The organism is Sphingomonas sp. Leaf9 (assembly GCF_001421355.1).
Lineage (GTDB): Bacteria > Pseudomonadota > Alphaproteobacteria > Sphingomonadales > Sphingomonadaceae > Sphingomonas.
Genome location: NZ_LMKC01000003.1, coordinates 57,462 through 168,825, shown reverse-complemented (window position 1 = coordinate 168,825; position 111,364 = coordinate 57,462). Strand labels below are relative to the sequence as shown.

Here is a 111,364-nt window from a genome sequence, read left to right as displayed (position 1 = left end):
GCCAGGTCGACATCGGCGGTGTCGCCCATCGCAATGGCGCCGATCGCGCTTTCGCTGGCCGGGTTGACCACGGCGCAGCGCGGGGCGGTGCTGCGGTCGACCCAGCGGCCGTCGATGTGAAAGCTGGTGGCGTGGGCGCTGCCCGGAACGTCGGTGACCATGGCCGACAGCTTAGCGCCGCAGGACAAGGGGATCGTGCCAAAAACGCAGCCATCGGGGTATCTTTATGCCGCACGGCAGATGCTGCCGCATGCGACATGCCACGGATTACAGATCGAGCGTCAGATCGGTGCCGCCCGCGCGCGATACGCAGGCGGTCATCCAGCGGCCCGAGCGGCGATCGGCGGGGGACAGGATCGCGTCGCGATGCTCGATCGCGCCGTCGACCACCCCGACCAGACAGGCACCGCACACCCCCATGCCGCACGACCGGTCGATCCGCACCCCCGCATCGGCCAGCGCGTCGAGCAGCGACCGGTCGGCGGGAACCGGCACCCGCCGGCCCGAGTGCGCCAGCTTCGCGACAAAGGCGCGCGGCGGCGCGGCATCCTGTGCCGACACGCCAAAGGCTTCGCGGTGCAGCGCCCCATCGCGCCAGCCGGCGGCGCGGGCAGCATCGAACAATGCGTCCATGAACGCGACCTGACCGCAGCTGTAGAGATGGCGTCCGCGTGCCGGGGCGGCAACGATCGCGGCCATGCGTGCGGCCTGTTCGGTGCGGGACAGCGCGATGTGGAGCGTGGCGGCATCGCCCAGTTCGGCGGCGATGACGCTGCGAAACGGCATCGATTCGCGCGTGCGGCCGAAATAGTGCAGCTCGAACGCGATCCCCTTCGCCCGAAAATGGCGGGCCATGGCGAGGATCGGGGTGATGCCGATCCCGGCGGCGACCAGCACCGCGTGGCGGGTGCCGCGGACGACCGGAAAGTGGTTGGCGGGCGGTGCGACCAGCAACTCGGCCCCGGCGACCAGCCCGTGCATCGCCAGCGACCCGCCGCGCCCCGACGGATCGGCGCGCACGGCGATCCGGTAATCGTCGCGCTCGCCCGGCGCATTGGTCAGCGAATAGTGCCGCAGCAGCGTGTCCGACAGTCGCACCGCGACATGCGCGCCGGGCGTGGCGGCGGCGATCGGGCCGGGGTCGACCGGCACCAGCCGGAACGCCTTTACCCCGTCGCATTCGTCGACGACCTCCACGATCCGCATCCGGACGAAGCGGGGCGACGGCACCGGATGGCGTGCCAGCCAGCTGCGCAGCCCGCTGATCGCCAGATAGACGATGCCCGCCATCGTCAGCAGCGTCGCGACCAGCCCGGCGATCCCGCCGACCTTCCCCTGATGCACCGCATAGCCCCAGTAATAGAGGCGCGCGCCGGCGGGGGTGTCGGCATAGCGGCGATGGAGCAGGATGCGGCCGTCGCCGGGATCGGCAAAGAAATATTGCCGCCCCTCCGGATTGCGCGCGTCGGGATCGTGCAGGTTGATCTCGATCGCTGCCGTCGGTGCCTTGGGCGCGCGGATCATCGCCTGCGCAGGCACATCGCCCAGCCGCGACAGGACGCCGCGCCATGCTTCGGCATAAGCGACCGGACCCGATCGCGCGGGCACGACGGGCCTGGTCGCCGCCACGCTGCCGGTCGCGCGGTAGAGCAGGTCGGCGACGGCGGGGAAGGCGAGCGTCATCCCCGCCAGCGCGATCGGCAGCGCCAGCGGCAGGACCGCCGTCCCGACCAGCCCGTGGCGCGCGCGCCGCCGGGTCCGCCCCTTCGGCAGACGCGCTGGCCGCAGCGCCGATCCCCATGCCCCCCGCCGACGCGGCCACCAGAGCCATAGACCGGTCACCGCCAGCAGCGACAGCGCGGTCGCGACGCTGCCGGCCACGGCCTTGCCCGGCTCGATCCCCAGAAAGATCAGGCGGTGGAGATATTCGGCGATCCCGTCCCATCCGGCATAGCGCGAGCGAACGTCCCGCAGCCGACCCGAACAGGGATCGACATCGACCTGCACCGCATCGACGAAGCGGATCGACAGCGGCTCGACCGGATCGGCGCGCAGCCACAGCGTATCGAACGCCACGCCGGGGTGCCGCGCCGATGCCACGGCCACGGCGTGCGCCAGCGCATCGGGCGTGGCGCAGTGCCGCGTTGGAGCACGGCCACCGGCGAGCGCGGGATCGTGGCGCAGCGCCATCATCGCGCCGGTGGCGGCCATATAGGCGGCGAGCAGCCCGACGATCAGGCCGACCCAGCGGTGACCGCCCCGCATGCTGCGCCGAACGATCATGCCCGGCGCCGCGTGGTCATTCGGCGATCGATGCGGTCAGCCGCAGCCCGAGCACCACCGCATTGCCGACCGTGGGATCGAGCCCCGGCGAGACCACATACTGGACGTGCGGCTGCACCCCCAGCCAGTCGGTCAGCGCCAGCCGGTGGTTGAGCTCGATCACCGCCTCGCCGCGCGGGGCGGTGCCATAGTCGGCGCGGACCAGCGCGCGCATCGCGCTGCTGCCGCCGGCATAGGCGATGGCGATGCCGGTATCGTCGTCCGGCCGACCGGGCACCCAGCCATGCCCCACCACGCCGAGCGACGAGAACCCGCCGAACATGTTCACCCGGTCGTCGGCTGTGCCGATCCGGAAGAAGCCGCGTATTCCCCGCGTGCGGTCGCCGCTCAACTGCGCTTCGCCGCGCAGATACGCTCCCTGATTATGCGCGCGGCGCACGACCGCCGCCGCGCTGCCCGCGTCGAACCGGTCGTCGCTGCGCGCGGAATAATGCCATCCGCCCGCCAGCAGGCGGACGACCCCCAGCTCGACATCGGCCTCCCCGATCAGCAGCGCACCGTCGCGCCCGGCCAGTCCGACCCACATCCGGCGCGGGCGAGCGGGATCATTGGGTACGCCATCGGCGGCGGCGGCGCGCACGGTCACCCGGTCGCCGATCTTCACCTGCCCGCGTATCGCCATCCCGGTACTGGGAAAGGTCGAGGGGCCGCCGGCACCCGACGCGCCCAGTTCGGTGCCCATGCCGAACGCGCTGTTGACGAACAGCAGCGACGTCTGCAGCGCGTCGAATTCGCTGTTCACGTCGTACAGCCCGGCCTTCACCGACCAGCGATCGTCGGGCCCACGATGTTCGGCCCACGCCTCCAGCACGCGGAACAGCGGCACGCCCGCCTCGATGCTCGACACGATCTGTCCGTCGCCGACCAGATCACCGCTGAAGCTGGCGCCGTTGTTGTAGAACCCGTGGACCAGGACGGTGGTGCGCGGTGCCACGCCCAGCGCGTCGAGGTCGGCCGTCGCGATCGCGCTGACATTATTGATCCAGCGCGTGCCGCGCCGCTTGCCCCCCGCCACCGACGACAGGATATCGCCGGTATAGGCGAGTTGCAGGACCAGCGGGTCACGCGCCTCCACCTCCGGCAGTTCGACATTGCCCGGCGCGCGTTCGACGCTGGGTGCCGCGACCTGCGCGCTGGCGGACGCGATACCGCCCGCCGACAGCGCCAGCGCCGCCCAGACCGCCCTGCCCCATGACACCCGCATATTCCTGTCCAACCCGCCTGCGCGATGCCGCCGGAATGCGGCCATCGATCCTGTTGCGATGCCATATTGCGCGATGCGCGCAGCGATTTTCGCCGTAGGTGGCGGGCTTTCGCACGCTTCCTGCCGTTCGCCGCGCCATGCCCGCGGCACAAGATGCCGTCCAGCGCGCGGATCGACCGCCGACCTGTTGCCGGGCATCCCGCCAGCGGGGTTGACCACGCCTTTGCCGCGGGGACATGCTGCGCCCCTCGCCGTGGGGATTGCCATGTATCACCGTTTTGCCGACATCATCGACGCCGTGACCGCGATCCGGCACGACATCCACGCCCATCCCGAACTGGCCTTTGCCGAACACCGCACCGCCGCGCTGGTCACCGAACAGCTGGCCGCCGCCGGGCTCAGGGTGACGACGGGGATCGGCGGGACCGGGGTCGTCGGCACGCTGACCCATGGTCGGCCCGGCGCGACGCTGGGCCTGCGCGCCGACATGGACGCGCTGCCGTTTCAGGAACAGGGCGCGCCCGACTATGCCAGCACGAAGCCCGGCGTATTCCATGGGTGCGGCCATGACGGGCATACCGCGATCCTGATCGGTGCCGCGCGGCATCTGGCGTCGCTGCCGCCGTTCGACGGCACGATCCACTTCATCTTCCAGCCGGCCGAAGAGGGACAGGCCGGCGCGCGAGAGATGATCCGCGACGGGCTGTTCGAACGCTTCCCCTGCGATTACGTCTTTGCCCTCCACAACTGGCCCGACCTGCCGGCGGGCGAATTGCAGACCCGGCCCGGCCCGATCATGGCGGCGGCGGACAAGTTCGAGATCGCGATCCATGGCAAGGGCGGCCATGCCGCGCAGCCGCACACCACGCCCGACGCGGTGCTGGCGGCGGCGCAGCTGGTGACGCAGCTCAACACCATCGTCGCCCGCCGCGTGCCGCCGACCCGCTCGGCCGTGCTGTCGGTCACGCAGATCGCGGGCGGGCAGACGCACAACGTCATCCCCGCCGACGTGCGGCTGGTCGGCACCGTCCGCACCTTCGACCCCGTGGTGCAGGATATTGTCGAGGCCGCGGTGCGATCGATGGCGGAGGGGATCGGTATCGCCACCGACACACGGGTCGAGGTGACCTATACCCGATACTATCCCGCCACGATCAACGACCCGCAAGCCGCGGCGATCGCGCTGGCGGCGGCGGCGGATGCCGGGCTGGCCCATGCCGAGGCACCCGACCCGGCGTTCACGTCCGAAGACTTCTCGTTCATGCTGCAGGCGTGTCGGGGGGCCTATGTCTGGCTGGGGCAGGCGCGCGCAGGGGCGGAGAACGCCGCGTTGCATCACCCGCGCTACGACTTCAACGACGCGATCATCGGCCCCGGTATCGCATGGATCACCGCGCTCGCCGGACGCGTGGTCGGCGCCCCCCAAGCATAATATGCCGCACCCCCTGCCGAGCCATGCCGCGCAATCGGCAGGATATTGCTTCGGCACGGGGGAAACGACGGCGCAGCACGCCGTGCCGGCGGTATCGTCACGGCCATACCTCTAGTCAGGAGTGGGGAAATGGCCGGTCTTCGTCCCAAATATATCAGCTTCGATTGCTATGGCACGCTTATCAACTTCGAAATGGCCCCGGTCGCGCGCACGCTCTATGCCGACCGGGTTGCGGCCGAGGCGCTGGACCAGTTCACCGCCGATTTCTCCGCCTATCGCCTCGATGAAGTGCTGGGCGCGTGGAAGCCGTATCGCGACGTCGTGGAGAGCGCCCTCCGCCGGACCTGCGCCCGGAACGGCGTCGAGTATCGCGACAGCGACACCGCCACCGTCTATGCCGCCGTGCCGACATGGCGGCCGCATGCCGATGTCGTCGAACCGCTGAAGCGTGTCGCCGCCGAATATCCGCTGGTCATCCTGTCCAATTCGATGGTCGACCTGATCCCGCACAGCGTCGAAAAGCTCGAGGCACCGTTCCACGCGGTCTACACCGCCGAGGAAGCGCAGGCCTACAAGCCCCGGATGCAGGCGTTCGAATATATGCTCGACCAGCTGGGCTGTGCGCCGGAGGACATGCTCCATGTCTCGTCCAGCTTCCGCTACGACCAGATGACGGCGTACGACATGGGCATCAAGTCGAAGGCGTTCGTCGATCGTGGGCACGAACCGGTGAACCCCTATTACGAAGTGAACGTGATCCCGAGCCTCGCCGGGCTGCCGGGGCTGGTCGGCCTGTGAGCGTCGTTGCCGAGGCACGCGCGGCGGTGCTGCCGCAGGATTGCATCGACCTGCGTGCGTTCGTCGCCGATGCCGAAGCCGGCGTCGCCTCGAGCGAAACCGGCGATGCGTGGTTTTCCACGCGCCGCATGGCGACGCCGCCGGGCGGGCCGGTGTCGGTCGGCGCGCTGGTCCTGTCGGGTGAGGGCCATGTCGACGCGCTGCCGGGTGACGAGTTCGTCTTCGTCGTCGACGGCACGCTGACCATCGGCGACCTGACGCTGGGCCGCGATGCGAGCGCGATGCTGCCCGGCGGGATCGGCTTCGACTGGCGAGCGGCGGCGGGGACGCAGGTCGTCGTCATGCGCTGCACCGGGGGCACGCCAGGGGCATCGGCACCGGTCGCGATCGACCTGTCGCCGACGCGGGTGCCGTCGAACCCGCCGGCAGCCGAACTGCTGCTGTCCGACGCGCCGCAATGCCACAACCACACCGACTACAAGTCGGCGAGCGGGGAGTTCTCCGCCGGCACCTGGGCATCGACGCCCTATCACCGGCGCAACAACCTGTACCCGCATTGCGAGCTGATGCACCTGATGGAAGGGTCGGTGACGTTCGAGGATGCGGCCGGCACCGCCCATCGCTTCGTCGCGGGCGACCTGTTCGTCGTGCTGCGCGGCGCGCGCTGCTCGTGGCTGTCGGAAGAGGATGTGGTGAAGGTCTGGGCGATCTACCGCCCCGTCGAATAGGCACAAGAAAAGGGCCGCCCGGCCGGGGAACCTCCCCCGGCCGGGCGGCCCTTTTTCATGCCTGGCTCAGAGCCTGGTTGAAACGTGCCGACGGCACGTTTTGCGGTGCCTGCCCGCTCCCCCACCCGGCCACCCATTCAGGATACGCTGTGGGTGGCCGGGTGGGGGAGCGGGCAGGCACCGCCTCGAAACTCGCGCTTTCGCGAGTTTCCAAACCGACTCTTACAGATATTTGAGCCACCAGATATCCTTGCGCCGCTGCTTCAGCCCGGCGAACCAGCGCGTCGGAAAGAACAGCACCACCAGCAGCCCGGCATACCATGCCCAGATCCAGCCGAGATTGCCGAGCGCGAAGACCGTGCCGTGCGTCGGCCCCCAGATGGCGAAGGCGATCAGGTACAGCGCGCGCAGCACATAGAGGTGGAGCAGGTAGTAGAACATCGGCGCCCCGCCGAACGTCGCGAGCGGCGGGATCAGCCGCGACGACTGGAACCGTTCGAACGCCGCGAGCAGCAGCGCGCCGATCCCGACGGTCGGCATCAGGAACAGCAACGACGCGGGATATTTGGTCAGCGCGAGGAAGCTGATCGTCGTGCGCAGCGGCGTGCCGGCATCATACCAGGGCCGGTCGCCATAGACATTGGCCCAGCGCAGCGCGACGAACCCGACGATCAGCCCGACGCCCAGCAGCACCAGCCGCCGCTGCCGCACCGCCGGGTCGGTGCCCTTCGCGAACCACGGGCCGATGCCATAGCCGAGCAGGATCAGCCCGATCCACGGCAGGACCGGATAGGTCGTCTTCCACGTGATGCCGAGGAATTCGAACGCCGTGCGCTGGTGCAGCATCGCCCATGGCACGAAGAATGTGTCGCCCGGCGCCAACACGATTCCGTCGAGCAGGTTGTGTCCGCACACGATCGCAAGGCCCAGCGTGACGATCACCGTGCGCGAGAAATGCACCGCCCCGGCAAGGCAGATCATGCTGAACCCGATCGCCCAGATGACCTGCAGCCACAGCGTCTGCGGCGGGAATTTGGCCGACCATGCAAACGACACGAAGCTGATTTCGAGGAGCAGCAGGAACGCGCCCCGCCGCAGCAGGAAGTCGGAGACTTCGGCGCGCGAATGCTTCTGGCCATATAGATACGCCGCCAACCCGGTCAGGCCGACGAACACCGGCGCACAGATCGTGCTGAGCAACCGGGTGAAGAACAGCGCCGGCATGACCGTACGCGCATCGACCGGATCGCCGACCTGCAGGTGCAGGAAGAACGTCTCGCGCACATGGTCGAGCAGCATGATGACCATGACGAATCCGCGCAGCGCGTCGATCGACTGCAACCGCGTCGTCGCCACCGCCTTTGGTATCGCCGCCAGTCCGCCGCGCGGTCGCGCATCGCCGTCAAAGGCCGCCGTCGCCATAGTCGCCTCCCATCGTCACCGATCCCAATGCTGTCATAGTCCGCCCGTCGCGTGACACTATATCACTGTTTTTCGGGTGTCGCGCGGTCGAAGCGGTCGTTGCGGCGGCGCTTTACCGCCGATCCTGCCGCGCCCCGGAGCGCAGCAAATCAACCGTGGCGGCGGGTGCAGCAGATTATTGCGAAACCGGCGCAAGATCGAACGCTTCCCCTGCCGATTGGTGCGATACATCGTGCCGCTGCCCCGCATCGGGCGGTAATCCTGCACCATGACGCCGGCGATGTGACAGCCGGCGCACCGATGCACAGGCTGGAAAGGATGGCATAGTGGCGACAGCGCCGGATATACGCCTCGATCTGCGACCGATGACGGCGGACGACCTGCCCGCCGCGCAGGCGCTGTCCAAGGGCGAACGCTGGCCGCACCGCGTCGAAGACTGGCAGATGATGCTGTCGGTCGGCGAAGGCGCGGTGGTCGAGGCGGAGGGCACGATCGTCGGCACGATCATGTGGTTCCCGACCGGTAACGACAGCGCGACGATCGGCATGGTCATCGTATCGCCCGACCATCGCGGTCGGGGGATCGGCCGGATGCTGATGGACCACGCGATCGAGGCGGTCGATTGCGGGCGGCTACTGCTGAACGGCACGGCGGTCGCGGTGCCGATGTATCGCACGCTGGGGTTCGAAGAGATCGGCCGCATCGCGCAGCATCAGGGCACGTCGTTCCAGATTCCGCTGGCGGCCCCGGCCCCCGGCGAACGGCTGCGCCCGATCGGCGACAGCGATTATGTCCGTATCCAGGCGATGGTCGAGGACGGCACCGGCCTGCCGCGCAAGGCGACGATGAATGCCGTGCTGGACGCCGCGCAGGTCGTGGTCCTCGACCGCGACGGCGATCTGGTGGGGGTCGCGTGTTTCCGGCGGTTCGGGCGGGGCTATTCGATCGGGCCGGTCATCGCGCCCTCGCTGCGGGAGGCGAAGTTGCTGATCTCGCACTGGCTGGGGTCGCGCGCGGGCGATTTCACGCGCATCGACGTGCTGGCCGATAGCGGCCTGTCGCCGTGGCTGGACGAACTCGGACTGTTGCAGGTCGACGGCGTGGTGACGATGCGGCGCGGTGATCCCCTGCCCCAGCCGGTCGGCGTCGCCCGGCCCTTCGCCATCCTTAGCCAGGCGCTCGGCTGATGGGCGCGATCACAGAATCGCCGCTGTTCGTCGATGCGATGCTGATCGACGGCGCATGGGTCGCCGCCGATAGCGGGGCGACGATCGAGGTCACCGATCCCGCCACCGGTGAGGTCATCGGCACCGTGCCCGATGCCGGCACCAGCGATACCGAGCGCGCCATCGCCGCCGCCGACCGCGCATTGCCGGCGTGGAAGGCCAGGACGGCGGGCGAGCGGGCGGAAATCCTTGAACGCTGGAACGCGCTGATCCTTGCGAATATCGACGATCTGGCGCGGATCATGACGACCGAGCAGGGCAAGCCGCTCAGCGAAGCCGCCGGCGAGATCAAATATGCCGCGAGCTTCGTGAAATGGTTCGCGGAGGAAGGTCGCCGGGTACGCGGCCACGACATTCCGTCGCCGTCGCCCGATCGCCGCATCCTGGCTCTCCGCGAACCGGTCGGCGTGTGCGCGGCGATCACGCCGTGGAACTTCCCGGCGGCGATGATTACCCGCAAATGCGCGCCCGCGCTGGCGGCGGGATGCACCGTGGTGGTGAAGCCATCCGACCTGACCCCCTATACCGCGCTGGCGCTGTGCAAGCTGGCGGTCGATGCGGGTATCCCGGCGGGCGTCATCAACATCGTGACCGGCATGCCGCAGGCGATCGGCGCGGCGCTGACCGCCAGCCCGGTCGTGCGCAAGCTGTCCTTTACCGGATCGACGCGGGTCGGTTCGCTGCTGATGCAGCAATCGGCCGATACGCTGAAGCGACTGAGCCTCGAACTGGGTGGCAACGCGCCGTTCATCGTGTTCGACGATGCCGATCTCGACTTGGCGGTGGCGGGTGCGATCGCCAGCAAGTTCCGCAATGCCGGACAGACCTGCGTCTGCGCCAACCGCATCTTCGTGCAGGACGGCATCCATGATGCGTTCGTCGCGAAGCTGGGCGATGCGGTGCGGGCAATGAAGGTCGGCGACGGGCGCGATGCGACGACGACGATCGGCCCGCTGATCAACGCGGCAGCGACCGAGAAGGTCGCGGCGCACCTCGACGATGCGCTCTCGCTGGGCGCAGTCACCGCGGCGCAGGGGCAGGCGTTCGGCGACCCGACGCGCTTCGCCACCCCCGTCCTGCTGACCGGGGCGCAGGCGACCATGCGGCTGGCGACCGAAGAGACGTTCGGCCCCCTCGCCCCGGTCTTCCGCTTCACCCATGAGGCGGAGGCGATCGAACAGGCCAATGCCACGCCGTTCGGCCTGGCGAGCTATTTCTACACCGACGACCTGCACCGTGCGTGGCGCGTGGCGGAGGCGCTGGAATTCGGCATGGTCGGACTGAACACCGGCCTGCTCGCCATGGAGATGGCACCGTTCGGCGGGGTGAAGGCGTCGGGCCTCGGCCGTGAAGGCGGCGTCGAGGGGATCGACGAATATCTGGAAACCAAGGCGTTCCATTGGGGCGGCCTGAAGCTGTAGCGAAGGACGGAAGAGACAGATGAACGGTTCGCGCAGCTACCGCGTGGCGGTGATCCCCGGTGACGGGATCGGCAAGGAAGTGGTCCCGGCGGGCGTCCGTGCGCTGGAGGCCGCCGCCGCACGCCACGGCTTTTCCGTGGAGCAGCAATGGCATGATTTCGCCAGCTGCGATTATTATGCCCGGCACGGCACGATGATGCCCGACGACTGGAAGGAACGGATCGGCGCGGTCGATGCGATCTTCTTCGGCGCGGTCGGGTGGCCCGACACGGTGCCCGACCATGTGTCGCTCTGGGGATCGCTGATCCAGTTCAGGCGGGAATACGACCAGTACGTCAACCTGCGCCCGGCGCGGTTGATGCCGGGCGTCCCCTGTCCGCTGGCGGGCCGTGGTCCGGGCGACATCGACATGATGATCGTGCGGGAAAATACCGAGGGTGAATATTCGGCGGTCGGCGGCATCAGCTTTCCCGGCACGGCGCGCGAGATCGTGCATCAGGAAACGGTGATGACGCGCTACGGCGTCGACCGCATCCTGCGCTATGCCTATGAACTCGCGCAATCGCGGCCGAAGAAGCACCTGACCTCGGCCACCAAGTCGAACGGGATCGCCATCACCATGCCGTGGTGGGACGGCCGGGTCGAGGAGATGGCAAAGGCCTATCCCGACATCCGCACCGACAAATATCATATCGATATCCTGGCGGCGCAGTTCGTGATGAACCCCGACCGCTTCGACGTGGTGGTCGCGTCCAACCTGTTCGGCGACATCCTGTCCGACCTGGGCCCGGCCTGTACCGGCACGATCGGCGTCGCGCCGTGCGGTAACATCAACCCCGACCGATCGGTGCCCTCCACCTTCGAACCGGTCCATGGTTCGGCCCCCGATATCGCCGGGCAGGGCGTGGCGAACCCGGTCGGGCAGATCTGGACCGCCGCGATGATGCTCGACCATTTCGGCGAACATGACGCCGCCGCGACCATCGTCGCCGCGATCGAGCGGGTGCTTTCCAGCCCGGCAGGCCGCACCCGCGACCTCGGCGGACGCGCCTCGACCGAGGAATGTGCCAAGGCGATCGCCGCCGAAATCGGCTGATCCGAACCACGGCAGGAAATGCCGCGCCGCCGGTCAATTCGGCAGCGCGGCGTTTCCCCCGACGGGATTTCGACAACCGCCAAGCCGGTGCGCAGCCTAGCTTTCCAGCGTCCCGACTGGAACGCCCGAAAGGCTGAGCGCATGAAGAACGAACTGCTGATCGCGATGGACCGCGACCATCTGGTCCATCCGGTAACCGCGTGGCGCGCGCATGAAGCGAAGGGCGCGACCGTGCTGGAAAGCGGCAACGGGCTGTTCCTGACCGATCGCGACGGACGACAGCTGCTCGACGCCTTTGCCGGGCTGTGGTGCGTCAACATCGGCTATGGGCAGGAGAGCGTGGTCGAGGCCGCCGCCGCCCAGATGCGCCAGCTCCCCTACGCCACCGGCTATTTCGGCTATACCAGCGAACCGACCATCCGCCTGGCCGATCAGCTCGCCGGCCTGTCGCCCGAGGGGCTGAGCCGCGTGTTCTTCACGCTCGGCGGATCGGACGCGGTGGATTCGGCGATCCGCTTCATCACCCATTACTGGAATGCGCGCGGCGAGCCGACGCGCAAGCACATGATCGCGCTGGACAAGGGCTATCACGGGTCGTCGTCGACCTCCGCCGGCCTGACCGGCCTGCCCGCCTTCCACCGCCAGTTCGACCTGCCGCTCCGGTGGCAGCATCATATTCCGGCGCCCTATGCCTATCGCGATCCGGAAGGGCGCACCGGCGATGCGCTGGTCGCCGCGTCGGTCGCGCAACTGCGCGCGAAGGTCGAGGAACTGGGCGTCGAGAATGTCGCCGCGTTCTTCGCCGAACCGGTGCAGGGATCGGGCGGGGTCATCGTGCCGCCGGTCGGCTGGCTGAAGGCGATGGAGCGGACCTGCCGCGACCTCGGCATCCTGTTCGTCGTCGATGAGGTCATCACCGGGTTCGGGCGCACCGGCCCGCTGTTCGCCTGCGAGCATGAAGGCGTAACTCCCGACCTGATGAGCGTCGCGAAGGGGCTGACCGCCGGCTATGCGCCGATGGGGGCGCTGTTGATGGCGGAACATGTCCATGCGGTCATCGCCGATGGCCCGGACAACCATCTGCCGATCGGCCACGGCCTGACCTATTCCGGCCATCCGGTCAGCGCGGCGGTCGCGCTGGAGGTGCTGCGGCTGTATCTCGACGGCGGCATCCTTGCCAACGGACAGGCGCAGGGGCCAAAGCTCGCCGCACGGCTGGACGGGCTGACCGAACATCCGCTGGTCGGCGAGGTGCGGTACAAGGGGATGCTGGCCGCGATCGAGCTGGTGGCGGACAAGGGGACGAAGGCGCGGTTCGATCCGGCGCTGGGCCTTGCCGACCGGTTGAGCACGGCGGGCTATGCGCGCGGCATCATCTTCCGCGCGTTCGCCGATGGCACCATCGGCCTCGCCCCCGCGCTGACCGCGAACGACGACGAAGTGCACGCGATCGTGGACCGGCTGACCGCCGCGCTGGACGATGTGCTTGACCAGCCGGAGATCCGTGCGGCACTGCGATAGGCCGGGGAATAGATGGGGATGGATCGATGAGCCTTGGACCGAAGCTCGACCGGCTGGACTTCAAGATCCTGGCCCGGCTCCAGGAAAATGGCCGGATGACCAATGTCGATCTGGCCGATGCCGTCGGCCTGTCGCCCAGCCCGTGCCTGTCGCGGGTCAAGCGCCTGGAAAAGCACGGCTATATCTCGGGCTATGGCGCGACGATCAACCTTGCGAAGCTCGGCAGCACGCTGACGGTATTTACCGAAGTGACGCTCAGCGACCATCGCACCGGCGATTTCAGCCGGTTCGAACAGCGCGCGCGCACCGTGCCGGAAATCGTCGAGGCGCATCTGGTGTCGGGCGGCTATGATTACATGCTGAAATTCGTGACCCGCAGCGTCGCCCATTATCAGGAAGTCATCGAAAGCATGCTGGAGCGTGACTTCGGCATCGAGAAATATTTCAGCTATATCGTCATCAAATCGGCGGTCATCCGGCGCAATCCGCCGATCGACCTGCTGTTCGACGGGCGCGGCGAATGACCACGCTGCTCTACACCGCCGCCCCGGCGCGCGGACAGGTCTGGGCCGGGATGATCGGCCAGGCGATCCCCGAACTGGAGGTCCGGCTGTCGCCCGACCAGGGGGATCCGGCCGACGTGCGCTATCTGGCGGCATGGACGCTGCCGGCGGGATTGGTCGAGACGCTGCCCAATCTGGAGGTGCTGTTCTCGATCGGGGCAGGCGTCGATCAGCTCGACCTGTCGCAGGTGCCGCCGCACGTCACCGTGGTCCGGCTGGTCGAACCCAATCTTGCCGCCGCGATGGCCGAATATGTGGTGATGACGGTGCTGGCGCTGCACCGCGACCTCTATGCCTATGCCGACCAGCAGCGCGAGCGGGTGTGGCGTGCCCTGCCGCAGGTGCCGGCGGGCGAGCGGCGGGTCGGGATCGCCGGGCTAGGTCAGATGGGATCGGCCGCGCTCGACGCGCTGCGCCCGTTCGGGTTCCAGCTGTCGGGGTGGAGCCGGTCGCCGCGCGACGTGCCAGGTGTCACCTGTTTCCATGGCGACGACGGCTTGCGGGAATTTGCGGCGCAGGCCGACATCCTCGTCAACCTCCTGCCGCTGACGCCCGAGACACGCGGCATCCTGGGCCAGCCGCTGTTCGCGCACATGCCCGACGGCGCGGCGATCGTCAGCGCAGGGCGCGGCGGGCATCTCGACCCGGCGGCGCTGGTCGCGGCGCTGGACAGCGGGCGGCTGTCGCAGGCGATCCTCGACGTGACGCCCATCGAACCGCTCCCGACGGACGATCCGCTCTGGTCGCATCCGCGCGTCGTGCTGACGCCGCATGTCGCCGCCGCGACCGATACCGAAGGATCGGGCAAGGCGCTGATCGCAAATCTCAAGCGGCATCTGGCGGGTGACCCGATGGTCGGCGTGGTGGCCCGCAACCGGGGGTATTGACGCCACCCGCATCCCCCGCCGGTCGCGGGGGATGCAGGTTCGAACAGCCCCTATTCCTCCGGCGCGTGCGGCAGGGTGAAGGCCAGCGTCGCGGTGTGTTCGTAGCGGTCGAACTTCGCAGGCTGGTCGCTCGGCTGGATCAGCACCGCGCGGATGACGTTCAGCCCCTGATTGCGCACCGGCAGCGTGACCGTCCCGTCCGCCTTGGTGACCCGCGGCTTCGCATCGGGATCGTTCACCATATCGTTGACGACCTCCGCCCCCGCGACCGGCTTGCCGCGAAAGGTGATGCGATAGGTCAGCGGCTGGCCGAGCGTCGCCGGGATCGCACCGACCGGCACAATCTGCAGCAGCTGCGCCGGGATCAGCGGCACCTGCCGCACGCCGGGGCCCTGGATCGTCACGGCATATTTGATCGTCGTCTCGGCGAACTTCGCGCCGGGCACCTCGTCCTTGCCCTTCTTCACGAACTCGCCATCGGGCAGCTTGGACCAGGTACCGTTGGGCAGCACCGCGCTGACCAGTGCCGGCTTCGCATCGGTGTCGACCACGACGACCGGGCCATCGGTGCGCAGCCGCGCGGTGACGGGCTTCAGCGCGGCATCCCATGCCTGAAGGCTTTCCAGCATCGGCTGGCGCTTCACCGCCTCCAGATCGTCGGCGCCGACGCCATAGATGATCGCAAGCTGCTTGGCGCGCTGCGCGAACCAGATGCCGTGCGCATCGGCGAGCGTCGGCGCCAGCACCGCACCGCCCAGCACCAGCGCGGCCATCGTCGAACGAAGCCTGCTCATATCGTCTCTCCTGCAAAAGAAAACGGGCGGCCGATGGGCCGCCCGCGGGGGGTTCAGAACCGGAAGGTGCCGCGCACCGACCAGCTGCGCGGTGCGCCGGGGAAGGTCCACAGCTGCGCATAGGAGCTGGGGAAATAGGTTTCGTTGAACAGGTTGCTGACCTCTGCCGATAGCGAGAGGTTTGCCGCCAGGTCGACCGATCCGAACAGCCGAACCAGCGCATAGTCGGGCAGCATATAGGTCGTGCCGGTTTCCCCCAGCCGCTTGTCGACGAACTTGATGTCGCCACCCAGCGTCAGCACCTTTTCGCCAAAGGTGAAGTCCTGCGCCGCCAATACCGAGATGCTGTTGCGCGGAATGTTGATGAGCAGATCGCCCGCACGGATGCTGCGCCCGAAATCGGGGTCCAAAGCGTCCTCGGCAATCTCCGCATCGACATAGGCATAGGACACGGTAACGCGCGGGCCTCGCGGGATGCGGGCGTTCAGGTCGATTTCGAACCCCTTGCTCTTCGCCTTGCCGACGTCGAGCGAGAAGCCGGCATTGACCGGATCGACCGTCAGCACGTTCGTCTTGTCCATCCGGAAAAAGGCGACCGTGCCCGACAGCGTATTGTCGATCACGTCGAACTTCATGCCCGCTTCGTACGACGTCGTGGCTTCCGGGCGAAAGGCTTCGTTGCGGACGTTGACGCCGGTGTTGGCGCGGAAGCCCTGCGCATAGCTGCCGTAGAGCGTCAGGTTCTCGGTCGCCTTGACGCTGACCCCGGCCGACGGGCTGAACTTGGTGAACTCCTGCTGCGTCTGGACGCCGTTCAGCCGGTTGTCGACGGTCTGGCGATAATCGTCATACCGGATGCCGCCCTGCAGCGAGAGCCAGTCGGTCAGCTCGATCCGGTCGCGCAGATAGACGCCCGCCGCCTTGGCGACTTCGGTACGGCTCTGGAATGCAACGGGACGCACCTGCGCCAGTTCCTGCGCCGTGAAATAGATCGGGTTGGTCAGGCTGATGGCGTTGGTCGCGATCAGTGTGGCGCGCGACGGATTGCCCGAGGCGAATTCCGCGCGCTGCGCGGCCGTCAGATTGCCGGGGCGGAAGCGATCGGTTACGATATCGAGCTTGAACCATTCATAGTCCGCGCCGACCAGCAGATTATGCTTGATCCCGCCGGTCATCAGGCTGCCCGACAGTTCGACGCGCGGAATGAAATCCTTGCCCACGAAATCTCGATAGATGCGCCGCCGCGAAGTGAAGGCCCCGGCGATCGCGCCGTTGACGAACAGCGGGTTGCGCCCGGCACCGAATTCGGGGTCCTCGCCGTAACCGGTCAGTTCTGTATAGCGATAGGCGACACCCAGCAGCGCACGCCAATTCTCGCCCAGCTTGTACTGCACCTGCAGCTGCGGGCCAAGGTTCAGGGCCCGGTTCGGCCCATCGGCGGGTTCGCCCAGGAAACGCGAGCGCGGCAGTGCCCTCGGATTGCCGCCCAGCGCGATCACGCCGCGGTCGAACGGCACCTTCTGCCGGCTATATTCGAATTCCAGGTTCGCGGTCAGGTCGCCGGTCTGGAGCAGCAGGCTGGGCGTGATCGCGTGCTTCGACGTCTCGATCGTGTCGCGGTAGCTGTTGCCCTGTTCATAGGCACCGGTCACCCGCAGCGCGAGGATGCTGTTGACCGGCAGGTTATAGTCGAGCTCGCCGCGATAGGTCTCGAACCGCCCGACGCTGCCCATGACATAGCCGCCCGCCTGGTCCAGCGTCGGCTTCTTGGTCACGATATTCACCGTGCCGCCCGGCTCCCCCCGGCCGAACAGCGCGGAGGTTGGGCCACGCAGGATTTCGATCGCCTGCACGCTGGACGTGTCGCGCGGGCCGCCATAGCCGCGCGCGCCGCTGAACCCGTTGACGAGGAAGCCCGAGGGGGTGTTGGGATCACCGACGAACCCGCGAATGGCGAAGGAGTCGAACAGGCCGCCGAACGCGTTCTGCCGCGCGACGCTGGCCGACAGGTCGAGCGCGGCGTCGAGCCGGGTGATGTTGAGCTGTTGCAGCGTATCGACTGACAGGACCTGCGTCGCCTGCGGCAACTGCTTCAGCGTCGTATTGCCACGGAATGCCTGCAACGTCCCGGTTACCAGGATTTCGGAGCCGGTGTCGTCCTGCGTCGCGGCATCGCCCGGCGTTTCGGTCGGCGCAACCACGACGGGCGGCGTGTCGGTCGGTTCGTTGGCATAGGCAGGTGCCGCGCCGGCAAGCCACGCCGCGCCAGCGAGCATCAGGTATCGGGTCGAACGCTTCGCCATGGAAAGATCCCCTTCAAAGTTGCCGCGTCGGTTGGCCCCTGCAGTTACCGGACACGTCTTTCGCGTGTCTCCGTGCGCCTCCGCTATGATCGATTATGAGAATCGAACCGTGGCATTTGCATCCGTGTGCGCGGAAGCGATCGTTGGTTTATGTCGAATCAGTGACGATCAGCGCACGATCTGCTTACCGTGCCGGACGGCCTTGGGAACCAAATTGCCGCATCGGCGTATTCGCCGGTTACGCTGGCGTCAGCGGACCAGTTCGTCCTCGCCGCGATGGCACAATATGCGGTTGCCGTTGGACAGGGTGCGCAGCGGCGGCAGCTCGCGATCGCACCGGCCGGCAATCGCCACCGGACAGCGTGGCAGGAACCGGCAGAGCGCGGGGCTTTCCGAAAGCTGCGCAAACGGCGGCGCCTGCCGCGGCGCATCGTCCGCCAGCCAGTCGGCGCGCATTTCGGGCACGGACGCGATCAGCAGGTCGGTATAGGGATGATAGGGCCGCGTCGCATAGCTGGCCGACGTGCCGCTCTCCACCCGCGTGCCCTTGTACAGCACGACGATATCGTCGCACAGCGCCTGTACCGTCGCGATGTCGTGGCTGATGAAGAGATAGGCGAGGCCCAGTTCGCGACGCAGCTCGGCCAGCAGGTCGAGGATCGCGCCGCGCACCACCGTGTCGAGCGCCGAGGTCACTTCGTCGCACAGGATCACGTCGGGATCGGCGGCGAGCGCGCGGGCGAGATTGACGCGCTGCTTCTGCCCGCCCGACAGTTCGTCGCAGCGCCGGTCGATCGCAGCGGCGGGCAGCTTGGTAAGGTCCAGCAACCGCTGCACCCGCTTGCGCGCGTCCGCACCGCTGGCGCCGTGATAGAAGCGGATCACGCGGCCGAGGATATCGCCGACACTGTGCGCGGGGTTGAGCGCGGTGTCGGCGTTCTGGAACACGATCTGGATGCGGCGCAGTTCGTCGCGACTGCGCTGCGCCAGATCGGGGGCGAGCGGCGTGCCGCCCAGCACGATCCGCCCGGCGCTGGGCGACAGCAGGCCGGCGACGACCCGGGCGACGGTCGACTTGCCCGACCCCGATTCGCCGATCACCCCCACTGCCCCGCCGCGCGGGATGGCGATCGACACGTCGGACAGCACCGGATTGGCCGCGCCATAGCCGGCCGACACCCCTTCGATCGACAGCAGCGGCTGCAGATCGGGGGCCGGGACCGCGCGCGCACCGGCGATCACCGGATGGGCGGCGGCCATCAGCATCCGCGTATAGTCGTCCGCCGGCGCAGCAAGCAGCGGTGCTGCGCGATTCTGTTCGCGCACCCGCCCGCCGTTCAGCACCAGAATATGGTCGGCCATCTGCGCCACGACCGCCAGATCGTGCGAGACATAGATGCCGGTCGCGCGCTCCTGCCGGAACACGCGGCGGAATGCCTGCAACACCTCCACCTGTGTCGTCACGTCGAGCGCGGTGGTCGGTTCGTCGAAGATCACCAGGTCGGGCTTGGTGATCAGCGCCATCGCCGCCATCAGCCGCTGCAACTGCCCGCCCGACAATTCATGCGGGTAGCGTTCGCCGATCGTCTCCGGCGTGGGCAGCGCCAGCGCACGGAACAGCATGATCGCCCGCTCCCGCGCCCCCGCGCGGTCGGCGGTGCCGTGAATCAGCGCGGGTTCGATCACTTGGTCGATGATCCGGCGCGACGGATTGAACGCCGCCGCCGCGCTTTGCGCGACATAGGTGATGCGGTGGCCGCGCTGTGCCGACAGCGCCGCTGCCCCGCTGCTATCTAGGCTGGCATCGCCGACCCGGATCGTCCCGCCCAGCACCGCGCCACCACGGGCATAGCCCATCAGCGACAGCGCGATGGTGGTCTTGCCCGACCCCGATTCGCCGATCAGCGCCAGCACCTCGCCCCGTGGCACCGCGAACGATACGTCGTCGACGATCCGCAACAGCGACCCGTCGGCACGGCGCACCGTGACGGTCAGGCCCGATACGTCGACATGCGGGACGTCGTTCATTTGCCCCGCCCCCGCGTTGCCGCGTCGATCAACAGGTTGACGCTCACCGTCAGGCTGGCGATCGCCACCGACGGCACGACGATCGCCAGCGCGCCCTCGCCCAGCCCGGTCACATTCTCGCGGACCAATGACCCCAGATCGGCGTCGGGCGGCTGGAGGCCAAGGCCGAGGAAGCTGAGACCGGACAACAGCAGCACGATGAAGACGAAACGCAGGCCGATATCCGCCAGCAGCGGGCGGACCATGTTCGGAAAGACCTCGGTCAGCGCCAGGTGCAACCGCCCTTCACCACGCGCCCGCGCGACCTCGACATAATCCAGCCGGGCGAGGTTTACCGCCAGCGCACGGGCGATGCGGAAATTGCCGGGGATGTAGGTGAAGGCGACGATCAGCGTCAGCAGCACCAGCGACGATCCGAACACCGCGACCAGCACCAGCGCGAGGATCTTCGACGGGATCGAGATCAGCGTGTCCATGGTACGCGCCAGCAGTTCATCAACCCAGCGCGGCGCGACCGCGGCGGTCAGCGCCAGGCCGGTGCCGATGGTGCAGGCGATCGCCGCCGCCGCCGCCGCCAGCAACACGGTGAAGCGCGCCCCGTCCAGCAACCGGCTGAGCACGTCACGCCCCAGATAGTCGGTGCCGAGCCAGAAGTCGCGGCTGGCCCCGGCAAAGACCTCCTGCGCGACGAACGCACCCTTGGGATAGGGGGCGATCCACGGGCCGACCAGCGCGATCACGATCCAGAACAGCACGACGGCCAGCCCGACCCGTCCGGTCGCCGACAGCGCGCGCACCCGGCGCCACAGTCCCCCGCCGCTCATCCGTGGCGCAATCGCGGGTTGGCGAGGATCGCGACCACATCGGCGACCAGCATCAGCAGCAGATAGGTGGTGCAGAAGATCATCGCGCACGCCTGCAACAGCGGCATGTCGCGCGAGGTGACGGCATTGACCATCAGGCTGGCAAGTCCCGGATAGTTGAAGATGGTTTCGACGATGATCGCGCCGCCCAGCAGGTAGGACAGGCTAAGCGCCATCGCGTTGACGATCGGCCCGATCGCATTGGGCAGGACATGGACGAAGATCAGCCGGAGCGGCCCCACCCCCTTCAGCCGCGCCATTTCGACATAGGGCCGGTCGAGTTCAGCGATCACCGCCGCGCGGATCATCCGCGCCATCTGCGCGATGACGACCACCGCCAGCGACAGGACGGGCAGCGCATAGCTGCGCAGGAATTCGCCCCACCCCTGATCGGCGCGGACCAACGTGATCGACGGCAGCCAGCGCAGTTCGACCGCAAAGATCAGCACCGCAATGGTCGCGACCAGGAATTCGGGCAGCGCGACCATCGCCAGCGTGACGAAGTTCAGCGCGGTATCGAGCCGCCGCCCGCGCGCCACCGCACTCGCCATGCCAATGGCAAAGGCGACCGGCACCGCCAGCAGCGCGGTCAGCCACGCGAGCGTAAGAGTGTTGGGCAACCGTTCGGCGATGATGGCGCCAACCGGCTGGTGCGCCACCAGCGACTGGCCCGGATCACCGACCAGCAGACCGCCGAGCCACTGGGCGTAGCGCACCGGCGCCGGTCGATCGAGGCCCATCTCGCTGCGCAGCGCATCGACCTGCGCCTGGGTCGCACCCTGCCCCAGCGCCTCCTGCGCGGCGTCGCCGGGCAGCATGGCGCTGAGCGTAAAGATCACGACCGACACCAGCAGCAAGGTGACGAGCGCCATGCCGCTCCGCTTCGCGATCAGGCGCAGCGGCACGGCCCAGCCCGACCGGGTGGCAGCGGCGCTCATGCGTCCCACCACACATATTCGGCAAAGGTATAGCCCATCAGGCCGCCGAGCGGGATCGGTCGCATCCCCTTCAACCGGCGGTCGATCCCGTCGAGCACGCTCATGAACACGGGGATGACGACGCTGCCGTGACGGTTGATCAGATATTGCATGTCGCCATACAGCATCTTGCGCCGCGCCGGATCGGTCGTCGCCCGTGCCTCGGCCAGCAGCCGGTCGAACGGCGCACTCTTCCAGCCCGCTTCGTTCCAGGGCGAACTGGAGGAAAATGCCTGGGAAAAGGTCAGGTCGGCGGTGGGGCGCGGGTTGATGTTGCCGAAGGTCAGCGGGTGCTTCATCCAGTGCGTCGACCAGTATCCGTCGCTCGGCACGCGGTTGATCGCCAGGTTCAGCCCGACCTGCGCGGCATGTTCCTGCAGGATCGATCCCATGTCGACCGACTGGTTGGCGGCGGGCGAGACATAGACCGGCATCCGCGCGCCGATCAGCCCGGCGCGACGCAGGTGGAAGCGCGCGCGTTCGGGGTCGAACGGCCGCTGCGGCACGTTCGGATTGTACATCGGGTGGAAGGGCGGCAGCGGCTGGTCGTTGGCGATCGTGGCGAACCCGCGGAACAATGCGCGCTTGATGAGTTCGCGATCGAACAGATATTTCATCGCGAGGACGAAATCGGCCCCGGCGGTGACCGGATTGTCGCGCCGCATCACCAGGTCGGTGTACAGGCCCGACGGGGTTTCGACGACATCATGCCCACCCGACGCACGCACCCGCTTGACCGATCCGGGGCTGACCCCGATCACCGCATGCACATCGCCCGACAACAGCGCGTTGACCCGCGAAATTTCATCGGGGATCGCGATCAGTTCGATCCGGTCGAGATAGGGCCGCCCCGGCTTCCAGTAATTCTGGTTGCGCTGCACGATGGTGCGGATGCCCGGCTGGAACGCCGACAGCGTATAGGGGCCGGTGCCGTTGGCGGTCGCGAAGCTGCGCGCATCGGCATCGACGATCAGGAAATGCGACTGCGCCAGGATCGCGGGCAATTCCGGATTGGGGCCAGTCAGCCGCACATGCACGTCCAGCGGCCCGGCGGCGCGCGCGCCCTCGATCTGTTCGGCGATGGTCGCGACCTTCGATCCGATCGCCGGGTCCTTGTGCCGCAGCAGCGAATGCACCACGTCGCGCGCGGTAAGCGTCTTGCCATTGTGAAAGGTGACGCCGCGCCGCAGCCGGATATGCCAGTCGATATTGTCGCGCGTCTCGATCCGTTCGGCCAGCGCCATCCGCGCGCGCAGCTTTCCGTCGAACTGGGTCAGCCCGCTATAGAGCATATAGTGCCGGACATAATCGGTCGACAGGCCGCCCTTGGCCGGGTCGAGCGTATCGGCGGTCGAACTGGCGACGCTGGCGACGCGGATCGATCCGCCGCGTCGGGGTGTGGCCGGGACCGCCGCGTCGAGACCGGCTGGCAGCAGCCCGGCGGCCATCCCGCCCAGCAGCGCGCGTCGCGACAGGTCGAACGTCGCGTCGCTCATCGCGCCTGCCCTCCCGATCCTGTGCCGCATCGCGCCATGCCGATCCCCTGTCCTGACGATCCCAGAATAGGCGAAGCGCGGTTCAGCCCATGCCGAATTTGCCGTGCCGACGCACTTCGCAGCGATACCGCACGGTATCGCCCGGCACAAAATGCCGCGCTTCAGCCGCGCATATCCTTCCACTTGTAGTAGGCCCCGACCAGCGGAAGGAACCATGGCTTGCCGTAATGGCCGGGGATCGCCGGCCATGGCAGGTCGGCGAGCGGGTTCGTATCCGCCTCCCCCAGCAGCGCGCGCGCCATCCGCTCACCCATCGCCACCGACATCTGCGTACCATGCCCGCTATAGCCGGTCGCGTAATGGATGCCGTCGCGCACCCCGGCGCGCGGCAGCCGGTCGGCGGTCACGTCGACGATTCCGCCCCAGGTATAGGCGACGGGCACGTCCTTCGCCGCCGGCAGCAGCCGGGCGAGCGCCTCGACCAGCACCGCGCCGCTCTTCGCATCGCTGCTGGGCGACGACAGCGCAAAGCGGGCGCGGCCGCCAAAGATCAGGCGATTATCGGCGGTCAGGCGGAAATAATTGCCGATGTTGCGCATCGTCGTGACGTTGCGGCGCCCCGGCATGACCCGCCGCACCAGATCGGGGTCCATCGGTTCGGTCGCGACGATGAAGCTGCCGATCGGCACGATCCGCCGCCGCAACCACGCGAAGGGACCCGCCATCGACGCGCCGGTCGCAAGCAGCACATGCTCCGCCTCGATCGTGCCGAGCGGGGTCGTCACCCGCTTCCCCCCGCCCTTGCCCGGCGTGATCGCGGTCACCCGCGCGCCCTCGACGATCCGCGCCCCGTGCCGCGCCGCCGCTTCGGCCAGCCCGACGACGAAACGCCCGACATGGAGCGAGGCGCTGCGCGGAAAGATCAGCCCGCCATAGGCGTCGGGCGACTCGATTTCCGCCGCCAGTGCGTCGCCCGTGACATGGGCGATATCGGGTTCGACCGTCCTGGCGAGATACTCGGCGAGCGGTGCCAGCTTGGCGGCATGCTCGGGCTTGTCGGCCAGCTTCAGCTTGCCGTTGCGGACGAAGTCGCAATCGATGCCCTCTTCGGCGACGATCGCCTCGACCCGATCGACCCCTTCGTCGAACACGCGATAGAGCCCCACCGCCGCGTCATGGCCGATCCGTTCGGACAGCGCGCGCAGGTCGCCGGCCAGGCCGTTGTTGCACTGTCCGCCATTGCGGCCCGATGCCTCCCCGCCGATCCGCCCGCCTTCCAGCACGACGACATCGACACCCTGCATCGCCAGCTTGCGCGCGGCGGCAAGGCCGGTCAGGCCGCCGCCGATCACGACGACCGATGCGCGCGTTGGGAACGGCGCGTCGCCTGCCCCGGAAAAACGCGGGCTGGTTTCCAGCCAATAGGATGCGAGTTTCATAATCCTGCCTTCACGACCGCTGATTCCGCCCTGCCTAGCATGGGCCGAACGGCAGCATGTGGCGGAACGTCGCGCACGCAGCATCGCAACCGCAAGCGACCGAAGATCGTGCAGCAGGATATGCTGTTGTTCTGGAAGGGCGCTGTGGCGGCATCCAATGATGCGCCATGGCGCGAGTGACGGGGCTCGAACCCGCGACCTCCGGCGTGACAGGCCGGCGCTCTAACCAACTGAGCTACACCCGCTCTCTAGCGAGGAGGCGGCCTTTACGGAGCCGCGCCGGGGCTGTCAACGCCGCTGTTCGCATTTCCTGCATTTCGTTGCGCTGGCGGCACGTCCTGCACCAGCGTGCCGTGTTCGAACAGGAAGCCGGCGATGTCGGGCTTGCCCGCACCCTTCAGCACCGTCTGGATGATGATGAGCAGCGGCACGGCCAGCAGCGCACCGGGCGTGCCCCAGACCCAGCCCCAGAAGCTGAGCGTGATCAGGATCATCAGCGGATTGATGGTCAGGCGGTGCCCGACGACCAGCGGCGTGATGACGTTCGCCTCCACCAGATGCGCGCCGATCATGATCGCGGCGGGCAGCAGTGCCCACCAGATATCGGTAAAGGTCATCAGCCCGCCGAGCGCCAGCAGCAGCGCGGCAAAGATCGGGCCGAGATAGGGAACATAGTTCAGCAGCGCGACGATCCCGCCCCACATCAACGGCGTCGGCATCCCGATATACCACAGGGCGCCTGCGACGATGACGCCCAGCATCAGGTTGATGAGCGTGATGGTGCCGAGATAGGCAGAGGTGTCGTCGACGACGTTCTGGATCACCCGCGCGGTCGCCATCGCCCCGCCGAAGCTGCTCCGCCCGGTAATCGCCGCGCGCCGCAAATTGGTCCAGCCGGCGAGGAAAAAATAGATCACGAGGATCGCGAAGAACATCTCCAGCAACGCCGACGGTGCGGAGGTCGTCACCAGATCGAGCAGCGACTGCGGTGGCGCGACGCTACTGGCAGTCTGCTTGGCGGGCGCGGTCGCGACATTGGCGATAAGGCCGTTCACGAACTTTTCGAGGCTGGCGTAGAAATCGATCAGCGGCGCGACATTGTGCTGCACCCGGTCGATCCGGTCGGGCAAAATCTGCGCCCAGCCCCATGCCGGCACGACGATCGATGCCAGCGCGCCGTTGGCGACGATCAGGAACAGCATCACGCAGAAAAATGCGGCGAGCGGTGCGGGCAAACGGTTGCGCTCCTGCCATTCGAGCAGCGGGACCAGCGCGATGGCGATCACGATCGCGGCGGTCAGCGGCAGGAAGAAGCGTGCTCCCGCCTGCAATGCGAACGGCATCGCCAGCACCAGCCCGACGCCTGCGATCAGCGTCAGCGCCGCCAGCAATCGGTCGCGGCGCAGTTCCTCGGTCGGGGCGTCGATGACCGCATCGACCGGATCGGCCGGCGGCGTTGCGGCGGTGCCCGACGCTCCCACGCGGTCGACCGGCGGAGGGGACGCGATGGATTCGGATGCGGGATCTGCCATGAACTCTTTCTAATCGTTCCCGGCGACACGCGCCATCGGCGGCGTAACGCACCGCGCCGGGATTTGCGCCATTACGGGCCGGACGATATGGGCATCGCCCCGACATGCCGCCGACAAAGGGGAGCGATGACCGACGATCGACGAGTGCCTGCCCCCCTGCCCCCGGCGTTGCGGCCGATCGCGGAGGACCTGCGGCGGCTGTCGGGCATCGACCGGCGGCGGCGGTTGGTCCCGATCGCAGGCCGCGATTTCGCATCGAACGATTATCTGGGGCTGGCCGGATCGGCGGTACTGCGCCGCGCGGTGGAGGACGCCGTGGCGCGCGGGGTTCCGGTGGGGTCGGGGGGATCGCGGCTGCTGCGCGGCAACCACGCGGAACCCGAGGCACTGGAGGCGGAGGCCGCCGCGTTCTTCGGCAGCGAAAGCGCCCTGTGGTTCGGCAGCGGCTTTTCCGCCAATGCCGCGCTGCTGGCGACGCTGCCGCAGCGTGGCGACCTGATCGTCCACGACACGCTGATCCATGCCAGCGCGCATGACGGAATGCGGATGGCACGGGCGCCATCGGTGGCGGCGGGCCATAACGACCCGGATGCGATCGAGGATGCGATCCGCGACTGGCGGCGACGCGGCGGCACCGGCAGCCCGTGGATCGCGATCGAGAGCCTGTACAGCATGGACGGCGACCGCGCGCCGCTGGCCGAGCTGGCCGAGGTCGCGGCGCGGCACGATGCGATGCTGCTGATCGACGAAGCCCATGCGACCGGCGTGTTCGGTCCCGATGGCCGCGGCCTTGCCGCCGCGTTGGAGGGGCAGCCGAACGTCATCACGCTGCGCACCTGTGGCAAGGCGCTGGGTAGCGAAGGGGCCTTGGTCTGCGGTCCGGCGGTCGTCACCGACTTTCTGGTCAACCGGGCACGCGGCTTCATCTTTTCGACGGCCCCCTCCCCCGTCATGGCGGCGGCGGCGCGGGCAGCCTTGCAGATCCTACGCGACGAACCCGAACGGCGGACGCAGCTGGCCGATCGGGTGACGCTGGCGAAGGCGCGGCTGGGGCCGCTCGGCGCGATGGTCAGCGGGTCGCAGATCATGCCGCTGATCGTCGGCGAGGATGGCCGGGCGATGGCGCTGGCCGAAGCGCTGCAGGCACGCGGCTTCGACATTCGCGGTATCCGCCCGCCGACCGTGCCCGCCGGCACCGCGCGGCTGCGCATCTCGCTGACGCTCAACATCGATGCGGCCGATATCGCCGCGCTGGGCGATGCCCTGGAGGAACTGGCATGACCGTGATCGTCGTCACCGGCACCGATACCGATGTCGGCAAGACCGTGTTCGCCGCCGCACTGACTGCTGCGCTGGGGGCATCCTACTGGAAACCGGTACAGGCCGGGACCGATGACGGAACCGACCGGCAGCGGGTGGCAAGGCTGGCGGGCATCGCGCCCGACCGCATCCTGCCCGAAGCCTATTCCCTCGCCACCCCCTGCTCCCCGCACCGCGCCGCCGCGATCGACGGGGTGACGATCGATCTCGACCGCCTCACGCTGCCACGGGTGGCGGGTCCACTGGTGGTGGAGGGGGCCGGCGGCGTGCTGGTGCCGATCGTCGGTACCACGACCTTCGCCGACCTGTTCGCGCGCTGGCAGCGGCCGGTTGTGCTGGTGGCCCGTACGGCGCTCGGCACGATCAACCACAGCCTGTTGTCGATCGAGGCACTGCGCGCGCGCGGCGTGCCGATCCGGGGCATCGCCTTCATCGGCGACGCCGTGCCCGACAGCGAGGAAACGATCGTGCGGCTGGGCGAAACCCGGCGGCTGGGGCGGTTGCCGTTCGTACCGGACCTGACGCCCGATGCCCTCGCCCGCGCCTTTGCCGCCGGGTTCGCCGTGGAGGATTTCCGATGAGCGCGGTGTGGCATCCCTTTACCCAGCACGGCCTGCGCGAACCGATCCCGCGGATCGTGCGCGGCGACGGCGCGGCGCTGTGGAGCGACGACGGGCGGCGGATCATCGATGCGATCTCGTCCTGGTGGGTGACGACGCACGGCCACAACCACCCGCGCATCACCGCCGCCATCGCCGAACAGGCGGGCACGCTCGACCAGATCATCTTTGCCGGCCACACCCACGAGCCGGCCGAGACGCTGGCGGCGGGGCTGTGCGCGATGCTGCCCGACGGGCTGACCCGCGTGTTCTTTTCGGACTCCGGGTCGACCAGCGTCGAGGTCGCGCTGAAGATGGCGCTCGGCTATTGGCGCAACCGGGGCGAGGCGCGGCACCGCATCCTCGTGCTGGAGCATGGCTATCATGGCGACACGATCGGCGCGATGTCGATCGGCGCGCGCGGCGTGTTCAACCAGGCCTATGCCCCGCTGCTGTTCGACGTGGGATCGATCCCCTTCCCCGACCCCGGCCGCGAGCAGGCGACCTATGACGCACTGGAGGCGGCGTGTCGCGACGGCGCGGCGGCGTTCATCGTCGAACCGCTGGTGCTGGGCGCCGGGGGCATGCGGATGTACCCGCCCGCCGTGCTGGCGGAAATGCAGCGCATCTGCCGCACGCACGACGTGCTGTTCATCGCCGACGAGGTGATGACCGCATGGGGCCGCACCGGCACGCTGACCGCGTGCGAACAGGCCGGGGTCGTGCCGGACATCCTGTGCCTGTCGAAAGGGCTGACCGGTGGCGCCATCCCGTTGGCGGTGACCATGGCGAGCGAAGCGATTTATCAGGCGCATTACGGGCCCGACCGGGCGACGATGTTCTTTCATTCGTCGAGCTACACCGCCAATCCGATCGCCTGCGCCGCCGCCAACGCCAATCTGGCAGTCTGGCGGGACGAGCCGGTCGCGGAACGGATCGCGTCGCTCGGCGAGCGACAAGCGGTTCGGCTGGCGGCATTGGCGCAGCATCCGCGCGTGTCGGGTGCGCGGCGGCTGGGCACGATCGCCGCGTTTGAGCTGGACGGCGACGAAGGTTACCTGTCCGACCGTGCACCCCTGCTGATGGCGCGGTTTCGCGATGCCGGGCTGCTGCTGCGGCCGTTGGGCACGACGCTGTACGTCATGCCGCCCTATTGCATCGACGATGCCGACCTGGACGCGATCTATGCCGCGCTCGGCGAGGCGTGCGACGCGGGATAATCAGGACGCGGCGTTGCGTCGCCGCGTCTCCCAGCCCTTCCGCGCGGCGGCCGACCGATCGGCGGCGGGGCGCTCCGCCGCTGCCTTGCCGCCGCGACGGGCCGAGGCATGGGTGTCGGGCTTGCCGCGCCCCGATCCGGACTTGTTGCCGCCGCCCGAATCCTTGTTGACGGTCGCCCACGCTCTAGCCTCCGCCTCTTTCTCCGGCACACCGCGCGCTTCATAGCTTTCGGCGATGTGATCGGCCTTGCGCTTCTGCTTGTCGGTATAGCTGCTCTTGTCACCGCGCGGCATGTCGGGCCTCCGTTGCTTGAAAAATCAGGCAGTTAGCGTGGTTTCATGCCGACAGGATCGAGGTGTAGAGCGCGTGGTAGCGCTCGGCCATCGCCTCCACCGAAAAGCGTTCGGCAACGATCCGGCGACAGTCCGCACGATCGATCTCTCCCACGCGGTCGATCGCGGCGACGGCTTCGTCCAGCGTGTCGACCAGGAAGCCGTTGACGCCGTGTTCGATCAGTTCGGGCATCGATCCCCGGTTATAGGCGATGACCGGCGTGCCGCACGCCATCGCCTCAACCACCGACAGGCCGAACGGTTCGTCGAAGCCGATCAGGTGGAGCAGCGCCCGCGCCCCGCCCAGCAGGTCGGTGCGCGCCGTGCCGCCGACCGCGCCGTGATAGACGACGCGCTCGCCATCGACATGCGGCTCGACGTCCTCCCGCCAATAGCGGTCGTCCTGCACGATGCCGGCCATGTGCAGGCGGCGGCCGCTGGCGTGTGCGGCGGCGATGGCTTCCGCCGCGCCCTTGTCGGGATGCATCCGGCCAAAGAACAGCAGGTCGTCGCTGCCCGCCGGATCGAACGGAAAATCATCCAGCGGAATGCCGTGATGGATCGTCGCGGCGTAGTGCAGTGACGGATGCCGGTCGGCGTCGCTGATCGCTACATAGTGCACGCGATCCTGATAGGGCGCATACATCGGCAGGATGCGGTCGGATGAAAAGCCGTGGATCGTCGTCACCATCGGCGTGTCGACCAGCCCGGAAAAGGCATGGGCCGGAAAGTCCGCCTGATTATGGATCAGGTCGAATTCCCCCGCGCGCTCGAACACATGCGCCAAGTGTGCAAACTCCCACACCTTCGCATCGATCGACGGGTCCTCGCTATACGGCGCGGGCACCACCCCGGCGAGCGTCGCGGCGGTGATGCTGTCCTGTGTCGCGAACAGGGTCACATCGACACCGCGCGCGACCAGCGCCTCGGTCAGCAGGCTGGTGACCAGTTCCCACGGGCCATAGTGGCGCGGCGGCGTGCGCCACGCGATCGGGGCAATCATCGCGATACGCATCAGGATACTTTCAGGATCAGCCCCTCGGCGGGGCGCAGATGGGTGGGATCGCCGGCATCGGCATGGGTCGACAGGACGACCTCTGCCGCCTCGACCGGGTTGGCGACCGGTCGGTCACCGAGGTTCAGGACGATGCGGTAGGCACCGCGGCGATAGGTCAGGACATCGCCTTGCGCCCGCACGTCGTCGATCGGCCCGGTCGCCAATGCCGGTGTCGCGCGGCGGAGTGCCAGCAGGCGGCGATAGAAGCTGAGCATCGACGCCGGATCGTCCGCCTGTGCCTCGACATTCAGCGGCAAGTGCGCCGGGTCGATCGGCAGCCACGGATCGCCGGTGGTAAACCCGCCGCTCGCATCCCACGGCAGCGGCGTGCGAACCGGATCGCGCCCCAGCCCCAGGCCGGGTTCACGCAGCTCGCGCGGGTCCTGCACCTTGTCCGGCGGCACCTGCGCATCGGTCAGGCCCAGTTCGTCACCCTGATACAGCGTCGGCGTGCCGCGTAGCGTCAGCAGCAGCATCGCCGCCACCCGCGCCTGGGCGATGCCGACACGGGTTGCGATCCGCGGGCGGTCATGGTTGCCCAGCACCCAGTTGGGCCAGCCACCCTCGGGCAGTGCCGCCTCATACTCTACGATCCGCACGGCGAGTTCGGCGGCGTCCCACTTCGCCTCGATCAGCTGGAAATTGAACGGCAGGTGGACGCCGGGGGCTTCGGCCGTGCCGTAATAGGTCATCAGCCTGGGAATCGGCAGATAGATTTCGCCGACCAGCACTGCGCCGAATTCGTCGGCCTGTCGCCGCATCGCCGTGCCGATGGCGTGGACTTCGGGCTGATCGGTCGAGTTGAGCTGCAACACGCGGTGCATGTCGCCCATGCCTTCGCGAAAATCCGGATTGGGCGGATTGTCGGGAAAGTCGGCGTGCTTGACCATGTGCCACTGCACGTCGATGCGGAATCCGTCGACGCCGCGATCGAACCAGAAACGCATCGCCGCCAGCATCGCCGCCTGTACGTCCGGATTGCGCCAGTTCAGATCGGGCTGTTCGGGCAGGAATGCGCGGGAGTAATATTGGCCGGTGGCGGGATCGAACGTCCAGGCCGGCCCGCCGAAATCGCTGATCCAGTTGTTGGGCGGCCCGCCATCCGGCGCGGGATCGCGCCAGATATACCAGTCGCGCTTCGGATTATTGCGCGACGATCGGCTCTCGACAAACCATGGATGCCGGTCGGAGCTGTGGTTCGGCACGAAATCGAGCAGCACACGGATGCCCGCCGCAAGCGCCTTAACCAGCAGTGCATCAAAATCGGCAAGCGTCCCGAAACGCGGATCGATCCCGGTATAGTCCGCCACATCATAGCCGAAATCGGCCATCGGCGAGGGGTAAATCGGCGAAATCCAGATCGCATCGATGCCCAGCTCGGCCAGATAGTCGATCCGGTCGGCAATGCCGTTCAGGTCACCAATCCCATCCCCGTCGCTGTCGGCGAAGGAGCGCGGGTAGATTTGATAGATGGTGGCGGCCTGCCACCATGGTTGCGCTGGGGAAACGATCACGCACCGACAAGCCGCCAGAGGGCAAAGGGTTCCGCTTATTCGAACTCCATGATGACCGCATCGACCGCCAGGCTGTCGCCGGCGGCGTGGGCGATGCGGGCCACGGTGCCGGGGCGTTCGGCGCGCAGGATGTTTTCCATCTTCATCGCCTCGACCACCGCCAGCGGTTGTCCCGCCTCGACCTTCTGCCCTTCGGCCACCTCGACACGGGTCAGCAAGCCCGGCATCGGGCACAGCAGGAACCGCGAAAGATCGGGCGGGACCTTTTCGATCATATGCTGCGTCAGCGCGGCGACATGCGGCGGCAGGACGCGGACGATATGGGTTGCGCCGCGCGCGGTCAGCTTCCACCCGCCGATGGTGCGGGCCACGCGAACAGCGAGTTCGTGGTCGTCAATCCGTGCGACCACCACCCGCTGCGACGGACGCCAGTGCATCACGACGTCAAGCGGCACGTCGCCATCGATATTGACGAGCAGGCCGCCCTCATAGCCATCGACGCAGATTTCGAAGCGACGGTCGCCGATGGTGACGATCCGTTCGGTCGAGGGTGCCGGGCGGGTGCCGAGCTGCCCATCGATCGCGCGGACCCGCAGCGACTGTTCGAGGTCGATCAGCACCGCGACCGCCGCCAGTTGCCGCAGCAGCGCCGCGTCGGCCGGCGCGCCGTGGAAGCCGTCGGGATATTCCTCCGCGATGAAGCCGGTGGTCAGCGCGCCGTCACGGAAGCGGGGATGCTGCATGATCGCCGACAGGAAATCGATATTGTTTCCGACCCCGGCCAGTTCGAACCGGTCGAGCGCCGCGATCTGCGCATCGATCGCCGCTTCGCGCGTCGGGGCCCAGGTGACGAGCTTGGCGATCATCGGGTCATAGAACATGCTGACCTCACCACCCTCGACCACGCCGTCGTCGACGCGGGTGCGAATAGTTTCCTCCCCGCTCGCGGGGAAGGGGACCGCCGACCGCAGGTCGGTGGTGGAGGGGGTTGGCCGCGAACGATCCGCGTGCGGACGCCCCCCTCGACCATGCTTCGCACGGTCCCCCTCCCCGTGCCGGGGAGGATTGTAGCGGGTGAGGCGGCCGGTGCTGGGCAGGAAACCCCGATACGGATCTTCGGCATAGACCCGGTTCTCGATCGCCCAGCCGGTCAGCTTCACCTCGTCCTGCGTGAAGGCGAGCGTTTCCCCCGCCGCGACGCGCAGCATCTGTTCGACCAGATCGAGGCCGGTGATTTCCTCGGTAACCGGATGCTCGACCTGCAACCGGGTGTTCATTTCGAGGAAGTAGAAGCTCTCCCCCGTCACATCCGCGCCCGATACGATCAGTTCGACGGTGCCGGCCGAATAATAGCCGACCGCCCGGGCCAGCGCGACTGCCTGTTCACCCATCGCCTTGCGCATTGCGGGCGTGACGAAGGGCGATGGCGCTTCCTCGACCACCTTCTGGTGGCGGCGCTGGATCGAGCATTCGCGCTCGCCGAGATAGACGATGTTGCCGTGCTGGTCGCCCAGCACCTGGATTTCGATGTGGCGCGGGCTTTCGATGAACTTCTCGATGAACACGCGATCGTCGCCGAAGCTCGCCAGCCCCTCGCGCTTGGTCGCCTCGAACCCCTCGCGAACGTCCTGTTCGCTCCACGCCAGGCGCATCCCCTTGCCGCCGCCGCCGGCCGATGCCTTCATCATCACCGGATAACCGATGTCGGTGGCGATCCGCACCGCCTCCTCGGTATCGGCGATCTCACCCAGATAGCCGGGGACGACGTTGACCCCGGCGGCCTGCGCCAGCTTCTTCGATTCGATCTTGTCGCCCATCGCGGCGATCGCGTTCGGCGGCGGGCCGACAAAGGCGATGCCGGCATCGGCACAGGCGCGGGCAAAACTCTCGCGCTCGGACAGGAATCCGTAGCCGGGATGGATGCAGTCGGCCCCGGTCGCCTTCGCCGCCGCAAGGATCAGCTCCGCCTTCAGATAGCTCTCGGCCGCAGGCGCCGGGCCCAGCCGGACGCTCTCGTCCGCCATCATGACGTGCGGCGCGCGGGCGTCGGCATCGGAATAGACCGCGACGGTCGCGATCCCCATCCGCTTGGCCGTCCGCATCACCCGGCACGCGATTTCGCCGCGATTGGCGACCAGAATCTTCTTGAACACGTCACTCTCCTGTCCGCCCTGCTATGGCAGGGTCAGCATGTCATTCGGCGGGGCGCTGCGTCAGCAGCACCCGCCCTTTCGCATCGGTTCCTCCGCGACCATCGGCGTCATGCCCAGCTTCGCCAGCAGCGCCGCATCGGCATCGTCGCCGGCATTGCCGGTGGTCAGCAGCCGGTCGCCGGTGAAGATCGAATTGGCCCCGGCCATGAAGCACATCGCCTGCGTCGCATCCGACATGCTTTCGCGTCCGGCGGACAGGCGGACCATGCTCAACGGCATGGTGATCCGCGCAACGGCGACGGTGCGGACGAACTCGATATCGTCGATCTTTGCCAGCGGGGTGTCGGCGAGCATGTTGCCGAGCACCGTGCCCTTGATCGGCACCAGCGCATTGACCGGCACGCTTTCGGGATGGCGCGGCAGCGTGGCGAGCGCGTGGACGAAGCCGACGCGATCGGCGCGGGTCTCGCCCAGCCCGACGATCCCGCCGCTGCACACGTTGATCCCCGCCGCGCGGACATGCGCCAGCGTGTCGATCCGATCCTCGAAGCTGCGCGTCGAGATGATGTTGGCGTAGTTTTCGGGCGAGGTGTCGATGTTGTGGTTGTAATAATCGAGCCCCGCCGCCGCCAGCCGCTGTGCCTGATCGGGGGTCAGCATGCCGAGCGTCATGCAGGTTTCCATGCCCATCGCCCGGACGCCCTCGACCATGGCGATCACCGCGTCCATGTCGCGGTCCTTCGGGTTGCGCCATGCCGCGCCCATGCAGAAACGCTGCGACCCGGCCGCCTTCGCCTCGGCGGCAGAGGCGAGCACCGCCTGCACCTCCATCAGCTTTTCGGCCTTCAGCTGCGTGTCGGCGCTGGCCGATTGCGAGCAATAGCCGCAATCCTCCGGGCAGCCGCCGGTCTTGATCGACAGGAGCGTGCAGAGCTGCACCTGCCCGACCGCGTGGTGGGCACGGTGGACGGTCTGGGCACGGTACATCAGTTCATCGAACGGCAGGTCGAACAGGTCGGCGATTTCGGCACGGGTCCAGTCGGTGCGTACCTCCCCCGTTCCGATCGCCGGGGCAGCTTCGACAGACGCAATCACATTCATTCCACAGTCTCTCCAACCGGCGGCAGGTTGTGGCCGAGCAGTTTCAGCACCTCCGCCGCCGCATGGACCAGGTTGGTGCCCGGTCCGAAAATCGCCGCCACCCCGGCTTCGCGGAGCAACGCATAATCCTGCGGCGGGATCACCCCGCCGGCAATGACGCGAATATCGCTACGACCGGCATCCGCCAAGCACCCGATGAGTTCGGGGATCAGCGTATTGTGCCCAGCGGCCAGGCTGGAGGCGCCGACGACATCGACCCCTTCGGCAATCGCCAGCTGCGCAGTTTCCTGCGGCGTCTGGAACAGCGGCCCGGACACGATATCGAACCCCAGATCGGCAAAGGCGCTGGCGACGACGTTCGCGCCGCGATCGTGGCCGTCCTGCCCCATCTTGGCGACCAGCATGCGCGGCTTGCGCCCCATGCGGCGTTCGACCGCCGCGACGCCTTCGCCCGCGCGGCGCCAGCCATCGTCATCGGCATGGGCGGGGCCATAGATGCCCTTGACCGGGGTCACCGACACCGCATGACGACCGAACGCCGCCTCCATCGCCGCCGACATTTCGCCCAGCGTAGCGCGGGCACGCGCGGCATCGACGCACAGCGCCAGCAGGTTGCCGTCCCCGCGCGCGCCGTCCTGCAATGCAGTCAGCGCCGCCTGGGTCTTCGCCTCGTCCCGTTCGGCCTTCACCCGCTCGATCCGACGAATCTGGTCGGCACGGACCTTCGCGTTGTCGATCGAGAGGATGTCGATCGGGTCTTCCTCGGCCAGCCGGTATTTGTTGACGCCGACGATGACGTCCTCGGCCCGATCGACACGCGCCTGCCGCGCGGCGGCGGCGCGTTCGATATGTTCCTTGGGCAACCCCGAGTTCACGGCATCGATCATGCCGCCCGCCGCCTCGATCTCCTCGATCAGCGCCCAAGCCTTGTCGGCCAGCTCCTTCGTCAGCGCCTCGACATAATAGCTGCCGCCCAGCGGATCGACGACATGGGTCATGCCGGTTTCTTCCTGCAGGATCAGCTGCGTATTGCGCGCGATCCGGGCGGAAAAGTCGGTCGGCAGCGCGACCGCTTCGTCGAGCGAGTTGGTGTGGAGCGACTGGGTACCCCCGAACGTCGCGGCCATCGCCTCCACAGTGGTGCGGATGACGTTGTTATACGGGTCCTGCTCGGTCAGCGACACGCCGCTGGTCTGGCAGTGCGTGCGCAGCGTCTGGCTGCGGGGCGAACCACCGAAATCGGCGATGATCCGGCTCCACAGCATGCGCGCGGCGCGCAGCTTCGCGATCTCCATGAAGAAGTTCATGCCGATGCCGAAGAAGAACGACAGCCGCCCGGCGAACGCATCGATATCGAGGCCCCGGTCCAGCGCGGCGCGGACATAGGCCATGCCGTCGGCCAGCGTGAACGCCAGCTCCTGCACCGCGGTCGCCCCGGCCTCGTGCATGTGATAGCCGCTGATCGAGATGCTGTTGAACCGCGGCATATGCTCGGCGGTGTACGCGATGATGTCCGACACGATCCGCATCGATGGCGCGGGCGGATAGATGTAAGTGTTGCGGACCATGAACTCCTTGAGGATGTCGTTCTGGATCGTGCCCGACAGCTTCTCGGGGCCGACGCCCTGCTCCTCCGCCGCGACGATGTAGAAGGCGAGGCACGGCAGCACCGCGCCGTTCATCGTCATACTGACCGACATGGTGTCGAGCGGGATGCCGTCGAACAGGATCTTCATGTCATCGATCGTGTCGATCGCGACCCCGGCCTTCCCCACATCGCCCGCCACGCGCGGATGGTCGCTGTCGTACCCGCGATGGGTGGCGAGGTCGAAGGCGACCGACAGCCCCTTCTGCCCTGCGCCCAAGTTGCGGCGATAGAAGGCGTTGGATTCCTCGGCGGTCGAGAAGCCGGCGTATTGGCGGATGGTCCATGGCCGCCCGGCATACATCGACGCCTTCACCCCGCGCGTGAACGGCGCGAAGCCGGGCAGGCCGGGATCGGGTGCGTCGGCGGCGGTGTAGAGCGGCTTGACCACGATCCCCTCGGGCGTGGTCCAGTGCAGGTCGGCGTCCTTCACCTCGCGCGCGGCGAGCTTCTGCCAATCGTCGAGCGTCGGGCCGGTCATCGCATGGTCCCTATCGCCGGACGGGGGGTCAAGTCGAGGCAGGTCATGTCAGGCTCCGGTAAAACGGGGAGTACGCTTGGTGAGGAAGGCGGTGCCGCCCTCCACCGCATCGCTGGTCGCGCGGGCGGTACGCTGCGCGTCCGCTTCGCGTGCCATCGCGGCGGGATAGTCGTGGTCGAGGGCATAGGCGAGGTTGCGGCGCGTCAGGCCCAGCGCGACGGTCGGTCCTGCCGCCAGTCGGCGGGCAAGCGCCAGCGCTTCGTCGTCGAGGCTCCCGCCATCGACCACGGCGTGGATCATGCCCCAGTCGAGCGCGGTAGCGGCGGGCACCCGTTCGCCCAGCATCATCATCCGCGTTGCACGGGCGCGACCGATCAGGCGCGGGAGCATCCAGCTGGCCCCGCCATCGGGGACAAGGCCGATATTGACGAACGCCTGCAGGAAATAGGCATCGTCGGCCGCGACACAGAAATCGGCCGCGAGCGCGAGGCTGCACCCGATCCCCGCCGCAGCACCCCGCACCGCGCTGACCACCGGGACCGACAGGTCGGCGATCGTCTGTAGCGTCGGGTTATAGTGGTTGGTGAGCGCGGCATGGGTCATGGCCGGCGCGTCGTCACCGCTCAGCGCCGCCATGACATCGGCGCCCGAGCAGAAGGCGCGCCCTGCCCCGGTGAGCAGCACCGCGCGCGCGCCATCGAGATTGGCCAGCGCCTCGCGGATCGCATCGAACATCGCCGGTGGCGCGGCGTTCAGCCGGTCGGGCCGGTCGAGCGTGATGCGCAGCACGTCGCTGTCGCGCGTCACCTGGATATCGCCTGCCATCGAATCGCTCTCCCGTATCTTTTGATACGGTTTGCGGAAAGGACGCGGCGATTGCCAGCCCAAACGCCAGACAGAAAGACGCGCGGCGGGGTTGCCCCCACCGCGCGCGCCCGTGCCGTAGCGACAGGCTTACCAGAAAATGTCGTACTCGACGTCGACCACCTGACCACTGCGGACGTCCACCAGCAGTGCGTCGTTGTAATAGCGCACCCAGCGATACGGCCCCCACACATCGGGCAGGCGATAGGAATAGGGATCGTTGATCCAGTAGTTCGACCCGAACAGATAGGAATTGAGCGTCACGCCCACGCCGAACCGGCGATAGCCATAGCCCCAGCCTGATGGCGCATAGTAGCGCGGCAGGCGATAGACGTTGCGGTTCTGCTGGCGATAGCGGTTCCAGTCATAGCGGTCGTCCCGCCGCCAGCCGCGATCCCACTGACCGCCGCGTTCCCACCGGTTGCCGCGATCCCAGTTCCGGTCGCCCCGGTTCCAGTCGTCACGACCCCAGTCGCGATCGCGGGTGCCACGATCCCAGCCGCCATTCTGCTGTTCGCGGCGCCATTGTTCGCGACGCCACTGGTCGTTGCGATCGCGATCGACCTGCCCCCGGCCCTCGGTACGCGGCCAGTCGCGGCGCAGCGCCTCGCGATCAATCTGCCCCTGCGCGTCGAGTGGCGGGGTACGGAAGTCGCGGTCGGGGCGCGGGGCCGGTGACGGCTCGGGCCGCCAGCCGCGATCCCCGCCGCGATTACCCTGCTGCCAGTCACGGCGCAGCGCTTCGCGATCGACCTGCCCGTTGCCGTCGCGCGGCGGGCGCGGGCGGTCGAAGCCGCCGCGATCGCCGCGGTCACCACGATCGCCGCGATCCTGCCAGCGCGGAGCGTCCGCGCTGCGTTGCGGTTCGACGCGCTGTTCCTCCATGCGCGGGCGCTCGGGGCGCGGCTGGGGCGCCTCGACGCGGATGTCGTTGCGGAATTCGGCGCGGGCGCCGGGGGTCTCGCCGCCCGGCGAGCGTTCGATCCGTTCGCGATTGCGCGGCCCGCGCAATTCCGGATCGACCTGCGCCATCGCCGCCGTCGGAACCAGCGCCGACACGCTCAACAGGGCCAGAAGAAAACGGCTCTTCATTGCTTGCCTCCACCGCCGGATGTCGCCGGCTTCGATGGATGCGGTTTATTACGGGCGCGATCAACCGTGGCTGAATGCCGGTGACAGCCAATTGAAAGAATGGCGGCTATCTGGCCGGCGGGGTCAGCGCGGGCGTTTCGCGCGCAGCCTCTACCCGGTCGATACCCGGACGTGGCGGGGGTGCGAGCGTCGCGTCGCCCCGCGCGGCGGCGGCGGCCTGTCGCACCGCATCGATCAGGCGCGGATAGATGCCGCAGCGGCACAGATGGTTCAGCGCGGCGGCGATCTCCGCCTCACCGGGATCGCGGTTCTGCCGCAGCAGCGCGACCGTCGCCATGACGAAGCCGGGGATGCAGAAGCCGCATTGCACGACCTGCGCCGCCAGGAACGCCGCCTGCACCGGATGGCTGCGGTCGCGGGCCAGCCCCTCGATCGTGGTGACGAACGTGCCCTCGAGGCTGCCGATCGTCACCTGGCAAGACTTTACCGCGCGCCCGTCGATATCGACAGTGCAGGCCCCGCAATGGCCGGTGCCGCAGCCATATTTGGTGCCGGTCAGGTTCGACACGTCGCGCAGCGCCCATAGCAGCGGCGTGTCCGGGTCGAGCCGATATTCCTGCGGCAAATTGTTGACGGTGAAACGGCTCATGCGGGCGACCTTGTAGGGGGCATCCCCCCGCGACGCCAAGTCGAAACGAGTCGTTTCCGTGCGCGGCCTTGAGTCGCATCGCCCGCAGCGCAACCTTGGCACCCATGACGCTCCCCATCCTGTTCGTGCCGCATGGCGGCGGCCCCTGCTTCTTCCTGAACCCCGGCCAGGCCCCCGACCCGATGTGGCGGCCGATGCAGGCGTATCTGACCGGGATGATCGATTCGCTGCCCGAGCGGCCGCGCGCGATCCTGATGATCTCCGGCCACTGGGAGGCGGATCGCCCGACCGTCCATGTCGGCGAGCGCCCGTCGCTGCTGTTCGATTATTATGGCTTTCCCGAACACACCTATCGCCTGCGCTGGGATGCCGCCGGCGCGCCGGACGTGGCGCGGCGGGCGGCCGGGCTGCTGGAAGGCGCCGGGTTCGAGACGGCAGAGGAGGCGACGCGCGGCTGGGATCACGGCGTGTTCGTGCCCATGATGGTCGCGGTGCCGGATGCCGATATCCCGCTGGTCCAGCTGTCGCTCGACCGCTCGCTCGATCCCGCCGCCCATATCGCGATGGGCCGGGCGCTGGCCCCGCTGCGCGACGAAGGCGTGCTGATCGTCGGGTCCGGCATGAGCTTTCACAATCTGCGCGCCCGTGGGCCGTCGGTGACGCCGATCGCCGACGAATGGGATGCGGCGCTGACCGCCGCTGTCACCGATCCCGATCCGGCCGCGCGGGCCGAACGGGTCGCGGAATGGGAAAGCCTGCCGCACGCCCGTTTCGCCCATCCCGAGGCCGAGCATCTGCTGCCGCTGATGGTCGCCCTTGGCGCGGGCGGCGATGGCCCGGCAGTGTGCGACTACCGCGATGTCGTCATGGGCTGGGTCGTGTCCGGCTACCGCTTCGGATAGCGCAAGAATATTGCGCTTCGCCCCCTCCTGCTGGCACAAGGGCGGAAACGCCCGACCAACGGGCCAAGGAGAGACGATGCTCGAAGCACTCGAAGCGCTGGAGAAACGCCGCGCGGCGGCGCGCGCCGGCGGCGGGGAAAAGCGGGTCGCGGCGCAACATGCCAAGGGCAAGCTGACCGCGCGCGAACGGCTGGACGTGTTCCTCGACGAAGGGTCCTTCGAGGAACTCGACATGTATGTCGAACATAACTGCGTCGATTTCGGGATGCCGGAACAGGTCGTGCCGGGCGACGGCGTGGTCACCGGATCGGGCACGGTCAACGGCCGGCTGGTCTATGTCTTCAGCCAGGACTTCACCGTGTTCGGCGGGTCGCTGTCCGAACGCCATGCCCAGAAGATCTGCAAGATCATGGACATGGCGATGAAGGTCGGCGCGCCGGTCATCGGCCTCAACGATTCGGGCGGCGCACGGATTCAGGAGGGCGTCGCGTCGCTGGGCGGCTATGCCGAGGTGTTCCAGCGCAACGTGCTGGCGTCGGGCGTCGTGCCGCAGCTCAGCCTCATCATGGGGCCGTGCGCGGGCGGCGCAGTCTATTCGCCTGCGATGACCGACTTCATCTTCATGGTGAAGGATTCGAGCTATATGTTCGTGACCGGCCCGGACGTGGTGAAGACGGTGACGAACGAGGTCGTGACCCAGGAGGAACTGGGCGGCGCGATCACCCACACCACCAAGTCGTCGGTCGCCGATTGCGCGTTCGAGAACGATATCGAGGCGCTGCTGGCGGCGCGCGATTTCGTCGACTTCCTGCCCGCCAATAACCAGACCGGCGTGCCCGAGCGGCCGAGCGACGATCCGTGGGACCGGTTGGAACCGAGCCTCGACACGCTGATCCCGCCCAGCGCCAACCAGCCCTATGACATGCACGAGCTGATCGTGCGGACGCTGGACGATGGCGACTTCTTCGAGTTGCAGCCGGCGCACGCGGGCAACATCATCATCGGCTTCGGCCGGATCGAGGGGCAGACGGTCGGGGTGGTCGCGAACCAGCCGATGGTGCTGGCCGGGTGCCTCGACATCAATTCGTCGAAGAAGGCGGCGCGGTTCGTGCGCTTCTGCGATGCGTTCGAGATTCCGATCGTGACGTTCGTCGACGTGCCCGGCTTCCTGCCGGGGGTCGGACAGGAGCATTCGGGCATCATCAAACATGGTGCCAAGCTGCTGTTCGCCTACGCCGAGGCGACGGTGCCCAAGATCACGGTCATCACCCGCAAGGCCTATGGCGGCGCCTACGACGTGATGGCGTCGAAGCATCTACGCGGCGATTTGAACTATGCGTGGCCGACCGCCGAAATCGCGGTGATGGGGGCGAAGGGGGCGGTCGAGATCATCTTCCGCTCGAAGGACCCGGCCGAGGTCGCGGCACGGACGGCGGAATATGAGGCGCGCTTCGCCAACCCGTTCGTCGCGGCGAGCAAGGGGTTCATCGATGAGGTGATCCTGCCGCATTCCACCCGGCGGCGGGTGGCGCTGGGGTTGCGCAAGCTCAGGAACAAGACGCTCGAGAATCCGTGGAAGAAGCATGACAATATTCCGCTGTGATATCCTCCCCGGCACGGGGAGGGGGACCAGCGCAGCTGGTGGAGGGGGCGTTCCCCGCAACGCAATGGTAGTGGAGCAGGACGCCCCCCTCCACCATCCTTCGGATGGCCCCCCTCCCCGTGCCGGGGAGGATTCGGCATGACCCTGGGCCGTCTCAACCATGTCGGCGTCGCCACGCCGTCAATCACCGCATCGATCGCGATGTATCGCGACCTGCTCGGTGCGGACGCCATTGGCGAGCCATTCGACCTGCCCGCACAAGGGGTGAAGGTCTGCTTCATCGATGCGCCCAATACGCAGATCGAATTGATCGAACCGTATGACGCCAGCTCGCCGATCGCGGGGTTTCTGGCGAAGAACCCGGCGGGCGGGCAGCATCATCTGTGTTTCGAGGTGGCGGACATTCCCGCCGCCGTTGCCGAGCTGACCGCCAAGGGTGCGCGGGTGCTGGGCGAACCGCGGATCGGGGCGCATGGGACGCCGATCGTCTTCGTCCACCCGCGCGACATGGGCGGGGTGCTGATCGAATTGATGGAGACGCCGGAGCATTGAGCGCTGGCCCGCCCCCTCGACACCCGCCCCGCTATCTGGTTGAACCCGCGCCATGAATACGCCTGTCCGTAAAGCGCCCGGTGGCCCCTCCCCCGTCCGGGCCGAATGGGGCCGGTCGGTCGAGGCGACGCTGTCCGCCGTACCCGGTATCCGCCGGGCCAAGACCGAGGGCGCGGTGCTGTTCGCCCTCACCGATTTCCTGTCGGACGACGAGTGCGACATGTTGATGGCGACGATCGATTCGGGCCGCCGCAAATCGACGCTGCTGACCGCGACCAACGATCCGAACTTCCGCACCAGCGACAGCTGCGACCTCGACCGCTGGCACCCGTTGCTGCAACCGATCGACGAGAAGATCGCGCACCTGCTGGGCATCCCGCCCGAACATGGCGAGACGATGCAGGGGCAGCGCTATGCGCCGGGGCAGCAGTTCCGGGCGCATAACGACTATTTCAACGAGAACGAGCCCTATTGGGCGTCGATGGCGGTGCAGGGCGGGCAACGAACCTGGACGGCGATGGTCTATCTGAACGAGGTCGAACAGGGCGGCGCTACATGGTTTCCGCAGGCCGGGGTACGGTTCAATCCGCGGCCGGGGATGCTGGTCGCGTGGAACAACATGCTGGCCGATGGCAGCCCCAATCTGGCGACGCTGCACGAGGGCATGGCTGTCGTGGAAGGTACGAAATACATCATCACGAAGTGGTTTCGCGAGCGCCCCTGGACCCCGACGATCGAGCCGTGATCGGGGCCAAAGTTCACTAAGTTCACACTCGCCGCGTTTTCTGGCGCTCCGTTGTTTCTCCCATTCACTACGTTGCCCCGGACTTGATCCGGGGTCCCGCTTTCTAACCGACGGAGCAGAAGAAGCGGGACCCCGGGTCAAGCCCGGGGTGACGATCTTGGCTGGTGATGTGGCTGTTGGAAAAGGGGGGCGGGTGCCCAACGGAGCGCCCACCCTGCCCGCTTACGCCTTCTTGCGCGCCCGCTTCGGGGCAGCGGCGGCTTCGGTGTCTTCTTCCTCGTCGGGCGTTTCCTCGCCGGCTTCGCTCAGTGCTTCGCCCAGCGCGCGCAGCTTTTCCTGCTGCTTGTCCGATTTATCGGCGATCTTCGTGGTCGCGGCACCCAGGCGGTGGAGCAGGTCGTGGACCCGGTCGCTGTCCGGCGCGTCCTTTTCGAGTTGCTTGCGCAGCGAGGCGAGGTCGCGGAGGATGCCCTTTGCGCCCGGCACGTCGGTGTCGGCCAGCGCGGCTTCCCAATCCTCGATCATCGTCGCGCCCTTGGCGGGCTTGGTTTCGTCCAGTCCGCGGTTGATCGCGTTCATCGTTCCGGCGAATTTAACGGCCATGGTCAGGCTCCTCGAAGGGCAAGCTGCACGCGCAGCCGCCGGTCAACGAGCGAGGTCGAAGCCGGCCCCGAGGAACACGAACTATTTGTTTTTATTGAAGTTCGGAACCGGTGACCCGACGGTACCGTACTGCGCCTCCGCGTCAGTCGACGCGGAGGCGGGTACCGCTTTCGAAGCCGTCGGCCATCAGCTTCACGATCGCGGCGGCAACCCGCTCGGGCGGCTTCACCGATTGCGGGTCTTCGCCGGGATAGGCGCGCTCGCGCATCTTCGTCCGGGTCGCGCCGGGATCGACGATCGCGGTGCGGACGGGCGAGATGTTGGCCATTTCGAGGCCGTAGCTGGCGATGATATTGTCGAACGCCGCCTTCGACGCGCCGTACATGCCCCAATAGGCACGCGGCGCCGCCCCGACCGAGGACGTGACGCCGACGACCTTGCCCGCCCGCGCAAGGCGCAGCATCGGCGAGAAGGCGGCGATCAGCGCGGCATTGGCGGTGACGTTCAACGCCATCACCTTGTCGAACTCCTTCAGGTCGAACGACGGCACCGGACCCAGCGTGCCGAGCGCACCGGCGTTCAGCACCAGCATGTCGAGCGCGCGCCAGCGATCGGCGATCGCCGACACCAGCTGCGGAATGGCGGTCAGGTCGTACAGGTCGATCGGCGCGATGGTGGCCGTGCCGCCCGCCGCATAGATCGCGTCCTCGACCTCCTCCAGCCCGCCGGTCGTCCGCGCGGTGAGGATGATGTGCGCGCCCTGCCCCGCCAGTGCGACGGCGGTGGCGGCACCGATCCCCCGGCTGGCACCCGTGACGAGCGCCAGCTGCCCCTGCAACGGCAAGCTCATCCGACCCGTTCGGCCAGATTGGCGAGCTGATCGACCGGGGTCGTCTCATCCTGATCGGTGAGCGGCGTCGGGTAATCGCCGGTGAAGCAGGCGTCGCAATATTTCGGGCGTACCGAGGTGCGGTTCGCTTCGCCGAGCGCGCGGTACAGGCCGTCGATCGAGATGAAGGCGAGGCTGTCGGCCTGGATATAGTCGGTCATGCCGCCCAGATCATATTTGGCCGCCAACAGCTTGGCGCGTTCAGGCGTGTCGACGCCGTAGAAGCACGAATGGCGCGTCGGGGGCGATGCGATGCGCATATGCACTTCGGCAGCCCCTGCATCGCGCATCATCTGCACGATCTTCAGCGATGTCGTGCCGCGCACGATCGAATCGTCGACCAGCACAATGCGCTTGCCCTCGATCAGCTTGCGGTTGGCGTTGTGCTTCAGCTTCACGCCCAGATGGCGGACCTTGTCGCCCGGCTGGATGAAGGTGCGCCCGACATAGTGCGAGCGAATGATGCCCAGTTCGAACGGAATGCCCGATGCCTGGGCGTAACCGATCGCGGCGGGAACGCCCGAATCGGGGACGGGGATGACCAGATCGGCCTCCACCGCATTTTCCTGCGCCAGTTCCGCGCCGATGGCTTTGCGCACCGAATAGATCGAGCGGTCTTCGCTGATCGAATCGGGGCGCGAGAAATAGACCCATTCGAAGATGCAGGGACGCGGCGAGAGCGGCGCGAACGGGCGGATCGAGCGCAGTTCGCCATTCTTGACGATCACCAGCTCGCCCGGTTCGACTTCGCGGACGAACTCGGCACCGACCACGTCGAGCGCGACGGTTTCCGAGGCAAAGATATAGGCGTCGTCGCCGAGCTTGCCCATCACCAGCGGCCGGATACCCAGCGGATCGCGGCAGGCGATCATCCCCTCGGGCGTCATGCAGATCAGCGAGTACGCACCCTCGACCTGCTTGAGCGCATCGATGAACCGGTCGAGCAGCGTCCGGTAGTTGGACGTCGCGACCAAGTGGATGATGACTTCGGTATCGCTGGTCGACTGGAAGATCGATCCCGTGCGGACCAGATCCTTGCGCAGCCGCATGGCGTTGGAAAGATTACCGTTATGCGCCACCGCAAAGCCACCCGACGCGAGTTCGGCGTAGAGCGGCTGGATGTTGCGGTTCGACGTTTCGCCGGTGGTCGAATAGCGGACATGGCCACAGGCAGTCGCGCCGGGGAGCGATTCGATCACCTCCGGCCGGTCGAAATTGCCCGCGACATGGCCCTGCGCCCGCTGGGTATGGAACATCGCCCCATCCCAGCTGCAGATGCCGGCCGCTTCCTGGCCACGATGCTGTAGCGCGTGGAGGCCGAGCGCCACGAGGGCCGCCGCGCCGTCCGCGCCGGAAACACCGAAGATGCCGCATTCTTCACGCAGCTTGTCGTCGTCAAATGGGTGGGTGGTGAACATAGGCCCTTCCGGGGATAAGCGTGTCACGCGGCTGCCATATAGGTAGCCTTTATCGATTTGTCGCCCTTTGATCGTCGATTGCGGCGGAACCATGATCGGCGATAGGGGTTGCGCATGACTTCGCGCGATACCGGCCTGACCCTGAACCCGAAATTCGATGCCGACGGACTGCTGACCGCGGTGTGCGTCGATGCCGATACGGGCGCGCCGTTGATGGTGGCGCATATGAATGCCGATGCGCTGCGGCTGACGCTGGAGACGAAGGAAGCGACCTTCTGGTCGCGGAGTCGCGCGGCGATCTGGAAGAAGGGCGAGACGTCGGGCAACGTGCTGCGCGTCGTCGAAGTGCGGATCGATTGCGATCAGGACGCACTGTGGGTGCGCTGCGTGCCCGCCGGGCCGGCATGCCATACCGGGGCGACCAGCTGTTTCTTTCGCCGGATCGAGGGCGATCGGCTGGTGCCGGTGGCATGAGGGGCTGGGCGGCGGCCCTGCTGTTGCTGGCGGGTTGTTCGCAAGCGGCAGTGCCGTCGCGCGAACCGGAGGGTGCGGCGCTCGAACAGGCCGCGATCGCGCGTGGCGTCGTGCGCGATGCCGCGGCCGCCGAGCCGGTCGGACTGTATGCGCGCGAGGGCGACCGGCTGTGCGTTGCCGGCCAGCGGATCGGGGCATTCGTCGACTATGGCGAGGCGAACGGGTGCAGCGCGCGCGGGCGGTTCGTCCGCGCGGGCGAGCGGCTGACGGTCGATTTCGGCAAGGGTTGTGCGTTCGAGGCCGGCTTCGACGGCGATGCGGTGCGCTTTCCGGGGGCGTTGCCTGCCGGGTGCGAGGCGGCGTGTCGCGGGCGAGCGTCGTTGTCGGGGCTGCGGTTTGACCGACTGAGCGAGAGCGGGTCGGAAGCGGCGGCGCTGCGCGATCCCGCCGGGCGGGGGTTGTGCGGGTAGGTCCCCGTACCCCCGCGTAGGCCGGGGATACGGTAGTGGCTCGCTAAAGCCCCCGTGCCGCTGCCAGTGCGCGTTCGCGTGCCTCGCGGTGGTCGATGATCTTTGCCGGATAGTCCTTCGGCCGGCACCCGGCCGCGTCCGGATCGTGGATCGCGGCGTCGGACAGCTTCGCGAGTTCGGGCACCCAGCGGCGGATATAGTCGGCGGCGTCGAACTTTTCCGACTGGGTGAGCGGGGCCATGATCCGCCCGAACATGTTCGAATCGACGCCGGTGCCGGCCACCCATTGCCAGTTGACCGCATTGTTGCCGAGATCGGCATCGACCAGACAGTCCCAATACCAGCGCTCGCCCTCGCGCCAGTCGATCAGCAGATGCTTGATGAGGAACGAGGCGGCGATCATCCGCACCCGATTGTGCATCCAGCCGGTCTGCCACAGCTGTCGCATACCGGCATCGACGATCGGATAGCCGGTGCGACCCTGCTGCCATGCCTTCAGGTCGCGTTTCGATGCGGCGTCGCTGCGCCATTTCAGCTTGTCATAGCGCGAGCGGCCATTGGCGTCGGCATAATCGGGCATCGACAGGATGACCCCGCTGGCGAAGTCGCGCCACGCCAGTTCCTTGCGATAGGTGGTGAGGCTGTCGCCCTGCCCGTCGAGCGCCGCCCAGATCTGGCGCGGGGAGATTTCGCCGTGGTGGATATGCGGCGACAGGTTGGAGCTGCCGTCGATCGAGGGCAGGTTGCGCGCCGTGTCATAGTCGCCGAGCCGATCCGCGAAGGATTTCAGCGCCTTGTGTGCGCCGTCTTCGCCCGGTTGCCATGCTTTCCCGAAGGCGGTCGACCAGTCGGGCTTGGTCGGGAGCAGCTTCCAGTCGGCGAGCTTGTCGGACTTGGGCCAGTTCGATGGCGCAGGAATGGCGCGCGGCATCGGTGCCGGGTCCTCGGGCGGCAGCATCTGGTTCAGCGCCTTCCAGAAGGACGAATAGATTTTGAACATACCACCCGAGCCGGTGCGGACGTCCTCCGGCGGGCGCAGATGGTTGCCGTCGTGGAGGGTGAGCGCGTCGCCCAGCGCCTCCTGCGCCTTTACCCACCATGGTTCGTAGTGGCGCATGGCATGAATGCGGGTCGCGCCGGTTTCCTTGCAGAGCTTGCGCAGTTCGGCGACCGCTTCGCCCCGGCGCAGGATCAGGCGCGACTCCTTGCCTCGCAGCGCTTCGTCGAACGAAGTCAGGCTGTGGTGCAGCCACCAGCGTTGCGCGCCGCCGATCGCCCAGTCGCCGGGCGATGTGTCGTCGAGGATATAGACGGGGATCACCGCCCCTTCGTCGATCGCGGCACGAAGCGCGGGTTGATCGCGCAGGCGGAGGTCCTGGCGGAGCCAGAGTAGGACGGGGTCGCTCATCGCGTGACGTTACGCTTGCGCGACGATCCCGGTTCCCTCCGCCACTGCGACGATCGAGGCGACATGGCGGCGCGATACTTCGAGCAGGTCGCCATAGCCGCCGCCCAGCGCACTGGCGATCGGCAGGCCGCGCGCCCTGGCCAGTTGCCCAATCCAGCGGTCGCGCGCGTCCAGCCCGGCTTGCGTCAGCGACAGGCGGCCGAGGCGGTCGTCAGCGAAGGGATCGACCCCGGCCTGATAGAGCAGCAGCGTCGGCGCAAAGCTGTCGATCAGCGGGACCAGCGTCGCCTTCAGCGTCGACAGATATTCGTCGTCGCCGACGCCATCGGGCAGCGGCACGTCGAGCGTCGACACGGCCTTTCGCGCCGGGAAGTTCTTTTCGGCATGGATCGAATAGGTGGCGAGGTTCGTGCGCCCGGCCAGCAGCGAGGCGGTGCCGTCGCCCTGATGCACGTCGACATCGACCACCAGCACCCGCTCGCACGTCCCCTCATCGACCAGCCGGTTGGCGGCGATGGCGAGGTCGTTGAAGACGCAATACCCCGCCCCGGTATCGGCCAGCGCGTGGTGGCTGCCCCCGGCGGTATTGGCGGCATAGCCCCGTTCCAGCGCGACCAGCGCGGCGGCATAGGTACCGCCGGGCACCGCCTGTGCGCGGAGTGCCATCGGCGGGGTGACGGGAAAGCCGATGCGGCGTTCCTTGTGCGGGGGCACGCGGGCCTCGATCACCTCGGCGACGTAGGTGTCGTCGTGCACCGCCTCGATCCACTTGCGCGGCATCGGGTCGCATCCGTGCCAGTCGATTGCCGGCCCCATCTCGCGCAGCAGATCGCGGACGAGGCCGTTCTTGCCCCAGCGATAGCGGCTGCCCGGCGGGCTTTCGGCGACATAATCGGGATGGTGGACGACGGGGATCACGACCGCACAGATAAGATGCCGATGCGCCTCGCAAAAGGCAGCCTCAAGCGATAGGAAGCGGCGATGGACAAGACCGCCCTCCCCTATCGCCCCTGTGCCGGCGTCATGCTGCTGAACCGTGACGGACAGGTGTTCGTCGGCCAACGGCTCGATTCGACGCTGGAAGCGTGGCAGATGCCGCAGGGCGGGATCGACGATGGCGAAGCGCCGGTCGACGCCGCGATCCGCGAGCTGCGCGAGGAAACGGGCGTCGCCGCCGACAAGGTGCGGCTGATCGCCGAAAACCCGGCAGAGCTGCTCTACGACCTGCCCGACGACATGATCGGCAAGATCTGGAAGGGGAAATGGCGCGGGCAGCGGCAGCGCTGGTTCCTGTTCGCGTTCGAGGGGACGGACGCCGATATCGACATCCAGACGCCCGAGCCGGAGTTCCGCGCATGGCGCTGGGCCGATCCCGCCGACCTGCCGTCGATGATCGTGCCGTTCAAGAAGGCGCTGTACGAACAGGTCCTCGCCGGGTTTGCCGACCATCTGCATCGGTGAAGCGCCTCTCACATGCGATGAATCGTTCAGCCTATATGCATTCGATCGGCTATAGCGGGCGGTGATGCCTAACCCCGCGATCCTCCTGCCGCTCGGCCTGTATTTCGCGGAGCCGCCGCCCGAGCCGGACCTGCCGATCGAAATCCGCACGATGCTGGAAGAGGCGATGGCGTCGGGCAACGACAACGACGTCGCGACGATCGTGCGATATGCGCGCAAGGCCGCGCCGAAACATTCGCAGAAGATCGCCGAGCTGGCGTCGCATTACACGTTCGAGCGGTCGGAAAAGACCGAGAAGCGGCTGCGCACCGCGTCGTTCGGCGCGCTGGTCAAGGGCCGGGCCGAAGTCGGCGGATGGGTCAATGGCGGCAATTCGGACAGCCTGGGCGTGACCGCGATCCTCGACCTGGCGCGCGAAGGCTATCGCTGGCGGCACAAGTTGAAGCTGCAGGCGGATTATCAGGAAACCAACAACATCCCGACGCGCGAACATTATCTCGCTGCGTTCGAACCGAACTACAAGGTCGACGACCGGCTCTATATCTATGGCGCGGCGCAGTATGAATCGGACAAGTTCTTCGGCTATTACGACCGCTATTCGGCATCGACCGGGGCGGGCTATACCGTCGTCGCCAAGGGGCCGGTGACGCTCGACCTCGAACTGGGGCCGGCATTCCGCTATACGTCGTTCACGACCGATACGGTCGAACGGAACCTGGCGGCGCGCGGGTCGGTCGATTTCGGGTGGCGGATGACCCCGGCGCTGACGCTGCGGCAGAATACGTCGGCCTATCTGCAGGATGCCAACAGCACCGTCACCAGCCTGACCGCGGTCGATGCCAAGGTGCTGGGGCCGCTATCGGCTCGACTGTCGTACAACATCCAGTATGAAAGCCGGCCGCCGGTCGGGCGGGTCAACGCCGACACGACCGGCCGCGCGTCGCTGGTGTACGCGTTCTAGGCGTTTTTTGCTTAGGGCCGTCACCCCGGGCTTGACCCGGGGTCCCGCTTTCTCCCCACCGTTGCAGAAGAGGCGGGACCCCGGATCAAGTCCGGGGTGACGTGGGTAGGCGCGGTTGCTCGCCACAAGAGGTTCCGTTTGATACCGGATCGCTCTACACCTACCCGATGGACAGGATGAATGAGGCGGAACGCCGGTCGATCGACGCGATCGATCAGGCGGCGATGCTGGCGCAGGTCGAACAATGGGTCGCGGTGAACAGCGGGACGCGCAACGTCGCGGGGCTGAATACCGTCGCTGGGATGCTGGCCGACAGCTTTGCCGAGCTGCCGGGCGAGATTACGCTGGTCGATCCCGACCCGGTCGAGAGCGTCGAGCCCGACGGCACCATCCGCACGATCGAACATGGCCGACATCTGCTGGTGCAGGTCCGCCCGGAGGCGCCGGTGCGGATGCTGTTCACCGGGCATATGGACACGGTGTATGGTGAAACCCACGCGTTTCAGGCGACGCGCTATACCGATCCGAATACGCTGAACGGCCCCGGCGCGGCGGACATGAAGGGTGGGCTGTCGGTCATGCTGGCGGCGCTAAAGGCGGTCGAGGCCGGCGGGATCGGTGATCGCTTCGGCTATGACGTGATGATCAATTCGGACGAGGAAACCGGCAGCTTCTCCTCGGCCCGGCTGATCGACCGGGTGGCGCGGGGGAAGGTCGCGGCGTTCACCTACGAACCCGCCCTGCCCGATGGCACGTTGGCGGGGGCACGCGGCGGCACCGGCAATTTCTCGATCGTCATCACCGGGCGCAGTGCCCATGCCGGTCGCAACCCGGAGGAAGGCCGCAACGCCATCGTCGCCGCCGCCGATATCGCGTTGCGGCTAAGCGCTGCGCGGAGCCCGCGACTGGCGGTCAATCCGGCACGGATCGATGGCGGCGGGCCGAACAATGTCGTGCCCGACCATGCGATTCTGCGCGTCAATTTCCGCCCGCATGGGAGCGACGAGATCGAACGGGCGCGTGCCGAGATCGATGCAGCGGTGGCGGCGGTCGCGGCGGCGCATGAGGTCACGATCGCGGTGCATGGCAGCTTCAATCGCCCGCCCAAGCCGATCGACGCTGGCGCCGCCAAGCTGTTCGCGCTGGTGCAGGCGGCCGGGGCCGACCTGTCGATCCCGATCGCGTGGCGCGATACCGGCGGGGTGTGCGACGGCAACAATATCGCCGCGTGCGGCGTGCCGGTCATCGACACGATGGGCGTACGCGGCGGCGCGATCCACTCGAACGACGAGTACATGATCGTCGACAGCCTGGCCGAACGCGCCCGGCTATCGGCGCTGAGCATTGCCCGGATTGTGGCACAGGGGGGATTGTGACGTTTCGAATCCGTGCGGCGCGCGAAAGCGACCTGAAATATCTGTACGAAATGGCGAAGCTGACCGGCGGCGGCTTCACCAACCTGCCGCCCGATCGCAACGCGCTGATGACCCGGCTGGAGCGGAGCGCCATGGCGTTCAGCCATGAGGAGGACAGCCCGCGCGACGAAGTGTTCGTGCTGGTGCTGGAAAATATCGACACCGGCGAGGTGCGCGGCACGTGCCAGGTGTTCACCAAGGTCGGGCAACGCTGGCCCTTCTATTCCTATCGCGTCGCGACGCTGACCAAGCATAGCGAGGCGCTGGGCCGGACCTTCCGCGCCGATATCCTGAACCTCGTCAACGACCTGGAGGGATCGAGCGAGGTCGGCGGGCTGTTCCTGCATCCGGGTGAGCGCGCCGGGGGGCTGGGCCTGCTGCTCGCGCGGTCTCGCTATCTGTTCATCGCGCGGCATCGCGGGCGCTTTGCCGACCGGGTGCTGGCGGAGCTGCGCGGGATCATCGACGAAGCGGGCGGATCGCCCTTTTGGGACGGGGTGGCTGGGCGCTTCTTCGGCATGACGTTTCAGGATGCCGACCAGTTCAATGCGATCCACGGCAACCAGTTCATCGCCGACCTGATGCCGCGCCATCCGGTCTATATCGCGATGCTGCCCGAGGCGGCGCGCGGGGTCATCGGCCTGCCCCACCCGACCGGGCGCGCGGCGATGCGGATGCTGGAGAATGAAGGCTTTGCGTATGAGAATTACGTCGACATCTTCGACGGCGGCCCGACCATGACCGCGCGGACCGACCAGATCGCGACGGTGCGCAACCGCCGCGAACTGCAGGTGGTGGCGATTGGCGAAGGCGGCAGCCCCTCGCTGTTGGCGACGGGGCGGCTGGCTGATTTTCGCGCATGCATGGGCGACGTGACCCTGCGCGACGACGGGATCGTGATCGATGCGGAGGCCGCGCGCGCGCTGGACGTCACGGTCGGCGATATGATTTCGCAGGTGGCACGATGAGCGTGCGCGAGATCAATTTCGACGGGATCATCGGTCCCAGCCACAATTATGCGGGCCTGAGCCACGGCAATCTGGCGGCGACGCGCAACGCGGGCGAGACGTCGCGCCCGCGTGCAGCGGCGTTGCAGGGGATCGCCAAGATGCGGGCGAACCTCGCGCTGGGGCTGACGCAGGGCATCCTGCTGCCACATCCGCGCCCGGACCATGGCTGGCTGGCCGCACTGGCGACCGATTATGCCGGTGCCGCGCCGCATCTGCGAGCGCAGGCGCTGTCGGCCTCCGCGATGTGGGCGGCCAATGCCGCGACCGTTTCGCCCGCCAGCGATTGCAGCGACGGGCGCTGCCACCTGACCGTCGCGAACCTCGTGACGATGGCCCATCGCAGCCATGAGTGGCCGGCGACGCTCAAGCAGTTGCGCACCGCCTTTTCCGGCGACGCGTTCGTCGTGCATGGCCCGGTGCCGGCACCGTTCGGCGACGAGGGCGCGGCCAACCATATGCGGCTGTGCGACACGCACGACGCGGCCGGCGTCGAGGTCTTCGTCTATGGCGTGAGCGGCGGCCCCTTCCCCGCGCGCCAGCATGTCGAGGCGTCGGCGGCGATCGCGCGGGCGCATGGGCTGGACCCGGCGGCCACGCTGATGGTGCGGCAATCGGACGCGGCGATCGCGGCGGGCGCGTTTCACAACGACGTGGTGGCGGTCGCCAACGAACGCGTGCTGTTCGCGCATGAACAGGCGTTCGAGGATCGCGAGGGCTTCTTCGCCGACCTGCGACGCGCCATGCCGTCGGTCGAGATCGTCGAGGTGCCGGCCGACCGGGTGAGCCTGGCCGATGCGATCACCTCCTACCTCTTCAATGCGCAGTTGGTGACCCTGCCCGATGGCGGTGGCATGGCGCTGATCCTGCCGGGCGAGGCGCGCGACAATCCACGCGTCTGGAGCTGGTTGCAGGAAATGGTCGCGGGCAACGGCCCGATCCGCCGGCTGGAGGTGGTCGATGTGCGCGAATCAATGGCCAATGGCGGTGGCCCCGCCTGTCTGCGGCTGCGCGTCGTGGCCGATCCGGCGACGATCGATCCGCGCTTCCTGGTCGACGAAGCAAAGCTCGACCGGATCGCGGCGGTGATCGAGGCGCATTGGCCCGAGCGCATTGCACCCGCCGATATCGGCGATCCGGCGCTGATCGAGCGGATCGAAATTGCGCGGCAGGCGCTGCTGGAATCACTCGACCTTGTCGGGTTAATTGACAATTAACCATCAGCCGGGCGGCAGGATTGGCGGAAAACCGCCATTGGTACGTATTTTGCGTATTTTGGGATCATGCTGACCCGGCTCAAGAACCTTTTCACGATCAAGTCGAAGTTCGAGGCGTTCCTCGTCATCTATGGCCTGGGCGTCGGCGCGGTCGAGCGCGGCTTTCATTACATGGCGCAATATCCGGGGATCGGCGGCAAGCTGTTGTTCGCGGTCTGCCCGATCGCGGTGTTCATGGCGGGCACGCGCATCCTCGATTCCATCGACGCGGAGCGCGCGGGGCGCTAGGCGGGCAATATGCCACGCGAAATTACCGCCTATTCGAACCCGATGGTGAAGTCCGCGCGCAACCTGCGCGAGAAACGTCACCGCCGCGACCAGCGCCGCTTCCTGGCCGAAGGGTTGCGCATCCTGACCGAAGCGCGCGAGGCGGGGTGGCTGCCCGCGGAGCTGTATTTCGCGAGCAGCGAGCAGCATCCGCTTCTGCAGACGCTGATCGAGGAGACCGAGGCGTCGGGCGGCATCGCCATTTCGACTACGGTCGACATTCTGTCGAAGCTGTCGGGCAAGGATAATCCGGGGTCGGTCGTCGGGGTCTATGACGAATTTTCGACCGCGCTTTCCGGCATCGACCGGCGCAACGCATCGCTGTGGCTGGTCGCCGAACGGCTGCGCGATCCGGGCAATCTCGGTACGATCCTGCGCACGGCGGATGCGACGGGAGCCGGTGGGCTGATCCTGATCGACGAATGCGTCGACCCATTCTCGGTCGAGGCGGTGCGGGCCAGCATGGGGGCGATCTTTACCGTCGCCGTCGCGCGGGCCGACTGGGCGACGTTCCGCGACTGGCTGCGTAAGGGGCCGGGCACGCTGGTCGGCCTCAGCCTAGACACGACACAGGATTATCGCGCGGCGAGCTATCCCGATCCGACCTTCCTGCTTACCGGCAACGAGGCGCAGGGGATGCCCGACCATATGGCCGCCGAATGCGACTTGCTGGTCAAGCTTCCGATGCTGGGCAAAGCCGACAGCCTGAACGCGGCGGTGGCAACGGCGGTGATGGCCTACACCGTGCTGGGGCAGCACCGGCCCTGAACCTTTGCGCCGGCGGGGGATTGAGAGGGGATGACCCGACCGACCTTCGCCGCCCTGCCCGCCGCCGACATCGATGCGCTGGAGCGCCCCAGCATCGTCCTGTTCGGCGTGAGCGAAGCCACACCCTATGACGATGGCGAGCCGAGCCATTCGGCCGACGCGCCTGCCGCGATCCGCGCTGCGTCGCTGGGGTTCGCGCGGCAATTGTCGCAGATCGATTTCGATCTGGGCTTTACCCCCTTTCCCGATCCGGGCGATGCGCGCGGGGTGGTCGATATCGGTGATGTCGATACCCGGCCGGAAGATGCTCCGGGCAATCGCGAGCGGATCGAGGCGACGACGCGCGCGGTGCTGGATGCCGGCGCGGTGCCGATCCTGCTGGGCGGGGACGATTCGGTGCCGATCCCGTTCGCGGCGGCCTTCGCCGATCACGGGCCGCTGACCGTCGTGCAGATCGACGCGCATGTCGATTGGGGCGACGATATCCGGGGCGAGCCGCTGGGCTATGGCTCGCCGATGCGGCGGCTGGCGGAGATGCCGCAAGTCACGGGCATGGTGCAGGTCGGGGTGCGCGGGCTTGGCAGCGGAGGCCAGTGGCAGATCGACGATGTGCGCGGCTGGGGCAGCCGGATCGTCACCGCCTATGACCTGATCCGCGGCGGGATCGACGCGGCGATCGCGCAGGTGCCAGCAGGTGAGCGCTATCTGGTGTCGATCGATTGCGACGGGATCGACCCGGCGGTGTTTCCGGCGGTGGCGATGCCGACGCCGGGTGGATTGCGGTATGAGGAGGTCGTGATGCTGCTGAGCGCGCTGGCGGACAAGGGCGAGATCGCGGGGCTGGTGCTGGCGGAATATGTCCCGGCGCGCGACGACCCGCATCGTTTGTGTGCGGGAATGGCGGCGCGGATCGTCGCGGTGACAATGGGGCTGGTGCTGGGCGATAATGGGCAGGTGCCGCCACGACCGGGGCGGTAAGGAGTTCGTTGGCACCCCACCTTCGCGGGGGTTACGAGAACGATCCGGCAATCCGGACTTTCGCAAAGGTCATGGTCTTTGCCGGGGTGACGCCCGTCAGCGGATAGTGCGCGCGCTTATTCCGCCGCCGCACCCTCCGCTTCAATCCGCTCTTCCACTGCGTCTTCCGCCTGCGCGATGGCGACGGCCAGCTTGGTCAGCGGGCGCGGCGACTGTTCGACGACCGGCAGCGGGTCGATGCTCTTGCCGCCCGTGTCGATGTTCAGCGTTTCGAAGCGCTTGGCCGAAGTCATCACCTGCGATTCGAGGCTGCCGACGAACGCGTTGTAGGCGGTGTTCGCACCCTCCAGGTTCTTGCCGAGCTTCGCGACATGGTCGCCCATCTTGGCGAGGCGGGCGTGGAGTTCGCGGCCCAGCTGGCCGATCTGGCGCGCTTCGCCGGCGAGCTTTTCCTGCCGCCACACGGCCGCGACGGTGCGGGCGATGGCGATCAGATTGGTCGGCGTCGCGATCAGCACGCGGCGGTCGAACGCATAGTCCCACATCGACGGATCATGTTCCAATGCGGCGGCGAGGAAATGTTCGCCCGGCACGAACATCACGACGTAATCGGGCGTATCCTCGAACTGCGACTGATAGCTCTTGGCCCCCAGCGCGTTGACGTGGTTCTTCATGGACGCGACGTGGGCGGTCATGAACGCGGCGCGCTCGACCTCATCGACCGCGCCATGCGCGTCCTGATAGGCGTTCAGCGACACCTTGGCATCGATCACCAGGCTCTTGCCGCCGGGCACCTTGACGATGGCATCGGGACGCAGGCGACCGTCGCCATGGTCGACCGAGACCTCCATCTGGAAATCGGTATGTTCGGCAAGGCCACAGGTTTCCAGCACGTTGCGCAGCTGCTGCTCGCCCCAGCGACCGCGTGCCTTCGGGGCGGAGCGCAGCGCGTTGACCAGCTTCGCCGCCTCGCTCTTCACCGATTCCTGCCCGATGCGCATCGCGTCCATCAGGCCCTTCAGCGTGCCATAGGCTTCCTGCCGCTCGCCCTCGACCTTGGTCATGCTGGCTTCGTAGCGCTTCAGCGTCGCCTCGACCGGGGCCAGCAGCGCCTTCAGCTTCATCTCGTTGGTGTCGCCGGCCTGGGCGAAGCGTTCGTTGGCGCGTTGCAGAAACGCCTTTTGCGCGCCGTCGAGCATGATCTGCGCGGTTTCGCGGAACTGCCCGGCCATCGCCTCGCGCGCGTCCTTGAACTCGGTCAGCCGTTCCTCGAACGCGGCCGCATTGGCCTTGAGCGCAGCATGGTCGAGCAGCAGCGCGTCGCGGTCACCACGGATTTCGGCCAGCTCCTCGCGCAGTGCCGGTACTTCCTTCGCACGTTCGGTCGCGAGTGCGAGGTCGGCGATCGCCTGCTTGAAATCACCCTCGCGGCTGTCGCGTTCCTCGCGCAGCGACTGGACCTGGCGGGTGCCCATCAGCCAGCCGATCGCCAGCCCCGCGAGCAGGACGGCGGCGACGATGACGATGACAAGCGGGTCCATGCGATACTCCGGGAGGAACGGAGAGGGAACCTACCCCCGCCCCGCCCGACGGGCAAGGTGATGGGGGTTCGGTTCGTCGCGTTGGAAAGGTCCTCAGGCCGCCTTGCGCGCCTTGTTCAGCTTCTTGATGACCATATCGCGCTTCAGCCGCGACAGATGGTCGATGAACAACACGCCGTTCAGATGATCCATCTCATGCTGGAGACAGGTCGCCATCAGCCCGTCGAGCCATTCGTCATGGGACTCGCCCTGTTCGTCCAGCCACGTCACGCGGCAGCGTGCGGGGCGGACGACATCGGCATATTGTTCGGGGATCGACAGGCAGCCTTCCTGATAGGACGACAGCTCTTCCGACACTTCCTCGATCACCGGATTGACGAAGGCGTGCGGCGCCTTGACCGGCTTGCCCTCTTCATCTTCCTCGTCCTGCAGGTCGATGACCAGCACGCGCTTGGGCACGGCGACCTGGATCGCGGCGAGGCCGATGCCGGGTGCGTCGTACATCGTCTCGAACATGTCGGCGATGAGGGTTTTCACCTCGTCCGTCACGCCCTCGACGGGTTCGGAGACGAGGCGGAGGCGGGGATCGGGGATTTCGATGATCGGAAGAATAGCCATAGCGGTCGGGTAAGTAGCATAGTTTCGCCGGTCAAGCGACCGGGCGTCGTGCCCGGAGCGCCTGTGCCAGCGTGCCTTCGTCCAGATAGTCGAGTTCGCCGCCGACCGGCAGGCCGTGCGCGAGCTGGGTCAGGCGGACGGGAAATTTCTCGATCCGCTCGGCGATGTAATGGGCGGTCGTCTGCCCCTCCAGCGTGGCGTTCATTGCCAGGACGACTTCATCGATGCCCCCTGCCGCCACGCGGCCGACCAGCGAGTCGATGGCGAGGTCGTCGGGCCGCACGCCCTCCAGCGCCGACAGCCGCCCGCCCAGCACATGAAACCGGCCGGGGAACAGCCGCGCACGATCGAGCGCCCACAGATCGGCGACCTCCTCCACCACGCACAGCGAGCGATCGTCGCGGCGCGGATCGGTGCAGATGCCGCACGGATCGGTCGTGTCGACATTGCCGCAGGTCGAACAGGTCGACAGATTGCGCGCCACCCGGTCAAGCGCGATCAGCAGCGGGTCGAGCGCCGTCTCGCGCTTTTTCACCAGATGCAGCACCGCGCGCCTGGCCGAACGGGGGCCAAGACCGGGAAGGCGGGAGAGCGCCTGGGTCAGCGCGTCGATTTCGGGAGAGGCCATCGCGTTCAAGATAGGGGGTTGCGCGGGCGGACGCCACGGTGTCGTAGAGGGCGCATGCGGATCATCTTCATGGGCACGCCCGAATTTGCGGTGCCAATCCTCCAGGCGCTGGTTGATGCGGGGCACGAGGTCGTTGCGGCGTACAGCCAGCCGCCCCGTCGCGCCGGGCGGGGCAAGGCGCTGACCCCCTCCCCCGTCCACCGGCTGGCCGAATCGCTGGGGATCGAGGTGCGGGTACCGGAGAGCCTGCGCGATGCGGAGGTGCAGGCGGCGTTTGCCGCGCTGCATGCCGATGTGGCGGTGGTTGCCGCCTATGGCTTGCTGTTGCCGCGCGCGGTGCTGGACGCGCCGCGACTGGGGTGCCTCAACGTCCATGGATCGTTGCTGCCTCGCTGGCGCGGAGCAGCGCCGATCCAGCGCGCGATCCTTGCCGGGGACGAAGAAACCGGCGTCGGCATCATGCAGATGGCGGCGGGGATGGATACCGGGCCGGTGCGGCTGGAGGGACGCACCCCGGTCTCTGGCAAGACGGCGGGCGAGCTGGCGGGCGAGCTGAGCGCGATGGGCGCGCGGTTGATGCTGGAGGTGCTGGCCGATCCGGACGCCTATCCACCGGTCGAGCAGGCAAGCGAGGGCGTGACCCATGCCGCCAAGATCGACAAGGCCGAGGCGAGGTTGCGCTTCGATGGGAGCGCCGTCGATGCCGAGCGGCAGGTGCGGGCGTTCAACCCGGCGCCGGGGGCGTTTTTCGAACTGAATGGCGAGCGGATCAAGGTACTGGCGGCGCGGGTAGATGACGCAGCCGCGGGTACCGAACCGGGCATGGTCGTTGGCGACGCACTGGAGATCGCCTGTGCCAAGGGGGTGCTAATCCCAACACAGGTCCAGCGTGCCGGACGCGGCGTTACCTCGGCGGAGGAACTGCTCCGCGGCTTCGCCATTCCCAAAGACACACGCATCGCATGACCCGCTTTGCCCTGACCGTCGAATATGATGGTCGCCCGTTCGTCGGCTGGCAGCGCCAGTCCGAGGGGGCGAGCGTACAGGGGTCGATCGAGCGCGCGCTGTTCGAGGTGACCGGCGAACACGCTGCCGTCCATGCCGCCGGGCGTACCGATGCCGGCGTCCATGCGACGGGCATGCGCGCGCATGTCGACGTGGCGAAGGCGATCGAACCGTTCCGGCTGATGGAGGCGCTGAACGCACGGCTGCGGCCCGATCCGGTGGCGATCCTCGATTGCGAAGTGGTGCCGGACGACTGGCATGCGCGGTTTTCCTGTCTGGGTCGCGCCTATGTCTATCGCATCATTTGCCGTCGCGCGCCGCTGACCCACGAACTGGGGCTGGCGTGGCGGGTGCCGCAGCCGCTGGATACCGATGCGATGGCGGATGCAGCGACGCGGCTGGTCGGGCGGCACGACTTCACGACGTTTCGTTCGGCGCATTGTCAGGCGGACAGCCCGCTGCGAACGCTCGACCGGCTGGCAGTGGAGCGCGACGGCGACCGGATCAACATCCACGCCGCCGCGCGCTCGTTCCTGCACCATCAGGTACGATCGATGGTCGGCTGCCTCGCGATCGTCGGACAGGGCAAGCGGACGCCGGACGAACTGGCGGACATCCTTGCGGCGCGCGACCGGGCAGCGCTGTGGCTGAACGCGCCGCCGGACGGGCTGTATTTCGTCGGGGCGACGTATCCGGCGATCTGATGCAACCCTGCGCTAGTCGCGCACCAGCCGCGCGACCAGTTCGACATGGGTCGACCAGCGGAATTGCCCGACCGGCTGCACCCAGTCGATCCGGTAGCCAGCCTGCACCAACATCTTAGCATCGCGCGCGAAGCTGCTGGGATTGCACGAAACATAGGCGATGATCGGCGTTTTGCTTTCCGCCAGTGCGGCCGCCTGTTCGCGGGCGCCCGCGCGGGGTGGGTCAAGGATTACCGCGTCGAACCGGTCGAGTTCGGTGGCGGTCAGCGGGCGGCGGAACAGGTCGCGATGGTCGGCCACGACCGGCCGGCCGGCACGCGCGGCGGCGAGCTTCAGCGCCATGATCGCCTCGCGACCCGCCTCCCCGGCATAGGTTCGCGTGCTGCTGTTCCGCGAGAGGGTGAAGGTGCCCAACCCGGCGAACAGGTCGGCGACGATCGTCGCCCCTGCGACTGCTTCGTCGACCGCCGCGATCAGCGCCGCTTCGCCATCGCCGGTCGCCTGCAGGAAGCTGCCCGGCGGGAACGGGACGGGCACGCCCCCCAGCGTCACTGTGACCGGCTCCGGCTCCCAGCGCGCCTCCGCGCCCATGCCGTCGTCGATCGACAGCCGGGCGAGCCGCTGGTCCTGCGCGAAGCTGGTCAGGGCTTCGGCGGCGGCCAGACCATCGGCGATCTTGCCGATGATGAGGACGTCGACCCCCTGATCGACCCGCGCCAGATGGACGTCGGCACGTGAACGGTCCTTGAGCGCCGTTGCCAGCAGCCAGCGCAGCGGGGCGATGGCGGCGAAGAGTTCGGGCAGGAGGACATGGCATTCGCGCACGTCGACGATGCGGTGGGTGCCGCTTTCGGTGAAGCCCAGCGTCACCTGCTTCCCCCGCCGGTCGGCATGGAGCGTCGCGCGGCGGCGGGTGTGGGTCGCGGACAGGATCGCCGGGCGGACCACGGCGTCGAGCGACTGCGACGCCAGCGCGCCGCGCACCCGGTCGGCGACGAAATCAGCCTCGCTGGGCAGGTCGAGATGCTGGAGCTGGCACCCACCACAGGTGGGAAAGTGGCTGCATGGCGGCACGGCGTTATGCGGCCCATGCTCGATCGAGCCATCGGCCAGCAACCGATCGCCGGGGGCGGCCAGCGGCACGTGACAGCCATCGCCGGTCACCCCCTCGCCCCGCGCCGCGACGCGAACGATCAGGTCGTCCTCGTTCAGCGACATGCGGCGATCGCCTGACCCAGATGACCGATCAGCGCGTCGGCGACGAAGGCCGGGCCGGCAAGCTGCGCGGCGCGACCGTGCAGCCACACCGCCTGCGCCGCCGCCTGCTCGCCACCGGGCCGCAGCCGCGCCGCCAGGATGCCGGCCAGCACGTCGCCGGTGCCGGCGGTCGACAGCCACGAAGGCGCATCGGGAGAAACGGTAACGGTGCCGTCGGGGGAAGCGATCACGGTATCGGGGCCTTTGTGAACGATGGTGGCGCGCGCCTGTAGCGCAGCTTGGGCCGTTCGGTCGATCTTGTTGCCGCCCCCCGCTCCGAACATCCGGTCGAACTCGCCGCTATGGGGCGTCAGGAATGTCGGCGCGGCGCGCCCGGCGATGCGTCCGATCCCCGCCGCGCCGAGTACGGACAGGGCATCGCCGTCGATGACCAGCGGCGCGGCGCAGGCGAGCGCGGCGTCGATCAGGCGGGTCGCGTCGTCGTCCCGCCCCAGCCCCGGCCCGACCAGCACAGCCGCCAGCCGATCGTCGGCCAGCAGCGCGGGAAGATCGTCCCGCAACCGGCGGACCAGCGCGTCGGGCCCGCCCTGCCCGGCATCGTCACCCGCCAGTACCACATAGCCAGCCCCCGCCGCCAACGCGGCATGCGCCGCCAGCCGCGCGGCACCCGGCATCTCGCCTGCCAGCACTGCGACCAGCCCCCGGCGATATTTATGCGCCTCGCGGTCGGGCGCGGCGATCACCGGACGCGCGATGGTCCGGGCGGCGGCAGGCAGAGCGATGCCGAGATCGGCGAGCAGGACATGCCCCATGTACGCGACCGCCGCCCCGGTGACATGGGCGGGCTTGAGCGCGCCGAGTGCCACGGTCACACCCGCCCTGCCGGCACCGGCGAAGCCGCGTTCGGCATCGGCGTCGATCCCGCTCGGCAGGTCGATGGCGACGACGAAGGCGTCACGGGTCAGCCGTGCCAGCGGATCGGCGATGTCGGGGGCGAGCGGACGCGACAGACCAATGCCGAACAGGCCATCGACGACCACCGGACGAGCTTCTGCTTCGGCCAATGTCGCCACCGGCCCGGTCCACGCCGCGCGCATCCGCGCGGCCGCGCCGAATGCGCGGGCGGGCAACGCCGCCACTGCCACGTCATAGCCCCATTCCCGCAAAACTCTTGCGCAAACAAAGGCATCGCCACCATTGTTGCCAGATCCTGCCAGCACAAGGACCGGACGCCCGAGTGCCAGACGACGCACTTCACACGCGACCGCCAGTCCGGCGCGCTCCATCAGCGCGTCCTGCGTGACGCCGGAAGCGAAGGCCGCATCCTCCGCCGCGCGGATGGCCGCGCCGCGCAGGATCGGCGCGTTCGCCGGGAACAGCGTCACCGTGCGACGGGACCGACCGTCGCGGGCAGGCGGTAGCGCGCGCCGCCGATCGCGACCTCGATCCGGTTGTCGCCGACGACGGTGACCTTTGCCACCTCAGCGCCGTCGGCCGCGATGACCCCCCGCCCATCGCCGGCGATACGCAGCCGGTGGAAGCCGCCATCGGGCTGGCGCAGGGTCAGCAAGATGCCGCCCTGATCGGTCGTGCGCTCGATGGTGCAATCGGCGGCGAGCGGCGCGGTCGCATCGGCGGCGCATTCGATCCGCCCGGCGTCATCAGCGGCGGCGCGCTGTTCCGCTTCAATATTGGCAAGGACGGCAGGGTCAGGCCTGCGGTCGCATGCACCCAGCAGCACGATGCCGGCAAGGGCAAGGTATCGTTCGAATCCGGTCATGGCGGATCGATACCACAACACGACCAGCACCGTATCCCCGCGCAGGCGGCGATACGGTGCTGTCGCTCAAAGGCGTCAGATATCCGCGTAGACGTGCCGTTCCGCCTTCGCACCCGGATGGGTCACCGCGCCCTGATAGGCGGGGCCGACCGTGGTCGAATAGCGCCACAGCGCGCCGGCCTGATAATCGTTTACCCGTGGCTGCCACTTCGCCCGGCGCTCGGCCAAGACGGTCGGCGCCACGTCGAGGTCGATCGTGCCGGCTTCGGCGTCGATGGTGATGATGTCGCCATCCTCGACCAGCGCGATCGGGCCGCCTTCGGCCGCTTCGGGCCCGACATGGCCGATGCAGAAGCCGCGTGTGCCGCCCGAAAAGCGGCCATCGGTGATGAGCGCGACGGTTTCGCCCATGCCGAGGCCGTAGAGCGCAGCAGTGGTCGACAGCATCTCGCGCATGCCCGGACCGCCCTTTGGACCTTCATAGCGGATGACGATGACGGTGCCGTCGGTGATGCTGCGCTGCTCGACGGCGGCGAAGGCGTCTTCCTCGCAGTCGAACACGCGAGCGGTGCCGGTGAACTGGAGGCGCTTCATCCCCGCCACCTTCACGATCGCACCATCGGGGGCGAGCGTCCCGCGCAGCCCGACGACGCCACCGGTCGGGGTGATCGGCGTCCTGACGTCGTAGATGACCTTCTGGTCAGGATTCCACGTCACTTCGTCGATATTCTCGCCCAGCGTCTTGCCGGTGACGGTCATGCAGCTGCCATCGAGCAGGTCATTGGCAAGCATGGTCTTCATCAGCATGTAGACGCCGCCGGCTTCATACATGTCCTTGGCGACATATTTGCCACCGGGCTTCAGGTCCGCGACGTACGGCGTTGATTTGAAAGCCTCTGCCACGTCGAACAGGTCGAAATCGATGCCGGCTTCGTTCGCCATCGCCGGCAGGTGCAGCGCGGCGTTGGTCGACCCGCCCGTGGCCGCCACGACGCGCGCGGCGTTGATGAAGGCGGCGCGGGTGGCGATGTCGCGCGGGCGCAGGTTCAGGCGCACCAGCTCCATCACCTGCTTGCCCGCCGCGATCGCGATCTCTTCGCGGCTGCGATAGGGGGCGGGCACCATGTTGGAATTGGGCAGCGACAGGCCGATCGCTTCGCCGACGCACGCCATGGTGTTGGCGGTAAACTGGCCCCCGCAGGCACCGTGGCCGGGACAGGCAACCTTTTCGAGCGCGGTCAGGTCGTGCAGCGGACAGGTGCCGGCGGCATAGCGGCCGACCGCCTCGAACACGTCGACCACGGTCACGTCGCGGTCCTCGAACCGGCCGGGCAGGATCGATCCGCCATAGACGAAGATCGACGGCACGTTCAGCCGCAACATCGCCATCATCATGCCCGGCAGCGACTTGTCGCACCCGGCAAAGCCGACCAGTGCGTCATAGCAATGGCCGCGCACCGACAGCTCGACCGAATCGGCAATCACTTCGCGGCTGACCAGAGAGGATTTCATCCCCTGGTGGCCCATGGCGATGCCGTCGGTCACGGTGATAGTGTTGAACCGGCGCGGCATGCCGCCGCCCATCACCACGCCTTCACGGGCGGCATCGGCCTGGAAATCCAGCGTCGTGTTGCACGGCGCGCTGTCGTTGCCGGCCGAGGCGAGCGCCACAAACGGCTTGGCAATGTCCTCTTCGGCGATGCCCATCGCGTAATAATAGCTGCGATGGGGCGCGCGTTCGGGGCCGACGGAAACGTGGCGGCTGGGCAGCCGCGATTTGTCGAAAGGCTGGGTCATGGCGACAGCCTATTGCGCAGGGAGCCGCTCCAGCGCAAGTCCATTGCGCACCGCAGCGATCATATCGGCAAGGATCGCACACCAGCGCGCGACCCCGGCGGGATCGGCGATCAGGTCGTTGCGGACCTCTACCGACAGCGACGGGATACCCTGCCCCTCCGCATGGCGATCGAGCGTCGCGTTGAGGATCCGGCCCGAATAGGGCTGCTGATCGCCTGTGGGGATTCCCTCTGCGCGAACAAAGTCGATCGCGATGCGGGCGGCGCGGTCGTCGCGGCCGTAAAGGATGCCTGCCTCCCACGGGCGCGGTTCGCCACCGGTTTCGAGGGCCGGCGTGAAGCTGTGGATCGCGACGATCAGGCGGGGGCGGTCGCGACGTACCTGGTCGCGGATCGCGCGGTGATAGGGCGCGTGGAAGCGGGCGATGCGATCGGCGCGGTCCGCGCCGACATTGGCGGCGATGGCGTGACCGTCGGAAACTTCGGGGATCAGGCCGGGATGATCGCTCTGGCGATGCAGGTCGATCACCAGCCGCGACACGGTGCCAAGGATGGCGGGCGCGTCAAGTTCGGCCGACAGCGCGTGGGTGAGCGGCCCCGCGCCGATATCGACGCCGACGTGCAGCGACAACAGATGCCGGGGAATCGCCACATCGTCCGGCACCCAGGCGGAGGCATGATCGCAAAGCAGGAGCAGGCCGGTGTCGGTTCCGGGCAGGTGATCGGCAGCGCGCATTCAGAACTCCGGCGGTCGGCGGTCGCGAAAGGCGGCGAGGCCCTCGGCCAGTTCGGCGCTCCCGAACGCCGCGTCGAACCGCGCTTCGCCGCCGGGAACGCCGTCGATGGCGAGCTTCAGGCTCCGCACCGCGCCGGGGGCGTTGGCGGCGATGCTCGTGGCGAGGGCCTGTGCGCTGCCGCCGCGCCGATGGGCGAGGCCGATGGCAAGGGCTTCGTCGGCATCGATCGCGTCGCCGGTGTAGAGCAGCCGCGCCGCCTGCCCCCGCCCTACCGCCGCCACCAGTCGCGTAACATCGGCCGGGGGGTAGAGGATGCCGAGCCGCGCCGGCGGGATCGCAAAGCGCGCGCCGTCGCCGGCGACGATCAGGTCGCAGGCGAGCGCAAGGGCGACCGCCGCCCCAAAGCATCCGCCATCGACGGCGGCGATGACCGGCATCGGCAGGCAGGCAACGCCCTCGATCGCGGCGGACAGGCTTTCGCGGAACAGCGCGCGGCGGGCGGGATCGCGCTGCAGCTCGGGAAATTCGGCAATGTCGGCCCCGGCCGAAAACACCCCCGCTTCGCGCGAGGCGATCAGCACCGCCCGCGCATCCGACGTCGCCAATTTGGCGACGTGGGCAGCCAGTTGCTGCCACCCGGCGATGGGCAGGGCGTTGCGCGCGCTGCTCCGCGCCAGCCACAGGGTCGCGACCGCACCGTCGCGGGTACAGTCGATCATGGCGGGAAAGTGGGCGGCGTCCGAGGAGACCGCCCACGGACGATCCGCTCCTGGCGTTTGATCCGCGTGCGATCCCTCGCAAGCATCGCGCCAAGTCGGCACTCCAGCGGGCGCAGGGGGCAGCTGTTCGAAATCGGGACGATCGACTGTCACGCCAGTGCCGTTTCGAGACACCACCAATCGGGTCGGGCGGTGCGAACCGCCTGCGCCGCGTCGGCGCAGTCCTCCGCCCGGTCGAACAGCGCGAAACAGGTCGCGCCCGATCCCGACATCCGCGCCAGCCGCACGCCCTGCGCGTCGCCCAGCATCGCCAGCACCATGTCGATCGCCGGGGCCAGCGCGCGGGCCGGCGGCTCGAGATCGTTGCGGCCGCCAAGCGCGATGGCGAGCGCGTCCCCCTGTGGCAAGGGTCCGCGATCGGTTCGGTCCCATGCGGCAAAGACCGCGGCGGTCGATACGCCGACGCCGGGATTGACCAGCAGCACCGGGAGCGCGGGCACGTCGATCGGCGTCAAACATTCGCCCCGCCCGCGTCCGATCATCGTCCGCCCCGCCAGACAGGCTGGCACGTCCGACCCCAGCGCGGCAGCGATGGTCATCAGTGCCGGATCACCCAGCGCGATCCCGGCAAGCTGCGCCATGCCACGCAACGTTGCGGCAGCATCGGCCGATCCGCCGCCGATGCCCGATGCCACCGGCAGATGCTTGTCGAGCACGATCGACAAGGGCTGTCCCGCACCGAACGCGCCGCGAAACGCATCGCGGGCGCGGGTGACGAGGTTGTCGCCTTCCCCGCTCAATCCGGCAGCGAACGGCCCGACGATCGCGAAGCCATCGCGTGTCCCCGGGGTCAACCGAACCGCGTCGCCATCGCGGACGAACACGAACAGCGTCTCCAGTTCGTGATAGCCATCGTCGCGCCGGGCGCGGACGTGGAGGGCGAGGTTCAGCTTGGCGGGTGCGGGTTCGACGATCATCCGGGTCAGCGATGCGACGAAGGCGGCCCGTTCGCAAGCCTTGCCGCCAGCCGCGCCGCGTCGGGACCGCTGGCGGACACCGCCGCCGCGCTCCAGGCATAGCGTGCCTCCACCCGGCGACCGGCGGCCCAATACAGGTCGCCGAGATGCTCGTTGATCTCCAGATCGTCGGGCGCCTGCCGCACCGCCCCCTCGATCAGCGGCAGCGCGGCGGGGAGGTTGCCGGCACGAAACCGGGCCCAGCCGAGCGAATCGGCGATGGCGGGGTCCTTGGGTGCCAGCGCATGGGCGCGTTCGAGCATTCGCGTCGCATCGGCGACATTTTCGCCACGATCGACCTGCGCATAGCCCAGATAGTTGAGCGCCGCCGGCTCCTGCGGGGCCAGTTCCACCGCGCGGCGCAGCATCGGCAGCGCGCCGGCCCAGTCACCTGTCCGGTCGAGCGCCGCGCCCCGTTGCAGGTACAGCGTCCAGTCCGCCGCCGATCCGGCCTGCGCCAATGCCCGCGCGTAGACCTCAGCCGCTTCGGCAGGCTGGTTCGATTCGAGCAGCAGGTCGCCATAGCGGCGCAGGCTGGCGGTCGAGGCATCCCGCCGCGCCGCCTGTTCGCGGGCCAGCGAGAGCGCACCGGGCAGGTCGCCCGCGCGCTGGAGCGCGACGACGCCCAGCGCATTGGCGCTGCCGGCGAAGGGATCGCCCGGCGGGACCTGCGCCAATATCGCCCGCGCCTCGCCGATCGCGTCGTCGCGGGCCAGCGCGTCGGCCAGTGCGATGCGGGCGCGGGAATAATCGGGGTCGAGCAGCAGCGCCGAGCGGCTGAGCATGATCGCCAGCGCCTCGGTCCCTTCGGCCGACAGGTCGCCCGCCATCCGTGCGAACAGGCGCGACACCCCGAAGCGGGCATCGCCCCTGCTCCCGCGCCCCAGCGTCTCGGCGGCGCGCGACAAGACCGGATCGTCACCGGCCAGCAGCGCGCGGGCGGTGTCGCGTTCGCCGGCACGGGCGAGCAGCTGCGCGGCGTTCAATCTGAAATCGGCGTCGCCGCCGGTGGTGGACAGCAGCGCGCGTGTGGCGGCGATTCCTTCCGCCGCCTTGCCCGTCGCCAGCAGGCGCAGCGCGGCGTTTTCGGCGGCATAGCGACGCGGGATCGCACCGCTGTCGCCCGCCACCGGCGGCGCGGGAAGATCGACCCAACTGGCGAGCAGGGGTACGAGAAAACCGAGCGGCGATTCGGCCAGCCGGCCGAGCGCGACGCGCTGCCCCGCCGCATCGCGCGCGATCACCGCATCGCTGAACGCCAAGATGTCGAGGTCCACTGGAGCGACATCGGCGGCGCGCAATACCGCACCGGCGCGGCGGGCAAGCGGCAGGTCACCGGCGGCCAGCGCCTGTCGCAATGCCCGCACCGCGATCACCGGATCGGCGGGTTGCGCGGCCAGCGCCAGCGCATAGCCTTGCGCGGCGAGGGTAACCTGCCCGTCCGCATCGGCGGCACGGGCCTTCACATAGGCGGCAAGCGGGGTGACAGGCACGGCCGGCGCCGCCGACGCCGGTGTCGCCACCAGCGTCGCGACGATCAGTCCGAGGCTACATGTTCGGATAATTCGGTCCTCCGCCGCCTTCCGGCACGACCCAGTTGATGTTCTGCGTCGGGTCCTTGATGTCGCACGTCTTGCAGTGGACGCAGTTCTGGGCGTTGATGACGAATTTCGGGCTATCCGTCTCTGCACCCACGATTTCATATACGCCCGCCGGGCAATAACGTTGCGCGGGTTCGTCATAGAGCGGCAGGTCGTAGGCGACCGGCACGTCGGGGTCCTTCAACGTCAGGTGGACCGGCTGGTCCTCCTCATGATTGGTGTTCGACAGGAACACCGACGACAGCCGGTCGAAGCTCAGCACGCCATCGGGCTTGGGATAGGCGATCGGCTTCACCTGATCCTTGCGCCACAGGCTTTCGTGATCGGGGTGGTGGCCAAGCGTGAAGGGCATGCGGATGCCCCAATGTTCCGCCCACATCGTCGCATTGGCGACGCCCGATCCGACGAAATCGCCATATTTCTTCACCAGCGGCACGACGTTGCGCACCGTCCGCAGCTCTTCATAGACCCAGCTCGCCTCATAGGCAGCGGTGTAGGCGGTGAGCTCATCGCCCGAACGGCCGTCGCGCACGGCGGCGTAAGCGGCCTCGGCGGCCATCATGCCCGACTTCATCGCGGTATGGATGCCCTTGATCCGGGGCACGTTCAGGAAGCCCGCCGAACAGCCGACCAGCACCCCGCCGGGGAAGGTCAGTTTCGGCACCGACTGCCACCCGCCATCGTTGATCGCGCGCGCGCCGTACGAGACGCGCTTGCCGCCCTTCAGGATCGCGGCGATCGCCGGATGCGTCTTCCACCGCTGCATCTCCTGGAACGGGGAGAGATAGGGGTTGGAATAGTTGAGCCAGGTAACGAAGCCCAGCGCCACCTGCCCGTTCGCCTGATGATACAGGAACCCGCCGCCGTTCGACCCGCGCGTTTCGCTGAGCGGCCAGCCCTGGGTATGGATCACCCGGCCGGGGACGTGGTTTTCCGCCGGAATGTCCCACAATTCCTTGATACCCAGACCATAGACTTGCGGCTGGCTGTCCTTCGCCAGATCGAAGGTGCGGATGATCTGCTTCGACAGATGCCCGCGCACCCCTTCTGCGAAGAAGGTGTATTTGGCGTGGAGTTCGAGACCCGGCTGCCAGTCCGGCTTGCGCGTGCCGTCGCGGGCGATGCCCATGTCGCCGGTCGCGACGCCCTTCACCGACCCGTCGTCATGATACAGGATTTCGGCCGCCGCGAAGCCGGGGAAGATCTCGACGCCCAGCCCCTCGGCCTGTTCGGCCAGCCAGCGGCACATATTGCCGAGCGATCCGGTATAGGTGCCCTTGTTCTGCATGAATGGCGGCAGGACGCGGTGCGACACCTCGCTGCTGCCGGTTTCCGACAACAGCCAGTGATGGTTCTCCGTCACCGGCACCTCGGCCATCGGGCAGCCCATGGTCCGCCATTCGGGCAGCAGCTCGTCCATCGCCCGCGGATCGAACACCGCGCCCGACAGGATATGGGCGCCGACCTCCGACCCCTTTTCCAGCACGCAGACGGCCAGTTCCTCGCCCGCTTCGCCCGCCATCTGCTTCAGCCGAATCGCAGCGGACAGACCGGCCGGCCCCGCACCGACGATCACGACGTCATAGGGCATCGATTCCCGTTCGCTCATCTTCTCATCCTCTTGGGGCCACCGTCCCGTGTCGTCGCGCGGTTGCCTCGCCTTGTCCTTGCGAACGATTTGGGCAGATTGACGGGGAGGTCAAGGCGGTGCCTAACCGGCGGCATGGGGGTGGACCAGCATATTCAGTGGCACGAAGCGGCGGCAAGCGCGCTGGAATGGTGGAACGACGCCGGTGTCGACACGCTGGTGGAGGACGAGCTGCGCGACTGGTTCGCGACACCCGCGCCCGCCGCCCGCCCGCTTGCCGTAACGTCTGCGCCCGCCGCCGCGCTGGTGCCCGACACGCTCGACGCCTTTGTCGCATGGCGGATGGGCGATGCCGCGCCGGAAGCCGCATGGAACGCCGCGCGCGTGCCGGTGTCCCCCCAAAAAAATCCGTCGCTGATGATCCTGACCGATCTGCCCGAAGCCGATGATTCGGGCGACAGCGGCTGGATGACCGGCCCGGTCGGCGTGTTGCTCGACCGGATGCTGGCCGCTATCGGCGAGGTGCGCGAGAGCGTCGTCATCGCCGGCGTCGCCCATGCCCGCCCGCTGACCGGTCGCCTGCCCGCCGATGCGCAGGAACCGCTGGAGGCGCTGGCCCGCCGCCTGGTCACGCTGGTCGCGCCGCGCAAATTGCTGTTGTTCGGCGCGGAACCGTGCCGCGCTCTGCTCGGCCCCGAGGGGCAGCGCGGTGGTTTACGCACTCTTAACCACGGCGGCATAGCCTGTCCCACGATCGCCACGTTCCACCCGCGCTTCCTGTTGGAGCGGCCTTTGGCCAAAGCGGAAACATGGCGGCACCTGCAGTTGCTTATCAGGGAATCGACCGCGTGAAACTCAACCCACTCGTGTTCGCGGCGCTGCTATTGCCCGCCCTTCCCACCATTGCCCATGCCGATGATTCGCCGACGCACGGCACGGCCATCTCCGTCGCCGAAGCGCGCATCCCCCCGCAATTGTCGCCCGAGGATCGCGACGCCTATACCCAGGTATTTGCCGCGATCCGTGGGCAGCGCTGGGCTGATGCGCAACTGCGGCTCGACGCGATGAAGCCGGGGCCGCTCCACGCCGTTGCCCGCGCCGAACTCTATACCGCCAAGGGGTCGCCTAAGGTCGAGCTGCCACAGCTGCTGGCGCTGCTGAACGAAGCGCCCGACCTGCCCCACGCTCCCGACCTTGCCCGGCTCGCCAAGACGCGCGGGGCGGATGCCGTCCCCGAACTGCCGACACCGCAGCGGCTGGTATGGTTCGATGCCGCGCCGGTGCGCGTCCGGGCCAAGGCCGCGCGCAGCGATGCCGCCGCCGCGCAGCTGCTCGACGCGATGAAGCCCTATGTAAAGGCCGATGACGGTGCCGCCGCCGAAGCGCTGATCGCGACCCGCGCCGCCGACCTGACGCCCGAAGCGCTGACCGAGATGCGCGGGCGGGTCGCGTGGATCTATTTCGTGGCGGGCGACGATGCCAATGCCCGCCGCCTCGCCGCCGTCGCGCAGCAGGGCCAGGGCGACTGGACCGCACAGGCCGACTGGACGCAGGGCCTTGCCGCGTGGCGCCAGCAGGATTGCGCCGGGGCGCAGGCCGCCTTCGCCAGTGTTTCGCAGCGGGCCGGCGACACCGAATTGCGCTCGGCGGGGCTGTATTGGGCGACCCGTGCCGACATCGCCTGCGGCCGCCCCGATCTGGTCCAGGCGCGGCTGCAGACCGCCGCGCAATATGGCGAAACCTATTACGGGCTGCTCGCGCGGCAGGCACTGGGGCTGATCGAAGGAGCCGATGCCGGCGCCCGCGCGCCGGTGACCGAGGATTGGCGCGCGCTGGAGCGGCGGTCGAACGTGAAGGTCGCCGCCGCGCTCACCGAAATCGGCGAAGTTGCGCTGGCCGACAAGCTGCTGCGCTATCAGGCGCGGATCGGCGGCGCGGGGGATTATGCCGCGCTGACCCGGCTGTGCGGATCCCTGAACCTGCCCGCGACGCAGCTGTGGCTGTCGCATAACGGGCCGCAGGGCGCACGGCCGCTGGCCGAAGCGCGCTATCCCGCGCCCGACTGGACCCCCGATGGCGGCTGGCGCGTCGACAAGGCGCTGGTGTTCGCCCACACGTTGCAGGAATCACGCTTCGATGCGGGCGTGGTCAGCCCGGCGGGCGCGACCGGGCTGATGCAGATCCGCCCCGGTGCGCTGACCGATTATGCGCGCGCGCACGGCCTCAGCCTCGAAAAATCGGCGCTGTCGCGGCCGCAGGTGAACATGGCGGTCGGGCAGAGCTATCTGGAGCAGCTGCGCGACCGGCCGTTCACCGGCGGCCTGCTGCCCAAGGTTATCGCCGCCTATAATGCCGGCCCGACCCCGGTCGAGGCGTGGAACGTGCAGCTGAAGGACGGCGGCGATCCGCTGCTCTACATCGAATCGATCCCGTACTGGGAAACGCGCGGCTATGTGATGACCGTGCTGCGCAACTATTGGATGTATGAAAAGCAGGCGGGCAAACCGTCGGCCAGCCGCGCCGCGCTGGCGCAGGGGATGTGGCCGAAATTTCCGGGGCTGCCCGGTGCCGCCGCCGTCCGTGTGAACGGCGCGCAGACGCGGGTGGCCGATGCCAATTGACGACAGCCGGCCGTTCGTGCCGGTCCGGGTCGCGGTGCTGACGGTATCCGACACGCGCGGGCTGGCGGAGGATCGCTCCGGCGACACGCTGGTCGCCCGGCTGGAGAATGCCGGCCATATCCTGGCCGACCGGGCGATCGTGATCGACGATATCGACGTCATCGTCGCGCGGCTGCACGGCTGGATCGACGATGACGGCATCGATTGCGTCATCACCACCGGCGGCACCGGCGTCACCGGCCGCGACGTGACCCCCGAAGCGGTCGAACGCGTCGCAAGCAAGCTGATCCCCGGTTTCGGCGAACTGTTCCGCTGGCAAAGCTATGCCAAGATCGGCACCTCCACCATCCAGTCGCGCGCTACCGCCTGTGTCGCGCGCGGCACCTATATCTTTGCGCTGCCCGGATCGACCGGGGCGGTGAAGGACGGGTGGGACGGCATCCTGCGCGAACAGCTCGACATTCGCCACCGCCCCTGCAACTTCGTCGAACTGATGCCGCGGTTGCTGGAGCGATAGGCAGCGGGAGCGCCGGAGGCGTCGCGTACTGCCCCCTGCCCGCTACCGCTATTTCGCCGGCTTCGCCTTGGCTGCGTTGCGCTTTTCCTTCAGGAAATTGCCGAAACTTCCGTCCATCTCGGTGTACCAGCCGACCAGATCGGTGAACGACGCCTGGGTCATGCCGCCGACTGCGCTCACGTCCAGAAACTCGCGCATGTCGCCATCCTCGTCGACCGCGACTTTCAGGAAACGCTTCGTCGCATTCCATTCATTGGCGACGGCGGCGGTGAAGATCGGTTCCTTCTTGTACCATGACGCGAACTGGAACGAGTTGCAGCTCTTCAGTCCCTCACAACCATAGAATTCCACGGTGAACGATTCGCCGTTGGTCGCGCTCAGGATGTACGGCTCGCCTGCCTTGTTGATCTTCAATTCGGCCTTGTAGCCCGCCGCCTGCAACCCGGTGACGACATTGCCGGGCTGGCGCAAGTCGAGCACCGCCCCGTCGGGCGCAGCCAGTGCCGCCGCCGCCCCCATCAACGTTCCGATCATCGAACCTCCCCCTTGCTACCCCGCCCGGAACCTATCGCCGGAGCGGGGCAACCGACAAGGTCATTCCGCGACCATCGCCGCCAGTACATGCCCGTCGGGATCGCGGAAATGGAAGCGCCGGCCACCGGGAAACGCGAAGATCGGCTGGACCACCACCCCGCCCGCCGCCTCGACGGCGGCCAGCGTCGCCTCCAGATCGTCGACCTCGATCACCGGCAGCAGCGTCGTGAGCGACGTGTCGGCATCCAGCCCCAGATCGGTATCGCCGCTGGTCGTTGCGGCATAGTCCGGGCCGTAATCGGCGAACTGCCAGCCCATTACCGCCGTATAGAATGCCTTGGCAGGTTCGGTCGCCGTAACCGGAAGCTCGAGATAATTCAGCCGCGCCATATCGCACCCCTTCATGTTCTTGCTTCGTTCTAGCCAGTTCGATACGCTGATGCAATGTCCGCTCGTCCAGCCCGTGGCGCAACCATCAACGCGACCAGCACCCGGTTCGCGCTGCCGATGCAGGAATCGGACGGCGACTGGCTCGACTGGCGGGTAACGGTCGATGGCGCCGAGCCGATCTTGCGCACCACCGTCGCGATCGAACGGCCACGCACGATCCTGTCGCGCAACCGTTCGCCCGACATCCCGTTCGACCGGAGCATCAACCCCTATCGCGGCTGCGAACATGGCTGCATCTATTGCTTCGCGCGGCCGACCCATGCCTATCACGACCTGTCGCCGGGACTGGATTTCGAGACGAAGCTGTTCGCCAAGCCCGACGCCGCTGCCCTGCTGCGGGCCGAACTGGCCAGGCCCGGCTATGTCGCACAGCCGGTCGCGATGGGGACGAACACCGATCCCTATCAACCGATCGAACGTGACTGGCGGATCACGCGGGAGTGCATCGCGGTGCTGGCGGAGACGAACCATCCGTTGACCATCACCACCAAGTCCGACCGGGTGGTGCGCGACCTCGACCTGCTGGTGCCGATGGCGGCAAAGGGGCTGGTCAGCGTCACGCTGTCGGTCACGTCGCTCGATCCGATGATCGCCCGCACGCTGGAGCCGCGCGCGCCGCATCCCGAAAAGCGGCTGGCGGCGGTGGCGCGGCTGGCGGCAGCAGGGGTGCCGGTGTTCGTGTCGATCTCTCCGGTAATCCCGGCGATCACCGACCATGAGGTCGAACGGCTGCTCGAACGGGCGGCGGCGGCCGGGGCGCAGGGTGCCTATTTCCTGCCGGTGCGCCTGCCCCATGAAGTCGCCCCGCTGTTTCGCGCGTGGCTGGAGGCGCATTTCCCTGATCGCGCGGGAAAGGTGATGGCGATCATCCAGTCGCTGCGCGGCGGGCGCGACAACGATCCGGCGTTTCATTCGCGGATGCGGGGGCAAGGCGTGTGGGGACAGCTGCTCGCCACCCGCTTTGCCATCGCCTGTCGTCGACATGGGCTGAACGGTGGCCATCCCCGGCTGCGCTGCGACCTGTCCCGCCCGCCGGCCGGGGCGCAGGGCGAGTTGTTCAGCTAAACGACGGAACCGTTGTCGTATCGCAACGTATTCCGACCGAGGAAAACGGGGACGCACCACGATGACGACACGCCTTTGGACCGCCGCGATGCTGACCGCCGCGACGATCGCCGCGCCGGCCCATGCCCAGACGCGCGCCATTTCGCAAAGCGACCGCAGCCAGGGCGCGCAGGCCAACCCGCAGTTGCTGGCGCAATATGGCGGCAAATATTCGGGGCCGCAGTCGGCCTATGTCGAGCGGGTCGGCAAGAAGGTCGCGCTTCAATCCGGCCTGTCGAATGCCAGCGGCGATTTTACCGTCGCGCTGCTCAATTCGCCGGTCGAGAACGCCTTCGCCATCCCCGGCGGCTATGTCTACATCACCCGGCAGCTGCTGGCGCTGATGAACAGCGAGGCGGAGCTGGCGGCGGTGATGGGGCATGAGGTCGGCCACGTCGCCGCACGGCACAGCAATTCGCGCAACACCCGCTCGAGCATCGGGTCGATCGGCGCAGCACTGCTCGGCGCGGTGACCGGCAGCGATCTGGTCGGGCGGATCGCCGGGGCGGGATCGCAACTCTACACCCTGTCGTACAGCCGCAACCAGGAATATCAGGCCGACCAGTTCGGCGTACGCTATGCCACCGCCGCCGGCTATGCGCCGTCGGGGATGGCCGACGCGCTGGTCCAGCTGAACGATGCGCAGTCACTGGCCGCGCAGACCAGCGGGCGCGGCGGCAATGCCGTGCCGACCTGGATGAGCACCCACCCCAATGGTGCCGACCGGGTAAAGCGCGCGCGGGCGCTGGCGCAGCAGGCCGGCGGTGCCACGACCCAGCCGGTGCAGGACACCACCTATCTGCGGATGCTCGACGGGCTGCGCTATGATGACGATCCCGCGCAGGGGGTCATCGAGGGGTCGACCTTCAAGCATCCCGGCCTGCGCGTCCGCTTCACCGCGCCCAGCGGTTATGCGTTGCAGAACGGCACCGACGCGGTGACGATCGCCGGGCAAGGCGGACAGGCCGAGTTCCGCATGGGACCGGCGGGCGACCCGGCCAGCGTCGTGCGACAGCGGCTGGCGGCACTCGGCGCACAGAACGCGCCCGAGCCGCAGACGACGCGGATCAACGGCACCGACGCCGCGATCGCGACGGTGCGCGCCAATGCCAACAACCAGGCGGTCGACGTCACCATCGTCGCCTATCGCTACCCCTCGGCGACCTATTATTTCCAGATCGTCACGCCTGCCGGGCGCGGTATCGGGCCGTTCGAACCAATGCTCGACAGCTTCGGCACGCTGACGCAATCCGAAGCGAATGCGATTACCGGCAAGCGCATCCGCATCGTCACGGTGAAGGCTGGCGATACGATCGACTCGCTCGCCCGCCAGATGGCCTACTCCGATTTCCAGCGGGACCGGTTCCTGACACTGAACGGGATGGAAGGCGATGCGCGGCTGGTGCCGGGGCAGCTGGTGAAGCTGGTGGTGCGCGGCTGACCCCTTTCCGCCGCCCCTCACCCGTGCGAAGGGCGGCGGATGGCCCAACATGATGTCATCATCCTCGGCGCGGGCGGCGCCGGGTTGTTCTGCGCCGGGATCGCCGCCCGGCGCGGCAAGCGCGTGGTCGTGGTCGATCACGCGCCCGAACCGGGGCGCAAGATCGTCATTTCCGGCGGCGGACGCTGCAACTTCACCAATGTCGGGGCGAGCTGGGACCGCTATGTCTCGGCCAACCCGCATTTCGCCCGCTCGGCGCTGGGGCGTTACACCGCGCAGGATTTCATCGCACTGGTCGATAGCCATGGCATCGCGTGGCATGAAAAGACGCTCGGCCAGCTGTTCTGCGACGGATCAGCGCGGCAGATCGTGGCGATGCTGCTGGACGAGGCGGCGGGGGCGGAGATCGCGCTGGGCCAGCCGATCCGCGACGTCACCCATGCCGATGGCCTGTTCACCGTCGTCCATGGCGACCGCATCCTGACCGCGCCGTCGCTGGTGATCGCGACCGGCGGGCCATCGATCCCGAAGCTCGGTGCGACCGGCTTCGCCTATGACCTTGCCAAGCGGTTCGGGCTGAAACTGGTCGAGCCGCGCCCGGCGCTGGTGCCCCTGACCCTGCCGCCCGACGACGCGCTGTTCCGCGAATTGTCGGGCGTCGCGACCGAGGTCGTGGCGGGTGCGGGCAAGGCGACGTTTCGCGAGGCGGCGCTGTTCACCCATCGCGGCCTGTCGGGACCGGCGATCCTGCAGGCCTCGTCCTATTGGCGGCACCGCGAGCCGGTGACGATCGATTTCGTGCCCGACCGCGCGCCCGGCTGGCTGACCGAACTGAAGCGCACACGACCCCGCGTCGGCCTGCGCACCGCGCTGGGATCGGCACTGCCCGACCGGCTGGCCGAGGCGCTGGCGGTCAAGTTCGACTGTCCCGGCGAATTGGGCAACCAACGCGACGCCATCTTGGCGGCGATCGAACAACGGCTGAGCGGCTGGCAGTTTCATCCCAACGGCACCGAAGGTTTCGTCAAGGCGGAAGTCACCGTCGGCGGCGTCGCGACCGATGGCCTCAACCAGAAGACGATGGCGGCCAAGCACCTGCCCGGCCTGCACGTCATCGGCGAGGCGGTTGACGTCACCGGGTGGCTCGGCGGCTATAACTTCCAATGGGCATGGTCGAGCGGCTGGGCGGCGGGCCAGGCGGTGTGACCCGCAAGGCGTCGTTTCCGCCGGTTGTCGACCTGTCGACACGGGTGCTGATCCTCGGCAGCCTGCCGGGCGATGCCTCGCTGGCGGCAGGGCGGTACTACGCCCATCCGCAGAACCAGTTCTGGCGATTGCTGTCGCCGGTGGTCGGGGTCGACCTGCCCGCGCTGGACTATCACGACCGGCTGTTGGCGCTCCAGGCTGCGGGTATCGGCCTGTGGGACGTGGTGCAAAGCGCCACCCGCCCCGGCAGTAGTGACGCGGCGATCCGCGATGCGACCGCCAACGACGTGGCGGCGCTGATCGCGACATTGCCCACGTTACAGTTGGTGGCGTTCAATGGCGGCACGGCGGCGAAGGCGGGGCGAACGCTGGTGCACGGGATCGAGACGCTGGCCCTGCCGTCGAGCAGCCCGCTGCACACGGTCGGCGCGGCGGCGAAGCAGCCGGCGTGGAATGCGATCAAAGCGTATCTCGATCGAGCCTCGCCACAGCCTCAAGCAGCGCCGAACACCAAGTTGCGACCAGCTTGAAACGATGTAGAATTCGCCGTCGATGACCAATGATCTTTCCGAAGAACTCCGTAGCGATCGGAAAGCCGCACGACGCGATTATACCGCATCGCTGATGTCTAACAGCAAGTGGCGTGCAGTTTTCGAGGCATTGGCAAATGTGCGTCCGGCGCTGTCGCGGATCGACGTCAAGTTCATCGGGAACGACCACGCGAAACCCATGGGCTTGCCATGGCTCGATGCGCCCCACGCCTTTGTAGACAGTTTCGAATTTGGACCTTTCCCGCTGGTCGGGATCGAGTGGATCGAAGTGCCTTCCATTTTCCTTACCGCTGCGTCTCGGGAAATCCCGGCAACGCGTGAGACCCAGGATCTTGACGCTGCATGGTCTGCGTTGGAAGCGACGGGTAAGCAGCTGCCGCTCAGCCGGACACGACACGGGATACGGATTACCGGCCATCAAATCTGAACCAAGGTATTCTGACGATTGAAACGCACGTGACGGCGGTCAGGGCCGATTTGCTTCGAACCCCGCACACCCCGGTTGCCAACCCGACCTCCCCTGCCCCATAGCATCGCCCATGTCCGACGAACGCGATGTTTCCACCCTGTCCTTCGAAGACGCGCTGCGCGAGCTCGAAACCATCGTCAGCCGGCTGGAAACGGGTCAGGAAGACCTCCAGACCGCGATCGACCTCTATGCCCGCGGTGACCTGCTGCGCGCGCAATGTGCCGCGCGGCTCGATGCGGCGCAGGCCCGGATCGAGGCGATCCGGGTTGATGCCGAAGGGCGCGCCTCCACCCAGCCGTTCGACGCCCAATAATGGCGACCGTCGCGCCGCCGGTGTCGCTGAACGCCGCCCTTCGCGAAATCTCGGCGGAGATGGATCGCCAGTTCGACGCGCTGCTGCCCGTTCCCGGCGATCCGCGTGCGAACCTGTACCGCGCGATGCGCCATGCCGCGATCGGCGGGGGCAAGCGCCTGCGCCCGTTGCTGGTGTTCGCCACCGCCCGGCTGTTCAATGTCGAACGGGTGCGCGCCGCCCGTGCCTCGCTCGCGATCGAATGCATCCATGTCTACAGCCTGGTCCATGACGACCTGCCCGCGATGGACGATGACGACATGCGGCGCGGCAAGCCCACGGTGCACAAAGCATTCGACGAAGCGACCGCGATCCTGGCGGGTGACTGTCTCCACGCGCTGGCGTTCGAAATCCTGGCGCATGAAGCGACCCATCCCGACCCGCATGTCCGCATCGAGCTGATTGCCGACCTGGCGCACGCCTCCGGTCCGTCGGGCATGGCGGGCGGACAGGCGATGGACCTTGAGGCGGAGGGCACCAGCTTCGACCTGAATACCGTTACCCGGTTGCAGGCGATGAAGACCGGCGCGCTGATCGCCTGCTCGGTCGAGGCCGGCGCGATCCTCGGCCGCATTCCCGCCGACCAGCGCACCTCGCTCCGCGGCTATGCCCGCGACATCGGCCTTGCCTTCCAGATCGCCGACGACATCCTGGACGTCGAGGGCGACGAGGCGGCGGTCGGCAAGGCGCTGCGCAAGGACGGCGAGGCGGGCAAGGAAACCTTCCTCTCGCTGCTCGGCCTCGACCGTGCGCGCGAACAGGCGCGGTTGCTGGTCGACCAGTCGATCGAGCATCTGCGCGACTTTGGCCCCGAAGCCGACCTGCTGCGCGCCATCGCCCGTTACGTGCTGGAGCGCGACCGGTGAGGATCGGCGTCTATCCCGGCACGTTCGATCCGATCACGCGCGGGCATATGGATATCATCCGGCGCGGCGCGAAGCTGGTCGACCGGCTGGTGATCGGGGTCACGACCAATCCGTCCAAATCGCCGATGTTCACGCTCGACGAGCGGCTGGCAATGGTCGAACGCGAGGTGGTGGATGTCGTGGGGGATATTCAGGTCGTTGCGTTCGACGCGCTGCTGATGACTTTTGCCGAGCGGCAGGGGGCGAGCGTCATCGTGCGCGGCCTGCGCGCGGTGGCCGATTTCGAATATGAATACCAGATGGCGGGCATGAACCAGCAGCTGAACGACCGGATCGAAACGGTCTTCCTGATGGCCGACGTCTCGCTGCAACCGATCGCGTCGCGGCTGGTCAAGGAAATCGCGATGTATGGCGGATCGATCGCCAAGTTCGTGTCGCCGGCGGTGTGCGAAGAGGTGATCGCGCGGGTCGAGAAGCTGGGCCGCAAGGGAGAGTAAGCGCCTCCGCGAGCCGGGGACGCGCTAGGTTCGCCGCTTTACCCACCACGTAACGCCGCCCAGCACCGCAAGCACTGCCGCCCCGCCCGCCAGCACCTGCCACGACGGCAGCCAGCGGCCGATCACGTCGCTCAGGCCGTGCCCGAACCAATAGCCGATCGACACGAAGATCGTCGCCCACAGCAACGCCGCCGCACCGTTCAGCACCACGAACCGCGCCAGCGGCAGCCGCGTGGTGCCGATCGCAACCGGGCTGACCGTGCGCAGGCCGTACAGAAAGCGAAAGGCGAAGACGAACAGCGTCGGGCGCCGCTCGAACGCGGCGAGCGCGCGGGCGGAGGCCGGCTTGGCGCTCCAGCGCCGGACACGCGGATGGTCGCGAAACCGCCGCCCGGCCGCGAAGAACAACTGGTCGGCGATGAACGAACCGATCGCGGCGGCAAGGATCGCGCCGACATAGGGCAGCGCCCCGCGCTGGACCATGATCCCGCCCAGGACCACGACCGTCTCGCCCTCGATTCCCGCGCCCAGCAGCAGCGCACCCAGCCCATAGCGGGCGACCAGGGCCTCGATCGTCACGGAAACGCATTTCGCATTGCACCATCGTACAGGCGTGCGGCCGGCGGTAAAGCCACATGCACCCTCTTTCTTGGCCGCCGCCGCCGCGCTAGACACCGGCGATGCTCGCCCCGCCCCTTCCTTCGCGCGCCCGTCCCGGCGCTGTCGCCCGCTGGCTCTGGTGGGTCGCGGCGCTGGTCGTCGCGATGGTGGTGGTCGGCGGGATCACCCGGCTGACCGAATCCGGGCTGTCGATCACCGAATGGAAGCCGCTGTCGGGCACGCTCCCCCCGTTGAACGCCGCGCAATGGGAGGCGGAGTTCGCCAACTACCGGAAAATCCCCGAATATCAGCTGCTGAACCAGGGCATGACGCTGGCGCAGTTCAAGGGCATCTTCTTCTGGGAATATTTCCACCGGCTGCTCGCGCGGCTGGTCGGCGTCGCCTTTGCCGTGCCGCTTGCGTGGTTCTGGGTCCGGGGTGCGATCCCGACCGGATATAAGGGGCGGCTGCTGGCGGTGCTGGCGCTGGGCGGATTGCAGGGGGCGATCGGCTGGTGGATGGTGGCGTCGGGCCTGTCGGTCAGGACCGATGTGTCGCACATCCGCCTGTCGGTGCACCTGTTGAATGCGTTGCTGATCCTCGCCGGCACGGTGTGGACCGCGCTCGACCTGCGTGAGCTGGCGGCGGATCGCTATGCCCGCCCGGCGCGGATGACTGCGATCGGCGCGGTGGCGTTGGTGGTGCTGTTCGTCCAGCTGCTGTTCGGTGCATGGGTCGCCGGGCTGAACGCCGGGCTGGTGACCGATCAGTGGCCGCTGATGAACGGGCACTTCTTCCCCGCCGACGAATGGTCGCTGCGCGCGCCGCTCGATGCGATCGTCAACGACCCCTATGTCGTCCACTTCATCCATCGCTGGTGGGCATGGGTCGCGGTCGGGGCGCTGATCCTGCTCGCCCGCGCCGCCAAGCGTGCCGGCCACCCCAAGGTCGCCCGCGCGATCCACATCACCTTCGGCGTGCAGATCCTGCTCGGCATCAGCACGGTGATGAGCGGCGTGCGGATCGAGGTGGCGGCGCTGCACCAGCTGGTCGGTGCACTGCTGGTGATCGCGGCGACCTGGGGCGCGCACGCCACCGGCCGACGCTGATGCCGCTCCTCCCGCCCGCGCCAGCCGTCGAAGCGGCGGCGGCGACCGGCTTCGCGCCGGCGCTCGACACCGCCTATCGCTACCACATCGAACAGGAACGCGACGAAGCGGGCGTGGTCCGCCGCTACGCTATTGATCGCACCGTCCGGTTTCACCGCACCCCCGATGGCCTGACCGCCGAGCTGACCATCGATTCGGTCGCGGGCGGCCTGTCCAATGGCCCCGGCGCGATGTTCGAGCGTGCCTTTGCCGGGCTGCGCGGGCAGCCGATCACCTACCAGCTATCGGATCGTGGCGAGGTGGTCGGGGTGGTCGACCGCGCGGCGCTGTGGGCGAAACTGATCGATGCCGTGACCGCACAGGGCGGCACCGATCCGGCGCGGGCGGCAATGCTGCAGAAGCTGACGGCCCCGTTACGGCTGCTGCCCGAGCGGCAGCAGGTCGCGATGCTCGGGTCGATGCTGTCGACCCTGCTCGCCCCCGACGTCGTCCGCCGCGGCGTCATCCCGCAGCGTGATATCCGCCAGCGGGGAACGCCGCCGTTCGACGGCGGATCGGACGTGACCGGCACCGAACGCATCCATGCCGAGGGCAACGCGCTGGTCGAGGAACAGCGCCTGTCGGGCGATATCGTGGCGCGCGGCGGACAGGCCAGCGGCCGGCGCACCAGCACGATCCTGCGCCGCGTCGATGCGCGCACGGCCATGGTCCTGACCCAGCAGACCGTCGTGCGCATCGAAAGCGGGTCGGCCACCTCCACCGCCACCACGCGGATAAGCCAGCGAACGCCATAAGGTATCATGATACCCGTCAGCAAAGCCGCACTTTGCTTGACTTTCCGCCGGTCCTTAGGCATTTGCCCGGCGTTCGCACCGCTCCGGTTCGGGGTGGACGCGTTAAACTTCCGAAAGGTCAAACGCCCATGAAGGCGCTCATGAAGACCACCAAGTCGGTTAAGCCGCACGAGGTGGAGAAGAAGTGGCATATCGTCGATGCCGACGGCCTGGTGGTCGGTCGCGCTGCGTCGATCATCGCCAACGTGCTGCGCGGCAAGCACAAGACGTCGTTCACCCCGCACGTCGATTGCGGTGACAACGTCGTCGTCATCAATGCCGACAAGATCCGCTTCACCTCGAACAAGGCGAAGACGAAGACCTATTACAAGCACACCGGCTATGCCGGCGGCATCAAGGCGGTCACCGCCGAGAAGGTCCTCGAAGGTCGTTTCCCCGAGCGCGTCCTGGAAAAGGCCGTCGAGCGGATGATCCCGCGCGGGCCGCTGGGTCGCGAGCAGATGCGCAACCTGCGCATCTTCAAGGGTGCCGAGCATCCGCATGAAGCGCAGAACCCGCAGGTTCTCGACATCGCGAGCATGAACCGCAAGAACAAGGTGGGCGCATAATGTCCGACAACCGCCAGTCCCTTTCCGACCTCGCGAACCTGACCGGTCAGCAGGCGCCGGCCGATGCCGCGCCGCAGGCTTCGGCTCCGCAGGCCGACGGCGCCGAAGCGCCCGCCGCTCCGGTCGAAGCACCGCGCCCGACCATGCCGCTGCGCGCGCAGGAAATCGACCAGTATGGTCGCGCCTATGCCACCGGCCGCCGCAAGGACGCCGTTGCGCGCGTCTGGCTGAAGCCAGGTTCGGGGAAGATCACGATCAACGGTCGTGACCAGGAAGTGTATTTCGCACGTCCGACGCTGCGTCTCGTCATCAACCAGCCGTTCGGCGTTGCCGACCGCACCGGTGCGTATGACGTGATCTGCACCGTCAAGGGCGGTGGCCTGTCGGGTCAGGCCGGCGCGGTCAAGCATGGCATCAGCCAGGCGCTGACCCGCTACGAGCCGGTCCTGCGTGCGCCGGTCAAGGCCGCCGGGTTCCTGACCCGCGACAGCCGCGCCGTCGAGCGTAAGAAGTACGGCAAGGCGAAGGCCCGCCGCAGCTTCCAGTTCTCGAAGCGCTAATCGTTCCTGGCACGCGCGGGAGCCGAAAAAGTTCCCGTTTGCGGCCAGTCGCGGTCGATTTGGGGCGGTTCGGTGTCGGGCCGCCCTTTTCGTTTGGGCCGTAACCGTATAGCGAGAGGCCGTCCGCGCGCTGGCGGAACAACCCAAGAGACGCCATGACCTCGCGTGCCAAGACTTCGCTGCTGCCGCTTGCCGATTCCGACCTGTGGCCGGACGAACTGCGCCGCAGCCTGTCGGACAAGCTGTTCACCATCGCGTTCGGCGCGATCCAGTGGCCGTGGCTGCTGCGCAGCCTGTCGGGGGGCAAGAAGGCGGACAAGGCGCGGTTGATGGCGGACCTGGGCCTTGCGCCCGATGCCCTGCCGAACCTTGGCAGCTGGAAGGCGGACACCGGCTATCTGTCGCTGATCGTCGACCGCATCGCCGCCAGCCGCCCGCAGACCGTCGTCGAACTGGGCACCGGCGCGTCGAGCCTGGTGACCGGCGCGGCGCTGGCCAAGCATGGCGGCGGACAACTCATCAGTTTCGACCAGCATGCCGGCTTCGTCGATGCGACCCGCGAATGGCTGGCCGAACACGGCATCGCCGCCGATCTGCGCGCGGCACCGCTGGTTGCGTCGCCCGGCGACTGGCCGGGCGTGTGGTATGATATCGACGCGCTGCCCGATCAGGTCGACCTGCTGCTGATCGACGGGCCGCCATGGACCATCCACCCCTATGTCCGCGGCGCGGCGGAGACGCTGTTCGACCGGCTGCCGGTCGGGGGCGTGGTCATGCTCGACGACGGTGCGCGGCCGGGCGAGCGCGTCGTGGCGCAGCGCTGGCGCAAGCGGTGGCCGAACTTCCGCTTCGAACTGGTCAATCGCGGAACCAAGGGGACGTTGATCGGGCAGCGTCTGTCGTAGGCGCTTTTCTCCTTCGCCTTTCGTCACCCCGGACTTGATCCGGGGTCCCGCTATCGGTGCCTGTTACCCTGAAACCGTCCCGTTCGTGCTGAGTAGGGGCTGAGTGCAGCCGAAGACCCGTATCGAAGCACCTGTGGCGGTCCTTCGATACGCCCCTTCGACAAGCTCAGCGGCTACTCAGGACGAACGGGCGAGTTCCAGGATACCCTGCTCCCAGGTACGCGGAAGAAGCGGGACCCCGGATCAAGTCCGGGGTGACGAAGCGTAGGATGTTGGCTCCAATGCCGTCACCGGCGCATCCTCCGCCCCCATCTTCCGCGCGATCGTTTCGAACTGGCCGCCTTCGATCCGGATTTCGTTGAACGACGGCGGATCATCGCGGGTGCGGGTCGACAGCGTGCCGGCACCGACCATCCGCAACTGTCCGCCGGCGGTGCCATAGGGAATGTCGAACGGGTCGTGGACATGGCCCGACAGGACGGCATCGGCACCCGCCGCCTTTACCGCGTCGAGTGCGACCGCGCCGCCGCATGTCTCCCCACTCGATTTCGTGCCGACGTCGATCAGCGGATGGTGCGCGGCGATGAAGATCAGGTCCCCCTTCGGCACGCGGCGGATCAGCTTGAGCGTCCGCGCCAGCGCCTTGTCGCCGACATAGCCCTTCGACCAGTCCCAGCGGAACTGGAACCGCGCCGTGGTCTTCAGCGGGACGATCGCCACGCCATCGATCTCCAGCGGCCGTTCGATCATCCGCTCCAGCCGCTTGTACCGCTTGTACGGCCGCACGAAGCGCGCGAACAGATTGTAGAGCGGCAAATCGTGGTTGCCGACCTCGACCGTGACCGGGCGGCCCAGGCTCTCCAGCCATTCCGCCGCCGCCTCGAACTCGGCGGTGCGCGCGCGCATGGTCAGGTCGCCGGTCATGATGATCGCATCGGGCTGTTCCCGGCGCACCGCTTCGCCGAACCACGCGATCGCCGCCTTGTCCTCCGCGCCGAAATGCACGTCGCTGACATGGAACAGACGGATCATCAGGCACTCCCGGTATTACACTAACCGGGCAACGCACGAAGCGGGTCAGCGCTCCGAACGGATCGCCAGCGCCGTCGCTCCGCCCACCGCCGCGACCAGCGCCAGCGTGACGAACACCGCGCCCAGTCCGGCACCGGCCGGCACCAGCGCGGCGAGCAATGGCGGGACGCAGGCCGGCAGCGTGTTGGTAAGGTTGAGCACGGCAAGGTCGCGCCCGCGCGTCGCGGGCGACGGCAGCATCTGCATCGCCAGCGCCGAATGCAGCGCCAGGAAGACCGACAGCCCGGTCTGCGCCACACCATAGCCGATGATCGCCCCGACAAAGCCGGGGGCGGTCGCCATGCCGATCAGCCCGGCGATGACGAGCAGCGTGGCAACGCCCAGGAACGGCTTGCGCCCGCCCAATCGGTCGGACCAGCGCCCGGCGACGATCGTCGCGACCACGACGACCGCGGTGACGATCGCCATCGCCTGCGCCACCGGCCCCGCCGGATCGCCGGTACCGCGCCAGCGATCGGCAAAGTGGAAAAAGGCATAGGCGGTCAGCCCGTTGCCCGCGACCTGCATCGCCAGCCGCGCGATCCATGCCCGCACCAGATCGCCGCGCACCACCGCGACCGGGGCGGTGTCGGCGGGCCGGCTATCGCCCCCTGCCCCGCGTTCGCGCCCCAGCAGCAGGAACGGCACGATCATCACCGCCGCAAGCGCGACATTGACCGCGAAGCGCGCGCCCTCGGTCGGGAAAAACGGCGCGGTGACGGCGGCGGCGGACAACATGCCGATCGGATGCGATATGCCGAGCAGCCCCGACACCCGCCCCTTGACCGCGTCGGGCACCTCGTCGGCCATCACCGCGACCATCGGCGCAAACATCAGGTTCAGCGCGACCTGCCAGAAGGCGATGGCGATCAGCAGCCCGGTGCGATCCCCCGCCCGGTGGATCGCGGCAAAGGCCAGCGCCAGCAGCAGCAGGCCGATGGCGATCGGCAGGCGCCGGCTGTGGCTGCGCCGCCAATGCACGTCGCTCAACCAGCCGGCGGCGATGTTCGCCACGCTGGCGACCACCGCCCCGCCCAGCACCGCCCAGCCGAGCAGCGCGACGCGGTTCGCCGGATCGATCGCCGCGACCTTCACCTGCAGCAGGATCGACACGAACGGCATGAACGCGACGAACAGCCCGCAATAGGCGAGGGTGTAGAGGGGTATGAAACCGCGCGCGGGCGCGGCCGGCCGGTCGCTCAACGCCCGGCGACCCGGCGCAACGCGACGATCAGCTGCCCGATGGTATAGGGCTTGTGCAGCAATTCGAACCCCATGGTGCCGTGCCGGACGATCACGTCGCTATAGCCGCTGGTCAGCAATACCGGCAGCGCCGGGTAGCGCGCGCGGACCCGTGCCGCCAGTTCGACGCCATCGATCCCCGGCATCATCACGTCGGAAAATACGATATCGAAGCCGTCGGATCGTTCGGCGAGCAGCGCCAGTGCGGCCTGTCCGTCGACGACATGGATCGGCACGAACCCCTGCGCCTCCAATGCCTGTGCCGTGGTGGTGCCGACCGCGACATTATCCTCGACCACCAATACGCGCAGCCCCTCGCCCGCCGGTGATGCGGGGACCTCTCGCAACGATGCCGGTCGCTGGTCGGGGGTGGTGACCTGCGGCAGATACAGCGCGAATTCGGTGTTGCCGGGAACGCTGCGCGCGCGCACTTCCCCGCCCGACTGTTTGGCGAAGCCGAACACCTGGCTCAGCCCCAACCCGGTCCCCTTGCCCAGTTCCTTGGTCGTGAAGAACGGTTCGAAGATGCGGATCAGCGTTTCGTCGTCGATCCCGCTGCCGGTATCGCCGACGGTGATGACCACGAACGGCCCCGGCTGTAGCGCGGCACCGGCCCCGGCGGGGATGCCGTCCACCCGGTCGACCGACAGCGTCAGGCACCCTTCCCCCTGCATCGCGTCGCGGGCATTGGCGGCGAAGTTGACGATGGCGGTATCGAACTGGTTCGGATCGGCATCGACGAATACGGGCGTGTCGCAGGGGCGGATCGTCACCTCGATCCGCGAGCCCGCCAGCGTGCGAACGATATCGCCCAGCGCCGCGACCGCTTCGTTGACGTCGAACACCTCCGGCTGCAACGCGGATCGGCGGGCAAAGGCCAGCAACTGCCCGGTCAGCTTCGCCGCGCGATCAACCGTATCGCTGATCGCCGCCAGATACCGCTCGCGCCGGTCGTCGCTGAGCGTTGGTTGGCGCAGCAGGTCGACCGACGAGCGCACAATGGTCAACAGGTTGTTGAAGTCGTGGGCGACCCCGCCGGTCAACTGCCCGATCGCCTCCATCTTCTGGCTCTGGCGCAACGCGTCCTGTGCCGTCACCAGCGCCTTGGTCCGGTCGACGACCTGTTCCTCCAGCGATTCGGCCAGCGCCGCCAGCTCGCGCTCGGCCCGGCGGCGTTCGGTTGCGGCGCGGGTGCGTTCGGCGACTTCGCGGACGAACGCGATCTCGTCGTCGCGCCACACACGGGGTTCGCCGTGGTTGGTGTAGATCAGCGCCGCAAGGCCACCCAGTTCGGTCAGCGGCATGTTGATGAACGCGCGGGCGTTGATCGATTCCAGCTGCGCGGCGGTGTCGGCGGTGCGCGGGTCGGTGCGCGCATCCTCGACGATCGCCGTCTCGCCGCGCTTCAGGTCGTCGATATAGCTGCCATAGTCGCGGAAGTTCAGCACCCCGGCGATGGTGGTCACGCCGGGCGCGTTCCAGTCGCGTTCGATGGTGATGGTTTCGGTCGCGCGATCGACCACGCCGTATCCCACCCGGTCGACGCTCAGCGCCTCACCGATGATCCGCGCCGCCTCCACGCCCATGTCGACCGGATCGTCGAGCAGGCGCAGCGCGTCGTTCAGCTCGGCCATCGCCGCGCGCATCCGCTCCAGCCGCTTGTACACGGTGACGTCGATCGACACGCCGGTCAGGCGGACAACCTGCCCCTCGGCGTTCAGCGTCGGCTGTCCCCGGCTGGCGATCCAGCGGATTTCGCCATCGGCGGGGCGGATGCGAACCTCAATCTCCAGCGGTTGCCCGGCGAAGCTGGCTTCGATCGCCGTCACGGCCGCCACCCGGTCGTCGGGGTGGAGGATCGCCGAGATTTCCGCAGTCGACGGCGGATAGTCGGCATCGAAACCGAAATTGGTCCGGCAGATCGCCGACAGGGTGAGTGCCCGCGTCGCGCGATCGAACGACCAGGTGCCGAAGCGCCCCGCCTCCAGCGCGAACAGCATCTCGCGCTCGCGCTCCTCCTGTTCGCGGAAGCGCCCGGCCAGTTCGGCGAGCAGGGCGGCGTTGGTCGATTCCAGGCCCTCCAGCCGCGCGCGCTCCTGCGTGACGTCGAGCTGGCTGGCGAAGAAATAGGCGAGCCTGCCATCCGCATCATGGACCGGCGCCAGCAACAGCCGGTTCCAGAACGCCGTGCCGTCGGCGCGATAGTTCCGGATATCGACCTCGACCGATTCCACCGCTGCCACCGCCGCGCGAATCTGCGCGATGGTCGCGGGGTCGGTATCCTCGCCCTGCAGGAACCGGCAGTTGCGCCCGATGATCGCATCGCGGGCATAGCCGGTCAGGCGGCAAAAGGCATCGTTGACGAACACCACCGGATTGTCGGGCAGGCGCGGGTCGGTGATGATCATCGGCATGCGGGTCGCACGCACGGCGGCGACGAACGGGTCAGTCCCGCCATCGGTGCCGGCGATCTCCAGCGCGATCCGGCGGTCGTCGCTTGCCGCCTGTCCGCCCGTGTCGCCGCCCTGTTCCACGTCGCCTCGCATCGATCACGGAAACGTGGCGCCCCCGCGGCCGTTCCCCCGCCCCGCTATGCTAGGATCAGCGGCGAACGTCCAGCCCGCCGGACAGGAATGCATCGATATCCGATTGACGAAACAGGCTGAAATCGCCGGGCAGCGAATGTTTGAGCGCGGCGACCGCCAGCCCCCACTGCGCCGCCGTCGCGTCGTCCCGCCCCGACATCAGCGCGTGCAGCACGCCGCTGGCAAAGGCATCGCCGCCGCCGATCCGGTCGACGATGCCGGATATCGCCACCTCCTGCGTCTGCACCGCGCCCGCGGGCGTATCGATCCGCGCCGACAGGCGGTGGCGGTCGGCATCGTCGACATGGCGGGCGGTCGAGGCGATATGTTTCAGGTTCGGAAACGCCGCAAAGGCTGCCTCCGCCGCCTCGCGTCGACGATCCTCGCCATCGCCCGAAAACGCCCGGCCGAGCAGCAGCGACACGTCGCGGTGGTTGCCGAACAACAGGTCGGCCATCCCGACCAGCCGGGTCAGCACGCCGCGCGGGTCGCTGTCCCATGCGTCCCACAGCCGGGCCCGGTAATTGCCGTCGAACGAGACGGTCAGCCCGCGCGCCCGCGCCGCTTCGGCGGCGGCGATCGCGGCGCTTGCGGTTTCCTCGCCCAGCGCCGGGGTGATGCCGGACAGGTGCAGGCGTGTGCAGCCCGCGAGCAGCGCGTCCCAGTCCCAGGCATCGCTGGGTGCCGTCGCGAAGCTCGATCCGGCGCGGTCGTACACGATGTCGGATGCGCGCAGCCCGGCGCCGGGGCTGAGGAAATAAAGGCCCATCCGCCCGTCGCGCACCGCGACCCGCGAACAGTCGACGCCCTGCGCCCGTAGCGCACCGACCGCGCCGCGCCCGAGCGGGTTGTCGGGCACGGCGCTCGCCATCGCGGTCGCATGGCCAAGATTGGCGAGGCCGACCGCGACATTCGCCTCCGCGCCGCCGACATGGACGTCGAACCGCCCGGTCTGCATCAGCAGTTCGCGGCCCGGTGCGGTCAGCCGCAGCAGCACTTCGCCGAAGCACAGGATCATCGCGCCAACCACCCGCCATCGACGGCCAGGATGTGGCCCTGGACATAGGCGGCGGCATCGGAGGCGAGGAACACCGCCGCCCCGCCCAGATCGCCCGGATCACCCCAGCGCCCCGCCGGAATGCGGTCCAGAATCGCGGTATTGCGCACCGGATCGGCCTGCAGCGCGGCGGTGTTGTTGGTGGCGACATAGCCCGGTGCGATCGCGTTGACGGTCACGCCGTGCTTCGCCCATTCGTTCGCCAGCAGCTTGGTAAGGCCACCGATCCCCGATTTGGACGCAGTATAGCTCGGCACGCGCACCCCGCCCTGGAAGGTCAGCATCGAGGCGATGTTGATGATCCGCCCGTGCCCTTCAGCGATCATGTGCCGCCCGGCGGCTTGCGAGAGGAAGAACACCGACTTCAGGTTGGTGTCGACCACCGCGTCCCAGTCCTCCTCGGTAAAATCCACCGCATCGGCGCGGCGGATGATCCCGGCATTGTTGACGAGGATGTCTAGCCGCCCGAGAGCCGCCAGCGTCTCGGCGACGACCCGCTCGACGGGCGCGATGGTCGACAAGTCGGCCGACACGATCGCCGCCCGCCGGCCAAGCGCGCGCACCTGTTCGGCGGTGTCGGTCGCCGGTGTCCGCCCGATCAGCGCGACATCGGCCCCCGCCGCGGCCAGCGCGACCGCGATCGCCTGCCCGATACCGGTATTGGCGCCGGTGACGGCGGCGACCCGGCCGGACAGATCGAAGGGGTTGGCCATGGCGCTCACGCCAACTGGCAGATGTCGAGGACCTGCATATCGGTATAGTCCTGATTCTCGCCCGCCATCGCCCAGATGAAGGCATAGGACCGCGTGCCCGACCCCATGTGCACCGACCAGGGCGGGGAAATCACCGCTTCCTCGTTGCCCATGACGATGTGGCGCATCGCTTCGCCCTCACCCATGTAATGGAACACCTTGTCATTGTCGGTCGGCAGTTCGAAGTAGAAATAGATTTCGCTGCGGCGTTCGTGGATGTGCGGCGGCATGGTGTTCCACACGCTGCCGGGCTTCAACACCGTCAGGCCCATGACCAGCTGCGCGCTGTCGCACACGCCGGGGATCACCAGCTGAAAGATCGTCCGCTCGTTCGATTCCTCGAGGCTGCCGCGTTCCAGCGCGTTGGCGTCGGCAATGCCGAGCTTGCGGGTCTGGAAGCCCTTATGCGCCGGGCACGAAGCCAGGTAGAAACGCGCGCCGTTGCCAGCGAATTCCACGTCCTGCGCGCCCATCGTGACGTACACGCAGTCCTTGTTGCCAAGCGTGAACACCTCGCCATCGACGGTCACCGTGCCCTCGGCCGACCCGACATTGACCACCGCCATCTCGCGGCGTTCGAGGAAGGGATGCCCCTCCGCCGACTTCGGCTCGGTCTGCGTCGGCAGCTTTACCGGGGCAGCACCCACCGCCACACCGCCGATCACGAACCGGTCGGCATGGGTGTAGTTCAGCACGCACTCGCCCTCGCGGAACAGCCCGTCGATCAGATAGCGGTCGCGCAGCTCCTCGTTCGACACGCATTCCATCATGTCCGGGTGGGTCGCGTAATAGGTGCGGTCGTACATCATTCTCTCCGATGGTAACCGGTATCAGCGATATTTTCCGCCGTGCCGGTGATCCTTGGTGCGCCAAACCCTTCGTAAAGCGGTTCGCCCATGGCGTCGAGATGGTTTATTGACACCGGTTTCTAGGCAGTCGTGCCAGAGGGCTTTGCGGCAATCGGCAATCCGGCTTAAGTCGCGTGCCATGCAACCGCTCGACCCCCAGCAACAATCCGCCCGCACCTGGTTTCAATCGCTGCGCGACCGCATCTGCGCGTCGTTCGAGGCGATCGAGCGCGACGCCGGGTCGGACGCCAGCTTCACCTATACCCCGTGGGACCGGATCGATCCGTCGGGCGCGCCGGGCGGTGGCGGGGTGCGCGGGGTGATGAAGGGTCGCGTGTTCGAAAAGGTCGGCGTGAACGTGTCGACGGTCGGCGGCACCTTCGAGGGCGAGTTCGCCAAGTCGATCCACGGCGCGGCCGACGACCCGCGCTTCTTCGCCACGGGGATCAGCCTAGTCGCGCACATGGCCAACCCACATGTGCCCGCGGTGCACATGAACACCCGCTTCCTGGTCACGACGAAGCGCTGGTTCGGCGGCGGCGCGGACCTCAATCCGCCCATTCCGTATGCGGAGGACACCGCCGATTTCCACGCGGCGATGCAGGCGGCATGCGACGCGCACGACCCGGCGCATTATCCGAGGTTCAGGCAATGGGCCGACGATTATTTCTACATTCCGCACCGCGGGGTGCATCGCGGCGTCGGCGGCATCTTCTACGATCATCTCGGCAGCGACTGGGACGCCAATTTCGCCTTCACCCGCGATGTGGGGGATGCGTTCCTGTCGATCTATCCGCAGCTGGTGCGGCGGCGCATGGACATGCCGTTCGACGATGCCGACAAGGCCCGGCAGCTGGAATGGCGCGGGCGCTATGCCGAATTCAACCTCGTCTATGATCGCGGCACGCTGTTCGGGCTGAAGACCGGCGGCAATATCGATGCGATCCTGATGAGCCTGCCGCCGCTGGCGACGTGGAGTTGACGCCATGGGGCTGATCCCGGTCAAGCCGGGCGAGGTGGCGACGATCGTCACCTCGCTGGAGATGCTGGAGCGCCCGCGCCCGGCCCCTCTGCCCGCCTCACCACTGCGCTTGGTGCGATGGGAACGACCGGCGATCGAACGATATCGCGCGCTGTTCCGGCGGGTCGGCGGGCCGTGGCTGTGGTTTTCGCGGCTGGTGATGGCCGACGACCGACTGACCGCGATCGTCCACGACGATGCCGTGCGCATCTGGGCCGTGGTCGACCGTGCAGGGATCGAGGTCGGGATGCTCGAACTCGATTTCCGCCATGCGGGCGAATGCGAGCTGTCCTATGTCGGGCTGATCCCCGAACTGGCCGGCAAGGGCCATGGCCGCTGGTTGATGGCGAATGCGCTGGCGATGGCGTGGGGCAAGGACGTGCAGCGGGTATGGGTGCATACCTGCACGCTCGACCATCCCGGGGCGCTCACCTTTTATCGCCGGTCGGGCTTCGTGCCGTATCAGCGCACGATCGAAACCTTTGCCGATCCGCGCGTCGCCGGGGTGCTGCCCGACGACTGCGGGAGCCATTATCCGTTGCTGGCGAGCCGGCGGTAGATGACTGCGCGGGTGAGCGTGTAGGCGATGAGGGTCGCCATCGACACCGCCGACGTCGCGACCGCGATGATCCCGGCGGTGAACGGATTGGTGCCACCCGCCGACGCAACCCGCGCGAGGCTCTGCAACAGCGTCTGCACGAAATAGGCACCGACGAAGATCAGCGCCCAGAGCGACAGTAACTGGATCACCCGTCCCCGCGTCAGTTCGATCGCACGGCCGATCGCGTCGCCGAAACGCCGCTCTGGTTCACCGACCAATACCGGCAGGACCAGGGCCGCGCGGCCGATGACATACAGGCCCGGCACGATGAACAGCGCGATCCCCCCGACCAGCGCGATATTGATGAGCATCGTCGCGGCGACCAGCACCGGCAGCCGCCGTGCGACGATCCGCAGTGCTTCCCCGACCGTGGGTCGTGCGGGGTCGAGCAATAGCGCGAGCAGCACCGCGACCCCGACCAGTTCGGCCAGCATCTGGAACAGCAGCAGCGGCGCATTGTCCACCAGGAACGACTGCATCGATGCCACCAGCGCCTGATCGTCCTGCCCGCCGCCCCCGACCGGGATCGGGCTTACCTGCATGAACAGCCCCAGCGCCAGATTGGGCAGGAAGAAGAATACGCCGGCGACCGCAGCGATCACGTCGCGGTCGCGCTTCCAGATATGCGATGCTTCCTGGCAGGCCGCAGCGATATTCAGCCTCATGCGAAGACGGCCGCGTCGTCCTGCTGGCCGATGATTTCGCGGTACAGCTTGCCGACGAACGCGCTCTGATACAGCGCCAGCACCGTGCTGACCGCCGCCACCGCGAACGCACCGGCGATGATCGCGGGCAACAGCGCGCCGGTGCCGCTGGTCAGCAGGCCGATGACGCCGCCGATCGCGAACTGCGCGGCCGACACCGCGATCCCTGCGACGATGGCATAGAGGAGCAGTACGCCGATCAGCTTGATCGTCATGCCGCGCGTCAGCTCGAATGCGCGACGCAGCGCGCCGACGCCCCGGCGTTCATGCGCGACGACGGCGTTGACCGGCAGCAGCCGCGCCGAAATCCACAGGATGAACAGCCCCAGCGCGACGAAATACAGCACCGCCCCGCCCAGCTTGGCGAATTCGGTCGGCTGCGGCGCGACACCGCGCATGAGCGAGGTGAAATCGAAACCGCTGGCGACCGCCAGGACGATGCCGGGGACCGCCAGCACCGTCATAGCGACGATCATCACGATGCTGATGCCGATCATCGGCAGGAAGCGGGTCTTGGCCAGCGACAGCGCGACGCGGTGCTGCTCCTGTCCATTGGGCTGCGCGGCAAAGGCGATGAGGTAGAGCGCGCCCCAGAGCGACACGAGTGCAGCGGCGACCGACAGGATGCCCAGCGCCGCGGTGACACCACCGCCCGCGCCGGCGCGCAGGCCGCTCAGGCTGCCGTTGATCGCCGGCACTACGAATTGCGTCGCCAGCAGCACCGGCATCGCCTCGCCCAGATGATCGCGGACGAAATCCACCGCGCGGTCCCAAATCGTCCCAATCTTTGCCATCGTTGCACTTGCTCCCCTTTTATCCGATGGACGCTGTACCCATCCTGACCCCGAATGAAAATGGCCCCTGACCCCAGCATACCGCCCTTCGCGATCGCCCAGCGGATCGAATGGCGCCCCGAAACCGGACAGATCGACTATCCGTCGGCGCTCGCCACGATGGAGGCGCGCGCGACCGCCATCGCCGATGGCCATGCGGACGAGCTGATCTGGCTGCTTGAACATCCGCCGCTCTACACCGCCGGCACCAGCGCCGACCCGGCCGAGCTGCTCGACCCGCGCTTTCCGGTGCATGCCGCCGGGCGCGGCGGGCGCTATACCTATCACGGGCCGGGGCAGCGCATCGGTTATCTGATGCTAGACCTCACCCGGCGCGGGCGCGACGTCCGCCGTTTCGTCCATGCGGTGGAGGCGTGGGTGATCGGTGCGCTGGCGACCTTCGACATCCATGCCTATGCCGTGCCCGACCGGATCGGCATCTGGACGGCGGACGGCGGACAGGAGGCAAAGATCGGCGCGATCGGCGTCCGGGTCCGCCGCTGGGCGACCTTGCACGGATTTTCGGTCAATCTGGCCCCAGATTTGTCACATTTCGGGGGCATCGTGCCGTGTGGGATCGCCGAATTTCCCGTGACCAGCGCAGCGGCGCTGGGGAAATCGGTCGACCCTGAGATGTTCGACGATGCGCTCGCCGCCGGCCTGCCGGCGTTTCTGGACGGGCTGTACCCTCCTGCGAAAGAGGCTTGAGGGCGGACACCCCTTCGACTAATGTCCAGCGCGGATTGGGTATTAACGGCAAGAAATGCCGCCTATCCATAGCTTAGGGAGCTTACCATGCGTGCATTCTCGAAGATTCTGACCGGCTCGATGATCGCCGGCGCAGCACTGGCGCTGTCGGCTTGCGGTGGCAAGACCGAAACCACTGCCGACAACGCAACGATCACCGACCTGAACTCGACCGACATGATGGACGGCACGATGTCGGACAACATGACCGCCGTTGACGGCGCCATGGGCAACGACACCATGATGATGTCGAACGACAGCATGATGATGTCGAACGACACCATGATGTCGAACGAAGCTGGCATGACCAACGCCATGTAATCAGCCGATTTCGGCTATTCTGGCGAAGGGCCGTCCGGGCGACCGGGCGGCCCTTTTCGTTGGGCATGCCCGGCCTAGCCGGGTCGTTACGCCTGCATGCGGCGAAACGTGCGCGACGGATGCAAGATGGGGCTTGGGTCCCCGTCAAAAACGCCTTAACCATCGCTGCCTGCCCTGGCGCCGTCGCGCCGTGAAAGGAAGAGATGAGCGTAGTGCGTACCCTGGTCCTGGCCGCTGCCGCCGCCCTGACCGTCGCGGCATCCCCCGCGTCGGCCCAATTTTTCTTCAAGCCCTTCGACATGGAAGGCCCGCGCGTCACGGGGGAAGAGCCCGGCATCACGTCGCAGGCGCTTCCGGGTGCTACCCCGGCGGAACTGCGCGCCGCCGTGCTGTGGAACCTGCGCTCGGCACTGAACGTCGCTGCGCTGCAGTGCCAGTTCGAGCCGACGATGCTGACGCTCGACAACTACAACGCCCTGCTCTTCAACCATGCCGACGAGCTGAAGGATAGCTACGCCGCGCTCGACAAGTATTTCGACCGGACGACCGGATCGCTGAAGGCCGGGCAGACCGCGCTCGACCAGTTCGGCACCCGCGTCTATTCGAGCTTTTCGACCGTGTCGGCGCAGCTCGGCTTCTGCCAGGCGGCGAACGAGATCGGACAGGAAGCGCTGTTCGTGCCGCGCGGCTATCTGGGTGAATTCGCCGAATTGCGGATGCGCAAGCTGCGCAACTCGCTGGTGGCGTATGGCGAACAGCAGTTCACCCGCCAGATCCCGTATATGCGCCCGGTGCGCCTGTACCAGTTCGAAAACCCGAAATGCTGGCGCAAGGGTATCTGGCAGACCAAGAAGTGCGGCGCGTTTCCCAGCTGACGTTCTTTTCCAAAAAAAAGACGCCGGGCAGCCGGAACCAAGGATAGGGCTTGCCGTTATCACCTTCGGATAGCGAATTTATGCCCCCCCGCTCTCGCTATCCGCTAAAAGGGCCCGGTCGGCGTAAACCCTCCCCCCCCCCCGGTAGCGCCACCGGGCCCATATACTGGTTTTTACCTAAGCGACCCGTCGGCTAACACCGGTGGGTCGCTTTTTTGGTGCCTATTCCATTGCCGTTCCGGAACGAATATTTTCGTCGGACATTCCTTTCCCGGAAGCGGGCAGGCCCCGCGAAATACCGGAGAAGAACATGCGTAAGATCCTGAGCCTCGCCGTCGTTGCCGGCGCCCTTGCCATCAGCGCCTGCAACACCGTCGAGGGTGTCGGCAAGGACGTGTCGTCGGCGGGCAATGCCGTTGCAGGCGCCGCGAAGGATAGCAAGTAACTGCATCCGCCGGTTATCTGGCAAAGAAAAGGGCGGCCCAGATCATGTCCGGGTCGCCCTTTTCATTCCGCAGTAGAAAGGCTGGCCGTCAGGCCGCCTCTTCCTCCGCCGCCGTCGAGTCCTGCCTCGCCCGGCGCTTCTCGGTGAACCAGATCGCGATCAGCGCCAGTTCGTAAAGCAGGATCAGCGGCACCGCGAGCAGGAACTGCGATCCGATATCGGGCGGCGTCGCGACGGCGGCGATCGCGAACGCCCCGACGATCGCATAGCGCCGCGCACCGACCAACTGCTTGCGGGTAACAATGCCCGCCAGTTCCAGCAGCATCAGCAGCACCGGCAACAGGAATGCCAGCCCGAACGCGAACAGGAACTGCATCACGAACGACAGATACGCCTCGACCGACGGCAATGCCTCCTGCTGCACACCGCCCAGATTGCCCTGGTAGCCGAGCAGAAAATGCAGCGCGACCGGGATGGTGACATAATAGGCGAGCGCGGCACCGGCGATGAACAGCACCGGCGTCGCCATCAGGAACGGGAACAGCGCGCGCTTTTCATTGCGGTACAGCCCCGGTGCGACGAATTGCCACAGCTGGTTGGCGATCACCGGGAAGGACAGCATCATCGCCGCGAAGAACGCGACCTTGATCTGGACGAAGAACGCCTCGAAAATCTGGGTGAAGATCAGCTTCGTCTGTCCCGCCGCCAGCAGCGGCTTGACCAGAAACGTCAGGATCTGGTGCGAGAAATAGAAGCAGACCCCGAAGCAGACGGCGACCGCCAGCGCGGAATAGAGCAGGCGGCGGCGCAGTTCGATCAGGTGATCGAGCAGCGGGGCCTGGCTGTCGTCGATATCGTTCATGACGGAGCCTTGCCATCGGCGGCGGGCGGTTGATCGCCGGGTGCCTCGCGCAGTTCGGGCCGTTCGACCATCACCGACGCAGGCGCATCGTCGTGCGGTGCCGGATCATGCACCGGCGGCGATGGCGAAGGCGTGTCGACCGGATGCACTGGCGGTGGCGGCGATGGTGCGTCGACCGGATGCACCGCGGCGGGCGCATCGGTCGGATGCTCGCGCATGATCCGGGCGTTTTCCTCGGCCCATTTCTTTTCCATTTCCGCCAGTTCGGCCTCGCGCACCATCGTGTCGAAGCCGGAGCGGAACTGGCGCGCCACGCCGCGCGCCTTGCCGACCCACAGGCCGACGATGCGCATGGCTTTTGGCAAATCCTTGGGACCGATGACGACCAGCGCGACGAGCGCGACGACCATCAATTCGGTGGGAGCGATATCGAACATCGGCGCTCGGGGTCAGGCGGGCACATGGCCCGCCAGGGAACAAAAGGTCAGCGGTCGCCGTGCGGGCGGTCGTCGCGAACGGGATCGCGATGCACCGGATCGCGCGGCGGCAGATCATGGTCGTAGGCGCTGTCGAGCGGGCGCTGTTCCAGCCGTTCGCGCGGGCGCGCCGGCGGCGGGGGAACATCATCGTCCTCGGCCATGCCCTTCTTGAAGCTCTTCAGTCCCTTGGCCACGTCGCCCATCATGTCGGAAAAACGACCCTTGCCGAACAGCAGCAAGATGGCGACGCCGACGATAAGCCAGTGCCAAATGCTAAGACCACCCATCGTCCACACTCCAAGCGAAACATATCGTTGCCGCTCACTTAGTCGCTATCGTCGCCGCTTTCCAGCACGCTTGCAAAGGCATCGTCGATTGGGTCGAGCAGCCCCGCCGCGCGCAAATCCTCGATTCCCGGCAGGTCACGGCGGGTATTGAGGCCAAAATGGTCCAGAAACGCCTGCGTCGTTGTGTACTGTAGCGGACGCCCCGGAACCTCGCGCCGTCCCGCCGGGCGGACCCAGCCGGCCGCGAGCAGCACATCGATCGTCCCTTTCGATATCTGCACCCCCCGGATCGATTCGATGTCCGCGCGGGTCGCCGGTTCGTGATAGGCGATGATCGCCAGCGTCTCGATCGCGGCGCGCGACAGGCGGCGCGATTCGTCACGGTCGCGACGCAGGAAATGGGCAAGGTCGGGCGCGGTTTCGAAATGCCAATGCTCGCCCCGCCGGACAAGGCCAAAGCCGCGGCCTGCATGGTCCGCCTCGATCGTTGCCAGTGCCGCGCGCACGTCGCCATCGCCGACATAGGCGGCGATCATCGGAACCGTCATCGGCGTTTCGCTGGCGAACAGCACGGCCTCCACCGCGCGGACGAACGGATCGGTCATGCGATCCTCCGCACGTCGATCGGCCCGAACGGCGCATCCTGCCGGATCGCCACCCGCCCCTGCCGCGCGAGTTCGAGGGTCGCGAGAAAGGTCGAGGCGAGTGCGGAGCGGCGATAGCGCTCGTCCGCATCGGCGGGCAGGAACGCCGCGATCGAGGTCCAGTCGATCCGTGTGCCGAGCATCGCCTCCACCCGTTCGATCGCGACGTCCAGCGTCATCACCGGGCGGGTGGCGACGACGTGCAGCACCGGGCGGGTACGCGCGCTGACCCGGCCATAGGCTTCGATGAGATCGTACAGACCGGCATCCCACCGCGCCTTGCGCACGATGTTCAGCCCCTCCGGGTCACCGCGCAGGAACACATCCCGGCCGATGCGGTCGCGCGCCATCAGCCGTGCCCCGGCCTCGCGCATTGCATCCAACCGTTCCAGGCGAAGCTGCAGCCGTAGCGCCATCTCCTCCGGATCAGGGTCCATGTCCGGTTCGCGCGGCAGCAGCAGCGCCGATTTCAGATAGGCGAGCCACGCGGCCATCACCAGCCAGTCGGCCGCCAGTTCGAGCCGCAGCGCCGCCGCCCGGTCGATCCAGCGCAGATATTGTTCGACGAGCGCGAGGATCGAGATGCGGCGCAGATCAACCTTCTGCGTTCGCGCGAGCGCCAGCAGCAGGTCGAGCGGCCCTTCCCACCCGTCCAGTTCGATCGTAAATACCGGGGCGTCGCCATCCATGGCCGCGACCCTACCGGGCGGCAGGGCGATCCGTCACCGATATTCGTGCGTTACGTCCTGATGCAGCCCGCGCAGCCGCACCGCGCGGCCGCCCTCGACCTCCGGCACCGCGACGATGCGAATCCAGCGCAGCGGCTGGCCGGGGGCGTCGACTTCGGTATCGATCGTGAAGCCGCGGCGGTGGCGGATGGCGTGGGCGCGCAGCCGCTCCAGCGCCGAGCGCGAATCGGTGCGGTACATCGGCAGCACCCTGTCGCGGGTCGGTACGGTGTCGGCCGGCAAGCCGAACAGCGCGAAGGTCGCGGCGGACCACGACAATTTGCCGTCGATCAGGTCGCAGCAGAACGGGCCATCGCCGATCGTGGCGGCACGACAGCCGATATCAAGCACCCCGTGTGCGAGGCGCACACCGCGCTCGATGATCGGCCAGCTATGGTGGAGTTGCAGTGGCTCTGTCGGCAGCATCGTCCGGTCCTTCCGCGCCATGAGGATAGGTCGGGCGCGTTAAGAAGCGGTTATCGCGTCAGGCGATGGCCAGCAGACGGTCCCGCGCGGCGATGAGGCCGGCGATCTCCATCGCGCCGGCCTTGCCGATCCCGGCCATCGCCCGGTCGAGCCGTGCGCGCGATGCGGGGGCGATCTCGTCCAGCCGATCCGCGATGGCCGTCATCTCGTCCAGCCGTGCCCAGCAGTCGAGCACCACGTCGCACCCCGCCGCGATCGCCGCCGCCGCCTTGTCCGCCGGGGCGCCGCTGAGCGCCTTCATGTCGATATCGTCGGTCATCAACAGCCCGTCGAAGCCGATCCGGCCGCGAATCACATCGCGAATGACGGTCGGCGACAGCGTGGCCGGGTGCTCCGCATCCCATGCGTCAAACACGACATGGGCGGTCATCGCCATCGGCGCGGACGCCAGCGTGGCGAACGGGGCGATGTCCTGTTCCAGCGCGTCGTCGGCAGCGGATACGCGCGGTAGTTCGAGGTGGCTGTCGACGGTCGCGCGACCATGGCCCGGCATATGCTTGACGATGCCAACGACGCCCGCCGCCGCAAGCCCGTCGAGCGTAGCCCGGCCAAGTGCTGCGACCTGCATCGGGTCCGCGCCGAAACTGCGGTCGCCGATCGCCCCGGTCATGTCGGGTTGCGCCACGTCGAGCAGCGGCGTCGCATCGACGGTCACGCCGACCTCCGCCAGCATGACGCCCAGCGCCTGCCCATTGGCCTTGGCAGCCGCGATGGCCGAGGACGGCGCGCGATCGTAGAGCGCGGCGAAGGCCGAGGGTGCCGGAAAGGCCGGCCAGACCGGCGGCTTCATCCGCGCGACGCGCCCGCCCTCCTGATCGATCAGGATCGGCAGATCGGCCCGGCCCGATAGATCGCGAAGCGCGTCGGTCAGCGCGCGCATCTGGTCACGGTCGACGCAGTTGCGCCCCATCAGGATATAGCCGAGCGGATCGGCGGCGCGGAACAGGGCGATTTCGTCCGGAGTAAGGGTCGGGCCGGACAGGCCGAAGATAACGGGCTTCATGGGTGACGGCTACCGCAGGCTTCCGACCACGGCAACCGGGGTATGTCACCGGGCTATGAAGCAATTCTCTCCGGCCAATTTGAGTTTCCCGCACAGGTCCGATGCCTGGTTCGCGCTGCCGGTATTTACGCGCAGCCGATAGACGGTCTTGCCCTTCACCTCCGCCGCCTGCACCGATTTGCCCAAGGGGGCGAGATAGGCGAAGCGGCGCGACAACTGGTTCCACGCGGTGTTAGCCACGCCCTCGCTGGGGAACGAGCCGAGCTGCACGACCGAACCGCCCGCCCCCGGCGCGGTTTCAACCCGCTGGGCAGCGGCCGGCGCGCGCGCCTCCAGCTTGGTCGAGGTGGTCGGCACGGCGGTGGCCACCCGTCCCGTTCCGCTGCTGGTCGGGCCGGCAGTCGGCGCGGCGGCGCGTCCCTGCACCGGCACTTCGGGCACCGCGTTGAGGTTGACCGACGCGTTGCCGCCGGTCGCCCCTTCGCTGGTGGCGATGGCGGTGTCGCTGTCGCCGGTCACCTGCATCCCGTCGGCTTCCTGCGGGCGGGTTTTATACGGTCCTTCGGGCGCCGCGATCAGGTCGCCGGTGCCGCTGGCGGTCGGCGCACCGCGTTGCCGCAGCAAGGCAAAGGCAATCGTGGCGACCATCAGCAGCCCGATCAGCACGATCAGCACCGTGCGCCAGATCGGACGCGCGGGTTCGGGCTCCGGCTCCGCGCTTTCCAGCCAGGGCAGGCGTTCGTGGTCGGGATCGCCGGATGCGATCATGTCCGCCATCACTTCATCTCCTCGACCGCCTCGACACCCATGATGGCCAGGCCGTTGCGGATAATCTGCCCGATCGCGCGGGCGAGGAAAAGCCGTGCCTGCGTCAGCGCGGCGTCGTCGGCTTGAAGGTACCGGCGGGACGGATCGTCATTGCCAAGGTTCCACGCGGCGTGAAACTCGGCGGCCAAGTCATAGAGATAAAAGGCGATCCGATGCGGTTCGCGTGCCGCCGCCGCGCTTTCGACCACCCGCGGAAACTGCGCTGCGCGCTTCACCAGCGCCAGCTCGACCGTATCGAGACGGGACAGATCGGCGTTCGCGTCCTCGGCAATCCCGGCCTCGGCGGCGCGGCGAACCAGCGAATGGACGCGGGCATGGGCGTATTGGACGTAGAAGACCGGATTGTCTTTCGACGCCTCGACCACCTTGGCGAAGTCGAAATCCATCTGCGCATCGGCCTTGCGCGTCAGCATGGTGAAGCGGACGACATCCTTGCCGACTTCGTTCACCACGTCGGCAAGCGTGACGAAATTGCCCGCGCGCTTCGACATCTTGACCGGTTCGCCGCCGCGCAGCAGGCGCACCATCTGCACCAGCTTCACGTCGAAACGGGTCTTGCCTTCGGTCAGCGCCTGCACCGCCGCGACGATCCGCTTAACGGTGCCGGCATGGTCCGCGCCCCAGATGTCGATCAGCTGGTCGGCACCCTGCGCCTTCTGAAAGTGATAGGCGAGGTCGGCACCGAAATAGGTCCAGCTGCCGTCCGACTTCCGGATCGGGCGGTCCTGATCGTCGCCGAACTTCGTCGAGCGGAACAGCGGCAGTTCGACCGGTTCCCAGTCGTCGGGCAACTCGCCCTTCGGCGCTTCGAGCACACCGTCATAGATCAGGTCGCGCGCGCGCAGCCACGCTTCGGCCGCTTCGGGCTTGCCGGCCGCCTGCAGTTCGGCTTCTGACGAGAAGACGTCGTGATGGATGCCGAGCAGCTTGAGGTCGGCGCGGATCATCTCCAGCATCGCCGCGACCGTCTTGGTCCGGAACAGCGTCAGCCATTCCTCCTCGGGCGCGTTCACGTAACGATCGCCGTATTCGGCGCCTAGCGCCTGCCCCACCGGGACCAGATAGTCGCCGGGATACAGCCCTTCCGGAATGGTGATCGTCTCGCCCAGCGCTTCGCGGTAGCGCAGGTGCGCCGAGCGGGCGAGGACGGCGACCTGTCCGCCGGCATCGTTGACATAATATTCGCGAATGACGCGCGCGCCGTTCCATTCGAGCAGGCTGGCGAGCGCATCGCCGACCACCGCGCCGCGGCAATGGCCCATGTGCATCGGGCCCGTAGGATTGGCCGAGACATATTCGATGTTCACCACCTGCCCCGCGCCGACCTGCGACCGGCCATAGGCGTCACCGGCATCGGCGATCGCGGTCAGTTCGCCCCGCCAGGTATCGTCGGTCAGCGTCAGGTTGATGAAGCCGGGGCCGGCCACCGACGCGCTCGCCACTTCGGGCAGACCGGCGAGTTCGGCGACCAGCAGTTCGGCCAGCGCGCGCGGATTGGTCTTTGCGGGCTTCGCCAGCACCATCGCGGCATTGGTCGACAGGTCGCCATGCGTCGTATCGCGCGGCGGTTCGACCGTGATCGCGCGTCGCTCCAGCCCCGCCGGCAGGTCGCCACGGGCGACGAGCGTGTCGAGCGCGCGGTCGAGATGGGCGAAGAAACGGGGGTACAGCGTCATGGCGGTTCCGGTCGGTTGATCCAAACGCGCCGCTTAGCCGATACCGCCGCCCCTGCAAAGGATCACGCCCGGATCAGTCCCGCAACCGGATGCCGGCCCGTGCTGCCCGGAAACAGCGTCGCCATGGCCCGTGCCGGATCGATCCCGAAATGGCCCGCCACCGCCCCGGCGATCAGCGCGTCGAGGTCGGTGGTCGGCATCAGGTCGCGGTCCTCGTAGAGCTTCGTCAGGCCCGGCCAGTCGGCGAGGACCCGCTTGCCCAGCACCGTGCCGCCCAGCAGCATCGTTGCCGTCGCGGTGCCATGGTCGGTGCCGCCGGTGCCGTTGATCCGCGCGGTGCGGCCGAATTCGGTCGCGACAAGCACCAGCGTCTGGTGCCATGCCGTGCCGAGGCCGGTCTTGAGCGCACCGACCATTGCGTCGAGCGCCTTCAGCTGCGTGTTCAGCCGTCCGCGCTGCCCGGCATGGGTGTCCCAGCCGCCGGTCTCGATCATCGCGATCCGCGCGCCGTCCGCCGGGGCGAGCAGCCGTGCCGCCAGCGCGCCAGTGGCGGCGGCATCGCGCCCGGCATCGGTGCCCGCCTCCTGCGCCAGTTGCCGGGTCTGCATCGCCTGTGCCCAGAGCGCGTGAAGCTGCGGGTCGGCGGCATAGAGCTGCGTCACCCGGCCCATCAGGTCCCCCGACGCATCGGGCAGCGCGGAGGGGGCGTAGGACGCGACCTCCCGCCCCCCGCGCAGCGCCAGCGGAACCGTAGCGGCGACGGCGATGGCGCGGGCATCTTCGCGCGGAAGCAGCGTCAGCAGCCTGTTGAGCCAGCCGTCGCGCACGGCGTAGGCAGCGGCGCCGCCGGTTTCGAGGACGTTCTGCCCATCGAAATGCGACCGGTCGCGATAGGGCGAGGCGACGGCATGGGCGAACAGCGCCTGGCCGCTATCATATAGGCCCGCCATGCCGGTGAGCGCTGGATGCAGCGCGAACATCGCGTCCAGTTTGCGCGCCGCCGCCGCATCCTCCGCCCATACCCCGCGCAAGGGTGCGAAGCCCGGATCGCCGGTCGGCATGACCATGGCTAGACCATCCGCCGCCCCGCGCTGGATGATGAACACGAAGCGCCGGTCGGTCGCGGCGCGGGCATAGGCGAGTCGCGGGGCAAAGGCGGCGGACAGGACCGCTGCCCCGCCGATCAGGAAATGTCGCCGGTCGGTCATGGCTTATCTCCGCAGGAACTGGGGTGCGACGAACAGCAGCGCGAGGCCCTGCGCGGGGCTTTCGGCACGGGCGATGGCGGTCGCGGTGGCAGGCGCGAGGCTGTCGGGAAACAGCCGCGCCGCCAATGCGCGCGGATCGGGCGGCTCGCGCAGGCGCCCGGCGAGGCGTTCGGCCGCCTCGATCCGGCGCATCAGCGCGTCGGGTCCGGCCCAGCTGGCGGCGATGTCGTCGAACCCGATCGGCTGGCCCGGTCGCCAGATCGGCTGGCCGAGCTGGCCGAAAAGGTTGACCAGCCCCCGCCCCTCGGTCGCTGGCGCATCGATTGCGCGCAGCGCCGCGACGGTCCAGTCCCAGGGCGTGCGGAATTTCGGCGTGCCGGGCGCCCAGGCCTCCGGCGCGGCGATCAGCGCGCGGTAGACGGTCGGCAGGTCACCGCGCGATGTCAGGAACGCCCGCTCGACCCGCGCGACGGCGGCGGGGGGCGGATCGTCGGCGATGAAGTGGCGGACCAGCTTGGTCGCGACATGCTTCGCCGTCGCCGGATGGACCGCGAGGTCGGCAAGCACCGCTGCCGACTGTTCGGCGCCGCCCTCGGCATAGTCCTTCCCCAACAGGCGACGCCCGCCGGGCTGGTGGAGCGCAGGTGCAAACACCGCCTCACCCGGCTGGCCCGGCACGGCGCGCGCCCCGCCCCTGCCCAACCCCGCCACCGTCCAGCCGGTCAGCGCACGCGCAAGTTCGGTGACGTCGCCTTGGTCATAGCCGGTGCGGACGCCCAGCGTGTGGAGCTCCAAAATCTCGCGCGCCAGATTTTCGTTCAGGCCGACGCGACCGCCCATCCGCCGCTGGCCAAACGGGCTGTCGGGGCCGACCGACTGCGCCTGATCGAGATAGAGCAGCATCGCCGGGTGATGTTCGACCGCGATCAGCAGGTCGTGGAAGCTGCCCAGCACATGCGGACGGATCGCGTCGAATTCGAACGCGGCGGCAAGGCCGGTGACCTCCAGCTTGTCCGCCGACACCGCGAAATGGTTCGACCAGAAATGCGTGAGCCGTTCGACGAACGGCGTGTCGCTGGCGACTGCCGCCGCCGTGCGCGCGGCCACACCGTCGAGGTAGAATTGGCGGACGCCGCGCCGGATCTGCGCCGCGCGGTTGTCGGGCGGGTCCGCCGCCATCGGCATTTCGTCGGGCTTGGCCGTTGCCTGGGTCGCGCGGCGTTCCTGGCGGACCATGCGCAGCTCGGCCTGCGCCTGCGCCACCGCCTGTCCCGCGACAGCGGTCGTCGCGACGCCGGCCAGCGCCGGCGGACGCGGGGTCCAGCGGACGAATTGGTCGGTCAGCCAGCGTTTCGGGTCCGCCGGCGGCTGCGCGTCACCGCGCGCACCCAGCCCGAACCGGTTCCATGCAATCTCCGCCAGCGCCATCGCCCACGACTCCACTGCTGCTCGTCACAGGCGACTAAACGCCCCGATTGTCGCAGGAGTTTGCCAGTCGGCCTAGAATCCGTCGGGCAGGTCGATGGGTCCGACGACTTCCCGGTAGCAGCGCACCGCGAACCGGTCGGTCATGCCGGCGATATAGTCGGCGATGTGGCGGCTGCGCTCCGGCTCCGCCTCGGGCAGCGTCGCGCGCCAGCCGTCGTGCATCGCCGCCGGATCGGCGTGATAGGCCGCGAACAGGCCGGCGACGACCGTCTCCGCCATCGCCGCCGCCGCCAATTGGCGCGGATGGTGGTAGAGATTGGCGTACATGAAGCGCTTCAGTGTCCGCTCCGCCTCCGCCATGTCGGCCGAAAAATGGGCGAGGCACTGGCCCGCTGCACGGACGTCGGCAACGGTTCCCACGCCGGCGGCACCCACGCGGCGGCGGGTTTCGGCGATCAGGTCGTTGACCATCGATCCGATCTGCGACCGGGTGAGCTCGCCGACCAGCCGATCGGCGGGCACATCGGGAAAGCGCGCGCGCACCGCGTCCCATCCGGCGGCGACGAACGGGACCTCCAGCAGCTGGTCGAGCGTCAGCAGCCCGGCGCGCAGGCCGTCGTCGATGTCGTGATTGTCATAGGCGATGTCGTCAGCGATCGCCGCGATCTGCGCCTCCAGCGAGGGCCATTCGTTCAGCCGCAAGCCGTGCGCCGCATCCGCTGCGGCCAATGCCCAGCCCGGCGTCGGGATCGGGCCGTTATGCTTGGCCAGCCCTTCCAGCGTGTCCCATGTCAGGTTCAGCCCCCGCCAGCGCGGGTATGGGCTGTCGAGGACGGTTAGCGTGCGCAGCGTCTGGCCATTATGATCAAAGCCGCCGTGTGCAGCCATCGCTGCCTCCAGCGCGTCCTCGCCGGCATGGCCGAAGGGGGGATGGCCGATGTCGTGGGCAAGGCACAGCGCCTCGGTCAGATCCTCGTTCAGCCCCAGCGTGCGGGCGACCGCGCGACCGATCTGCGCGACCTCCAGGCTGTGGGTCAGCCGGACGCGGAAATGGTCGCCATCGGGCGCCATGAATACCTGCGTCTTGTGGCGCAGCCGGCGGAAGCTGATCGAATGGATGATTCGGTCGCGGTCGCGCTGGAACGCATCGCGGGGACCGCGCGTCGCATCGCCCGGTTCAGCGTGGAGCCGCCCGCCAT

The 111,364-nt window shown here is 67.8% G+C and carries 111 protein-coding genes and 1 tRNA gene (2 of these 112 only partly in view); 50 read left to right on the top strand and 62 right to left on the bottom strand.

The window, feature by feature from the left end; all coding sequences use genetic code 11:
* From ASE58_RS08680 to ASE58_RS08670, 3 genes are all read right to left on the bottom strand, one after another.
* Nucleotides 1–161, bottom strand: the beginning of a protein-coding gene (locus ASE58_RS08680) for an aldehyde dehydrogenase family protein (RefSeq protein WP_055820055.1). The gene continues 1,282 nt to the left of window position 1, outside the view; 161 of the gene's 1,443 nt are visible here — the first part of the coding sequence; its start codon is at nt 159–161; its stop codon lies off the left edge, out of view.
* Between the two features lie 106 nt (nt 162–267).
* On the bottom strand, nt 268–2,265 hold the full coding sequence (locus ASE58_RS08675) for a PepSY domain-containing protein (protein WP_162233520.1): 1,998 nt from the start codon (nt 2,263–2,265) through the stop codon (nt 268–270).
* Between the two features lie 34 nt (nt 2,266–2,299).
* Nucleotides 2,300–3,541, bottom strand: coding sequence for a carbohydrate porin (locus ASE58_RS08670; protein ID WP_162233519.1), 1,242 nt, complete (start codon nt 3,539–3,541; stop codon nt 2,300–2,302).
* Nucleotides 3,542–3,812: 271 nt separating this feature from the next.
* On the opposite strand from ASE58_RS08670, the gene ASE58_RS08665 reads away from it, so the two are divergent.
* The 3 genes from ASE58_RS08665 to ASE58_RS08655 all read left to right on the top strand — a co-directional run bounded on the left by ASE58_RS08665 (nt 3,813) and on the right by ASE58_RS08655 (nt 6,505).
* Entirely contained in the window at nt 3,813–4,979 is a 1,167-nt protein-coding gene (locus ASE58_RS08665) for an amidohydrolase (RefSeq protein WP_055820044.1), read from the top strand.
* A 129-nt stretch (nt 4,980–5,108) separates the two neighbouring features.
* Nucleotides 5,109–5,777, top strand: a complete 669-nt coding sequence (locus ASE58_RS08660; protein ID WP_055820041.1) for a haloacid dehalogenase type II — start codon at nt 5,109–5,111, stop codon at nt 5,775–5,777.
* Nucleotides 5,774–6,505, top strand: coding sequence for a cupin domain-containing protein (locus tag ASE58_RS08655; protein ID WP_055820039.1), 732 nt, complete (start codon nt 5,774–5,776; stop codon nt 6,503–6,505). Before ASE58_RS08660 ends, ASE58_RS08655 begins: the two co-directional genes overlap by 4 nt.
* Nucleotides 6,506–6,727: 222 nt before the next feature.
* Here the strand turns inward: ASE58_RS08655 and ASE58_RS08650 are convergent, their stop codons facing one another.
* A complete protein-coding gene (locus tag ASE58_RS08650) occupies nt 6,728–7,927 on the bottom strand; it encodes a DUF1624 domain-containing protein (RefSeq protein WP_055820036.1) in 1,200 nt (399 codons plus the stop codon).
* 365 nt (nt 7,928–8,292) lie between these two features.
* Between ASE58_RS08650 and ASE58_RS08645 the strand changes: the two genes are divergently transcribed.
* From ASE58_RS08645 to ASE58_RS08620, 6 genes are all read left to right on the top strand, one after another.
* Entirely contained in the window at nt 8,293–9,114 is an 822-nt protein-coding gene (locus ASE58_RS08645) for a GNAT family N-acetyltransferase (protein WP_235515905.1), read from the top strand.
* Nucleotides 9,114–10,574, top strand: coding sequence for an NAD-dependent succinate-semialdehyde dehydrogenase (locus ASE58_RS08640; protein ID WP_055820030.1), 1,461 nt, complete (start codon nt 9,114–9,116; stop codon nt 10,572–10,574). Before ASE58_RS08645 ends, ASE58_RS08640 begins: the two co-directional genes overlap by 1 nt.
* Nucleotides 10,575–10,593: 19 nt before the next feature.
* Nucleotides 10,594–11,670: a tartrate dehydrogenase gene (locus ASE58_RS08635; protein ID WP_055820028.1), complete on the top strand. Its 1,077-nt coding sequence runs from the start codon at nt 10,594–10,596 to the stop codon at nt 11,668–11,670.
* Between the two features lie 141 nt (nt 11,671–11,811).
* Nucleotides 11,812–13,191 (top strand): aminotransferase class III-fold pyridoxal phosphate-dependent enzyme, encoded by a 1,380-nt coding sequence (locus tag ASE58_RS08630; RefSeq protein WP_055820024.1) that lies wholly within the window; start codon nt 11,812–11,814, stop codon nt 13,189–13,191.
* A gap of 26 nt (nt 13,192–13,217) precedes the next feature.
* Nucleotides 13,218–13,715, top strand: a complete 498-nt coding sequence (locus tag ASE58_RS08625) for an Lrp/AsnC family transcriptional regulator (protein WP_055755842.1) — start codon at nt 13,218–13,220, stop codon at nt 13,713–13,715.
* On the top strand, nt 13,712–14,641 hold the full coding sequence (locus ASE58_RS08620) for a 2-hydroxyacid dehydrogenase (RefSeq protein WP_055820021.1): 930 nt from the start codon (nt 13,712–13,714) through the stop codon (nt 14,639–14,641). The genes ASE58_RS08625 and ASE58_RS08620 overlap by 4 nt, the downstream gene beginning before the upstream one ends.
* Before the next feature lie 50 nt (nt 14,642–14,691).
* Here ASE58_RS08620 and ASE58_RS08615 read toward each other — a convergent pair whose 3' ends face one another.
* From ASE58_RS08615 to ASE58_RS08575, 9 genes are all read right to left on the bottom strand, one after another.
* Nucleotides 14,692–15,435: a DUF4198 domain-containing protein gene (locus tag ASE58_RS08615; protein ID WP_055820017.1), complete on the bottom strand. Its 744-nt coding sequence runs from the start codon at nt 15,433–15,435 to the stop codon at nt 14,692–14,694.
* A gap of 53 nt (nt 15,436–15,488) precedes the next feature.
* Nucleotides 15,489–17,738 (bottom strand): TonB-dependent siderophore receptor, encoded by a 2,250-nt coding sequence (locus tag ASE58_RS08610; protein WP_055820014.1) that lies wholly within the window; start codon nt 17,736–17,738, stop codon nt 15,489–15,491.
* 249 nt (nt 17,739–17,987) lie between these two features.
* Entirely contained in the window at nt 17,988–19,766 is a 1,779-nt protein-coding gene (locus ASE58_RS08605; protein WP_055820010.1) for an ABC transporter ATP-binding protein, read from the bottom strand.
* Entirely contained in the window at nt 19,763–20,590 is an 828-nt protein-coding gene (locus ASE58_RS08600) for an ABC transporter permease (RefSeq protein WP_055820008.1), read from the bottom strand. The genes ASE58_RS08605 and ASE58_RS08600 overlap by 4 nt, the downstream gene beginning before the upstream one ends.
* Nucleotides 20,587–21,567, bottom strand: coding sequence for an ABC transporter permease (locus ASE58_RS08595; RefSeq protein ID WP_200909328.1), 981 nt, complete (start codon nt 21,565–21,567; stop codon nt 20,587–20,589). Before ASE58_RS08595 ends, ASE58_RS08600 begins: the two co-directional genes overlap by 4 nt.
* A complete protein-coding gene (locus tag ASE58_RS08590; protein ID WP_055820002.1) occupies nt 21,564–23,102 on the bottom strand; it encodes an ABC transporter substrate-binding protein in 1,539 nt (512 codons plus the stop codon). The genes ASE58_RS08595 and ASE58_RS08590 overlap by 4 nt, the downstream gene beginning before the upstream one ends.
* 161 nt (nt 23,103–23,263) lie before the next feature.
* Nucleotides 23,264–24,541, bottom strand: a complete 1,278-nt coding sequence (locus tag ASE58_RS08585; RefSeq protein WP_055819998.1) for an NAD(P)/FAD-dependent oxidoreductase — start codon at nt 24,539–24,541, stop codon at nt 23,264–23,266.
* 168 nt (nt 24,542–24,709) lie between these two features.
* Nucleotides 24,710–24,786 (bottom strand) — tRNA-Asp (locus tag ASE58_RS08580).
* Between the two features lie 21 nt (nt 24,787–24,807).
* A complete protein-coding gene (locus ASE58_RS08575; protein WP_055819995.1) occupies nt 24,808–26,073 on the bottom strand; it encodes an AI-2E family transporter in 1,266 nt (421 codons plus the stop codon).
* Nucleotides 26,074–26,199: 126 nt separating this feature from the next.
* Here ASE58_RS08575 and ASE58_RS08570 point away from each other — a divergent pair, with 126 nt between their 5' ends.
* From ASE58_RS08570 to ASE58_RS08560, 3 genes are read left to right on the top strand one after another with little or no spacing between them, the layout of a single operon-like run.
* Nucleotides 26,200–27,354, top strand: coding sequence for an 8-amino-7-oxononanoate synthase (locus tag ASE58_RS08570; RefSeq protein ID WP_055819992.1), 1,155 nt, complete (start codon nt 26,200–26,202; stop codon nt 27,352–27,354).
* Entirely contained in the window at nt 27,351–27,974 is a 624-nt protein-coding gene (gene bioD, locus ASE58_RS08565) for a dethiobiotin synthase (RefSeq protein ID WP_055755821.1), read from the top strand. The genes ASE58_RS08570 and bioD overlap by 4 nt, the downstream gene beginning before the upstream one ends.
* Nucleotides 27,971–29,212 carry an adenosylmethionine--8-amino-7-oxononanoate transaminase gene (locus tag ASE58_RS08560; RefSeq protein WP_055819990.1) on the top strand — a complete coding sequence of 414 codons (1,242 nt, stop codon included), beginning with the start codon at nt 27,971–27,973 and terminating at the stop codon, nt 29,210–29,212. Before bioD ends, ASE58_RS08560 begins: the two co-directional genes overlap by 4 nt.
* Here the strand turns inward: ASE58_RS08560 and ASE58_RS08555 are convergent, their stop codons facing one another.
* From ASE58_RS08555 to ASE58_RS08515, 9 genes are all read right to left on the bottom strand, one after another.
* Complete coding sequence (locus ASE58_RS08555) at nt 29,213–29,506, bottom strand: hypothetical protein (protein WP_055819987.1); 294 nt, start codon at nt 29,504–29,506, stop codon at nt 29,213–29,215.
* A gap of 43 nt (nt 29,507–29,549) precedes the next feature.
* The gene (locus ASE58_RS08550; protein ID WP_055819984.1) at nt 29,550–30,560 is read right to left on the bottom strand and encodes a glycosyltransferase family 4 protein; all 1,011 of its coding nucleotides are present in this window, start codon (nt 30,558–30,560) and stop codon (nt 29,550–29,552) included.
* Nucleotides 30,560–32,116, bottom strand: a complete 1,557-nt coding sequence (locus ASE58_RS08545) for an alpha-amylase family glycosyl hydrolase (protein WP_235513546.1) — start codon at nt 32,114–32,116, stop codon at nt 30,560–30,562. Before ASE58_RS08545 ends, ASE58_RS08550 begins: the two co-directional genes overlap by 1 nt.
* Before the next feature lie 35 nt (nt 32,117–32,151).
* A complete protein-coding gene (locus ASE58_RS08540; protein ID WP_055819981.1) occupies nt 32,152–34,269 on the bottom strand; it encodes an acetyl-CoA carboxylase biotin carboxylase subunit in 2,118 nt (705 codons plus the stop codon).
* A gap of 60 nt (nt 34,270–34,329) precedes the next feature.
* The gene (gene bioB, locus ASE58_RS08535; RefSeq protein WP_443024649.1) at nt 34,330–35,364 is read right to left on the bottom strand and encodes a biotin synthase BioB; all 1,035 of its coding nucleotides are present in this window, start codon (nt 35,362–35,364) and stop codon (nt 34,330–34,332) included.
* Nucleotides 35,365–35,366: 2 nt separating this feature from the next.
* The gene (scpA, locus tag ASE58_RS08530; protein ID WP_055819974.1) at nt 35,367–37,496 is read right to left on the bottom strand and encodes a methylmalonyl-CoA mutase; all 2,130 of its coding nucleotides are present in this window, start codon (nt 37,494–37,496) and stop codon (nt 35,367–35,369) included.
* 48 nt (nt 37,497–37,544) lie between these two features.
* The gene (locus tag ASE58_RS08525; RefSeq protein ID WP_055819972.1) at nt 37,545–38,321 is read right to left on the bottom strand and encodes an enoyl-CoA hydratase-related protein; all 777 of its coding nucleotides are present in this window, start codon (nt 38,319–38,321) and stop codon (nt 37,545–37,547) included.
* 129 nt (nt 38,322–38,450) lie between these two features.
* The gene (locus ASE58_RS08520; RefSeq protein WP_055819969.1) at nt 38,451–39,452 is read right to left on the bottom strand and encodes an RcnB family protein; all 1,002 of its coding nucleotides are present in this window, start codon (nt 39,450–39,452) and stop codon (nt 38,451–38,453) included.
* A 106-nt stretch (nt 39,453–39,558) separates the two neighbouring features.
* Nucleotides 39,559–40,101, bottom strand: a complete 543-nt coding sequence (locus ASE58_RS08515) for a (2Fe-2S)-binding protein (RefSeq protein ID WP_055819966.1) — start codon at nt 40,099–40,101, stop codon at nt 39,559–39,561.
* A gap of 104 nt (nt 40,102–40,205) precedes the next feature.
* Here ASE58_RS08515 and ASE58_RS08510 point away from each other — a divergent pair, with 104 nt between their 5' ends.
* The 4 genes from ASE58_RS08510 (at nt 40,206) to ASE58_RS08495 (ending at nt 43,903) form a co-directional block, all read left to right on the top strand.
* Nucleotides 40,206–41,003 (top strand): DODA-type extradiol aromatic ring-opening family dioxygenase, encoded by a 798-nt coding sequence (locus tag ASE58_RS08510; RefSeq protein WP_055819963.1) that lies wholly within the window; start codon nt 40,206–40,208, stop codon nt 41,001–41,003.
* A gap of 76 nt (nt 41,004–41,079) precedes the next feature.
* Complete coding sequence (locus tag ASE58_RS08505; RefSeq protein WP_055819960.1) at nt 41,080–42,606, top strand: acyl-CoA carboxylase subunit beta; 1,527 nt, start codon at nt 41,080–41,082, stop codon at nt 42,604–42,606.
* Nucleotides 42,607–42,744: 138 nt separating this feature from the next.
* On the top strand, nt 42,745–43,158 hold the full coding sequence (gene mce, locus ASE58_RS08500; protein ID WP_055819956.1) for a methylmalonyl-CoA epimerase: 414 nt from the start codon (nt 42,745–42,747) through the stop codon (nt 43,156–43,158).
* Between the two features lie 52 nt (nt 43,159–43,210).
* Nucleotides 43,211–43,903 carry a prolyl hydroxylase family protein gene (locus tag ASE58_RS08495; protein WP_055755794.1) on the top strand — a complete coding sequence of 231 codons (693 nt, stop codon included), beginning with the start codon at nt 43,211–43,213 and terminating at the stop codon, nt 43,901–43,903.
* Nucleotides 43,904–44,125: 222 nt separating this feature from the next.
* Here ASE58_RS08495 and ASE58_RS08490 read toward each other — a convergent pair whose 3' ends face one another.
* The 3 genes from ASE58_RS08490 to purF form a co-directional block, all read right to left on the bottom strand.
* Nucleotides 44,126–44,506 (bottom strand): hypothetical protein, encoded by a 381-nt coding sequence (locus tag ASE58_RS08490; protein WP_200909327.1) that lies wholly within the window; start codon nt 44,504–44,506, stop codon nt 44,126–44,128.
* 142 nt (nt 44,507–44,648) lie between these two features.
* On the bottom strand, nt 44,649–45,356 hold the full coding sequence (locus ASE58_RS08485) for an SDR family NAD(P)-dependent oxidoreductase (protein ID WP_055819949.1): 708 nt from the start codon (nt 45,354–45,356) through the stop codon (nt 44,649–44,651).
* Nucleotides 45,353–46,813 (bottom strand): amidophosphoribosyltransferase, encoded by a 1,461-nt coding sequence (gene purF / locus ASE58_RS08480; RefSeq protein WP_055755788.1) that lies wholly within the window; start codon nt 46,811–46,813, stop codon nt 45,353–45,355. The genes ASE58_RS08485 and purF overlap by 4 nt, the downstream gene beginning before the upstream one ends.
* Before the next feature lie 114 nt (nt 46,814–46,927).
* On the opposite strand from purF, the gene hisI reads away from it, so the two are divergent.
* Together hisI and ASE58_RS08470 are read left to right on the top strand one after the other, a co-directional pair.
* A complete protein-coding gene (gene hisI / locus ASE58_RS08475) occupies nt 46,928–47,287 on the top strand; it encodes a phosphoribosyl-AMP cyclohydrolase (RefSeq protein WP_055819946.1) in 360 nt (119 codons plus the stop codon).
* Entirely contained in the window at nt 47,284–47,757 is a 474-nt protein-coding gene (locus ASE58_RS08470; RefSeq protein WP_055819944.1) for a hypothetical protein, read from the top strand. Before hisI ends, ASE58_RS08470 begins: the two co-directional genes overlap by 4 nt.
* Nucleotides 47,758–47,800: 43 nt before the next feature.
* Here the strand turns inward: ASE58_RS08470 and ASE58_RS08465 are convergent, their stop codons facing one another.
* Both ASE58_RS08465 and ASE58_RS08460 read right to left on the bottom strand, forming a co-directional pair.
* Nucleotides 47,801–49,165, bottom strand: coding sequence for a cryptochrome/photolyase family protein (locus ASE58_RS08465; protein WP_055819941.1), 1,365 nt, complete (start codon nt 49,163–49,165; stop codon nt 47,801–47,803).
* Nucleotides 49,166–49,174: 9 nt separating this feature from the next.
* Complete coding sequence (locus ASE58_RS08460; RefSeq protein ID WP_055819937.1) at nt 49,175–50,083, bottom strand: histone deacetylase family protein; 909 nt, start codon at nt 50,081–50,083, stop codon at nt 49,175–49,177.
* A gap of 63 nt (nt 50,084–50,146) precedes the next feature.
* On the opposite strand from ASE58_RS08460, the gene ASE58_RS08455 reads away from it, so the two are divergent.
* From ASE58_RS08455 to ASE58_RS08420, 8 genes are all read left to right on the top strand, one after another.
* Nucleotides 50,147–50,626, top strand: a complete 480-nt coding sequence (locus ASE58_RS08455; RefSeq protein WP_055755778.1) for an RNA pyrophosphohydrolase — start codon at nt 50,147–50,149, stop codon at nt 50,624–50,626.
* Nucleotides 50,627–50,690: 64 nt separating this feature from the next.
* Nucleotides 50,691–51,587, top strand: a complete 897-nt coding sequence (locus tag ASE58_RS08450; RefSeq protein WP_055755776.1) for a DUF481 domain-containing protein — start codon at nt 50,691–50,693, stop codon at nt 51,585–51,587.
* 167 nt (nt 51,588–51,754) lie between these two features.
* Entirely contained in the window at nt 51,755–52,963 is a 1,209-nt protein-coding gene (locus ASE58_RS08445) for a hydrolase (RefSeq protein WP_055819934.1), read from the top strand.
* Nucleotides 52,960–53,970, top strand: coding sequence for an arginine N-succinyltransferase (locus ASE58_RS08440; protein WP_055819930.1), 1,011 nt, complete (start codon nt 52,960–52,962; stop codon nt 53,968–53,970). Before ASE58_RS08445 ends, ASE58_RS08440 begins: the two co-directional genes overlap by 4 nt.
* Nucleotides 53,967–55,226 (top strand): N-succinylarginine dihydrolase, encoded by a 1,260-nt coding sequence (locus tag ASE58_RS08435; RefSeq protein ID WP_055819928.1) that lies wholly within the window; start codon nt 53,967–53,969, stop codon nt 55,224–55,226. The genes ASE58_RS08440 and ASE58_RS08435 overlap by 4 nt, the downstream gene beginning before the upstream one ends.
* Before the next feature lie 66 nt (nt 55,227–55,292).
* Nucleotides 55,293–55,514 carry a hypothetical protein gene (locus ASE58_RS08430; protein ID WP_055755768.1) on the top strand — a complete coding sequence of 74 codons (222 nt, stop codon included), beginning with the start codon at nt 55,293–55,295 and terminating at the stop codon, nt 55,512–55,514.
* A 9-nt stretch (nt 55,515–55,523) separates the two neighbouring features.
* Nucleotides 55,524–56,321 carry a TrmH family RNA methyltransferase gene (locus tag ASE58_RS08425; protein ID WP_055819925.1) on the top strand — a complete coding sequence of 266 codons (798 nt, stop codon included), beginning with the start codon at nt 55,524–55,526 and terminating at the stop codon, nt 56,319–56,321.
* A 30-nt stretch (nt 56,322–56,351) separates the two neighbouring features.
* Nucleotides 56,352–57,299: an arginase family protein gene (locus tag ASE58_RS08420; protein WP_055819922.1), complete on the top strand. Its 948-nt coding sequence runs from the start codon at nt 56,352–56,354 to the stop codon at nt 57,297–57,299.
* A 116-nt stretch (nt 57,300–57,415) separates the two neighbouring features.
* On the opposite strand, the gene rmuC is transcribed toward ASE58_RS08420, so the two are convergent.
* From rmuC to recR, 3 genes are all read right to left on the bottom strand, one after another.
* Nucleotides 57,416–58,840, bottom strand: coding sequence for a DNA recombination protein RmuC (gene rmuC, locus ASE58_RS08415; RefSeq protein WP_055755762.1), 1,425 nt, complete (start codon nt 58,838–58,840; stop codon nt 57,416–57,418).
* Between the two features lie 93 nt (nt 58,841–58,933).
* Complete coding sequence (gene def, locus ASE58_RS08410; RefSeq protein WP_055819919.1) at nt 58,934–59,458, bottom strand: peptide deformylase; 525 nt, start codon at nt 59,456–59,458, stop codon at nt 58,934–58,936.
* A 31-nt stretch (nt 59,459–59,489) separates the two neighbouring features.
* Nucleotides 59,490–60,086, bottom strand: coding sequence for a recombination mediator RecR (gene recR, locus ASE58_RS08405; RefSeq protein WP_055819916.1), 597 nt, complete (start codon nt 60,084–60,086; stop codon nt 59,490–59,492).
* A 54-nt stretch (nt 60,087–60,140) separates the two neighbouring features.
* Between recR and fmt the strand changes: the two genes are divergently transcribed.
* Nucleotides 60,141–61,052: a methionyl-tRNA formyltransferase gene (gene fmt / locus ASE58_RS08400; protein WP_055819913.1), complete on the top strand. Its 912-nt coding sequence runs from the start codon at nt 60,141–60,143 to the stop codon at nt 61,050–61,052.
* Complete coding sequence (truA, locus tag ASE58_RS08395; RefSeq protein WP_055819912.1) at nt 61,049–61,795, top strand: tRNA pseudouridine(38-40) synthase TruA; 747 nt, start codon at nt 61,049–61,051, stop codon at nt 61,793–61,795. The genes fmt and truA overlap by 4 nt, the downstream gene beginning before the upstream one ends.
* Before the next feature lie 12 nt (nt 61,796–61,807).
* Here truA and ASE58_RS08390 read toward each other — a convergent pair whose 3' ends face one another.
* The 9 genes from ASE58_RS08390 to ASE58_RS08350 form a co-directional block, all read right to left on the bottom strand.
* Nucleotides 61,808–63,013, bottom strand: coding sequence for a class I SAM-dependent RNA methyltransferase (locus ASE58_RS08390; RefSeq protein ID WP_055819909.1), 1,206 nt, complete (start codon nt 63,011–63,013; stop codon nt 61,808–61,810).
* The gene (locus tag ASE58_RS08385) at nt 63,004–64,398 is read right to left on the bottom strand and encodes an NAD(P)H-hydrate dehydratase (RefSeq protein WP_327196335.1); all 1,395 of its coding nucleotides are present in this window, start codon (nt 64,396–64,398) and stop codon (nt 63,004–63,006) included. The genes ASE58_RS08390 and ASE58_RS08385 overlap by 10 nt, the downstream gene beginning before the upstream one ends.
* On the bottom strand, nt 64,395–64,793 hold the full coding sequence (locus ASE58_RS08380; RefSeq protein WP_055819906.1) for a hypothetical protein: 399 nt from the start codon (nt 64,791–64,793) through the stop codon (nt 64,395–64,397). Before ASE58_RS08380 ends, ASE58_RS08385 begins: the two co-directional genes overlap by 4 nt.
* 75 nt (nt 64,794–64,868) lie before the next feature.
* Complete coding sequence (ilvD, locus tag ASE58_RS08375) at nt 64,869–66,590, bottom strand: dihydroxy-acid dehydratase (RefSeq protein ID WP_055819903.1); 1,722 nt, start codon at nt 66,588–66,590, stop codon at nt 64,869–64,871.
* A 9-nt stretch (nt 66,591–66,599) separates the two neighbouring features.
* Nucleotides 66,600–67,325 carry an N-formylglutamate amidohydrolase gene (locus ASE58_RS08370; RefSeq protein WP_055819900.1) on the bottom strand — a complete coding sequence of 242 codons (726 nt, stop codon included), beginning with the start codon at nt 67,323–67,325 and terminating at the stop codon, nt 66,600–66,602.
* The gene (locus ASE58_RS08365; RefSeq protein ID WP_055819897.1) at nt 67,326–68,045 is read right to left on the bottom strand and encodes an enoyl-CoA hydratase/isomerase family protein; all 720 of its coding nucleotides are present in this window, start codon (nt 68,043–68,045) and stop codon (nt 67,326–67,328) included. It abuts the gene before it with no gap.
* A 149-nt stretch (nt 68,046–68,194) separates the two neighbouring features.
* On the bottom strand, nt 68,195–69,022 hold the full coding sequence (locus ASE58_RS08360; protein ID WP_055819894.1) for a 4-(cytidine 5'-diphospho)-2-C-methyl-D-erythritol kinase: 828 nt from the start codon (nt 69,020–69,022) through the stop codon (nt 68,195–68,197).
* A 5-nt stretch (nt 69,023–69,027) separates the two neighbouring features.
* Nucleotides 69,028–70,584, bottom strand: coding sequence for a tetratricopeptide repeat protein (locus tag ASE58_RS08355; RefSeq protein WP_235513545.1), 1,557 nt, complete (start codon nt 70,582–70,584; stop codon nt 69,028–69,030).
* A gap of 25 nt (nt 70,585–70,609) precedes the next feature.
* Nucleotides 70,610–72,271, bottom strand: a complete 1,662-nt coding sequence (locus ASE58_RS08350; RefSeq protein WP_055819892.1) for an electron transfer flavoprotein-ubiquinone oxidoreductase — start codon at nt 72,269–72,271, stop codon at nt 70,610–70,612.
* 114 nt (nt 72,272–72,385) lie between these two features.
* Between ASE58_RS08350 and ASE58_RS08345 the strand changes: the two genes are divergently transcribed.
* Genes ASE58_RS08345 through moaB form a run of 3 tightly spaced genes read left to right on the top strand, consistent with a single transcriptional unit; the run spans nt 72,386 to nt 75,388 of the window.
* On the top strand, nt 72,386–73,102 hold the full coding sequence (locus tag ASE58_RS08345; RefSeq protein WP_055819889.1) for a uracil-DNA glycosylase family protein: 717 nt from the start codon (nt 72,386–72,388) through the stop codon (nt 73,100–73,102).
* Nucleotides 73,099–74,871 carry a lytic transglycosylase domain-containing protein gene (locus tag ASE58_RS08340; RefSeq protein WP_235513544.1) on the top strand — a complete coding sequence of 591 codons (1,773 nt, stop codon included), beginning with the start codon at nt 73,099–73,101 and terminating at the stop codon, nt 74,869–74,871. Before ASE58_RS08345 ends, ASE58_RS08340 begins: the two co-directional genes overlap by 4 nt.
* Nucleotides 74,861–75,388: a molybdenum cofactor biosynthesis protein B gene (moaB, locus tag ASE58_RS08335; RefSeq protein WP_055819883.1), complete on the top strand. Its 528-nt coding sequence runs from the start codon at nt 74,861–74,863 to the stop codon at nt 75,386–75,388. Before ASE58_RS08340 ends, moaB begins: the two co-directional genes overlap by 11 nt.
* 48 nt (nt 75,389–75,436) lie before the next feature.
* Here the strand turns inward: moaB and ASE58_RS08330 are convergent, their stop codons facing one another.
* Together ASE58_RS08330 and ASE58_RS08325 are read right to left on the bottom strand one after the other, a co-directional pair.
* Nucleotides 75,437–75,922, bottom strand: coding sequence for a YbjN domain-containing protein (locus tag ASE58_RS08330; protein WP_055819881.1), 486 nt, complete (start codon nt 75,920–75,922; stop codon nt 75,437–75,439).
* Between the two features lie 60 nt (nt 75,923–75,982).
* A complete protein-coding gene (locus ASE58_RS08325; protein WP_055755730.1) occupies nt 75,983–76,312 on the bottom strand; it encodes a VOC family protein in 330 nt (109 codons plus the stop codon).
* Between the two features lie 54 nt (nt 76,313–76,366).
* Between ASE58_RS08325 and ASE58_RS08320 the strand changes: the two genes are divergently transcribed.
* The 8 genes from ASE58_RS08320 (at nt 76,367) to coaD (ending at nt 82,858) form a co-directional block, all read left to right on the top strand.
* Nucleotides 76,367–77,437: a PA0069 family radical SAM protein gene (locus ASE58_RS08320; RefSeq protein WP_055819878.1), complete on the top strand. Its 1,071-nt coding sequence runs from the start codon at nt 76,367–76,369 to the stop codon at nt 77,435–77,437.
* Between the two features lie 61 nt (nt 77,438–77,498).
* Nucleotides 77,499–78,917, top strand: coding sequence for a M48 family metalloprotease (locus tag ASE58_RS08315; RefSeq protein ID WP_055819875.1), 1,419 nt, complete (start codon nt 77,499–77,501; stop codon nt 78,915–78,917).
* A gap of 39 nt (nt 78,918–78,956) precedes the next feature.
* Nucleotides 78,957–80,123 (top strand): NAD(P)/FAD-dependent oxidoreductase, encoded by a 1,167-nt coding sequence (locus ASE58_RS08310; protein ID WP_055819873.1) that lies wholly within the window; start codon nt 78,957–78,959, stop codon nt 80,121–80,123.
* Nucleotides 80,087–80,653 (top strand): DNA-deoxyinosine glycosylase, encoded by a 567-nt coding sequence (locus ASE58_RS08305; protein WP_082467916.1) that lies wholly within the window; start codon nt 80,087–80,089, stop codon nt 80,651–80,653. Before ASE58_RS08310 ends, ASE58_RS08305 begins: the two co-directional genes overlap by 37 nt.
* A 22-nt stretch (nt 80,654–80,675) precedes the next feature.
* Nucleotides 80,676–81,101: a DUF6678 family protein gene (locus tag ASE58_RS08300; protein ID WP_156347673.1), complete on the top strand. Its 426-nt coding sequence runs from the start codon at nt 80,676–80,678 to the stop codon at nt 81,099–81,101.
* A 112-nt stretch (nt 81,102–81,213) separates the two neighbouring features.
* Nucleotides 81,214–81,456, top strand: a complete 243-nt coding sequence (locus ASE58_RS08295; RefSeq protein WP_055819867.1) for an exodeoxyribonuclease VII small subunit — start codon at nt 81,214–81,216, stop codon at nt 81,454–81,456.
* Nucleotides 81,456–82,361, top strand: coding sequence for a polyprenyl synthetase family protein (locus ASE58_RS08290; protein WP_055819864.1), 906 nt, complete (start codon nt 81,456–81,458; stop codon nt 82,359–82,361). The genes ASE58_RS08295 and ASE58_RS08290 overlap by 1 nt, the downstream gene beginning before the upstream one ends.
* Nucleotides 82,358–82,858 (top strand): pantetheine-phosphate adenylyltransferase, encoded by a 501-nt coding sequence (gene coaD, locus ASE58_RS08285; RefSeq protein ID WP_082467832.1) that lies wholly within the window; start codon nt 82,358–82,360, stop codon nt 82,856–82,858. The genes ASE58_RS08290 and coaD overlap by 4 nt, the downstream gene beginning before the upstream one ends.
* A gap of 24 nt (nt 82,859–82,882) precedes the next feature.
* Here coaD and ASE58_RS08280 read toward each other — a convergent pair whose 3' ends face one another.
* Entirely contained in the window at nt 82,883–83,437 is a 555-nt protein-coding gene (locus ASE58_RS08280; protein WP_055819861.1) for a DedA family protein, read from the bottom strand.
* A 101-nt stretch (nt 83,438–83,538) separates the two neighbouring features.
* Here ASE58_RS08280 and ASE58_RS08275 point away from each other — a divergent pair, with 101 nt between their 5' ends.
* From ASE58_RS08275 to ASE58_RS08255, 5 genes are all read left to right on the top strand, one after another.
* The gene (locus tag ASE58_RS08275; RefSeq protein ID WP_055819858.1) at nt 83,539–84,567 is read left to right on the top strand and encodes a COX15/CtaA family protein; all 1,029 of its coding nucleotides are present in this window, start codon (nt 83,539–83,541) and stop codon (nt 84,565–84,567) included.
* The gene (locus ASE58_RS08270) at nt 84,567–85,361 is read left to right on the top strand and encodes a hypothetical protein (protein ID WP_055819856.1); all 795 of its coding nucleotides are present in this window, start codon (nt 84,567–84,569) and stop codon (nt 85,359–85,361) included. Before ASE58_RS08275 ends, ASE58_RS08270 begins: the two co-directional genes overlap by 1 nt.
* A gap of 128 nt (nt 85,362–85,489) precedes the next feature.
* Nucleotides 85,490–85,969, top strand: a complete 480-nt coding sequence (gene rplM / locus ASE58_RS08265; RefSeq protein ID WP_082456865.1) for a 50S ribosomal protein L13 — start codon at nt 85,490–85,492, stop codon at nt 85,967–85,969.
* A complete protein-coding gene (gene rpsI, locus ASE58_RS08260; RefSeq protein WP_082456864.1) occupies nt 85,969–86,529 on the top strand; it encodes a 30S ribosomal protein S9 in 561 nt (186 codons plus the stop codon). The genes rplM and rpsI overlap by 1 nt, the downstream gene beginning before the upstream one ends.
* A gap of 155 nt (nt 86,530–86,684) precedes the next feature.
* Nucleotides 86,685–87,434, top strand: a complete 750-nt coding sequence (locus ASE58_RS08255) for a class I SAM-dependent methyltransferase (protein ID WP_055755708.1) — start codon at nt 86,685–86,687, stop codon at nt 87,432–87,434.
* Between the two features lie 243 nt (nt 87,435–87,677).
* Here ASE58_RS08255 and ASE58_RS08250 read toward each other — a convergent pair whose 3' ends face one another.
* From ASE58_RS08250 to kduI, 6 genes are read right to left on the bottom strand one after another with little or no spacing between them, the layout of a single operon-like run.
* Complete coding sequence (locus ASE58_RS08250) at nt 87,678–88,466, bottom strand: metallophosphoesterase family protein (RefSeq protein WP_055819853.1); 789 nt, start codon at nt 88,464–88,466, stop codon at nt 87,678–87,680.
* A 45-nt stretch (nt 88,467–88,511) separates the two neighbouring features.
* A complete protein-coding gene (locus ASE58_RS08245) occupies nt 88,512–89,708 on the bottom strand; it encodes an MFS transporter (RefSeq protein ID WP_055819850.1) in 1,197 nt (398 codons plus the stop codon).
* Nucleotides 89,705–92,293 (bottom strand): PAS domain-containing protein, encoded by a 2,589-nt coding sequence (locus ASE58_RS08240; RefSeq protein WP_055819847.1) that lies wholly within the window; start codon nt 92,291–92,293, stop codon nt 89,705–89,707. Before ASE58_RS08240 ends, ASE58_RS08245 begins: the two co-directional genes overlap by 4 nt.
* 55 nt (nt 92,294–92,348) lie before the next feature.
* Nucleotides 92,349–93,350: a sugar kinase gene (locus ASE58_RS08235; protein WP_055820995.1), complete on the bottom strand. Its 1,002-nt coding sequence runs from the start codon at nt 93,348–93,350 to the stop codon at nt 92,349–92,351.
* Nucleotides 93,347–94,102, bottom strand: a complete 756-nt coding sequence (kduD, locus tag ASE58_RS08230; RefSeq protein ID WP_055756849.1) for a 2-dehydro-3-deoxy-D-gluconate 5-dehydrogenase KduD — start codon at nt 94,100–94,102, stop codon at nt 93,347–93,349. Before kduD ends, ASE58_RS08235 begins: the two co-directional genes overlap by 4 nt.
* A gap of 5 nt (nt 94,103–94,107) precedes the next feature.
* Nucleotides 94,108–94,947, bottom strand: a complete 840-nt coding sequence (kduI, locus tag ASE58_RS08225; RefSeq protein WP_055819845.1) for a 5-dehydro-4-deoxy-D-glucuronate isomerase — start codon at nt 94,945–94,947, stop codon at nt 94,108–94,110.
* 181 nt (nt 94,948–95,128) lie between these two features.
* Between kduI and hemF the strand changes: the two genes are divergently transcribed.
* On the top strand, nt 95,129–95,971 hold the full coding sequence (gene hemF / locus ASE58_RS08220) for an oxygen-dependent coproporphyrinogen oxidase (RefSeq protein WP_055819842.1): 843 nt from the start codon (nt 95,129–95,131) through the stop codon (nt 95,969–95,971).
* A 4-nt stretch (nt 95,972–95,975) separates the two neighbouring features.
* The gene (locus tag ASE58_RS08215) at nt 95,976–96,569 is read left to right on the top strand and encodes a GNAT family N-acetyltransferase (RefSeq protein ID WP_055819836.1); all 594 of its coding nucleotides are present in this window, start codon (nt 95,976–95,978) and stop codon (nt 96,567–96,569) included.
* On the opposite strand, the gene ASE58_RS08210 is transcribed toward ASE58_RS08215, so the two are convergent.
* Together ASE58_RS08210 and ASE58_RS08205 are read right to left on the bottom strand one after the other, a co-directional pair.
* Entirely contained in the window at nt 96,542–97,276 is a 735-nt protein-coding gene (locus ASE58_RS08210; protein WP_055819833.1) for a hypothetical protein, read from the bottom strand. The genes ASE58_RS08215 and ASE58_RS08210 overlap by 28 nt on opposite strands.
* On the bottom strand, nt 97,273–98,109 hold the full coding sequence (locus ASE58_RS08205; RefSeq protein ID WP_055819832.1) for a hypothetical protein: 837 nt from the start codon (nt 98,107–98,109) through the stop codon (nt 97,273–97,275). Before ASE58_RS08205 ends, ASE58_RS08210 begins: the two co-directional genes overlap by 4 nt.
* A 60-nt stretch (nt 98,110–98,169) precedes the next feature.
* Between ASE58_RS08205 and lipB the strand changes: the two genes are divergently transcribed.
* The 4 genes from lipB (at nt 98,170) to ASE58_RS08185 (ending at nt 100,536) form a co-directional block, all read left to right on the top strand.
* On the top strand, nt 98,170–98,856 hold the full coding sequence (gene lipB / locus ASE58_RS08200) for a lipoyl(octanoyl) transferase LipB (protein ID WP_055819829.1): 687 nt from the start codon (nt 98,170–98,172) through the stop codon (nt 98,854–98,856).
* Between the two features lie 87 nt (nt 98,857–98,943).
* Nucleotides 98,944–99,216, top strand: coding sequence for a hypothetical protein (locus ASE58_RS08195; protein WP_055755690.1), 273 nt, complete (start codon nt 98,944–98,946; stop codon nt 99,214–99,216).
* Nucleotides 99,217–99,419: 203 nt separating this feature from the next.
* Nucleotides 99,420–100,091 carry a hypothetical protein gene (locus ASE58_RS08190; protein ID WP_055819825.1) on the top strand — a complete coding sequence of 224 codons (672 nt, stop codon included), beginning with the start codon at nt 99,420–99,422 and terminating at the stop codon, nt 100,089–100,091.
* Nucleotides 100,092–100,401: 310 nt separating this feature from the next.
* On the top strand, nt 100,402–100,536 hold the full coding sequence (locus tag ASE58_RS08185; protein WP_055819822.1) for an entericidin A/B family lipoprotein: 135 nt from the start codon (nt 100,402–100,404) through the stop codon (nt 100,534–100,536).
* 88 nt (nt 100,537–100,624) lie between these two features.
* On the opposite strand, the gene tatC is transcribed toward ASE58_RS08185, so the two are convergent.
* From tatC to ASE58_RS08125, 12 genes are all read right to left on the bottom strand, one after another.
* Nucleotides 100,625–101,398 (bottom strand): twin-arginine translocase subunit TatC, encoded by a 774-nt coding sequence (tatC, locus tag ASE58_RS08180; protein WP_055819819.1) that lies wholly within the window; start codon nt 101,396–101,398, stop codon nt 100,625–100,627.
* Complete coding sequence (tatB, locus tag ASE58_RS08175; RefSeq protein ID WP_055819816.1) at nt 101,395–101,835, bottom strand: Sec-independent protein translocase protein TatB; 441 nt, start codon at nt 101,833–101,835, stop codon at nt 101,395–101,397. Before tatB ends, tatC begins: the two co-directional genes overlap by 4 nt.
* 47 nt (nt 101,836–101,882) lie before the next feature.
* Nucleotides 101,883–102,164, bottom strand: a complete 282-nt coding sequence (locus ASE58_RS08170; protein ID WP_055755681.1) for a twin-arginine translocase TatA/TatE family subunit — start codon at nt 102,162–102,164, stop codon at nt 101,883–101,885.
* 38 nt (nt 102,165–102,202) lie between these two features.
* Nucleotides 102,203–102,769, bottom strand: coding sequence for an SMC-Scp complex subunit ScpB (scpB, locus tag ASE58_RS08165; RefSeq protein ID WP_055755679.1), 567 nt, complete (start codon nt 102,767–102,769; stop codon nt 102,203–102,205).
* Nucleotides 102,766–103,497, bottom strand: a complete 732-nt coding sequence (locus ASE58_RS08160; RefSeq protein ID WP_055819813.1) for a segregation and condensation protein A — start codon at nt 103,495–103,497, stop codon at nt 102,766–102,768. The genes scpB and ASE58_RS08160 overlap by 4 nt, the downstream gene beginning before the upstream one ends.
* Before the next feature lie 33 nt (nt 103,498–103,530).
* Nucleotides 103,531–103,962, bottom strand: a complete 432-nt coding sequence (locus ASE58_RS08155) for a hypothetical protein (RefSeq protein ID WP_235513543.1) — start codon at nt 103,960–103,962, stop codon at nt 103,531–103,533.
* A 58-nt stretch (nt 103,963–104,020) separates the two neighbouring features.
* Entirely contained in the window at nt 104,021–105,025 is a 1,005-nt protein-coding gene (nagZ, locus tag ASE58_RS08150; RefSeq protein ID WP_055819808.1) for a beta-N-acetylhexosaminidase, read from the bottom strand.
* A 45-nt stretch (nt 105,026–105,070) separates the two neighbouring features.
* Entirely contained in the window at nt 105,071–105,802 is a 732-nt protein-coding gene (locus tag ASE58_RS08145) for an SPOR domain-containing protein (protein ID WP_235513542.1), read from the bottom strand.
* The gene (gene argS / locus ASE58_RS08140) at nt 105,802–107,529 is read right to left on the bottom strand and encodes an arginine--tRNA ligase (RefSeq protein ID WP_055819804.1); all 1,728 of its coding nucleotides are present in this window, start codon (nt 107,527–107,529) and stop codon (nt 105,802–105,804) included. The genes ASE58_RS08145 and argS overlap by 1 nt, the downstream gene beginning before the upstream one ends.
* 62 nt (nt 107,530–107,591) lie before the next feature.
* Nucleotides 107,592–108,737: a DUF1501 domain-containing protein gene (locus ASE58_RS08135; RefSeq protein ID WP_055819801.1), complete on the bottom strand. Its 1,146-nt coding sequence runs from the start codon at nt 108,735–108,737 to the stop codon at nt 107,592–107,594.
* Between the two features lie 3 nt (nt 108,738–108,740).
* A complete protein-coding gene (locus tag ASE58_RS08130) occupies nt 108,741–110,180 on the bottom strand; it encodes a DUF1800 domain-containing protein (protein WP_327196334.1) in 1,440 nt (479 codons plus the stop codon).
* Between the two features lie 57 nt (nt 110,181–110,237).
* Nucleotides 110,238–111,364: the 3' portion of a deoxyguanosinetriphosphate triphosphohydrolase gene (locus ASE58_RS08125; protein WP_055819798.1), read on the bottom strand. The gene runs 34 nt beyond the window's last position; 1,127 of the gene's 1,161 nt are visible here — the last part of the coding sequence; its start codon lies off the right edge, out of view; its stop codon occupies nt 110,238–110,240.

What these genes read in the sequence shown, in the direction of transcription:
- ASE58_RS08675 (WP_162233520.1), bottom strand. Translation starts at nt 2,265, where the DNA reads ATGCGGGGCGGTCACCGCTGGGTCGGCCTGATCGTCGGGCTGCTCGCC.
- ASE58_RS08665 (WP_055820044.1), top strand. Translation starts at nt 3,813, where the DNA reads ATGTATCACCGTTTTGCCGACATCATCGACGCCGTGACCGCGATCCGG.
- ASE58_RS08660 (WP_055820041.1), top strand. Translation starts at nt 5,109, where the DNA reads ATGGCCGGTCTTCGTCCCAAATATATCAGCTTCGATTGCTATGGCACG.
- ASE58_RS08650 (WP_055820036.1), bottom strand. Translation starts at nt 7,927, where the DNA reads ATGGCGACGGCGGCCTTTGACGGCGATGCGCGACCGCGCGGCGGACTG.
- ASE58_RS08645 (WP_235515905.1), top strand. Translation starts at nt 8,293, where the DNA reads ATGACGGCGGACGACCTGCCCGCCGCGCAGGCGCTGTCCAAGGGCGAA.
- ASE58_RS08640 (WP_055820030.1), top strand. Translation starts at nt 9,114, where the DNA reads ATGGGCGCGATCACAGAATCGCCGCTGTTCGTCGATGCGATGCTGATC.
- ASE58_RS08635 (WP_055820028.1), top strand. Translation starts at nt 10,594, where the DNA reads ATGAACGGTTCGCGCAGCTACCGCGTGGCGGTGATCCCCGGTGACGGG.
- ASE58_RS08630 (WP_055820024.1), top strand. Translation starts at nt 11,812, where the DNA reads ATGAAGAACGAACTGCTGATCGCGATGGACCGCGACCATCTGGTCCAT.
- ASE58_RS08625 (WP_055755842.1), top strand. Translation starts at nt 13,218, where the DNA reads ATGAGCCTTGGACCGAAGCTCGACCGGCTGGACTTCAAGATCCTGGCC.
- ASE58_RS08620 (WP_055820021.1), top strand. Translation starts at nt 13,712, where the DNA reads ATGACCACGCTGCTCTACACCGCCGCCCCGGCGCGCGGACAGGTCTGG.
- ASE58_RS08615 (WP_055820017.1), bottom strand. Translation starts at nt 15,435, where the DNA reads ATGAGCAGGCTTCGTTCGACGATGGCCGCGCTGGTGCTGGGCGGTGCG.
- ASE58_RS08610 (WP_055820014.1), bottom strand. Translation starts at nt 17,738, where the DNA reads ATGGCGAAGCGTTCGACCCGATACCTGATGCTCGCTGGCGCGGCGTGG.
- ASE58_RS08605 (WP_055820010.1), bottom strand. Translation starts at nt 19,766, where the DNA reads ATGAACGACGTCCCGCATGTCGACGTATCGGGCCTGACCGTCACGGTG.
- ASE58_RS08600 (WP_055820008.1), bottom strand. Translation starts at nt 20,590, where the DNA reads ATGAGCGGCGGGGGACTGTGGCGCCGGGTGCGCGCGCTGTCGGCGACC.
- ASE58_RS08595 (WP_200909328.1), bottom strand. Translation starts at nt 21,567, where the DNA reads ATGAGCGCCGCTGCCACCCGGTCGGGCTGGGCCGTGCCGCTGCGCCTG.
- ASE58_RS08590 (WP_055820002.1), bottom strand. Translation starts at nt 23,102, where the DNA reads ATGAGCGACGCGACGTTCGACCTGTCGCGACGCGCGCTGCTGGGCGGG.
- ASE58_RS08585 (WP_055819998.1), bottom strand. Translation starts at nt 24,541, where the DNA reads ATGAAACTCGCATCCTATTGGCTGGAAACCAGCCCGCGTTTTTCCGGG.
- ASE58_RS08575 (WP_055819995.1), bottom strand. Translation starts at nt 26,073, where the DNA reads ATGGCAGATCCCGCATCCGAATCCATCGCGTCCCCTCCGCCGGTCGAC.
- ASE58_RS08570 (WP_055819992.1), top strand. Translation starts at nt 26,200, where the DNA reads ATGACCGACGATCGACGAGTGCCTGCCCCCCTGCCCCCGGCGTTGCGG.
- bioD (WP_055755821.1), top strand. Translation starts at nt 27,351, where the DNA reads ATGACCGTGATCGTCGTCACCGGCACCGATACCGATGTCGGCAAGACC.
- ASE58_RS08560 (WP_055819990.1), top strand. Translation starts at nt 27,971, where the DNA reads ATGAGCGCGGTGTGGCATCCCTTTACCCAGCACGGCCTGCGCGAACCG.
- ASE58_RS08555 (WP_055819987.1), bottom strand. Translation starts at nt 29,506, where the DNA reads ATGCCGCGCGGTGACAAGAGCAGCTATACCGACAAGCAGAAGCGCAAG.
- ASE58_RS08550 (WP_055819984.1), bottom strand. Translation starts at nt 30,560, where the DNA reads ATGCGTATCGCGATGATTGCCCCGATCGCGTGGCGCACGCCGCCGCGC.
- scpA (WP_055819974.1), bottom strand. Translation starts at nt 37,496, where the DNA reads ATGACCGGCCCGACGCTCGACGATTGGCAGAAGCTCGCCGCGCGCGAG.
- ASE58_RS08525 (WP_055819972.1), bottom strand. Translation starts at nt 38,321, where the DNA reads ATGGCAGGCGATATCCAGGTGACGCGCGACAGCGACGTGCTGCGCATC.
- ASE58_RS08520 (WP_055819969.1), bottom strand. Translation starts at nt 39,452, where the DNA reads ATGAAGAGCCGTTTTCTTCTGGCCCTGTTGAGCGTGTCGGCGCTGGTT.
- ASE58_RS08515 (WP_055819966.1), bottom strand. Translation starts at nt 40,101, where the DNA reads ATGAGCCGTTTCACCGTCAACAATTTGCCGCAGGAATATCGGCTCGAC.
- ASE58_RS08510 (WP_055819963.1), top strand. Translation starts at nt 40,206, where the DNA reads ATGACGCTCCCCATCCTGTTCGTGCCGCATGGCGGCGGCCCCTGCTTC.
- ASE58_RS08505 (WP_055819960.1), top strand. Translation starts at nt 41,080, where the DNA reads ATGCTCGAAGCACTCGAAGCGCTGGAGAAACGCCGCGCGGCGGCGCGC.
- mce (WP_055819956.1), top strand. Translation starts at nt 42,745, where the DNA reads ATGACCCTGGGCCGTCTCAACCATGTCGGCGTCGCCACGCCGTCAATC.
- ASE58_RS08495 (WP_055755794.1), top strand. Translation starts at nt 43,211, where the DNA reads ATGAATACGCCTGTCCGTAAAGCGCCCGGTGGCCCCTCCCCCGTCCGG.
- ASE58_RS08490 (WP_200909327.1), bottom strand. Translation starts at nt 44,506, where the DNA reads ATGGCCGTTAAATTCGCCGGAACGATGAACGCGATCAACCGCGGACTG.
- ASE58_RS08485 (WP_055819949.1), bottom strand. Translation starts at nt 45,356, where the DNA reads ATGAGCTTGCCGTTGCAGGGGCAGCTGGCGCTCGTCACGGGTGCCAGC.
- purF (WP_055755788.1), bottom strand. Translation starts at nt 46,813, where the DNA reads ATGTTCACCACCCACCCATTTGACGACGACAAGCTGCGTGAAGAATGC.
- hisI (WP_055819946.1), top strand. Translation starts at nt 46,928, where the DNA reads ATGACTTCGCGCGATACCGGCCTGACCCTGAACCCGAAATTCGATGCC.
- ASE58_RS08470 (WP_055819944.1), top strand. Translation starts at nt 47,284, where the DNA reads ATGAGGGGCTGGGCGGCGGCCCTGCTGTTGCTGGCGGGTTGTTCGCAA.
- ASE58_RS08465 (WP_055819941.1), bottom strand. Translation starts at nt 49,165, where the DNA reads ATGAGCGACCCCGTCCTACTCTGGCTCCGCCAGGACCTCCGCCTGCGC.
- ASE58_RS08455 (WP_055755778.1), top strand. Translation starts at nt 50,147, where the DNA reads ATGGACAAGACCGCCCTCCCCTATCGCCCCTGTGCCGGCGTCATGCTG.
- ASE58_RS08450 (WP_055755776.1), top strand. Translation starts at nt 50,691, where the DNA reads ATGCCTAACCCCGCGATCCTCCTGCCGCTCGGCCTGTATTTCGCGGAG.
- ASE58_RS08445 (WP_055819934.1), top strand. Translation starts at nt 51,755, where the DNA reads ATGGACAGGATGAATGAGGCGGAACGCCGGTCGATCGACGCGATCGAT.
- ASE58_RS08435 (WP_055819928.1), top strand. Translation starts at nt 53,967, where the DNA reads ATGAGCGTGCGCGAGATCAATTTCGACGGGATCATCGGTCCCAGCCAC.
- ASE58_RS08430 (WP_055755768.1), top strand. Translation starts at nt 55,293, where the DNA reads ATGCTGACCCGGCTCAAGAACCTTTTCACGATCAAGTCGAAGTTCGAG.
- ASE58_RS08425 (WP_055819925.1), top strand. Translation starts at nt 55,524, where the DNA reads ATGCCACGCGAAATTACCGCCTATTCGAACCCGATGGTGAAGTCCGCG.
- ASE58_RS08420 (WP_055819922.1), top strand. Translation starts at nt 56,352, where the DNA reads ATGACCCGACCGACCTTCGCCGCCCTGCCCGCCGCCGACATCGATGCG.
- rmuC (WP_055755762.1), bottom strand. Translation starts at nt 58,840, where the DNA reads ATGGACCCGCTTGTCATCGTCATCGTCGCCGCCGTCCTGCTCGCGGGG.
- def (WP_055819919.1), bottom strand. Translation starts at nt 59,458, where the DNA reads ATGGCTATTCTTCCGATCATCGAAATCCCCGATCCCCGCCTCCGCCTC.
- recR (WP_055819916.1), bottom strand. Translation starts at nt 60,086, where the DNA reads ATGGCCTCTCCCGAAATCGACGCGCTGACCCAGGCGCTCTCCCGCCTT.
- fmt (WP_055819913.1), top strand. Translation starts at nt 60,141, where the DNA reads ATGCGGATCATCTTCATGGGCACGCCCGAATTTGCGGTGCCAATCCTC.
- truA (WP_055819912.1), top strand. Translation starts at nt 61,049, where the DNA reads ATGACCCGCTTTGCCCTGACCGTCGAATATGATGGTCGCCCGTTCGTC.
- ASE58_RS08390 (WP_055819909.1), bottom strand. Translation starts at nt 63,013, where the DNA reads ATGTCGCTGAACGAGGACGACCTGATCGTTCGCGTCGCGGCGCGGGGC.
- ASE58_RS08380 (WP_055819906.1), bottom strand. Translation starts at nt 64,793, where the DNA reads ATGACCGGATTCGAACGATACCTTGCCCTTGCCGGCATCGTGCTGCTG.
- ilvD (WP_055819903.1), bottom strand. Translation starts at nt 66,590, where the DNA reads ATGACCCAGCCTTTCGACAAATCGCGGCTGCCCAGCCGCCACGTTTCC.
- ASE58_RS08370 (WP_055819900.1), bottom strand. Translation starts at nt 67,325, where the DNA reads ATGCGCGCTGCCGATCACCTGCCCGGAACCGACACCGGCCTGCTCCTG.
- ASE58_RS08365 (WP_055819897.1), bottom strand. Translation starts at nt 68,045, where the DNA reads ATGATCGACTGTACCCGCGACGGTGCGGTCGCGACCCTGTGGCTGGCG.
- ASE58_RS08360 (WP_055819894.1), bottom strand. Translation starts at nt 69,022, where the DNA reads ATGATCGTCGAACCCGCACCCGCCAAGCTGAACCTCGCCCTCCACGTC.
- ASE58_RS08350 (WP_055819892.1), bottom strand. Translation starts at nt 72,271, where the DNA reads ATGAGCGAACGGGAATCGATGCCCTATGACGTCGTGATCGTCGGTGCG.
- ASE58_RS08345 (WP_055819889.1), top strand. Translation starts at nt 72,386, where the DNA reads ATGGGGGTGGACCAGCATATTCAGTGGCACGAAGCGGCGGCAAGCGCG.
- moaB (WP_055819883.1), top strand. Translation starts at nt 74,861, where the DNA reads ATGCCAATTGACGACAGCCGGCCGTTCGTGCCGGTCCGGGTCGCGGTG.
- ASE58_RS08330 (WP_055819881.1), bottom strand. Translation starts at nt 75,922, where the DNA reads ATGATCGGAACGTTGATGGGGGCGGCGGCGGCACTGGCTGCGCCCGAC.
- ASE58_RS08325 (WP_055755730.1), bottom strand. Translation starts at nt 76,312, where the DNA reads ATGGCGCGGCTGAATTATCTCGAGCTTCCGGTTACGGCGACCGAACCT.
- ASE58_RS08320 (WP_055819878.1), top strand. Translation starts at nt 76,367, where the DNA reads ATGTCCGCTCGTCCAGCCCGTGGCGCAACCATCAACGCGACCAGCACC.
- ASE58_RS08315 (WP_055819875.1), top strand. Translation starts at nt 77,499, where the DNA reads ATGACGACACGCCTTTGGACCGCCGCGATGCTGACCGCCGCGACGATC.
- ASE58_RS08310 (WP_055819873.1), top strand. Translation starts at nt 78,957, where the DNA reads ATGGCCCAACATGATGTCATCATCCTCGGCGCGGGCGGCGCCGGGTTG.
- ASE58_RS08305 (WP_082467916.1), top strand. Translation starts at nt 80,087, where the DNA reads ATGGTCGAGCGGCTGGGCGGCGGGCCAGGCGGTGTGACCCGCAAGGCG.
- ASE58_RS08300 (WP_156347673.1), top strand. Translation starts at nt 80,676, where the DNA reads ATGACCAATGATCTTTCCGAAGAACTCCGTAGCGATCGGAAAGCCGCA.
- ASE58_RS08295 (WP_055819867.1), top strand. Translation starts at nt 81,214, where the DNA reads ATGTCCGACGAACGCGATGTTTCCACCCTGTCCTTCGAAGACGCGCTG.
- ASE58_RS08290 (WP_055819864.1), top strand. Translation starts at nt 81,456, where the DNA reads ATGGCGACCGTCGCGCCGCCGGTGTCGCTGAACGCCGCCCTTCGCGAA.
- ASE58_RS08275 (WP_055819858.1), top strand. Translation starts at nt 83,539, where the DNA reads ATGCTCGCCCCGCCCCTTCCTTCGCGCGCCCGTCCCGGCGCTGTCGCC.
- ASE58_RS08270 (WP_055819856.1), top strand. Translation starts at nt 84,567, where the DNA reads ATGCCGCTCCTCCCGCCCGCGCCAGCCGTCGAAGCGGCGGCGGCGACC.
- rplM (WP_082456865.1), top strand. Translation starts at nt 85,490, where the DNA reads ATGAAGGCGCTCATGAAGACCACCAAGTCGGTTAAGCCGCACGAGGTG.
- rpsI (WP_082456864.1), top strand. Translation starts at nt 85,969, where the DNA reads ATGTCCGACAACCGCCAGTCCCTTTCCGACCTCGCGAACCTGACCGGT.
- ASE58_RS08255 (WP_055755708.1), top strand. Translation starts at nt 86,685, where the DNA reads ATGACCTCGCGTGCCAAGACTTCGCTGCTGCCGCTTGCCGATTCCGAC.
- ASE58_RS08250 (WP_055819853.1), bottom strand. Translation starts at nt 88,466, where the DNA reads ATGATCCGTCTGTTCCATGTCAGCGACGTGCATTTCGGCGCGGAGGAC.
- ASE58_RS08240 (WP_055819847.1), bottom strand. Translation starts at nt 92,293, where the DNA reads ATGCGAGGCGACGTGGAACAGGGCGGCGACACGGGCGGACAGGCGGCA.
- ASE58_RS08235 (WP_055820995.1), bottom strand. Translation starts at nt 93,350, where the DNA reads ATGATCCTGTGCTTCGGCGAAGTGCTGCTGCGGCTGACCGCACCGGGC.
- kduD (WP_055756849.1), bottom strand. Translation starts at nt 94,102, where the DNA reads ATGGCCAACCCCTTCGATCTGTCCGGCCGGGTCGCCGCCGTCACCGGC.
- kduI (WP_055819845.1), bottom strand. Translation starts at nt 94,947, where the DNA reads ATGTACGACCGCACCTATTACGCGACCCACCCGGACATGATGGAATGC.
- hemF (WP_055819842.1), top strand. Translation starts at nt 95,129, where the DNA reads ATGCAACCGCTCGACCCCCAGCAACAATCCGCCCGCACCTGGTTTCAA.
- ASE58_RS08215 (WP_055819836.1), top strand. Translation starts at nt 95,976, where the DNA reads ATGGGGCTGATCCCGGTCAAGCCGGGCGAGGTGGCGACGATCGTCACC.
- ASE58_RS08210 (WP_055819833.1), bottom strand. Translation starts at nt 97,276, where the DNA reads ATGAGGCTGAATATCGCTGCGGCCTGCCAGGAAGCATCGCATATCTGG.
- ASE58_RS08205 (WP_055819832.1), bottom strand. Translation starts at nt 98,109, where the DNA reads ATGGCAAAGATTGGGACGATTTGGGACCGCGCGGTGGATTTCGTCCGC.
- lipB (WP_055819829.1), top strand. Translation starts at nt 98,170, where the DNA reads ATGGCCCCTGACCCCAGCATACCGCCCTTCGCGATCGCCCAGCGGATC.
- ASE58_RS08195 (WP_055755690.1), top strand. Translation starts at nt 98,944, where the DNA reads ATGCGTGCATTCTCGAAGATTCTGACCGGCTCGATGATCGCCGGCGCA.
- ASE58_RS08190 (WP_055819825.1), top strand. Translation starts at nt 99,420, where the DNA reads ATGAGCGTAGTGCGTACCCTGGTCCTGGCCGCTGCCGCCGCCCTGACC.
- ASE58_RS08185 (WP_055819822.1), top strand. Translation starts at nt 100,402, where the DNA reads ATGCGTAAGATCCTGAGCCTCGCCGTCGTTGCCGGCGCCCTTGCCATC.
- tatC (WP_055819819.1), bottom strand. Translation starts at nt 101,398, where the DNA reads ATGAACGATATCGACGACAGCCAGGCCCCGCTGCTCGATCACCTGATC.
- tatB (WP_055819816.1), bottom strand. Translation starts at nt 101,835, where the DNA reads ATGTTCGATATCGCTCCCACCGAATTGATGGTCGTCGCGCTCGTCGCG.
- ASE58_RS08170 (WP_055755681.1), bottom strand. Translation starts at nt 102,164, where the DNA reads ATGGGTGGTCTTAGCATTTGGCACTGGCTTATCGTCGGCGTCGCCATC.
- scpB (WP_055755679.1), bottom strand. Translation starts at nt 102,769, where the DNA reads ATGACCGATCCGTTCGTCCGCGCGGTGGAGGCCGTGCTGTTCGCCAGC.
- ASE58_RS08160 (WP_055819813.1), bottom strand. Translation starts at nt 103,497, where the DNA reads ATGGATGGCGACGCCCCGGTATTTACGATCGAACTGGACGGGTGGGAA.
- ASE58_RS08155 (WP_235513543.1), bottom strand. Translation starts at nt 103,962, where the DNA reads ATGCTGCCGACAGAGCCACTGCAACTCCACCATAGCTGGCCGATCATC.
- nagZ (WP_055819808.1), bottom strand. Translation starts at nt 105,025, where the DNA reads ATGAAGCCCGTTATCTTCGGCCTGTCCGGCCCGACCCTTACTCCGGAC.
- ASE58_RS08145 (WP_235513542.1), bottom strand. Translation starts at nt 105,802, where the DNA reads ATGGCGGACATGATCGCATCCGGCGATCCCGACCACGAACGCCTGCCC.
- argS (WP_055819804.1), bottom strand. Translation starts at nt 107,529, where the DNA reads ATGACGCTGTACCCCCGTTTCTTCGCCCATCTCGACCGCGCGCTCGAC.
- ASE58_RS08135 (WP_055819801.1), bottom strand. Translation starts at nt 108,737, where the DNA reads ATGACCGACCGGCGACATTTCCTGATCGGCGGGGCAGCGGTCCTGTCC.